95 protein-coding genes, 1 other RNA gene and 12 pseudogenes (2 of these 108 only partly in view) are annotated in these 115,343 nt (G+C 39.4%); 41 read left to right on the top strand and 67 right to left on the bottom strand.

Annotation, left to right across the window (positions count from 1 at the left end):
• The 7 genes and pseudogenes from glgB to IPK31_18270 form a co-directional block, all read left to right on the top strand.
• Positions 1-543, top strand: a pseudogene (glgB, locus tag IPK31_18300) (1,4-alpha-glucan branching protein GlgB); it begins 1,392 nt to the left of the window's first position.
• Positions 544-798: 255 nt separating this feature from the next.
• A complete protein-coding gene (locus tag IPK31_18295) occupies positions 799-1,674 on the top strand; it encodes a tetratricopeptide repeat protein (protein ID MBK8089713.1) in 876 nt (291 codons plus the stop codon).
• 228 nt (positions 1,675-1,902) lie between these two features.
• Positions 1,903-2,376 (top strand): sigma-70 family RNA polymerase sigma factor, encoded by a 474-nt coding sequence (locus tag IPK31_18290; protein ID MBK8089712.1) that lies wholly within the window; start codon positions 1,903-1,905, stop codon positions 2,374-2,376.
• On the top strand, positions 2,354-3,832 hold the full coding sequence (locus tag IPK31_18285) for a hypothetical protein (GenBank protein MBK8089711.1): 1,479 nt from the start codon (positions 2,354-2,356) through the stop codon (positions 3,830-3,832). Before IPK31_18290 ends, IPK31_18285 begins: the two co-directional genes overlap by 23 nt.
• A gap of 72 nt (positions 3,833-3,904) precedes the next feature.
• Complete coding sequence (locus IPK31_18280; protein ID MBK8089710.1) at positions 3,905-4,879, top strand: hypothetical protein; 975 nt, start codon at positions 3,905-3,907, stop codon at positions 4,877-4,879.
• 125 nt (positions 4,880-5,004) lie between these two features.
• On the top strand, positions 5,005-5,847 hold the full coding sequence (locus IPK31_18275) for a GMP synthase (GenBank protein ID MBK8089709.1): 843 nt from the start codon (positions 5,005-5,007) through the stop codon (positions 5,845-5,847).
• A gap of 55 nt (positions 5,848-5,902) precedes the next feature.
• Positions 5,903-7,097: pseudogene (locus IPK31_18270) on the top strand (hypothetical protein).
• A 184-nt stretch (positions 7,098-7,281) separates the two neighbouring features.
• Here the strand turns inward: IPK31_18270 and IPK31_18265 are convergent.
• Positions 7,282-8,394 (bottom strand): annotated as a pseudogene (locus IPK31_18265) (carboxylate-amine ligase).
• A 24-nt stretch (positions 8,395-8,418) separates the two neighbouring features.
• The gene (locus IPK31_18260) at positions 8,419-9,372 is read right to left on the bottom strand and encodes a hypothetical protein (GenBank protein ID MBK8089708.1); all 954 of its coding nucleotides are present in this window, start codon (positions 9,370-9,372) and stop codon (positions 8,419-8,421) included.
• A 142-nt stretch (positions 9,373-9,514) separates the two neighbouring features.
• Here IPK31_18260 and IPK31_18255 point away from each other — a divergent pair, with 142 nt between their 5' ends.
• Positions 9,515-10,327: an esterase gene (locus tag IPK31_18255; GenBank protein MBK8089707.1), complete on the top strand. Its 813-nt coding sequence runs from the start codon at positions 9,515-9,517 to the stop codon at positions 10,325-10,327.
• 121 nt (positions 10,328-10,448) lie between these two features.
• On the opposite strand, the gene IPK31_18250 is transcribed toward IPK31_18255, so the two are convergent.
• Positions 10,449-13,826, bottom strand: a complete 3,378-nt coding sequence (locus IPK31_18250) for a TonB-dependent receptor (GenBank protein MBK8089706.1) — start codon at positions 13,824-13,826, stop codon at positions 10,449-10,451.
• Positions 13,827-14,016: 190 nt separating this feature from the next.
• Between IPK31_18250 and IPK31_18245 the strand changes: the two genes are divergently transcribed.
• A complete protein-coding gene (locus tag IPK31_18245; GenBank protein ID MBK8089705.1) occupies positions 14,017-15,222 on the top strand; it encodes a bifunctional 3,4-dihydroxy-2-butanone-4-phosphate synthase/GTP cyclohydrolase II in 1,206 nt (401 codons plus the stop codon).
• On the opposite strand, the gene IPK31_18240 is transcribed toward IPK31_18245, so the two are convergent.
• The 9 genes and pseudogenes from IPK31_18240 to ggt form a co-directional block, all read right to left on the bottom strand.
• Positions 15,219-16,001, bottom strand: a complete 783-nt coding sequence (locus IPK31_18240; GenBank protein MBK8089704.1) for a translocation/assembly module TamB domain-containing protein — start codon at positions 15,999-16,001, stop codon at positions 15,219-15,221. The genes IPK31_18245 and IPK31_18240 overlap by 4 nt on opposite strands.
• Positions 15,982-18,711 carry a translocation/assembly module TamB domain-containing protein gene (locus IPK31_18235; GenBank protein MBK8089703.1) on the bottom strand — a complete coding sequence of 910 codons (2,730 nt, stop codon included), beginning with the start codon at positions 18,709-18,711 and terminating at the stop codon, positions 15,982-15,984. The genes IPK31_18240 and IPK31_18235 overlap by 20 nt, the downstream gene beginning before the upstream one ends.
• The gene (locus IPK31_18230; GenBank protein ID MBK8089702.1) at positions 18,677-19,915 is read right to left on the bottom strand and encodes a hypothetical protein; all 1,239 of its coding nucleotides are present in this window, start codon (positions 19,913-19,915) and stop codon (positions 18,677-18,679) included. Before IPK31_18230 ends, IPK31_18235 begins: the two co-directional genes overlap by 35 nt.
• 121 nt (positions 19,916-20,036) lie before the next feature.
• A complete protein-coding gene (locus IPK31_18225; GenBank protein MBK8089701.1) occupies positions 20,037-20,918 on the bottom strand; it encodes a bestrophin family protein in 882 nt (293 codons plus the stop codon).
• A 36-nt stretch (positions 20,919-20,954) separates the two neighbouring features.
• A complete protein-coding gene (locus IPK31_18220) occupies positions 20,955-21,335 on the bottom strand; it encodes an outer membrane beta-barrel protein (GenBank protein ID MBK8089700.1) in 381 nt (126 codons plus the stop codon).
• Positions 21,328-21,600 carry a hypothetical protein gene (locus tag IPK31_18215; protein MBK8089699.1) on the bottom strand — a complete coding sequence of 91 codons (273 nt, stop codon included), beginning with the start codon at positions 21,598-21,600 and terminating at the stop codon, positions 21,328-21,330. The genes IPK31_18220 and IPK31_18215 overlap by 8 nt, the downstream gene beginning before the upstream one ends.
• 10 nt (positions 21,601-21,610) lie before the next feature.
• Positions 21,611-22,648 carry a pyridoxal phosphate-dependent aminotransferase family protein gene (locus IPK31_18210; GenBank protein ID MBK8089698.1) on the bottom strand — a complete coding sequence of 346 codons (1,038 nt, stop codon included), beginning with the start codon at positions 22,646-22,648 and terminating at the stop codon, positions 21,611-21,613.
• A gap of 17 nt (positions 22,649-22,665) precedes the next feature.
• Positions 22,666-23,193 (bottom strand): annotated as a pseudogene (locus tag IPK31_18205) (DUF1572 family protein).
• 59 nt (positions 23,194-23,252) lie between these two features.
• Positions 23,253-24,953 carry a gamma-glutamyltransferase gene (gene ggt, locus IPK31_18200; GenBank protein ID MBK8089697.1) on the bottom strand — a complete coding sequence of 567 codons (1,701 nt, stop codon included), beginning with the start codon at positions 24,951-24,953 and terminating at the stop codon, positions 23,253-23,255.
• A gap of 231 nt (positions 24,954-25,184) precedes the next feature.
• Between ggt and IPK31_18195 the strand changes: the two genes are divergently transcribed.
• Complete coding sequence (locus tag IPK31_18195; protein ID MBK8089696.1) at positions 25,185-27,692, top strand: zinc carboxypeptidase; 2,508 nt, start codon at positions 25,185-25,187, stop codon at positions 27,690-27,692.
• 78 nt (positions 27,693-27,770) lie between these two features.
• Here IPK31_18195 and IPK31_18190 read toward each other — a convergent pair whose 3' ends face one another.
• The 11 genes and pseudogenes from IPK31_18190 to IPK31_18140 all read right to left on the bottom strand — a co-directional run bounded on the left by IPK31_18190 (position 27,771) and on the right by IPK31_18140 (position 41,034).
• Complete coding sequence (locus IPK31_18190) at positions 27,771-27,884, bottom strand: hypothetical protein (GenBank protein ID MBK8089695.1); 114 nt, start codon at positions 27,882-27,884, stop codon at positions 27,771-27,773.
• An 8-nt stretch (positions 27,885-27,892) separates the two neighbouring features.
• Positions 27,893-28,294, bottom strand: coding sequence for a hypothetical protein (locus IPK31_18185; GenBank protein ID MBK8089694.1), 402 nt, complete (start codon positions 28,292-28,294; stop codon positions 27,893-27,895).
• A 313-nt stretch (positions 28,295-28,607) separates the two neighbouring features.
• Positions 28,608-29,030, bottom strand: a complete 423-nt coding sequence (locus IPK31_18180; GenBank protein ID MBK8089693.1) for a hypothetical protein — start codon at positions 29,028-29,030, stop codon at positions 28,608-28,610.
• Between the two features lie 96 nt (positions 29,031-29,126).
• Positions 29,127-29,621 (bottom strand): hypothetical protein, encoded by a 495-nt coding sequence (locus IPK31_18175; protein MBK8089692.1) that lies wholly within the window; start codon positions 29,619-29,621, stop codon positions 29,127-29,129.
• Positions 29,622-29,788: 167 nt separating this feature from the next.
• A pseudogene (locus tag IPK31_18170) lies at positions 29,789-32,721 on the bottom strand (S9 family peptidase).
• A 198-nt stretch (positions 32,722-32,919) separates the two neighbouring features.
• A complete protein-coding gene (locus IPK31_18165; GenBank protein MBK8089691.1) occupies positions 32,920-35,331 on the bottom strand; it encodes a hypothetical protein in 2,412 nt (803 codons plus the stop codon).
• Between the two features lie 85 nt (positions 35,332-35,416).
• Positions 35,417-36,211 carry a DUF4397 domain-containing protein gene (locus tag IPK31_18160; GenBank protein ID MBK8089690.1) on the bottom strand — a complete coding sequence of 265 codons (795 nt, stop codon included), beginning with the start codon at positions 36,209-36,211 and terminating at the stop codon, positions 35,417-35,419.
• Between the two features lie 27 nt (positions 36,212-36,238).
• Positions 36,239-37,894 (bottom strand): SusD/RagB family nutrient-binding outer membrane lipoprotein, encoded by a 1,656-nt coding sequence (locus IPK31_18155; protein ID MBK8089689.1) that lies wholly within the window; start codon positions 37,892-37,894, stop codon positions 36,239-36,241.
• A 19-nt stretch (positions 37,895-37,913) separates the two neighbouring features.
• A complete protein-coding gene (locus tag IPK31_18150) occupies positions 37,914-39,092 on the bottom strand; it encodes a TonB-dependent receptor (GenBank protein MBK8089688.1) in 1,179 nt (392 codons plus the stop codon).
• Positions 38,987-39,682: a hypothetical protein gene (locus tag IPK31_18145; GenBank protein MBK8089687.1), complete on the bottom strand. Its 696-nt coding sequence runs from the start codon at positions 39,680-39,682 to the stop codon at positions 38,987-38,989. The genes IPK31_18150 and IPK31_18145 overlap by 106 nt, the downstream gene beginning before the upstream one ends.
• A gap of 35 nt (positions 39,683-39,717) precedes the next feature.
• Complete coding sequence (locus tag IPK31_18140; protein ID MBK8089686.1) at positions 39,718-41,034, bottom strand: TonB-dependent receptor plug domain-containing protein; 1,317 nt, start codon at positions 41,032-41,034, stop codon at positions 39,718-39,720.
• A gap of 185 nt (positions 41,035-41,219) precedes the next feature.
• Here IPK31_18140 and IPK31_18135 point away from each other — a divergent pair, with 185 nt between their 5' ends.
• Positions 41,220-42,206, top strand: coding sequence for a cation transporter (locus tag IPK31_18135; protein MBK8089685.1), 987 nt, complete (start codon positions 41,220-41,222; stop codon positions 42,204-42,206).
• Position 42,207: 1 nt separating this feature from the next.
• Here IPK31_18135 and IPK31_18130 read toward each other — a convergent pair whose 3' ends face one another.
• Complete coding sequence (locus tag IPK31_18130) at positions 42,208-42,669, bottom strand: serine hydrolase (GenBank protein MBK8089684.1); 462 nt, start codon at positions 42,667-42,669, stop codon at positions 42,208-42,210.
• Positions 42,666-43,373, bottom strand: coding sequence for a serine hydrolase (locus tag IPK31_18125; GenBank protein MBK8089683.1), 708 nt, complete (start codon positions 43,371-43,373; stop codon positions 42,666-42,668). The genes IPK31_18130 and IPK31_18125 overlap by 4 nt, the downstream gene beginning before the upstream one ends.
• 145 nt (positions 43,374-43,518) lie before the next feature.
• On the opposite strand from IPK31_18125, the gene serA reads away from it, so the two are divergent.
• The 4 genes from serA to IPK31_18105 all read left to right on the top strand — a co-directional run bounded on the left by serA (position 43,519) and on the right by IPK31_18105 (position 47,483).
• Positions 43,519-44,757: a phosphoglycerate dehydrogenase gene (gene serA, locus IPK31_18120; protein MBK8089682.1), complete on the top strand. Its 1,239-nt coding sequence runs from the start codon at positions 43,519-43,521 to the stop codon at positions 44,755-44,757.
• 181 nt (positions 44,758-44,938) lie between these two features.
• The gene (locus tag IPK31_18115; protein MBK8089681.1) at positions 44,939-46,213 is read left to right on the top strand and encodes an NAD(P)/FAD-dependent oxidoreductase; all 1,275 of its coding nucleotides are present in this window, start codon (positions 44,939-44,941) and stop codon (positions 46,211-46,213) included.
• On the top strand, positions 46,210-46,920 hold the full coding sequence (locus tag IPK31_18110) for a DUF2071 domain-containing protein (GenBank protein ID MBK8089680.1): 711 nt from the start codon (positions 46,210-46,212) through the stop codon (positions 46,918-46,920). Before IPK31_18115 ends, IPK31_18110 begins: the two co-directional genes overlap by 4 nt.
• A 137-nt stretch (positions 46,921-47,057) precedes the next feature.
• Complete coding sequence (locus tag IPK31_18105; protein ID MBK8089679.1) at positions 47,058-47,483, top strand: hypothetical protein; 426 nt, start codon at positions 47,058-47,060, stop codon at positions 47,481-47,483.
• Positions 47,484-47,539: 56 nt separating this feature from the next.
• On the opposite strand, the gene IPK31_18100 is transcribed toward IPK31_18105, so the two are convergent.
• From IPK31_18100 to IPK31_18080, 5 genes and pseudogenes are all read right to left on the bottom strand, one after another.
• Complete coding sequence (locus IPK31_18100; GenBank protein MBK8089678.1) at positions 47,540-47,839, bottom strand: hypothetical protein; 300 nt, start codon at positions 47,837-47,839, stop codon at positions 47,540-47,542.
• Positions 47,836-48,048: a hypothetical protein gene (locus tag IPK31_18095; GenBank protein ID MBK8089677.1), complete on the bottom strand. Its 213-nt coding sequence runs from the start codon at positions 48,046-48,048 to the stop codon at positions 47,836-47,838. Before IPK31_18095 ends, IPK31_18100 begins: the two co-directional genes overlap by 4 nt.
• On the bottom strand, positions 48,032-48,778 hold the full coding sequence (locus IPK31_18090) for a copper homeostasis protein CutC (GenBank protein MBK8089676.1): 747 nt from the start codon (positions 48,776-48,778) through the stop codon (positions 48,032-48,034). Before IPK31_18090 ends, IPK31_18095 begins: the two co-directional genes overlap by 17 nt.
• Before the next feature lie 2 nt (positions 48,779-48,780).
• Positions 48,781-49,793, bottom strand: a pseudogene (locus IPK31_18085) (N(4)-(beta-N-acetylglucosaminyl)-L-asparaginase).
• A 206-nt stretch (positions 49,794-49,999) separates the two neighbouring features.
• Positions 50,000-50,611: pseudogene (locus IPK31_18080) on the bottom strand (tRNA-(ms[2]io[6]A)-hydroxylase).
• A gap of 321 nt (positions 50,612-50,932) precedes the next feature.
• Here IPK31_18080 and IPK31_18075 point away from each other — a divergent pair.
• The 5 genes from IPK31_18075 to IPK31_18055 all read left to right on the top strand — a co-directional run bounded on the left by IPK31_18075 (position 50,933) and on the right by IPK31_18055 (position 58,236).
• Positions 50,933-53,374 (top strand): penicillin acylase family protein, encoded by a 2,442-nt coding sequence (locus IPK31_18075; GenBank protein ID MBK8089675.1) that lies wholly within the window; start codon positions 50,933-50,935, stop codon positions 53,372-53,374.
• A 26-nt stretch (positions 53,375-53,400) separates the two neighbouring features.
• Complete coding sequence (locus tag IPK31_18070; protein ID MBK8089674.1) at positions 53,401-53,757, top strand: hypothetical protein; 357 nt, start codon at positions 53,401-53,403, stop codon at positions 53,755-53,757.
• A 36-nt stretch (positions 53,758-53,793) separates the two neighbouring features.
• Positions 53,794-56,253: a carboxypeptidase-like regulatory domain-containing protein gene (locus tag IPK31_18065; protein ID MBK8089673.1), complete on the top strand. Its 2,460-nt coding sequence runs from the start codon at positions 53,794-53,796 to the stop codon at positions 56,251-56,253.
• 213 nt (positions 56,254-56,466) lie between these two features.
• A complete protein-coding gene (locus IPK31_18060) occupies positions 56,467-57,501 on the top strand; it encodes a rhodanese-related sulfurtransferase (protein MBK8089672.1) in 1,035 nt (344 codons plus the stop codon).
• A 156-nt stretch (positions 57,502-57,657) separates the two neighbouring features.
• Positions 57,658-58,236, top strand: a complete 579-nt coding sequence (locus tag IPK31_18055; GenBank protein ID MBK8089671.1) for a hypothetical protein — start codon at positions 57,658-57,660, stop codon at positions 58,234-58,236.
• 78 nt (positions 58,237-58,314) lie between these two features.
• Here IPK31_18055 and IPK31_18050 read toward each other — a convergent pair whose 3' ends face one another.
• The 9 genes from IPK31_18050 to IPK31_18010 all read right to left on the bottom strand — a co-directional run bounded on the left by IPK31_18050 (position 58,315) and on the right by IPK31_18010 (position 66,012).
• On the bottom strand, positions 58,315-58,974 hold the full coding sequence (locus tag IPK31_18050; protein MBK8089670.1) for a PepSY-associated TM helix domain-containing protein: 660 nt from the start codon (positions 58,972-58,974) through the stop codon (positions 58,315-58,317).
• Positions 58,931-60,430, bottom strand: a complete 1,500-nt coding sequence (locus IPK31_18045; GenBank protein MBK8089669.1) for a DUF2271 domain-containing protein — start codon at positions 60,428-60,430, stop codon at positions 58,931-58,933. Before IPK31_18045 ends, IPK31_18050 begins: the two co-directional genes overlap by 44 nt.
• 208 nt (positions 60,431-60,638) lie before the next feature.
• The gene (locus tag IPK31_18040; GenBank protein MBK8089668.1) at positions 60,639-61,226 is read right to left on the bottom strand and encodes a hypothetical protein; all 588 of its coding nucleotides are present in this window, start codon (positions 61,224-61,226) and stop codon (positions 60,639-60,641) included.
• A gap of 11 nt (positions 61,227-61,237) precedes the next feature.
• Entirely contained in the window at positions 61,238-62,188 is a 951-nt protein-coding gene (locus tag IPK31_18035) for a pyridoxal-phosphate dependent enzyme (GenBank protein MBK8089667.1), read from the bottom strand.
• A gap of 123 nt (positions 62,189-62,311) precedes the next feature.
• A complete protein-coding gene (locus tag IPK31_18030; GenBank protein MBK8089666.1) occupies positions 62,312-62,695 on the bottom strand; it encodes a RidA family protein in 384 nt (127 codons plus the stop codon).
• On the bottom strand, positions 62,686-63,819 hold the full coding sequence (locus IPK31_18025) for a lactonase family protein (GenBank protein MBK8089665.1): 1,134 nt from the start codon (positions 63,817-63,819) through the stop codon (positions 62,686-62,688). Before IPK31_18025 ends, IPK31_18030 begins: the two co-directional genes overlap by 10 nt.
• 8 nt (positions 63,820-63,827) lie before the next feature.
• On the bottom strand, positions 63,828-64,562 hold the full coding sequence (locus IPK31_18020) for a hypothetical protein (GenBank protein ID MBK8089664.1): 735 nt from the start codon (positions 64,560-64,562) through the stop codon (positions 63,828-63,830).
• A 90-nt stretch (positions 64,563-64,652) separates the two neighbouring features.
• Positions 64,653-65,087: a DUF4281 domain-containing protein gene (locus tag IPK31_18015; protein MBK8089663.1), complete on the bottom strand. Its 435-nt coding sequence runs from the start codon at positions 65,085-65,087 to the stop codon at positions 64,653-64,655.
• Between the two features lies 1 nt (position 65,088).
• Entirely contained in the window at positions 65,089-66,012 is a 924-nt protein-coding gene (locus tag IPK31_18010; protein ID MBK8089662.1) for a phosphoribosylaminoimidazolesuccinocarboxamide synthase, read from the bottom strand.
• A gap of 144 nt (positions 66,013-66,156) precedes the next feature.
• On the opposite strand from IPK31_18010, the gene IPK31_18005 reads away from it, so the two are divergent.
• The 6 genes and pseudogenes from IPK31_18005 (at position 66,157) to IPK31_17980 (ending at position 72,387) form a co-directional block, all read left to right on the top strand.
• On the top strand, positions 66,157-67,011 hold the full coding sequence (locus IPK31_18005) for a DUF4397 domain-containing protein (GenBank protein ID MBK8089661.1): 855 nt from the start codon (positions 66,157-66,159) through the stop codon (positions 67,009-67,011).
• Between the two features lie 23 nt (positions 67,012-67,034).
• Positions 67,035-69,876: pseudogene (locus IPK31_18000) on the top strand (TonB-dependent receptor).
• 51 nt (positions 69,877-69,927) lie between these two features.
• Positions 69,928-70,527 carry a hypothetical protein gene (locus IPK31_17995; protein MBK8089660.1) on the top strand — a complete coding sequence of 200 codons (600 nt, stop codon included), beginning with the start codon at positions 69,928-69,930 and terminating at the stop codon, positions 70,525-70,527.
• Positions 70,506-71,138: a hypothetical protein gene (locus IPK31_17990; GenBank protein ID MBK8089659.1), complete on the top strand. Its 633-nt coding sequence runs from the start codon at positions 70,506-70,508 to the stop codon at positions 71,136-71,138. Before IPK31_17995 ends, IPK31_17990 begins: the two co-directional genes overlap by 22 nt.
• Positions 71,139-71,149: 11 nt before the next feature.
• Positions 71,150-71,912, top strand: a pseudogene (locus IPK31_17985) (triose-phosphate isomerase).
• Positions 71,913-71,916: 4 nt separating this feature from the next.
• Positions 71,917-72,387, top strand: a complete 471-nt coding sequence (locus IPK31_17980; GenBank protein ID MBK8089658.1) for a hemerythrin domain-containing protein — start codon at positions 71,917-71,919, stop codon at positions 72,385-72,387.
• Here the strand turns inward: IPK31_17980 and IPK31_17975 are convergent, their stop codons facing one another.
• The 4 genes from IPK31_17975 to IPK31_17960 all read right to left on the bottom strand — a co-directional run bounded on the left by IPK31_17975 (position 72,388) and on the right by IPK31_17960 (position 75,274).
• Positions 72,388-73,356, bottom strand: coding sequence for a threonylcarbamoyl-AMP synthase (locus IPK31_17975; GenBank protein ID MBK8089657.1), 969 nt, complete (start codon positions 73,354-73,356; stop codon positions 72,388-72,390).
• Between the two features lie 5 nt (positions 73,357-73,361).
• On the bottom strand, positions 73,362-74,336 hold the full coding sequence (locus IPK31_17970) for an Inward rectifier potassium channel Irk (protein ID MBK8089656.1): 975 nt from the start codon (positions 74,334-74,336) through the stop codon (positions 73,362-73,364).
• A gap of 65 nt (positions 74,337-74,401) precedes the next feature.
• The gene (locus IPK31_17965) at positions 74,402-74,920 is read right to left on the bottom strand and encodes an FkbM family methyltransferase (protein MBK8089655.1); all 519 of its coding nucleotides are present in this window, start codon (positions 74,918-74,920) and stop codon (positions 74,402-74,404) included.
• Between the two features lie 24 nt (positions 74,921-74,944).
• Positions 74,945-75,274, bottom strand: a complete 330-nt coding sequence (locus IPK31_17960; GenBank protein MBK8089654.1) for a hypothetical protein — start codon at positions 75,272-75,274, stop codon at positions 74,945-74,947.
• Between the two features lie 117 nt (positions 75,275-75,391).
• Here IPK31_17960 and IPK31_17955 point away from each other — a divergent pair, with 117 nt between their 5' ends.
• Positions 75,392-76,711, top strand: a complete 1,320-nt coding sequence (locus IPK31_17955; GenBank protein MBK8089653.1) for an oligosaccharide flippase family protein — start codon at positions 75,392-75,394, stop codon at positions 76,709-76,711.
• Positions 76,708-77,883, top strand: a complete 1,176-nt coding sequence (locus tag IPK31_17950) for a glycosyltransferase (GenBank protein MBK8089652.1) — start codon at positions 76,708-76,710, stop codon at positions 77,881-77,883. The genes IPK31_17955 and IPK31_17950 overlap by 4 nt, the downstream gene beginning before the upstream one ends.
• Here the strand turns inward: IPK31_17950 and IPK31_17945 are convergent.
• The 5 genes from IPK31_17945 to IPK31_17925 all read right to left on the bottom strand — a co-directional run bounded on the left by IPK31_17945 (position 77,880) and on the right by IPK31_17925 (position 80,888).
• Complete coding sequence (locus IPK31_17945; protein ID MBK8089651.1) at positions 77,880-78,167, bottom strand: acyl-CoA-binding protein; 288 nt, start codon at positions 78,165-78,167, stop codon at positions 77,880-77,882. The genes IPK31_17950 and IPK31_17945 overlap by 4 nt on opposite strands.
• A gap of 4 nt (positions 78,168-78,171) precedes the next feature.
• Positions 78,172-78,684 (bottom strand): GNAT family N-acetyltransferase, encoded by a 513-nt coding sequence (locus tag IPK31_17940; GenBank protein MBK8089650.1) that lies wholly within the window; start codon positions 78,682-78,684, stop codon positions 78,172-78,174.
• 35 nt (positions 78,685-78,719) lie between these two features.
• Complete coding sequence (locus IPK31_17935; protein MBK8089649.1) at positions 78,720-80,171, bottom strand: amidohydrolase; 1,452 nt, start codon at positions 80,169-80,171, stop codon at positions 78,720-78,722.
• A gap of 165 nt (positions 80,172-80,336) precedes the next feature.
• Positions 80,337-80,666, bottom strand: a complete 330-nt coding sequence (locus tag IPK31_17930) for a DUF1801 domain-containing protein (GenBank protein MBK8089648.1) — start codon at positions 80,664-80,666, stop codon at positions 80,337-80,339.
• Positions 80,667-80,888 carry a hypothetical protein gene (locus IPK31_17925; protein ID MBK8089647.1) on the bottom strand — a complete coding sequence of 74 codons (222 nt, stop codon included), beginning with the start codon at positions 80,886-80,888 and terminating at the stop codon, positions 80,667-80,669.
• 324 nt (positions 80,889-81,212) lie between these two features.
• On the opposite strand from IPK31_17925, the gene IPK31_17920 reads away from it, so the two are divergent.
• Entirely contained in the window at positions 81,213-81,599 is a 387-nt protein-coding gene (locus tag IPK31_17920) for a hypothetical protein (protein MBK8089646.1), read from the top strand.
• Positions 81,600-81,611: 12 nt separating this feature from the next.
• Here the strand turns inward: IPK31_17920 and IPK31_17915 are convergent, their stop codons facing one another.
• A complete protein-coding gene (locus tag IPK31_17915; GenBank protein MBK8089645.1) occupies positions 81,612-82,865 on the bottom strand; it encodes a beta-lactamase family protein in 1,254 nt (417 codons plus the stop codon).
• Between the two features lie 508 nt (positions 82,866-83,373).
• On the opposite strand from IPK31_17915, the gene lepA reads away from it, so the two are divergent.
• The 3 genes from lepA to IPK31_17900 all read left to right on the top strand — a co-directional run bounded on the left by lepA (position 83,374) and on the right by IPK31_17900 (position 86,247).
• Positions 83,374-85,167 (top strand): elongation factor 4, encoded by a 1,794-nt coding sequence (gene lepA / locus IPK31_17910; protein MBK8089644.1) that lies wholly within the window; start codon positions 83,374-83,376, stop codon positions 85,165-85,167.
• A gap of 170 nt (positions 85,168-85,337) precedes the next feature.
• On the top strand, positions 85,338-85,721 hold the full coding sequence (locus tag IPK31_17905) for a hypothetical protein (GenBank protein MBK8089643.1): 384 nt from the start codon (positions 85,338-85,340) through the stop codon (positions 85,719-85,721).
• A 130-nt stretch (positions 85,722-85,851) separates the two neighbouring features.
• On the top strand, positions 85,852-86,247 hold the full coding sequence (locus IPK31_17900) for a hypothetical protein (GenBank protein MBK8089642.1): 396 nt from the start codon (positions 85,852-85,854) through the stop codon (positions 86,245-86,247).
• 61 nt (positions 86,248-86,308) lie between these two features.
• On the opposite strand, the pseudogene fsa reads toward IPK31_17900, so the two are convergent.
• The 3 genes and pseudogenes from fsa to IPK31_17885 all read right to left on the bottom strand — a co-directional run bounded on the left by fsa (position 86,309) and on the right by IPK31_17885 (position 88,519).
• Positions 86,309-86,961 (bottom strand): annotated as a pseudogene (gene fsa, locus IPK31_17895) (fructose-6-phosphate aldolase).
• Between the two features lie 74 nt (positions 86,962-87,035).
• Positions 87,036-87,135: signal recognition particle sRNA small type (gene ffs / locus IPK31_17890), an RNA gene on the bottom strand.
• Between the two features lie 88 nt (positions 87,136-87,223).
• On the bottom strand, positions 87,224-88,519 hold the full coding sequence (locus IPK31_17885; protein ID MBK8089641.1) for a DUF5103 domain-containing protein: 1,296 nt from the start codon (positions 88,517-88,519) through the stop codon (positions 87,224-87,226).
• A 45-nt stretch (positions 88,520-88,564) separates the two neighbouring features.
• On the opposite strand from IPK31_17885, the pseudogene IPK31_17880 reads away from it, so the two are divergent.
• The 3 genes and pseudogenes from IPK31_17880 to IPK31_17870 all read left to right on the top strand — a co-directional run bounded on the left by IPK31_17880 (position 88,565) and on the right by IPK31_17870 (position 91,064).
• Positions 88,565-89,798: pseudogene (locus IPK31_17880) on the top strand (ABC transporter permease).
• A 50-nt stretch (positions 89,799-89,848) separates the two neighbouring features.
• Positions 89,849-90,355, top strand: coding sequence for a hypothetical protein (locus IPK31_17875; protein MBK8089640.1), 507 nt, complete (start codon positions 89,849-89,851; stop codon positions 90,353-90,355).
• 121 nt (positions 90,356-90,476) lie between these two features.
• Complete coding sequence (locus IPK31_17870) at positions 90,477-91,064, top strand: hypothetical protein (GenBank protein MBK8089639.1); 588 nt, start codon at positions 90,477-90,479, stop codon at positions 91,062-91,064.
• A 155-nt stretch (positions 91,065-91,219) separates the two neighbouring features.
• Here the strand turns inward: IPK31_17870 and IPK31_17865 are convergent, their stop codons facing one another.
• The 7 genes from IPK31_17865 to IPK31_17835 all read right to left on the bottom strand — a co-directional run bounded on the left by IPK31_17865 (position 91,220) and on the right by IPK31_17835 (position 98,534).
• Positions 91,220-92,062, bottom strand: coding sequence for a universal stress protein (locus IPK31_17865; protein ID MBK8089638.1), 843 nt, complete (start codon positions 92,060-92,062; stop codon positions 91,220-91,222).
• 99 nt (positions 92,063-92,161) lie between these two features.
• Complete coding sequence (gene hisB / locus IPK31_17860) at positions 92,162-93,304, bottom strand: bifunctional histidinol-phosphatase/imidazoleglycerol-phosphate dehydratase HisB (GenBank protein MBK8089637.1); 1,143 nt, start codon at positions 93,302-93,304, stop codon at positions 92,162-92,164.
• A 1-nt stretch (position 93,305) separates the two neighbouring features.
• On the bottom strand, positions 93,306-93,719 hold the full coding sequence (locus tag IPK31_17855) for a cytochrome c (protein MBK8089636.1): 414 nt from the start codon (positions 93,717-93,719) through the stop codon (positions 93,306-93,308).
• Positions 93,720-93,724: 5 nt separating this feature from the next.
• Positions 93,725-95,002: a PQQ-dependent sugar dehydrogenase gene (locus IPK31_17850; protein ID MBK8089635.1), complete on the bottom strand. Its 1,278-nt coding sequence runs from the start codon at positions 95,000-95,002 to the stop codon at positions 93,725-93,727.
• Positions 95,003-95,033: 31 nt separating this feature from the next.
• Positions 95,034-96,086 (bottom strand): histidinol-phosphate transaminase, encoded by a 1,053-nt coding sequence (hisC, locus tag IPK31_17845; GenBank protein MBK8089634.1) that lies wholly within the window; start codon positions 96,084-96,086, stop codon positions 95,034-95,036.
• A 215-nt stretch (positions 96,087-96,301) separates the two neighbouring features.
• Positions 96,302-97,579: a histidinol dehydrogenase gene (gene hisD, locus IPK31_17840; protein ID MBK8089633.1), complete on the bottom strand. Its 1,278-nt coding sequence runs from the start codon at positions 97,577-97,579 to the stop codon at positions 96,302-96,304.
• Between the two features lie 40 nt (positions 97,580-97,619).
• Positions 97,620-98,534, bottom strand: a complete 915-nt coding sequence (locus tag IPK31_17835) for an ATP phosphoribosyltransferase (GenBank protein MBK8089632.1) — start codon at positions 98,532-98,534, stop codon at positions 97,620-97,622.
• Between the two features lie 243 nt (positions 98,535-98,777).
• On the opposite strand from IPK31_17835, the gene IPK31_17830 reads away from it, so the two are divergent.
• A complete protein-coding gene (locus tag IPK31_17830) occupies positions 98,778-101,180 on the top strand; it encodes a S9 family peptidase (protein MBK8089631.1) in 2,403 nt (800 codons plus the stop codon).
• 177 nt (positions 101,181-101,357) lie between these two features.
• Positions 101,358-101,795 (top strand): CHRD domain-containing protein, encoded by a 438-nt coding sequence (locus tag IPK31_17825; protein ID MBK8089630.1) that lies wholly within the window; start codon positions 101,358-101,360, stop codon positions 101,793-101,795.
• Between the two features lie 147 nt (positions 101,796-101,942).
• Here IPK31_17825 and IPK31_17820 read toward each other — a convergent pair whose 3' ends face one another.
• From IPK31_17820 to IPK31_17795, 6 genes are all read right to left on the bottom strand, one after another.
• Positions 101,943-103,442 (bottom strand): RagB/SusD family nutrient uptake outer membrane protein, encoded by a 1,500-nt coding sequence (locus IPK31_17820; GenBank protein MBK8089629.1) that lies wholly within the window; start codon positions 103,440-103,442, stop codon positions 101,943-101,945.
• 34 nt (positions 103,443-103,476) lie between these two features.
• Entirely contained in the window at positions 103,477-105,906 is a 2,430-nt protein-coding gene (locus tag IPK31_17815; protein ID MBK8089628.1) for a SusC/RagA family TonB-linked outer membrane protein, read from the bottom strand.
• Positions 105,907-105,908: 2 nt separating this feature from the next.
• On the bottom strand, positions 105,909-106,616 hold the full coding sequence (locus tag IPK31_17810) for a TonB-dependent receptor plug domain-containing protein (GenBank protein ID MBK8089627.1): 708 nt from the start codon (positions 106,614-106,616) through the stop codon (positions 105,909-105,911).
• Between the two features lie 389 nt (positions 106,617-107,005).
• On the bottom strand, positions 107,006-107,332 hold the full coding sequence (locus tag IPK31_17805) for a hypothetical protein (protein MBK8089626.1): 327 nt from the start codon (positions 107,330-107,332) through the stop codon (positions 107,006-107,008).
• A gap of 12 nt (positions 107,333-107,344) precedes the next feature.
• Positions 107,345-108,427, bottom strand: coding sequence for an amidohydrolase (locus tag IPK31_17800; protein MBK8089625.1), 1,083 nt, complete (start codon positions 108,425-108,427; stop codon positions 107,345-107,347).
• A 125-nt stretch (positions 108,428-108,552) separates the two neighbouring features.
• Positions 108,553-109,059: a hypothetical protein gene (locus IPK31_17795; GenBank protein MBK8089624.1), complete on the bottom strand. Its 507-nt coding sequence runs from the start codon at positions 109,057-109,059 to the stop codon at positions 108,553-108,555.
• A 188-nt stretch (positions 109,060-109,247) separates the two neighbouring features.
• Here IPK31_17795 and IPK31_17790 point away from each other — a divergent pair, with 188 nt between their 5' ends.
• From IPK31_17790 to IPK31_17780, 3 genes are all read left to right on the top strand, one after another.
• On the top strand, positions 109,248-110,474 hold the full coding sequence (locus IPK31_17790) for a metallophosphoesterase family protein (protein MBK8089623.1): 1,227 nt from the start codon (positions 109,248-109,250) through the stop codon (positions 110,472-110,474).
• Positions 110,475-110,576: 102 nt separating this feature from the next.
• The gene (locus IPK31_17785) at positions 110,577-111,092 is read left to right on the top strand and encodes a hypothetical protein (GenBank protein MBK8089622.1); all 516 of its coding nucleotides are present in this window, start codon (positions 110,577-110,579) and stop codon (positions 111,090-111,092) included.
• Between the two features lie 2 nt (positions 111,093-111,094).
• On the top strand, positions 111,095-111,781 hold the full coding sequence (locus tag IPK31_17780; GenBank protein ID MBK8089621.1) for a nucleotidyl transferase AbiEii/AbiGii toxin family protein: 687 nt from the start codon (positions 111,095-111,097) through the stop codon (positions 111,779-111,781).
• Between the two features lie 250 nt (positions 111,782-112,031).
• Here IPK31_17780 and IPK31_17775 read toward each other — a convergent pair whose 3' ends face one another.
• Both IPK31_17775 and IPK31_17770 read right to left on the bottom strand, forming a co-directional pair.
• Positions 112,032-112,763 carry an ankyrin repeat domain-containing protein gene (locus IPK31_17775; protein MBK8089620.1) on the bottom strand — a complete coding sequence of 244 codons (732 nt, stop codon included), beginning with the start codon at positions 112,761-112,763 and terminating at the stop codon, positions 112,032-112,034.
• Positions 112,764-112,843: 80 nt separating this feature from the next.
• Positions 112,844-113,452 carry a hypothetical protein gene (locus tag IPK31_17770; GenBank protein MBK8089619.1) on the bottom strand — a complete coding sequence of 203 codons (609 nt, stop codon included), beginning with the start codon at positions 113,450-113,452 and terminating at the stop codon, positions 112,844-112,846.
• Between the two features lie 419 nt (positions 113,453-113,871).
• Between IPK31_17770 and IPK31_17765 the strand changes: the two are divergent.
• Positions 113,872-115,343 (top strand): annotated as a pseudogene (locus tag IPK31_17765) (pyruvate, phosphate dikinase) (it continues 1,281 nt past the right edge of the window).

The following is a 115,343-nucleotide window of genomic DNA, read 5'->3' as shown; positions in this document are numbered from 1 at the left end:
CTGGCAGAAATTTGCTAACCTTCGGCTGATGTACAGTTATATGTTTGCACACCCAGGAGGTAAGCTTTTATTTATGGGTAATGAATTTGGCGCAACCAGTGAGTGGAATTATAAAAGCGAATTGCAGTGGGAGCTGCTGCATTTTGAATCGCATAAATCAATAAAAAACTGTGTAAAGGATCTTTGCAGTTTACTGAAATCAGAACCGGAATTATATGAAAACCAGTTCAATCATTTTGCGTTTGAATGTGTTGATCTGAATCACCGGAGTGAATCAGTCATTGTATTCAAACGGAAAGGAAAAATGCAGAGGATGATATTCTTGTGGTTTTGAACATGACACCTGTTGTTCACTCCGATTGGAAAATACATGTGCAGGGAAAGCAAAACTGGAAAGAGATTTTCAACAGCGATGATAAAAAATACTGGGGTACAGGTGATGTGTTTAATCCTGAAATAGGCGTTCGGGTAACAGATAAAGATGAAAAATGGTATGAATTGAACCTGAATTTACCTCCCTTGGGGGCTGTTTTATTAAAATAATACTTAGTTCCGGTAAAAAGGGCAGGGTTTTAGTAGGTATTTCTACGTTATTTTATATTTTTATATTGTCTATTTTTACATCGATCCAAAATCTTATTCCATGAAAAACGGGTACGTTATTTTATCACTTACATTATTCAGTTTTTTTCTGCATCTGCTCAGAACCGTGACAGTTCAAATGCTGTATTACAACGGGCTAATATTGCCAAACAGGAACGCAGAATACAATTAGCCATTAATCTTTTTGAAAAGGCTGTGCAGTATGATACAACCAACATTGATGCATTGAAAGCAATGGGTGAGTATGGCATGGAAAGTCGCAACTATCGCCAGGCTGTAGATGCCTATACACGCTGGAACAAACTGGAGCCAAACAATGAAGCAACCTTTCAGCAGTTAGCCAATTTATACTTCAATCTGGGCCGCCACCAGGATGCTTTAAGTTATACAGAGAAATGGGAAAAACTCCACAAGGATAAACCCATGCACTACATCGTTGGTATGTGCAATTATTATCTTGAAAATTATCCGCAGGCCATTAACCGTTTATTATACGCAGCCGAAACAGATTCAACCAATGCAATTCTGTATTATACAATCGGACGGAGCTACATTGAAATAGAGCGTTACAAACAGGCAATTCCTTACTACCAGAAAGCAGCAGCGGTTGACCCAAAAAATGCACGTTATGTATTTGAAATGGGAATGGTGTACTATGCTATTCCTGACGATAAAAATGCCATTGCCATGTTTGAGCTTGCAGCTGAGCGTGGTTGGGTAAAGAATGCAGAGTATTATGAAAACCTTGCTTACAGTTATATGAATCTTGGGAATTTTGCCAAGTCTACCGAGATGCTTGAAAAATCTTTAGAAAAACGTCCTTACAGCATTACAGTACGTTATGCACTGGCCGAATCGCAATACAAAGGCGGGAAGTACCAGGATGCGATAGACAACTGGGACCAGGTACTTCAGCTCGATAATAAAAATGCCCGTGCGCTTTATATGATTGGCATGAGTTACCAGAAAATGGGGCAAAAGGATAAGGGCGTGGCTTTATGCGATAAAGCCATTGAAATGGATCCATCGCTAAACAGTCTCAAACAGAAAAAAATGGATATGGGAATGTAAAACTCCCATCTGAAAATACAAGGGCAGCTTAATTGCTGCCTTTTTTGGTTTTTTCCGGGTTTGTTAGAGAGATTTCCTTCACCGGGCAGCGAAAACACTACAGAATGGTATCTATTTATAAAAATTAACGTCCCTATTCTGATATTAACAGACCACCAACTGATCCATGGCTGCATCAAAAAAGATGAGCAATGCCAGCGACAGCTCTTTGAGCGTTTCGCCGGTAAGATGCTGACTGTTTGCCTGCGATATTCTACAGACAGGATGGAAGCAGAAGATATTCTGCAGGATGCCTTTATTAAAGTGTACAGGAATATTTCTCAGTTCAAGTTTGAAGGTTCGTTTGAAGGATGGGTTCGCAGGATTGTTGTGAACACGGCTTTAAAATATTGCCAGAAGAAAAGGATGAAGTTTGATGAAGTGCAACCCGATGCTCCGGGTGTGAGCGGATTGGAACCCTCAGCCTATACTCACCTCAACGAAGCCGAGTTACTGAAGATGATTCACAATTTACCGGAAGGTTATAAGCTGGTATTTACCCTGCATGTAATTGAAGGTTACAGTCATGAAGAAATTGCAGTAATGCTGAAAATAAAAGACAGTACATCAAGATCACAACTGGTGAAAGCGAGAAGGTATTTACAGAATGAAATTATTAAAGTGCAAAAAGTATTGCGGTATGAAAGATCAACAATTCGATGACTTCGTAAAAAGCAAGCTGGAGCAATACGACTCCGGTGCACCCATGCATGTATGGGAACGCATACGTGAAAAAGAGAAGGACGATAAAAAAGGCTTCTTCTTTTTAAGACGTTACCTGTTAACCGGTATTGCGTTGGTAACTCTTACTGGTATTGGCTTTCTTACATGGAATTCAAACGCAAAAAATGCAGAGCAGAAAACAGCAACTTCTTCACAAGTAAATACAAATAATAATAAGGAAAACATTACTCCAACAGCATTTACTGAAAACAAAGAACAAGCGGAGCAAAATAATGAATCAACAACTGAATCAAAACCTATAGTTGAAAATGAAGAAAATAAAACTGACAATGGCAATGTTGTTACAGCTGATGTAAAAACAGGGAATAAGAATAATATCTCTTTTACTGCTGATCGAACTATAAAAACAAATACTTCAGTAATCAACAATTCAGAGAACAAAAAAAGTAATGCGGGAATAAATAAAAAAGAATCAGCAACAACAGTAAAGGAAAAGTTCATTCTAAATACTGCCACAGCTAATGAATTGCAAGCAGACAATTCAATTCAGTCAAATGAATCAAAAGAATATGCTTTAAACTTTACTGATCTTGCTGTGTATCGGTTTTCTCTGCAAAAATTTCAGATTGGAAATGTTCCCCAGCAAAATAACCGACCAGGCTGCCCGACAATTACCGGCCCACGTCGTAATGATTTGTATATAGAAGTATATGGTTCGCCTGATTATACCATGCGAAGCTTTTCTAATCCTGCTAATCTCAATGGATATATTGATCAGCGCCGTACCAGTGAAGATAACCGGAATGGTTTCAGTGCAGGAGTGCGCATCGCTAAAAACATCGGAGAAAAAACACTGATCAAAGCCGGAGTAAATTATTCACAGATCAATGAACGCTTACGTATCATTAATGCAAATGAAAAGCAAATAACACAGATCATAACAATACGTACGGTGATAAGAGCACCAGGCGATACTTTATTTATCAGGGATACAACTTACTTTGAACAAAACGGTACACGCTACCGTACAACGTACAACCGTTACCGCTTTATTGATCTGCCCATCATTTTTTCTTATGAGTTTGGAAATCCTGAAATACTTGCCTTTGCTGTGAATGCAGGACCGGTATTTAATATTACTTCATTCTATCGTGGTGAAGTACTTGATACAACATTGAGTCCGGTTAAAATTTCAACAGCAAAAGGAACGGGTGCAAATAACTGGCGCAGCAATATTGGTATTGGTGTTTTCGCAAGTTTCGCCGTGTACAAAAGAATAAATGAACGGCTGCAGATTTTCGGCGAGCCATACTTCCGTTACAATTTTAAACCTGTTACACAAAATGCAAATATTGTGAATCAGCGCTATTCCACAAGCGGAATGCAATTAGGAATCAGGTATAATTTGTACAGCGGCAGGCAGCGTTACCGCTAAATCATGAATCAAATAAATACGGATGTTTCCAGTAACCCGGGGAAAGCACCTATTTTATTTTAAATCCCGAATATGAAGAAAACATTTTTAAACAGTTTATTATTTTTCCTTCTTCTGATTGCTTCCTGCAAAAAGGATACAAATGAATTTGTACCTGACCCGGGCCAGCAATTAGACAGCGCATGGACAAATAATGTAACAGCAAATTCACAGGTACTTATTTTATCAAAGAACCTGGAAGGAAGTCTCACTGCACAAAATATCAATACAGCAACAGATACAACGATTAGTTCAGCCAGTGGGTTACAGATTTCATTTCCGACCAATGGACTTCTGCTCAATGGAACTGCACTAAACGGTACTGTAAAAGTTGAATATGTATTACTCCAGAAGAAAGGTGATTTTATCCGTTATGGAGTACCCACAAGCACAAATAAATATCCTTTGGAATCTGGTGGAGCTTTGCATATACGACTTACATCAAACAGTCAGCCAATTACAGTTGCAAGCAGCAGAAAAATTATTATCCGCTATCGTGATGCTGAACCTAAACAGGGGATGAGTATTTTTTATGGAAATACACCAGTTGTAACAAATTCCTTGTTGTTCGACTGGACCTTGGCAACTGATAATTCATTCGTGAAAGTGTGGGATTCAACCAATACATATCCTGCTGCAAAAGGCTATGCTGTTGAAACATACCGCACAGGATGGGTTAACGTAGACAGGTCAATACCATCAAGCCAGCCACGTGTTGAAATAAAAGCTGTTTTACCTGATTTATTTTCGAATGCCAACTCAGCTGTATATATAGTGTTTAAGAATTATCGTTCTGTTGTACAGTTATCAGGAAATCCAACACTCCGTCATTTTTCGTTCCCGAATATTCCAGTCAATGAACCTGTGATATTTGTTTCAGTTTCAAAAGTAGGCAGCAGTTATTATTTGGGAGTAAAAGAAGAAAAGACGGCAGCCAATATGGTGTCTTTTGTTAAACCAACTCTTTCAAGCCTTGCGGCTATTAATGCATTACTGAACAGTTTGTAGTCATTTTTTCTTATAGGTTGTTTTTGGATAATCCCGTTGTACAGCGGGATTTTTTGTGCGGCTTTCCACATTTGTGGATAGATGAAAGTCTGTTTAAACATCATTTTTTCAATAAATTTGCCGCTATGAGCGGAGTGAATAAGCATGTAAGGGTGGCAATTCTTGATTTATATGATGGCTTTGCCAATCAGGGCATGCGTTGTATCCGTGAAATACTGAACCAGTTTGCTGATGCCAATCAACTGAACCTTGATTTTGCTGAATTTGATGTAAGGGGAAAGAACGAAGTACCTGATCTCAGCTATGATGTATATATTTCTACTGGCGGGCCGGGCAGTCCACTGGAAAGTAAAGGAACAGACTGGGAAAATAATTTCTTTGGCTGGATAACAAAAGTTAAAGAGTGGAATGAAAATCCGCTGCAGGATCAGAAAAAACATGTGTTCTTCATTTGCCATTCTTTTCAACTGGCATGCCGCTATTTCGAAATAGGAAATGTGTGTGCCCGGAAATCAACTGCATTTGGTGCATTCCCTATACACATGATACAGGGTGCAAATGAAGAAATTATTTTTGAAGGTCTGGTGAATCCTTTTTACGGAGTTGACAGCCGTGATTACCAGGTGATTCAACCCAATCATAAACACCTGAAAGAAATAGGAGCAAAGCTGCTGTGTATTGAAAAAGAACGGCCGCATGTTCCTTTTGAAAGAGCAATCATGGCTATACGGTTTAATGAATTTATGATAGGCACACAGTTCCATCCTGAAGCTGATGCTATTGGTATGAGCATGTATCTTCAAACAGAAGAGAAAAAGAAAACCGTAATTGACAATCATGGCTTTGAAAAATGGAAAAGCATGATTGAGCACCTGGAAGATCCGGACAAAATATTACTCACATATTCGCATATACTTCCCAACTTTTTGTACCGCTCCATTTTCTCAATGGATGCTGTGTCTGTTTAAAATCTTTCTGTTTTCTGCGTAAAATCAGATATTTTTAGAAGATAAAACATCCTGTATGATTCGTTCATTACGCAATGCTTTTAATCAAAATTTTACAGCGGAGAAATACCAGGCATTTCTGAAAGACCTTGACAGTCTGCACCCAGGTGATATTGAATTTCGTGTTTGTGAAACACCGGTTTTTGTTGATAAAGAATTTACGAAGAAATTAATTGATGCCTGTGAAAGTATTGTGGATGTAATTTGTGATCCAAAATTTATTGAACTGACCGAGAATGCAATTCCACCGGGAGAAAAAGTGCCGAATGAGAACAGGATATCACATATGATTTCATTTGATTTTGGAGTATGTATTAATGACAAAAGGAGAACTGGAGCCTCAGCTGATTGAAATGCAGGGGTTCCCAACTTTGTATGGCTTCCAGGTTTATTATCCTGAAGTGATTGAAAAGCATTTTTCAATTCCTTCTAACTTCAGTCATTATCTCAATGGATATAACAGGGAATCATACATCAGCATGCTGCGCAAATTGATTGTTGGAGATTTGCCGGTTGAGAATGTAATATTGCTGGAAATAAAACCCGAGATACAGAAAACAAGAATTGATTTTTCCTGCACAAAAGACTACACAGGTATTGAAGTAGTTTGTTTAACCAAACTGATTCAGGAAGGAAGAAAACTTTTTTATTTAAAAGATGGAAAGAAAACAGAAGTAAAACGCATTTACAACCGTATCATTTTTGATGACCTCAATGCAAATAAAGAATCATTGGGTGATGTAGTAGATATTACACAGGATCTGGATGTTGAATGGATGCCGCATCCCAACTGGTTTTACCGCATCAGCAAATACACGTTGCCGTTTATTCACCATCCTTATGTACCGCAAACATTCTTTTTAAATGAGGTGAAAGAGTTGCCGGATGGTTTAGAGAACTATGTACTGAAACCACTGTTTTCTTTTGCAGGTCAGGGAGTAAAGATTGACATTACACAGGAAGATATTGATTCAATTACTGACCCCCAGAATTTTATTCTTCAGCGAAAAGTAAAGTATGCCGATGTTATTGAAACACCTGATATTCCCGCTAAAGTTGAAATACGTATGATGTATGTTTGGCTGGAAGGCGATGCAAGGCCTCATCTTGCTACTAATCTTGCACGTATGAGTAAAGGGAAAATGATTGGTGTGCGTTACAATAAAGATAAAGAGTGGGTGGGGGGAACAGTAGCTTATTTTGAGCAATAAAATATCTTATCTCCATCCACGTCAAAAGACTTTACGAATGACTAATTTTTTAACCCCGGCTTTTAAGCCGGGGTTTGTATAAAATAAAATCGGCTTTAGCCTTGAATGTTATCATGGCTAAAGCCGATAGTCTGAATGATTTAATCTCCGACTTAAAAGTCGGAGTTATATTATAAGATGAATGTTATACTCCTGCCAGGAACTGTCCGCCAATATAATCAACTACACTTTCCATACTCTTAGTTTCCTCGTACACCTTTAATTGTCTGTCGGCACCGGTTCCCTGTTCCATCATTTTAGGAATAAAATTCAGTGCATGACGGCAACCCAAATCATCAACCACATCATCAACAAAATAAAGTAACTCATAAATAAGTGCTCTGGTATTGGTTTCTTCTTCTTTACCAAAATCAATCAGGTATCAATCAATACCGTAACGGCTGGCACGCCATTTATTTTCATTGATTAATGCACGCTGGTATTGAATAAAATTCAGGTTCTTATTTCTCAGTTTGTACAGTTTGGCAACAATGGCCTGGAATAAGGCTGTAATAGCAGTTGTTTCCATCACTGTCATCGGTACATCACAGATACGGAATTCAATTGTATTAAAGAACGGATGTACACGCAGATCCCACCAAATCTTCTTTGCATTATCAATGCAATTTGTTTTAATAAGCAGCGCAACATAATTATCATAGGCTTCAATACTGTCAAAGTATTCAGGAATGCCTGTGCGGGGAAATTTATCAAATACTTTAGTACGGAATGATTTATACCCTGTCATTCGCCCAACCCAGAAAGGGGAGTTGGTGCTGAGTGCAAACACATGCGGTAAAAAATAGCGGGCAGAATTAGCTAAGTGAATCGCCATCTTCCTGTTTTCCATGCCTACATGCACGTGTAAACCAAAAATGAGATTACTTCTGGCAGCTTCCTGCAGTTCGTTAACGATCTGGTTGTAACGCACATGATCGGTAATCAGCTGATCACGCCAATGACTGAAAGGATGTGTTCCGCTTGCACCAACAGCAAGTCCCAGGTCGCCTGCAATACCACTGATGGTTTTACGCAATAAAGAAACATCTGCAAATGCTTCATCAATGTCCTTGCAAAGGTCAGTACCAACTTCCACAACCGCCTGGTGCATTTCAGCTTTTACTTTATCCCTGATCACTTTCTGGCCTTCGATTACAATTTTTTGTTCATGACTTTTGAGCTCCCTTGTTTCAGGATCAAACACCATGTATTCTTCTTCAACGCCAAGTGTAAACTGGTTGTAATTGATTGCACTCATATCAATGAATTCAATTTAGCTTGTTTAATAAAGAGGAGTTTTATTGGCTCCACGTTTTATATATTCACCCCAGGTTAAATTATCTGCTCCTTCTTTCTGTTCCAATGCACGCTCAATGGCGTAATTTGCTGCAGCTTCAACTACCCAGTCAAAATTCTCCTGTCCAACACTGGGAAGATCTGCATCGGGGGCGGGGTTACAAAAATCAATTGCATAAGGAACACCATCACGTAATGCTAATTCAACAGTATTAAAATCGTAGCCGAGATAATTGTTAATACGTAAAACAATATCAGTCATCATTTTTAATTTTTCTGCTGATGGCTGAAAATCGGCAACATAACGGAGATGATGCGGATTGCGTGGCTCATAACTCATAATGCGAACATGCTTGCGGCCAATGCAGTAACACCGGTAGTATTCTTCAAATACAATTTCTTCCTGCAGCAGCATTACAAGCTGGCCTGTTTCAGCATGCTTTTCAAAGAAATCCTGTGCATCATTCAGCTTGTAAACATTTTTCCATCCGCCACCAGCATAAGGTTTCATGTATGCAGGAAAACCAATATAGTTAAACATCCCTTCCCAGTCCATGGGGTAGGCCAGGTTGCTGAATGATTCATCACCGGTATCATCAGGTCTGTCTTTTGAAGGAAGGATGACTGTTTTAGGAACAGGCACATCAATTTTAGTAGCCAGGCAGTTGTTGAAAAATTTATCATCTGCACTCCACCAGAAAGGATTGTTGATAACTGCAGTTCCACTGAGAGCTTCATTTTTTAAATAGGCACGGTAATGTGGAACATCCTGCGAAATACGATCAATTATGACAGCGTATCCATTGTTTACTCCTTGCACAACTTTGTCAATACGGACAGGCTCGGCAATAATACCCTCAATTTTTTTGCTGTTCACTCTTTCAACAAAAGCGGTCGGGAAAGTACGTTCTTTGCCGTGCAGGATACCAATCTTCTTCATAATAATTTGTTTAGGTCAGTTAATAAATGAAGTGCAATGAAACAGGATAGTGACTTTTATTCCTTCAATATAGTACACAATTTTGTAACATTTACAAAGGGTTTGAAAAATATTTTAGTTCATATTCCCTATTTTTGAATGTATGCATAAGGAAAAACCGCAGAGTATCCTTGTTGAAGAAACGGAACTGAGCTCTGCTTACCTGGAACGGGATGTAAAGATTGATTTCTATTTGCCCACGCATGTGAAGCATCCTGAGAAAATGAGTTTACTGCTTGTTAATGATGGACAGGATCTTCCAAAGATGCCTTTTGATGCAATACTCAATGATCTTTATTATTACGAGGATATTGAGCCAATACTCTGTGTTGGAATTCATTGCGGACCCGACCGGAAAATGGAGTATGGAATTGCCAGCCAGCCCGATTATTTAGGAAGAGGCGCTAAAGCAAGTGAGTATACGAGGTTCATTTTTGAAGAACTGCTTCCTTTTATCAAAACAAAATATCATCTGCCTCATTTTAAGGAAAAAGCTTTTGCTGGATTTTCTTTAGGGGGGTTGATGGCGATGGATATTGTGTGGAACCATCCGGAAGAATTCAGTAAAACGGGAATTTTTTCAGGCTCCTTATGGTGGCGGCAAAAAGCATATGAAGATGGATATACAGATGAGGCCGACCGGATCATGCACAACCAGGTAAAGAAGGGTGAGGCGGCACCCTGGCTGAAGTTTTTTATCCAGGCAGGATTGCTGGATGAAAAGAAAGACAGAAATAATAATGGTATCATCGATTCAATTGATGACGCATTGGATTTAATTGCAGAGTTAAAGAATAGAGGATATGATAACCATGCTGTTAAATACCTTGAACTGGAAGACGGAACACATGATGTACCTACATGGGCAAAAGCATTTCCGGATTTTTTGAAATGGGGGTGGGGTTTAAAAAAATAAAGAACAAACAATATTTAAGTAAAAGAGGAGCGACGCAGTCGCTCCTCTTTTTTATGCAGGATTATTGTAAAAACAAAGCCCCGCTTTTCAGCAGGGCTTTGTTATTGCAATGATGTTATTCTTAGAAGATATAACGTAAACCAACCTGTACCGACCATGTACTTGCAGTTGAAGTACTTTTAACGAATGACTTGTCAACTAGAATTGGTGTAGAAGCACCATTTGGTGTATAAGTAGCCAATTGATATCTTACTTCACCTGTTGTAGCATTCTTAGTAGCACGCAATGGATTGTTTACAGGGAAGAAATCACGCAATCCCCAATCTTTATTTAATAAGTTCAGGAAGTTTAAGCAATCAACACTGATCTGTAAGGTGTTTCTTCTGCTTCCAATATTTGTAAAGATGTCCTGTAATAATCTTGCATCTAATCTGTGATAGAAAGGATACAGAGCTCCGTTTCTGTCAGCAACCTGGCCCATATGTTTGCTGAGGTATTTATCCTGCGCAAGGAACTTAAAGAATGCATCGCTCTGCTGTTGCGCAGAATAAGTAACGGCATTAACACCAGAACCTACAGTTACAGGGATAAAAGTAATTTCAGATGGGCTCTTTGGAATATACATTAAATCAGAACTACTGTTACCATCATAATTCACATCAGCGGTATTACTGAAACCCGATGGCGCAGTTCCGGATGCAGCACCGTAAATATAACTTATACGGCCATTTTGAAATTGTGAACCTTCATAGAAAAGGGACAGCGTGGTAGCAAGATGTTTTACATATTCTTTGCGGTAAGAAGCAATGGCAACGATACGGTGCGGAGTTGCAAAGTTTGAATAAGAAAGTTCTTTGTCGTTTTGATTACCGCTGGTTTGGTTTCCACTCCATGTAGATGAAGCAGTTGAGCCTGGGTTTGCAGTTAAATCAAATGCAGCACTGAATGTATAAGCAAGCGATGCATAGAACCCTTTGACAAATGATTTTGAAATCTGGGCAGTAGCAGAGAATGAACTTCCGCCATTTTTTGCATTTTCAAGAGCTATAACAGGACCGTAAGCATTGTAAACTCTGCGTGTTGCAGTAGAAGTATTTACAAAACTTTGTCTGGTTGAGCCACCAAGATTAACAGTACCAGTTGGTACAGACTGGTTAATGTTTCTCATGATTGTTGCATTCAGGTCTTTGGTGTACATGAAGTCAACGGAAAGAGTTAAGCCTTTTGTGTATTTCTTATCGAAGCCAAGATTGGTTCTCCAAACCTGTGGAAATTTATATTTTGGATCAATTACTACCCAGCCAGCTGAGTTAGGAACCGCTGCCGGAGCAGTAAATAAAGATTTCCAGGCATTTGGATCAGAGCTGAATGTAATCTGAGAAAGCTGTGATGCATTCGCAAGGGCAGATACCTGATACATACCGCTGTTTGTTGGCATATTGGTTAAATACACAAAGGGAATTCTTCCTGTATAGATGCCAGTACCTGCACGAACCATCATACTCTTGTCGCCGGTAACATCCCAACGCACACTAACACGAGGCGAAGGATAAAAAGTTGATTTAGGCCATTTTCCTGTATTGTAATTTGTAGGCTTTCCGTCAGGGCCGGGGAAACTCAATGCACTGATTGCAGGGTTCTCCAGGGGCTGTTCAGGATACAAAGGTTTGTCAAAACGCAGGCCAAGAATTATTTTCAATTTTTGATTTACATTGATTTCATCCTGAACATATAAACCTAATTGGCCGATTTTCATTTCAGCAGAATACACTTTTTCTTTACCTGGTATTCTTGAGAATGTATAAGTAAAGGCAATTGGGTGAGTACCCGGTGTCATAAATTCTTCCAGTGAACCAAACGCATAATAGCTCTGTGCACCAGGCATAAACATATTACCTACATACTGATATTCATAACTACCACCGAGGGTAAGGGTATGTTTACCTGCGTAGTAGTTGAAATTCTCAGTAATATTATATATGTCATTTTTTACATCATTTGCATTCGAGAAGTTTTCCTGTCCGGCACTCATGTAATTCTGTCTGGCACCACCTGCATATGTAGATGCAACGCCGCTCTTCGTTGGATCGCCCATGATATCAATAAATGGAAATACCCCGCCTGGTGTTGAACGTGTTGTCCGAATTTTTGTAGCTGTTGCAATGAACTGGTTAGAAAATTTTCCTTTCCAGTTACTGTTCATCTCAATAGATGCAGATCTTACCTGATCGTGAAAACTATATTGTGAATTGGCAAATGACATTGCATTTGTTCCAAAGCGGCTTCCGGCTGTCCAGGTATTTACACCCGCTGCTCCGCCATTCGGAACACTGTTCGACATCAGCCTGTCATCATCACCAACCATTTCACTGTACTTTAAAGTCAGCTTATGAATGGTATTGATGTTCCAGTCAATACGGGCAAGAATTTTATAGTTTTTGATATTTGCATTCGGGAGGCCGTTATAGCTTCCTGTTTGATATCCATACTTGCTGGCGAGGTGTTCAGAAAATTTCTTCAGTGAATCAATCTTCACATTTGAAACATTCCCTGTTCCGCCACCACCTGTTGGGGTAAACGAACTTAATGGAGGTGTTACTCTTTTTTCAATTTCTCCATTAATAAAGAAGAATAACTTGTCTTTAATAATTGGTCCGCCAATGCTTACACCATATAAAGTGCTTTTAGAATTTATCTGGGCAGGTAATTTGATATTTCCAACTTCAGTACCAATAAAACTCTGGTCTCTGTAAAAGCCATAAGCAGTTCCTTTAAAACTGTTTGAACCGCTTTTAGTTACTGAAGCAATATTTGCACCTGTAAAGTTCGATTGTCTTACATCAGTTGGAGCAATGTTTACACTTACTTCTTCAATGGCATCCAGTGAAATTGGCTGGCTGTTACCACCGGGTAAAGGATCGGTACTTAAACCAAAATTATTATTAAGATTAGCTCCATCAACTGTGAAGTTATTATATCGTCCGTCACGGCCGGCAATTGCATTACCATTTGCCTGTGGGGTAAGTCGGGTAAAATCAGTGATACTTCTGCTGATAGACGGAAGAGTTGCAATCTGGCGCTGACCTACATTGGTAGAAACACCCGATTTAATATTTGCAGCAGCCTTGCCTCCAGTTATAACAACCTCAGATAAACTGGAAGACTGTGGATCAAGGTTAACATTCGCCTGATAATCATCACCCAAAACAACGGTAATGTTTTCTATTTCAACTTTTTTCATACCTACAAACTCAATTGTAAGTGTATAAGGGCCACCTGATCGTAAGCCGGGTAATGAGAAAGTTCCTCCTTTGTTTGAAATGGTTTGATACTTTGAACCTGAGGGCTTGTGAACAACAGTAATGGTAGCACCAACTAAAGCTTCACCACCTGTTTGCTTTACGGTTCCTGAAATACTACCTGTTGTAACCTGGGCAGCAGATACGAATGAAATGAGTACGGTCATCGATACCAGCAGCAGTTTTCTGAATTTTCGCATGTTTGTTAGTTTTACGTGTGCAAAGAAACAACAATCTGTTCTTTAAAAATCAACCAAATATCAACAATTCGTAAACTCAGACAGAAACTTTTACCTGTCTGCTGCAATGCTCCTGAAGTTATTTAACTGCATGGTTGTTTTTGCTGAAAAAGGCCCGAATTCAATTAACTTTGCCTATTAAAATAAGTGAATGCTAAATACAATAGAAAGTGCCATAGACGACATCAGGGAGGGTAAAATGTTGATTGTTGTTGATGATGAAGACCGTGAAAATGAGGGAGATTTTATCATTTCTGCCCGCCATGCTACTCCAGAGGCAATCAATTTTATGAGTAAATACGGCCGGGGGCTGATTTGTGTGGCCCTCAGCGAAAACCGCTGTGATGAGCTGAACCTTGAGCCAATGGTTTCATCCAATACCTCTCTTCACGAAACTGCTTTTACTATTTCTGTTGATTTAATTGGCCAGGGAACTTCTACTGGTATTTCAGCGCAGGACAGGGCAAAAACAATACAGGCACTCATCAATCCCGAAACAAAACCTGAGGATCTTGCCAGACCCGGACATATTTTCCCTTTGCGGGCAAAAAAAGGCGGTGTATTAAGAAGAACCGGACATACTGAAGCTACAATTGATCTTGCCAGACTTGCTGGTTTAGAACCGGCTGGAGTATTGGTAGAAATAATGAACGAAGATGGTACTATGGCCCGTGTTCCTCAATTGGAAATAATTGCTGAAAAATTTGGAGTAAAGATCATTTCCATCAAAGACCTGATTGAATACCGACTCAAAACCGATTCTCTTATTGAAGAAATCGTTCGGGTTGAAATGCCAACAGCTTATGGCCATTTTAAATTGATAGCTTTCAAGGAAAAGGAAACAGGGCAGGAGCATCTTGCATTAATAAAAGGTGAATGGGAAAAAGATGAGCCTGTTCTGGTTCGTGTACATTCTTCCTGTTTTACCGGTGATATTCTTGGTTCATTCAGATGTGATTGTGGCGATCAGTTACATGGAGCCATGCAAATGGTGGAGAAAGAAGGGAAAGGTGTTGTGTTATATATGAACCAGGAGGGCAGGGGCATTGGACTGTTTAATAAATTAAAGGCATATAAACTGCAGGAGGAAGGAATGGATACAGTTGAAGCTAATCTTCATCTTGGTTTACCAATGGATGCCAGGGACTATGGTGTAGGTGCACAAATTTTACGTACACTTAACGTTTCAAAATTGAAACTGATCAGTAATAATCCAAAGAAAAGAGCGGGCTTACTGGGTTACGGATTAGAGATTGTAGAAGCTGTTCCCATTCAAATTGCGCCGAATAAATTCAATCAGAAATATCTTGAAACAAAAAGAGATAAAATGGGTCATACCATTTTGAAACGGCCTTAGTCAAAATCTCTTACATACGAGAAGCTGATTCCTGTTCTGTTGGCACTACGCCATTGAACATCATAAACACTGCGGTGAAAACCAATTAAACGAAGTTTTCCATCAGGAGTAATTAACCATTCTATAGTAATATCAGGAGTTAGCTGGTTATTACTTTGAAGGGTTGTTGCCTGTCCGGAATTCACCAATACAGAACCTCCGGCTTTTAACAGTAAACGTCCATTTAATAAACGTCGGGTTACACCAAAACTGCCGGTTCCATAAAACCCAGTTGTTTGTGCCTGTGTTCCCGAAATAAGACCGGGAGTAAATGTTACATATGGATCTAATTCCAGTTTATTAATACCGGGAATATTTTTCAATGCAATACCCAAGCCGGATGATACCTGCTGCGCTATAAACTCAGAAATGGTGCCTGCTGCTGAAGTGATAACACTGTTGCCAAGGTTACTGCCAACTGTAGACGTATTGGGATTGGTTGAAAGAAACTGGTTGAATAATAACAAAGAAAATACCTGATTATTCAGTTCATTGGGATTATTGTATAAGCGTTGAAAACCACTGATTGTTATCGGATTGTTTCTGCAGGGATGATCCTGTGGTAATTCAAAACGGAAATTGATCTCCGGATTTTTTAATGTTTTGGACAGGTTACTGACAACAATAATTTTACTACGTTCATTTGAGCATCCAATTGCAAGGTCGGCAGGTAAAGTAATATTATCTGTAATATATTTTGCGTCAATATTTATGTTAGCATCAAAGGGTCGCCATTCCATTCAACACTTCCCGGTCAATCTCAAATGGTTTTTTAATCAGTCGCTGCCAGTTGAACGTATACTTTCCTTTGGTGATATCAAACCTTCCAGTCATGGTTGTTTTTTCATAGGTACCTACACGAATATTCAGGAAGCCATTTCCCTGCCCCTGTATAACGTCGTTGGTAACTTCATCTAAGATGAGATCAATCTTGGCAAGTGGATTAGCAATAATATCAAGATCAACCAGGAGGCTTGATGATTCCTTTACTTTGGATTCTACCTGCATTTCAGTACCATACTTTCGAAACACAATAAAGTCAGCTGTTCCCGTTACCCTGGAATCGGACGTAGGAAGAAATACTCTTGAACTGTCTGTTGGTTCTCCACGCAGTTTTAAAATGATATTGTCTGAAGGACCTGAAACACTTCCGCTTGCATTGGCAACTACATAACCATAAAATAAACTATTGTCTTTTTTAGTTGTATTCAAGACAAGAAAACCTTTGCGTGTATCATTTGCTTTAAAGTCCATATCAAACGACATGTCTTTAAAAAACTGGTGATATAGTTTTCCTGAGAATGTTGCAGTCCTTTTAAGTGTATCTGTAAGTATAATAGCTCCAAAATCAATCATCCCCTCACGGAAATTAATTTCTGTTCCCTCCTTTAGGGAATAACGGCATTTGGTATAATCGAGAACAAAGGAAGCATTGCTCAGCTTCACTTTACCAATCAGGTCGGGTTTGGTTGCATTTCCTTTAATCCTGATTTCTCCGCTTCCCGATCCCTTCATATCGGTGGTGATGATTGAAAGATATTTTTCCAGTAAACTCAGCTGCACTGTTTTTACTTCAGCTACCTGGTCTATTACAGGGTTCTTTGGATCTTTTATATTAATTTTTCCGGTGCTCAGAAAATCATTCAACGGATTATCAGATAAAATTTCTGTATTAATATCGCCTGTTTCACTGTTGTAGTTTCCTTTGATTGTAACAACACCTATTGAATCATTATTAAACCTGAATTCTTCTACTTTCAGATCTCCATCAACCTGCATCTTTCCGGAAGGGTTCATGATATCAACCCTGCCTGTTACCACTCCTTCAAGCCGTGGGTCTTTTAAAAAGTAAGGAATAATTTCATCAATACGCACATGTTTCAGATCCACAATAAAATCGTCTGTAGTGCCTGTTGCAGAGGGCTGCGTGTAGGCGAGAATTTCTTCGGTGCCTGATGTTAGTTTCATCCCATCCGAATGAATGGATTTATCTCCGATGAAGAGGTCGCTCTTGTCTTCAATTGTCCATATTTTATCATTCAGCACTAAAGTGGAAGGTTGAAAAACAATTCCAACTCCTTCTTTTGTTGTACTGATATGTGCGTTAAGGTTTGCATTTTTCAATGTTTGTGAAGCACTGGTATTGACGCTTACAAAACCTGTATCATTAGCTGCAGAAACCCGGAAGGTTGTTTTCGGGAAACTGATACTGTCGTTCAATTGTATTTCATCAAGTGTGCCCTGCAGATCAAGTTTCTTATAATCACCAACAGCGGTAATCTGTACGTTGTTGAATGTAATATCTGTGAATTTGTCTTTATATACAAACAGGGGAACGTTTGTCTGCAGGTTGAATTTGTTATCAATTGTATTGATGCGGCCATTAATCGTACTGTAATCGAAGCCTTCAACAGGAATTTTCCACAGGTTAATAAATGGCGCAATCTTTTTTGTTACAATATCAAAAGTAAAATCCTGTTCCTGTATTGTTCTTTTTGGCAGAGGAATGTAGGCCGGGAAATAATTGTGCAGGAATGATAAAGCCGTTGATGGCAGTTCCATTAGTTTGAAATTACCACGCAGAGCCGCATCAATTTCATTGCTTTGTATAATCAATTCTTTTTTTCCATCAACAATAACAGAGGAGAGTTTAAGAAAATCAAAAGACAAGGGTTGGCCATCAATTGTAAGTAATGCGTTTTCAAGATTGGCGGTTCCTAAAAAGTCATCAATTGTTTTTCCTTTGAAATTAAGATCAACATAAGTCTTTAAGGTAAGGTTCGTATCTGTAAGACCAAGCGGTTTGAAATTAATTTCATAAATATCACCCGTCACTTTATATACAGGCGTGTCTTTATTTAAATTCACAAGGCCGGTAAGATTTACTTTGAGGTTAGGGTCGTTTACCACTAAAGAACCATCGAAATTTCTTTTTTCATAAATTCCTTTTGCATCAATATTCTGATATGTATAACCATTAATGTCAATTGATTTTATCTTGCCATCTACTTCAGCAAAAAGTGTTTTAGGATTAAAACCCCGTCCTTTCAATGTCCCATCCATAACAATGTTGCCAAAGATGGAATCTTTAATAAAGGTTCCCAATGCAAAACCATCCGTTTTTATTTTACCTGAATAGATGGGATCACTTCTGTCAGGAAGCTTGAGATTAATATCTGTTACAAGAGTTCCTAAGTTTGTTTGAATGGTTCCGTATGTAACAAAGTCTTTAAAATATCCTGTAAACGATCCTTTGAACTTGAGGTAGTTAATTTTAGAAAGAGCAACATCTGTTATTTTTTTTATTTCAGGATAAATTGTTGCCGCATCTGCATAGCTTGTTTCTAAACGGTTAGCTCTTAAATCAAGAAACGTTGTATTGATGTCGGGTAAACCATCAATGGTAAAGTCTCCATCAAAAACAGATTGTTTTAATGTAGTAACAATCACCTTGCTTCCCTTTCAGGTGATTCACTGTTCCTCTTACTTTACCTGATATTGTTATTCTGTCTTTCCAGTCTTTCAACTGTGGTGCAAAAAAAGCAATGTCATCGCTGTGTATTTCACTGTCTTCAAAATTACCATCCATAACCACATGTGTAATGAACTGGCCCATATCATGTGTAAAATGGGTATAGCGTAAAGCAAAGTAATCCTTCAGCCTGCTTTTGCCTGTTCTTACATCGAGTTGTTTAAATTCCATTCCCAGTGGATGCCAGAGCATATCCGCATTCAGTTGTTTTACTTCAAAACCGCTGCGTTCCTGTGCTGATACTTTGATCATTGCCTGCATGGTATCCCCTGCAAAACTGAAATTGGTAAAACTGCCTTTAATTTTTTTGAATTGCAAATGCGCAGGATCAAAATAAGTATAAACTTCCCGTTCAGTTTTCTGTTCGTTTCTGAATTCACCGTTTTCGATGGTTACATTTTTTGCCGTAATCTTCCATCCCTCTTTATTCCAGTGTTCAGCAACATCACCCTGGTGATAATCATTATCAGTTTTTGAAGTCTTAGGTGGCCTGTTGCCTTTGTAGTTGAAAATGTAAAAATGAGGTGATAAAATATCAAGTGTATTTACATCAATTCTTTTCTCCGGCAGATTAAATTTGTTGATATCTACTGTGAGCGAACCAACTCGTCCCTCCATTGTTTCACCCCGCCATTCATCTTTTTGAATCAGATGAATCTGTTTAAGATCAATTTTTTTCAGAACAAGTTCAATCGGTTTTTTTGTTGTGTCTTTTGTACCGGAAGGGGAAGAAAAATAGTCAACCAGGAACTGGTAGTTCCAAACACTGTCGGTACGGTGCAGGTAAATAGTTGTCTGCTCAAGTGAAACATAGTTCAGCTCAATTTTTTCTTTCAGGAAAAACCAGTCGTTGATTCTTACACCTGCGCTGCCGATATAGAACATTGAATCTTTGGTACGGTCTTTTACCAGTAGTCCTTCCAGCAGCATTTTATTGAACAGTGAAAAATCTACATGTTTCACTGTTACTTCTGTATGAAGCGCTTTGGAAAGTTTATAGGAAGCCTGCTTTACCAGCCAGTTTTGAACCGGGGTAAATTGTATCAGGAACCATACTGCAATTAGGAGAATGAGTAAGGTGAGAAGAGAGCGGGTTAGTATTTTTATGATTTTCCTGGCCAAAATATAGTTCTGTAAAAGTAACCAATCGAACCCTTATGGCAAATTCAATACCCTGTTTTAAAAAACTTAAATTTTTAAGAAAATATCCTGACCCCCTCCTGAAAAAGGGCGTTAATTGCCGTTAGTGAAGAATTTCAGCCACATGGTTTGTAATATTGCTGCTGATCTTATCCATGGGCAGATCATTGGCATCAACTCCAAAGGGGTCTTCAATTTCCTCTGCAATTAATTCAAGACTGGCCAGTACATAGAAGATGAATGTTACAACTGGTATAACATAATAGCCCATGCTGAATACATAACCGAACGGGAGGGTCATTACATAAAAGAAAATGAATTTTTTCAGGAACACACTGTAGGAAAAGGGGATGGGGGTATTCTTGATCCTTTCACAGGCTCCGCAGATATCAGTAAATGATTGCAGTTCGGCATTCAGCACAATTAATTCGTCACCACTTATCTTCCCTTCCTTATGTAACTGATGAACTTTTTGAAATAAATGAGTTGCCACCTGGTTGGGAATATGTTTGTTTGAATCTATGGAAGCGAGCATATGGCCAAGATCATCTTCATTAAACAAAGCGGTTCTTGTTCTTTCATCCTGCAAATGATTACGCAGGACAGATGCATACAAAGGAATGATTCTGCGGAAATAAGTACGGTCGTCTTTTTCTGTTAGTATCACCGATAATTTAATTGCCAGATTTCGGCTGTTATTGACCAATGCGCCCCATAATTTGCGGCCTTCCCACCAACGATCGTAGGCGGTATTGGTTCTGAAAACCAGCAGCATGGATATAACAAAACCCAATAACCCATGCATTTGGGGAATATTCTTCAGGTGATTATTAACTGATAAGTGAAGAATGTTTACTTCCAAAAAAGCAATCAACCCTGAAAATATTGCTATTGACAGCAACATGGGGGCAAGTTTCCTGATCGTATCGGCCTTGTGTAACCGAAAAATAAAGAAGAACCAGTCTTTTGGGTTGTATTGAATCATAAACAAGGTTGCGTTGAGCTGATGAGAATACTTAGCTTATTTAGCTTTGTTCTTTCCAAACCAATAACCAATACCTGCGCTGATTGTATGGTATTTTAATTTTGGTCCATCATCCGTATTGATCATATTACTGAGACCATAGGCATAATCAACCAGTAAACGAAAGCCTCCAACAGCTTCATAGCCCAAACCTACATGCCAGTTGGCATCAAACTGGCCATATTCTGTAAAACCATATTTCAGTTTGCCATCAGTAGGAACACCTGCTGCATCCTGTTTGGTTTGATTGCCTTTTAGTCCAAAACCCAGCGACGGACCAAACTGCACAAACATGGTGCTTTTATTTTCTTCAGGACGTTTGAAATCAATCTGGAGCAAAGGCATGACACGAAGCTGAATCTCAGATACTTTACTCAATACTTTTTTTGGGTAAGGTATCACACTTCATTCCACGGTAATTGATGTCGATTTGCGGAGTGAAATGTAAACGGTTGTCGAATGGAACTTTCATCATAAAACCAATATAACCTCCGTGAACTGCATTGGTTTTTGCTGCTGAATAAGTGGTGCGTACATAATTGTAACCACCTTTTACTCCATAATAAATTTTTCCGAGATCCTGGGCGAACCCGGCTGACATAAAGAGGGTACCTGCAATAAACAGGGAGAATATTTTTTTCATCAGTTTTGTTTTAGTTACTGCCGGTTAACCGGGTAAGTTTATCAAGGTCGGATTTTGTATGAAGGGCATTCAGCACAATCCTGTTTACAGGATCGCTTTCAGGATGTGGATAGCCAAATGAAGAAATGATCACTTTGTTTTGCAGCAGGTAAGGAGCTATTCCTTTTTTATCTGCAATAAAGATGGGTGTTCCTTCATTGGCCACAAATGTATCGTTTACTGTGAGGTTTTGCAAATACAGTATATTTTGCTTTAAAGCTGTTCTTTGCTGAGCAAACAGTTTGTCGCCATGTATCCACGCATGAGCCAATGAAGGCATCATAGGTGTACTGGTTGAATAGTTGATATGCTGCCTTACTTCGTTTATCCATTTCTGTGAGCCGCAGACAGCACCACCGTTCATGTGGTAAGCCTTGGATAAAGAAAAGTTGAGCAGAAGTTCAATATTGTGAGGCAGCCTTAACCTGGAAAAAATACCTTCTCCGCTTTCGCCCATCCAGCCAATGCCATGCGAATCATCAATAACCAGTGTAATGCTGAAATGAGAAGGAGTATCATTTAAAAAACTAAAATCATTGATGTGGCCAGGAGTGGGGTTGATACTGTCGGCGGCTAATCCAAAAGTGAACTCCTTTTGCTGTTGACGTTCGTGTAAAAAATCAGTCCAGCTTTGTGTTGCAGGAATTTGTTTGATGGAAGGATGTGCAGAAGAAGCAGGATGTGTATGATGCAGACAATAAACCTGCATTTGTTTACTCACTACTTCAGTTGCAGTTCTTGCCGATAAAAAACCGGAAGAGAAACAGGCGGCAGCTTCTGACTTTGTATGCTGTGCCAGCTTTTCTTCAAACGCAGTATATAAATCTAATGGTGTATTGGAGATTCTTGAAGATGGATACACTACACCATATTTATCAATCCCTTCTTTTACCAATGAAGTAAACTCTTTATTCAATCCCAAACCAAGATAAGAGTAACCCGAAAAAAATAAATACTCTTCGTTGTTGATGATTGCAGTGCGGCCGGGTAATTGAGAAAGTGTACTCATGAAAAATGTAAAAACAATTATTTGTGTTTCATCTGAGAATTAAACTCATCTGATTTTCCTTTGGGTATTGATAATGATTTCCACTCACCAGCTTTGATCATACGCCCAATATAAACGATCTGTCCCACATGATATGGATAATGTGCCAGCTGCCTGTTGAGTGCATCAATCACAGATAAAGGCTCACTGCGGATAGTGATTGTTTTTTGCAGATCATCTTCTGTTTAGGTTTTTAACGGCGATAAAAAACAATCCCATCCTTCATTCCATTTGTTCAGCAACTGTTCTTTTGATAATTGCTGTTCTTCAAATTCAGTATCCCTGTTCCGCCATTCTTTTTCACCATCTTCTGTTACGAAATTGGTGAATCGGCTCAACATATTTCCTGCAAGATGCTGAATGATGATGGCGATGCTGTTGCTTTCTGCATTTGGCTGAACATGAAAGTCAGTATCAGTTAACTGTTCAAATGTTTTATCGCCCAGTTCTTTGTAATAACTGCTGCGTTTAAGATAGGAATCAAGAAATGTTTTTGCTAATGACATGATTATCTTTTTTTATATCCGGTCAGACGAGGGCGTCAGACCTAAGGTATCAAGGTTGGTCAATATCCTTCTGCATGATCATCACCACGTTTATCACTGATAGCTTCAATCCTGAGCGTAGCCGAAGGACCGTTAATAATTTTAATGGCTTCAAAGCGGCCAATGCTTCCACGCTCCACAATTTCATAACCCATTGCTTTCAGCTTTGCCCGAACATCCATCGGGAAATCTTTTTCAACAGCAATAACATCCGGAAACCATTGATGATGAAACTTTGGTTTCCAAACAGCATCTTCTGTGCTCATGTTAAATTCCAGCACGTTCACCAGCATTTGATACACCTGTGTCGGAATAGTTGTGCCACCAGGAGTTCCAATTACCAGATAAGGTTTTCCATCTTTCAATACAATAGTTGGCGTCATAGAACTCAGCATCCGTTTATTGGGAGCAATGGCATTGGCTTCCGTTCCCAAAGCACCATACATATTGGGTACACCGGGCTTAATACTGAAATCATCCATTTCATTGTTCAATAAGAAACCTGCACCACCAACAACGGTGCGGCATCCATAACCTCCATTTAAAGTTGTGGTGATGGAAACTGCATTTCCCCATTTATCATACACACTGAAATGTGTTGTTTCTTCACTCTCCGGATTAATGTTTCCATGATTGGTTATTTTGCTACTGCCGGCTTTATTCATATCATAATCAGCCATTCGTTCTTTTAAGTATTCGGGAGATGTTAATTTTTTTACCGGCACTTTTACAAAGTCTCTGTCACCTAAAAACTCTGCACGGTCGGCAAAAGCCCTGCGCTCAATTTCAACCATCAACTGTACTGCCTGCCAGGAAAGAAAACCATACTGTGCAACATTTCTTGTTTCAATCATTCCCATCATCTGCTGAATTAAAATGCCGCCGCTGCTTACCAATGGCATTCCGATAATGGTATAACCTTTATAGTTTGACTGCATTGCTTCACGTACAGCTGTTTTGTAATTTTTCAGATCGGCCAGTGTAATTAATCCGCCGCCTCTTTTCATTTCTGCAACAATCAGTTTTGCTGTTTCACCTTCGTAAAAACCTTTCTGCCCAAAATCACGGATGCGTTTAAGTGTATTGGCAAGGTCTTTCTGAATCAATGTATCACCTGCTTTCCATCCTCCATATTTAACGAAAGCATTTGGCTTTGTATTGAACTGCACAAAAGTTCCCATCGCCGCATTCAAACTTCTTGCTTCCGATTCTGTTATGGCAAAACCTTTTTCAGCCAGATCAATCGCTGGTTGAATCAATACTTTAAAAGGAAGCTTTGCATATTGATGTGTGGAAAATAATCCGGCTACAGTTCCCGGTACGCCACTTGCCAAATGCCCTGACTGACTGAGATTGGTCTGTGCATTGCCGTTAGCATCGAGGTACATATCCCTGCTTGCAGCACCAGGTGCTTTTTCCCTGTAATCAAGTGCAAGGGTTTTTCCTTTCTCTGTAAATGCAACCATAAAACCTCCACCACCAATATTCCCTGCACCCGGATATACTACGGCCAATGTTAACTGGGTAGCAATGGCAGCATCAAATGCATTTCCGCCTTTTTTCATAATGTTAACCCCAACTTTGCTGGCAAGGGGGTGAGCACTAACCACGGCTCCATTTGCACATTCCACCTTTTTCTGAATGTTGTATTTGTATGGATTGATCTGGGCCGAAAGCTGAACAGCAGCCAGCAGGAAGAGAAATGCAGACAGTAACCTCATGAAGATTTTTTTCCGAAATTAATTTTTAATATTGAAACTCCGCTTAACTTAGTTCCGGTTTTAAACCAACTGTATGATAAGCGGCTGATGCAATGTTGGCCGCTTTTTTTACTGTGTACTGCGAAGCGCAGGAAATGACTATTATTTGGAAGGTGATTTTTCAATGTAAGCGACTGCCTGTTTTTCCCAAATAAAAAGCGAAGTAGTATTTTCGCCCCCTCAAATCAAACTATGAGTAAAATTCTTTCCCTTTCTATTGCAATTTGTCTTGCGTTCAGTTCTTACGCTCAATTGCAAAGCCCTGAGCAATTCCTTGGTTATAAAGTTGGCAGCCGTTATACTCCGCACTGGAAAGTGGTGAGTTATTTTCAGCATGTGGCCGCTAACTCAGCAAAGAATGTAAAGCTGCAGCAGTACGGACAAACCAATGAAGGCCGTCCTCTGTTGGTTGCTTTTGTTTCAACTGAAGACAATATCAATAACCTGGAAGGCATCCGCATGAACAACCTGCGTTTGGCAAACCTGTCAAAGGATAAAATGGCTGCTAATGAAACTGCACCGGCCATCGTATGGTTAAGTTATAATGTGCACGGAAATGAAACATCCTCCAGCGAAGCATCGATGATGACTGTGTGGGCATTAGTTGACCCTGCAAATACAAAAACAAAAGAGTGGCTGAAGAATACACTGGTAGTAATTGATCCCTGTATTAACCCGGATGGACGTGACCGTTACGTAAACTGGTTCAATACAGTTGTTGGCACAACAGCCAATCCAAGAATGGATACAAGAGAACACCGTGACCCATGGCCGGGTGGAAGAACCAATCATTACAACTTTGATCTCAACCGTGACTGGGCCTGGCAAACACAGGTTGAAAGTCAGCAGCGTTTGAAATTATACAATCAATGGATGCCGCAGATACATGTAGATTATCATGAGCAGGGAATTAATGAACCTTATTATTTTGCCCCAGCTGCCGAACCATTTCATGAAGTGATTACACAATGGCAAAGAGATTTTCAAACGACCATTGGAAAAAATCATGCAAAATATTTTGATGCAAACGGATGGTTATACTTTACCAAACTCCGCTTTGATCTGTTCTATCCTTCCTATGGTGATACTTATCCAATCTATAACGGTGCAATTGGTATGACCTATGAGCAGGGTGGCGGACCGGCAGGTGGTGCAGCAGCCATGACGGAAGAAGGCGATACGCTGACTTTATACGACAGGGCCATTCATCATTTCACCACAGGTATGAGTACCATTGAAATTGCGTCAGCCAATGCAGGTAAGTTAGTAAGTGAATTCAGGAAGTTTTTTAATAAAGGAGTTGCAGGTGGCTTTGGTGAATACAAAACCTATGTTATAAAAAACAATCCTGCTGATGCACAGCGTATCAATTCACTGATTCAATTACTTGATAAGAATGGTATTGAATACGGAACCGGTACAGGTGCAGGAAAAGGTTTCAGTTATTCAACAGGAAAAGAAGAAAGCTTTACTGTTGCAAACGGTGATATTGTGATCAGTGCTTTTCAGCCACGCTCAGCAATGGCGCAGGTGTTATTTGAACCACGTTCCAAACTCAGCGATTCTGCAACTTATGATATTACTGCATGGAGTCTGCCTTATGCTTATGGTTTAACTGCTTTTGCATCAAAAGAAAGGATCAATGCAGGCGGGGCTTATCAAAAACTGGCTCCGGTTATAAACACAGTTGCTGATGCGTATGCCTATGTCATTAAATGGGAAGGAGTGCAGAGCGCAAAAGCTGCCGGTCTTTTATTACAGAAAGGAGTAACCTTACGTTACAGTGAAGTTCCATTTGAAGTGAGCGGACAAAAGTTTGCAGCCGGTGCAGTTATTGTAATGAAAACAAGTAACAAAGCAGCAGGAAATGATTTATGGAAATATGTTGCTGATGCATGTAATGCAGCCAATGTAAAAGCATATCCTGTTGCTACAGGTTTTGTTGATAATGGCGGTGATTTTGGAAGTGATATCGTACATCCGTTTAAATTGAAACGAGTAGTGATGCTTACGGGTGAAGGTGTTGGTGGAAATGCTGCGGGTGAAATATGGCATTTCTTTGATCAGCAGCTGCAATATCCAATCTCACTGGTGAATGTAACCGATATCGGCCGCATTAACTGGCAGCAGACAGATGTGATCATTATGCCCGATGGTAATTACCGTTTCTTAAATGATAAAGCATCTGCTGATCAGCTGAAAGACTGGGTGAACAAAGGCGGTAAACTGATAGCGTTTGAATCAGCTGTAACATCTTTAGCTAAATTAGAATGGGGATTGAAATCAAGAAAAGCAGATGAAGAAAAAAGTAAAGATCCTTACGACCCGATCAAAACCTTTGAAGACCGTGAACGGGATTATATCAAAACAATCACACCCGGTTCTATTTACAAAGTTGATCTTGATAACAGTCATCCTTTGGCATTTGGTTACCCGAATTATTATTACACCCTGAAAATGGATGATAATATTTTTGATTTCTTTACTCCCGGCAGCGGATGGAATGTGGGTGTTATTAAAAAAGAAGGACAGATGGCCGGTTTTGTAGGTTCTAAATTAAAAGACCGTTTGAAAGATGGTTTGCTGTTTGGTGTGCAGGATATGGGCCGTGGTTCAGTTGTTTATTTAACCGATGATCTGATGTTCCGCAGTTTCTGGGAAAATGGAAAGCTGATGCTTTGTAATGCGGTGTTCTTTTAACTGACTCTATTTTATTTATACTGTTAACCGGCTGCTTTGGGAGCCGGTTTTCTTGCTGACAAAAGCCGATTGCTTTGTTTATCTATTGGGATTATAGCTGATATTGTATTTTCCTAACCTCAATAAAATCGCAATTAGGAGAAGCATCTTGTCAGGATGATATTCATTCTCACTGTAAAAACAATAGGCTATATTGTTTCTTAAATTAAGTCCGCCTTCATTCGAAAAACGTAATCAAACAAAAGCATGTCGTTCTCGTCAAAGTATTGCTTAATGATTTCGTTATTTATTATGTCATGGGCTAACGCTTCTTGCATTCCTTTCTGTTTCCCTTTACTTGTTGAAACATTTATACGTTCGCTGAAATTTCTAAATAAACCTTCAATTTTCAATGTTAGGCTGTCGGTACATAAAATAAAACTTGGTGTATAGTATTTGCTTTCACCCCAAGCTAATACCTGATTAAAAAACTCAACAATCGATGGTGCAATCTGATTAATCCAATTCGTTATTTCAGGATTACCGCTTAAATCTGTTTTAGTATGTGGTTTGCCAATCCATGAATGTTGAACTAAGAAAGTTATAAAATTCCGGTATGTCAAATGACCCGATTTTATTCCTATAATAATTATGTAATGAAGAAAAGGAAGTAATGTTTCTTTTATTCTGAGACCATAAGCTTGTAGAATTTCTTGTTTATCATCTTTTTCAATGGCTTTCCTTGAGATGTTTTTATTGTTATCAAAATACAGTGTCGTTACAAAATCTAAAAAATGATTTTCTTTATTTTGTGATGCTTTAAGTGCATCTGAATATTTTGGAAAAAACTTCCTTTTGCAATTATGCTATAAATATAGTCTGGCTCTTCTTTCAGCAGTGCTAAAGCTTTATCTTTAATTTCTAACTGAAAATCTTCTAATTTTTTATCGTTTCCTCGTCAAAATCAATCCTGTATTCTTCGAGTCGTACTTTACCTTTTAACTGAAAATACAATTGTTCAACTTCTTCTTTCTTTACTCTATTCCCGCTTTGTCTGAACGCATCAATAGCAGCTCGATATTCATCCAATTTAATCCAATTTCTTGTTTCGTCTTTTTCTGTTTCAGCCATCCTTAAATATGCAAGCCCTATTTCGTTATGCCATTTCTTTACATCTGCCGTGATTTTTTGGGCAACCTTAATTGCTGTTGGCAAATGATAGTTAACTAGTGCAAAATCATCTCCTTTACTACCTGTTTCTTTTAATCTATTATCGAAAATTGAAAGAATATTTTCAAAATCAGCAACTTTGAAAATTTTAGGATATTTAAGCATGTCATCAATTATTCCATGTTTCACCCAAAAGAAATTTTGGGTAACTGATAAAGTAATTGTGCTGCCATTTTTTAGTTTCTTCTACTTTTACCTTTCCTTCGTTTAAGCCCTGCTAAATTTTCAAAAGCCTTCCAATAAGATGAGAATACTCAATTTCGTTGTCAGCCATAGTTGACAACATTGATTTACCTCAATATAATTTTCGGTTGCTTTAAGTACAAATGTGGAATTCTTTTTGACAATGCTTTTTCCTAATAAATGATAATATCTTGCACTTAATAAAGCTGATGTTGAAAGCTCTGAACGTTCTTTAATATAATTGAAAGCTGCTTTTTGATGATTGTCTAACTGAGGATATTCTGCTACATTTCCAACCTCTTTGCCGTTGCTAGTAGAAAAGGAAAAAATTCTATTTCCGTAAAAAGAAAATAAAAATGCTTCTAGTTCCCATTGCAGTTTCTGCTTCTCTTCATCTAAAGATGTTTTATTCTTATATTTTAGAAGTAGCTCTGTAATGTCACGATTTCTTTCTAAGAGCAAAGCGTTACGTTCTAATACAACATAAAAGTCATTCAGGTTAGTTATATCGTCAAGAAGAATTTCTGCTGATTTCACTTAGGTGTCAATTTAGCTTGTACACAAGGTACTAAGTTATGATATAAGATGTAGGTCAGAAATTTCGGAAGGTTGTGAAAGCAAAGCACAGAAAGATCTGTGTTAGTCGGCAATAAAAAACCGGGATAGTATATCATCTATCCCGGTTAGAAAATTGTTACTGAAATTTAAAAAGCTCTTTGCTCCAAATGCTCAGGAAGTTTCAAACGATCCATTCCATTTTTCAACCAGTCGGGAGCTTCTTTACCTTTTAAGTAATAATCAAAAAATTCCATCATACGTACACTGTAATCTTTACGGTTTTCCATTTTTGCCAAACCATGATTCTCTCCTTTGTACTGCATCATGATCACCGGTTTTTTTAACCTGCGTAATGCATTATAATATTCAATGCCCTGTGTAAAATCAACTGCACCATCTTTGTCGTTGTGCAGCATCAGCAAAGGAGTGTTTACTTTCTTTACATGATACACGGGTGAGTTGCGCAAATAAGATTCCCAGTTTTCCCAGGGAGCACCACGAAAACGTCCCTGCGATGCTTCAAAGATGGACATGTTACCACCACCACTGTTCCAGTAAATCAAATCATACATGCTCACCATATTAGTTAATGGGGCACCTGCTGCTGCTGCTTTAAACATATTTGTCTGCGTAATAAGGAAAGCAGTTTGATAACCTCCCCAGCTATGACCGTGAATGCCAATTTTCGTTTCATCAATTACACCCGTTTGTATGGCTGCTTTTACTGCAGGTAATACACACCATACCGCACTCATACCGGGATCATCCATTTTATAAACGATATCCGGAATAAACACTGCATAGCCATTGCTGGTATACATTGTGGGATTCCATCCAGTACCGCTAAATCCGGGATTACTGTAGCTATGTAATGTTTGTGATAACTTCTCGTAATAGTAAACGACCGTTGGATATTTTTTTCCTTTTTCATAACCTGCGGGAAGGAACAAGGCTCCCTGTAACGTATCGCCTTTATCAGAAACATAATTCACCAATTGTGTTCCTGCACTCCATGCATATTTTGAATAATCAGGTGCATTCTTTGTGAACTGCACAGGGTTACTCAACTTTTCATTTGTACTGAAAAATTCTGTTGGCTTATTAAAATCTTCTTTTGCAAAAATGAATGTATTACTGTTCTTTGCTTTTTGTATTGTAACGACAGATGCATCTTCCCAAACCAATACAGATGCTCCGGGTTTTAAGCCATTGCTTCCGGGATCAAGTGAGGCAATGCCGCTTTTCTTTGTCCACTCACCATAAATGCGGAAGTAGTTTTTCTTCTTCAAATCAAATCCTTTTTCTTCTTCATCAATGGAATAACGGCCTGCGTAGCGGATCTGATCTTTCTTTCCATTTAATGTGAGATTAACTGCATTGCTTCCATTAGCTGCAACCTGCCAGATATCCCACAAATCACGGATCAGTAAATATTTACTGTCGCTGCTCCAGCCAATAACCGGTGTAAGAGGTTTGGTTACATTGTGATCATCCTCTGTATTCACAAAACTTGCAGCCATTTTTTCTGTGATGTTCACAGAAGTATTTGTGGTAAGATCGTACACATAGTAATGACCATCTTCGCCATATACAAACTTCAATCCATCGGGTGAAGAGCGTGGAAATGCTGAGAATGACGGGCGATAGAATTTGCTTTTGAATTTTGTTTTTGCACCTGTTTTAAGATTGATGATGTACATATCAGAATAACTCTGTCCATCAAGGTTCTGATCCAGTTCATAGGCATCAATATCTTCTGCAACTGCATAGAGTTGTTTCGGCAGTATACTCAGTGACCGTATTGTGCCATCATTCAACTGCACAAACTTATTAGTAGCAACATCAACTATTGCCACATACGAAAAATTCTTATCCTGCATTTCCTGTACCTGCTGACGGCTTTGTAAACGCTTATCCTGCCAATGCCAGATGGTCATATCAGGTTTTGTTGCATCATTCGCAGGTTTTACTTCAGGTTTTCCTTTTGCTTCGGCTTTTTCCAGTGCACGTTTTAAATCAGCAACAGACTTAATGCTTGTGTCGGCTTTAATACGTACCAGTACCAATGAATCAGATTCTTTTACAATTTGTGCTTTTGATTTGCCGGTGGTATCTGCTTCTTTCTTTACCAGCTCCAATGGAGATATGCCAAAGAACATACGTGTTAAATCATCTGACCAATAAGGACGACGCATTCCGCTGATGGTCATCTTTACAGGAAAGTGGAGTGAATCTTTTTCAGGATCGTATGTAAATGATACCGGCGATTGTAAAAGATTTTTCACACCCAATACAACGCCTTTATCTGTTTTATACTTTTCATCTTTTTTCATTTTCAATACAGCAACAGCATCTTTTTCTGCATCCCATCCAAGAGATTTATAGGTTACTTTATCATTATCCAGTACTGTTGTTTGCCTGGTGCTGAGGTTGTAGAGGTATAAACCATTGCCTGATTTATTTCCTGCATCAATGGTATAGGCCAGCAGGTTGCCTGCTTTGTTGAAGCTGAATTCGCCCACATTACCAATGTTGAGCGCTTTGCCGTTTGCCAGTTCTACAATCAACAGATCGCCGCCTTGCGGATCATCGGGTCTTGCTGCAGGATTGCGTTCTTTTACAATTTTAATTGCCAGGTGAGAAGCTGCTTTACCATTCAAAACAAAGCTTCCTGCCCGTTCAAATTCTGTTTTTTGTTATTCGCAAGATCGAGCAGAAACAGTTTTTCAAATAACTGTTTTCCGGGTGTTTTTTCGTTTGCTTTTACTTCTTTGAATTTAGGTGACTCTTTAAATACCAGCCATTTCCCGTCTTCTGAAAAACTGAACTGCGGAAAACTGCTGTATCCAACGGGGAACCTTCTTTCTACCGTATCATTTAATTTTTTAACCACCAGCTCTGCATCTGCTTCTGCTGCGGTGATGGGGTAAGCTGCCCACTGACCGTCGGGAGAAATGGTTACCTGAAAATTATTGATCGAACGCCAGCCGGGGACATCTTTCCAGCTGATAGGTTTTGACTGACTGAATACTGTTACAACGGGTAACAGGAACAAGACAAACATGAGTTTCCTGAGCATAAAGTAATGGTTAAGTGAATGAAGATGAGAAAGGTAATTACTTTTTGACAAAACGGAACACAAAGCTGAATGAACTTGAATGATGAATAGAAAAGCGAAAAAAACACAATGCAAGGATACGAAGAACAATATAAACCTGGCAATACATAAAAAATCCCTGAAGTTTATTTCAGGGATTTTCATTGAAGAATGGCTTATTTACTCAATGATTTTTTCCAGGTAATACAAATTACCATTCTTATCGATTCCCTGTATTACTACTTTAAACCGTTTTGAATAATCGTTATTGTAAAACTGGATGGTTGCTTTGCCATTTACGAATTTTACATTCGGATACCAGAGCAGGGTTGTGCGCCGGTCCTCTGTTTTCTGCAGTTCTGGCCGGGAAAAATCAGGATTATAAAAACGTAAGGGAATGGAATAACCGGTTAAATAAGCAGCATCAAAACCAAGGCGACCACGATAACCTTTTGATCTTGTATAAATCAATACACTCGGGCCGGGTCCCATCTGACCTAAATGAAGATTCGCATTTCTGTTTACTTTAATTAATGCAACATCATTAGGATTAATAAAGTTGAGTTCTTCTGCTGCAATAGGCCTTTCATCGAGGTAATAACTGATCATATCACCACTTGCCAAACCAGAAGCAGGTGACCCATCCAATCCGGCAACCCTGTCATATCCTGTGTTGAATTTAAATCCAAAAAATTCCTGTTCAAATAACTGAGCAAAACTGATATAGCTGAAGTTTGCATCGGGTTCTTTGGTAAATTCTGAGTTACGGAAGGTTTCAGATGTAACAGCTTTGTTCAATGAATCCAATCTTACTTCAGCTTTGTTCTTTCCTTTTACAACAATTTCAGTTAACTCTTTTCCAAGACCAGATACACTGTAATTTTTGATGAACTCATTGTTCGACTGCTTCGGCGTAATATCCTGTTTGAACAATGGAGCAAAGTAAGACTTTGCAACTCTGTCGGATAATGTATCGAGATAGCCGGGCTGCAGTTCAAATCCAACTTTCCGTTTTTTCTTTTCTTTGGTAGTGGCCTGTACATAAACTGATGCGCTTTTCCAGAAGTTGAGATCATTCACCGCAAAGATTCCTTTAGCATCTGTTTTTGCAGTTGAAAAAGTTGTGCTTGAATCGGCACCTTTTGTAATGATGTCGACCCTGCTTGAATCGAAGAGCATGGATTCTTTATCTTTTTTCACAATACCCCTTACGGAGATTCCTGTTTCGAAAAAGTAGTTGAGTGCAGGTTGTTTTCCCGAAGCTATCTGTTGCCAGGAAAAACGGGTGGGTTTGATTGTTACTAATAAAGCATCGAGATAAGCTGCATAATTTGCTGTTGGTATATTGTTGAAGCTGTTTACAAAAGCAGCTGTGCCATTATTGGCTGAATGAATATAATGATAGGCTTTGATATCGGGACTGTTTACAAAATCATAAGCAGGCAGATCAGCAGGAATCACTGCTACAGAAATATCAGCTGTATCAATGCCGGTCAATGAAATGGTATATTTATTTTTCCCTTTGGGATTAAACGACAGACTGTCGGTTGAAAGAGTAATGCCTGCAGTTGATGGTTGCTGCACCCAGATCCACCGTTCAGCCAAAGGTTGCAGTTGGGCATTAAATGCAGTTACCTGCAACAAACCTTCTGTAAGATTTTTTTTATTTAATACCGTTGCATTCTGCGCATCATCCAGATTAAATTTCTGCACAAAAACAGTTTTTCCATTTTGCTGCGCCAGGATATACACTGCTTTGTGCTGATCAATAAATGATTCAGATGCGTTGGCCTGAATGAAAACCTTTGAAGCAGAAAGATTGGAAACATTTAAAGTGATTCCATTATCGATGGCAGCAGGTAATGCAACATATTTCTGATTGTTGAGATTGAAGCTTACCTGTAACTGGTATTTTTTTCCTGCAGCCGGTGTAAATTCAAACATACCCACACTGTTTTCAAAAACCAGGGGTGCGGCAATAAGCTGTTTGTTTTCATCCACCAACTGTACGCCGACACCCCTTGCCGGAAGTTTATTATTGTCAGTTATACGAAATGCTATTTTGTTGATCACTGTATTTACCAGCTGCCCGCTTTCGGGAAAGAATTCAACTTTTACTTCACTCTCCGGTACATGATAAGTTTTTGCCTGATCCTTTTTACCCAGTACAAAAATGTATTGCTCAGCAATGGATGCAGGTTCATTCAGCATCCACAAGGAGTAGGAGCGGATGCGGTAGATACCTGTTTGCAGAGTATCGGGAATAAAGATACTTCCTTCGGCAGAGCTGTTATTTGCTTTCCACATGGATTTGGCAAAGAGGTTTCCGTTGAGATCACCAAAATCGGTGTACACAATATTGCTTAATGATGAAGGGCGGTTATTAAGTGTCAGGTAAGTTTTGAAGTACACTGTTTCTCCGGGTTGATAAAAATGTTTATCAGCATGCAGAAAACATTTCTCTGAAGGGTTGAGTTCATAAAAACTGCGGAGATTGGTAATAAGTCTTGCAAGCAAAGTATCGGTGTTTTGGCTGTATGCAGAAGACAATGTAAACATCAGCAGGGTTAGCAGCAGAATCTTTGATTTCACAAAAGGTATTTTAGAGTTGTAATGTAAATAAAAAACCTCCTGCACAAAAGAATGCAGGAGGTTTTAACAAATGAATTAATTCATTTTAATTATTTCTGTAGGATAATAAGCCCGGAGCCCGTAAACCGGTTGCACCAACAAACCCTTTTGCAAAGAGTGTTAATGACATCTGGTTGTTTAACTGTACAGAAGAAAGCGTAGCAATTACTGTACTTGTTCCTGTCCATCTGATTTGGTAAGTATCCGTAAATGTTGTTGCAATTGAGTTGCGTGGCAATTCAAGAAAAGGAGTTGCTTTTTTAAACGGAATGCCTGTAAAGATCAATGCGCCTGCATTTGTTGAATACACATCAATAGCCGGAGTTAAAGTTGGCGGGTTAGGGATGAGATTTACAAAGCGAACTCTGTATAAATTGGGTCCGCCGGGCAATCGCAGATCATCTTCAGTAACAAAAATAGAATTTGGCTTTTTGATGGAATCACAAAAGAATAAGGAATAATATTTGCTGAGACTGGGTCCATAATAAGTAAACAGTAACGAATCCCTTGTCAGAGCTGGCTGTGTACCCAACACCATCCTGATGTCCATTGGTAAACCGGCTATCTGCTTAAACAGGGCTGCATAACCAATTGATGCAGGATAGGTTGTTCCTACAGTAATGGGTGTTCCTGAAGAAAACTGGAGTCCATTATGTGTAAGAAGAACCGAAGAACTGGTTTGACCGGAGAAAACAGGTGTTGCATAAGGGTATGCATTGATGAACTTGTAATTCGTATACAGGTTTGAATCCAACGGAACAAAATTTGCATTGAAATCTGCTTTCTTCTCACAGGAGAGAAGAAAAACTATTACCGATAGAATTAATATTATTTTTTTCATACTGAATTATTTTGATTTGATGACATGTTAGGGTTTAGAGAACCAGGTTTCTTTTGTATGCCAGTCGGTTGCATCAGCGCCCAGTCTTTTTAACTCTTCAATATTCCATACATATTCAGAGTTATAACGGTAACGTACACGGTAAACAAGGTTTCCATTATTATCCGGCCATAAACCATTGGTGGCACCATTATTTGGTGGAGTTACAAAATCACGGTACACCTGGAAGCCATCTTTCACATCAGTATAATGATAGCGACGCATATCAACCCAGGTTTCAATTGCTCCAAAGGCATACAGTGCAATATATTTCTGCAACATGATATGTGACAGGTTGAAGTCTGCTGATGCAGGGACAACAGCAGGGTTTGCTAAAAAAGCATCCCTTACAGAAGCAGTCAATAAACTGGTAGCCGGCACATTGGTTGAATAATCGATCTGCAGCATATCAAAGTTCAGTTCAATTGCTTTTTTATAAGCAGTAAGCGCTGTTGGTTTATCCCCTTTACGGTAAGCAGCTTCTGCCTTCATGAAATAAACTTCACTTGCAGTAAGAACAGGTACGGGACTTGCATTACGGAAGATATATCTTGCTCTTGCATCGCTGAGTGGAGCTACTAAAGAATCCCATCTTGGTCCCCAGAAATTTTCAGGCCGATCGTTGCTAACGGTAATGGCAGTGATCCCTGCGTTCAATGGAATACCAACAAATTTTTCGCTGATAGATGGGCGGATGAGGTACCATTTGCGAGGATCATCTACAGTGGGAAAAGCTGAGTTAGATCCGGTAAGTAATTTAGTAATGTATTCGCTTTGTCTGATTGCATATGCACTTCCGAGATTATTACGAACAGGGCCATAAAAATTGGAGTTGGCAGAAAAACCGGGAGTTGCTGTGAATTTAACAATGGCATTATCAGCATTTGTTGTAATTGCCTTATCACAGTAATAAATAACAGAGTCAGGTTTATAAATTGATTTGTTACTTAAGTGATTATAAGAACGGGCGAGGATACTGTAAACAAATTTTTTCCATTTATTTACATCGCCATTATACAGAAATGCATCACCTGTTGCAAGGTTTGCCTGGCTCACGCCATCACCTGTTTTATTGAGGTTTTCAAGTGATTGAGCAGCCAGTTGACGCACATATGCATATACGTCTTCCTCTTTATCAAACTTGAAGGTTAAGAGATTGGTGTTAAATGCATCCTTGAGAATAATTTCTCCATGATAATCGGTTAACTGTAACCAGCTCCATGCAAAGATGGCCTGGGCTACACCTACATAATCCCATTTTTTCTCTTCTGTTCCCCATTGGATTATTTTCATTGCATTTTGCCCCATATCATAATAATGCATACGCCAGAGTGAGCCGGCATTATCACTTCCATCAACCGTACCGCCCATACGTTCATAAGTAGTGCTGGAATTACGGGTAGCACTAACTGTATAACTGCTGAAATTTTGTATATACATGCTTATAAAACGTGCATCATTTAATGGCCCATGACCCCCATAATTGGCTGCCATAGCTGAAACAATCTGCGGCAGCAATGTTTCAATCGGAACTTTAACCGGTGAATTTGGATTCAGATAGGCTTCGTCTATCTTCTTATTGCAGGATACTGAAATCCCTGTGATGATCAGGACCAGCAAGAGTACTTTATATATTGATTTCATTTGAGTTATTATTTAGCTTTTAAAAAGATGTTCTGAGACCAAGGTTAATACTGATGGGAATTGCTACGTTGCCGTAATCAAAACCTGCAGCTCCTACACCCCGTGTACCGGCTGTATTACCATTAGCAGCAGGATCGGCCCCACTGTAATTGGTAATTAAAATCAGGTCATTGCAGGTAACAAAAGCACTTAAGGTTTTAAATATCTTCTGTTTGCCTTTAATGGCATTGGTAAAATTGTAAGAAAGTGTAATATCTCTTAAACGCAGCCAGTTGATATCTTTTTCAATAAACTCTTCTTCCGGCATAGCAGTATAATAACCCTGGTTAAAGAAAGGCACAATAGCAATTGTATTTTTTGTAGGATTTGCCGTATTCTGCAAACCATCATTCAGCACACCCGTAATAACGATCGGTGTAAAACGGTCAGCTGTTTTTAAGCTCCTTCCCTGAGTTGTAAGATACATATTGGTTGCATTGAAGATATCTCCACCCATTCTCCAATCCCAAAGCATGGATACAGAGAGATTTTTCCAGCGGAAACTGTTATTGATGCCCATGGTAAAATCAGGATTACGATCACCTCTTACTTTAAAAAGCGACTCATTAACTGGTAATCCGGTTGTAGGGTTGATCAGGATCATACCTTTGTTATTTCTTGCATAACCATAAGAGGTAATGGTTGTTGTAGGGCCGCCTTTTGCCAGGCCACCTCTTGCATTACCATATAACCAGGTATCAGAAATATAAAACTCAGGAACATTGGCAGGTAAGCTCAATACTTCATTCCACATTTTGTTGAAGTTTAAGCCGATGTTCCATTTAAAGTTTTTGGTTTGAACAGGAGTTGCAGTAACAGCTACTTCTACACCCTGGTTACGGGTAGAACCAACATTTAAGGTATTCAATACGTAACCTGAGCCATAACTTGAGCGGAATAATTCAACAATCTGACTTGTGTTTAGTGTATTATAATAGGTAACATCAAGAGTGAGCTTGCTGTTAAACAATCTGAACTCAGTACCCACTTCATAGGTTTGTTGTTTCTCCGGTTCCAGATCAGGATTCAGATTTCCAAAATCATAGGAATAACCTAAGCCGCTGCCTGTTCTGTTTGCAAATACTGACTGATTGCTGTAAGCTCCATTAAGACGGGCAGTAACAGCAAATGATGTACGTAATTTCCAGTAATTAAGAATGTCATTCTTTTTAAACCCGGAAGGATATCTGTCATAATGAAAGACAGACTCGCACCTGGATAATTATAATTCCTGTTTGCTTTTGGCAAAGTAGAAGCCTGCTCAAAACGATGTGTGTAATTGAGGAAGATCATGTTTTTATAGTTCACAGCAAACTCACCGAAATAAGCAATCTGGCGAACGATATATTCATTAAACTGGCCAAAATTATTCCGGTTCAGTCTAACTCTTGTATTTGCAGTAGTATTGGAACTGTCTCTTCCTAATGGGGTGAGTAATTTAGTTCCATAAACAGCGAACATTTTTGTCTGGTAATCCTGCCACATTGTACCCAGCATTAACCTTCCGTTGAACTTACCGATTGATTTTTTAAAGGTTGCATTAATGGTGTGGTTATAACCGGTATATCTCCTGTAATAATTATCCAATTGTCCTCCCTGAACAGCAGTGGTGAGATAGGATTGGGGATGAATTAACCTGGAGCCGTCTGTTTTGTAAGTGTCATAACCGAAACGTCCCTGCAGGCTGACCCATTTTGCCGGGTTAATGTTTACCCCTAGTGTGTATGTATAACGATCCGTTTTATCCATAGTCTTTACATATTTGGCATTCCACAACGGGTTATCTATTTCAAGCAAAGGATCTGTGGCATAGGTGAGCAGCTTATTGCCGTTTTGGTCTTCAATTTTTTCAGATCAAGATCCAACGGCCATCTTAACAGATTCAACAGGTAGCTGTTGGCTCCACGTAATGGTCTTACAAATTCAGTATGCGCATATGAAAAAGATGGGGCGATATCTATATACTTGCCAATCTTTGTGCTGTTTGTCAACCTGAAATTATATCTTTTATAGCTGTTGTAGGGCACACTGCCTTCAATATTGTTGAGACTTCCACTGGCCCTGAAACTTGCATTCTTTATACCATAATCCAGGCTGAGGTTATGTGTTTGGGAAAAGCCGGTTCTGAAAAAATCATTGATATTTTTATAGATGCTTGCCTTATCCGGGTTCTTATTTTGAGAACCGAAATAGGTAAAACTCGGAAAATCAACTCCATTAGAGCCTGCATTATAATTATCTGTTATGCTGGGCAAACGTGTGATTTCTGAAAAACGGAAACTGTTATCATAATTAATACCAAGCTTTCTTGTATTTGAAGCTTTCTTTGTTGTAATAATAATAGCCCCGGAACTGGCCTGGCTGCCATAAAGAGCAGTTGCTTCAGGGCCTTTTAATACAGTGATTGATTCAATGTCATTCGGATTAATATCTGCTATACGATTTGTATAATCTCCATCTCTGTTATCACGGTTAGATGCGATTCCAACTGTTCCTGCTCCGCCAGATTCATTGATCGTATTGTTATCCATTATAATACCATCAATTACGAAAAGAGGTTCATTACTCAGGGCCATGGAATTAAAACCCCTGATCACTATTGAAGAAGAAGCCCCTGCAATACCATTGGTTGGTGTTACAGTTATACCTGCAATACGTCCCTGGAGGGAGTTTACAAAATTTTCTCTCTGTGTTTCCTGAATTTCCTTCCCGTCTACTTTTTGAACAGAGTAGCCTACTTCACGGGCATTTCTTTTAATGTCCATAGCTGTTACAACAACTTCACTCAATTCCTGCTTGTCGGCAGATTCAACGAGGTTGATATTAACAGACATATTGTCTCCAACAGTAACTTCTGTGGTTTTAAATCCTAAAAAAGAAAAGACAAGTACCTGTCCTTTTTTAACTTTAATACTGTAAGAACCGTTAGTAGCAGTGGTTGTACCTGTACGGGCTCCTTTTACACGTATGGATACACCAGGAAGAGGGGAGTTGTCGGCTGCATCACGAATAACACCTGATACAGTTTGTTCCTGAGCAATGGCAGATATGCTTATACAAAGACATAAACACGCTACCAGCAAGCGTTTAATTTTTCTCATAATCATGATTAATTTGGTCTGGGCAAATTAGTAAAAAATGGCTAATTAAAGACAATTTGTTTTGCTCATTGGCTGCTTTTAGTTTAAGCGACTTTATTACATGATAAAAGGTTGTGATGTATTCAGTTGCTTAAACCTCTAATAGAAAAAGAGTAGATATATTCGCCGAACTAAACGCCCATCAATTGAACAGAAAGGAACTTTCTTTTATCAGGCTTTCATTTATCATCAGCACAGTTATCTGCGCGGTAAAATTTGTGGCCTACTTTCTTACACATTCACTGGTTATACTTTCTGATGCACTTGAATCAATCATTAATGTGGTTGCGGCAGCCTTTGCCTGGTACAGTATTTATTTGTCGAACAAACCCCGTGATGCTGAGCATCCCTACGGTCATGGCAAGGTTGAATTCTTTTCCATTGGCTTTGAAGGAGCCATGATCCTGATTGCAGGAATCGGAATTTTGATCCAGGCAGCTCTGTTCTATTTTAACCCCATTCCGGTGCATGAACTGAATACCGGTGCATGGTTAACCGCAGCAACGGGTACTGCGAACTTCCTGCTGGGTTATTTCCTTGTTCAAAAAGGGAAACAGCAGAACAGCATGATTTTAAAAGGAAACGGAAAGCATATTTTGAGCGACAGTTATACAAGTATTGGGGTAATTGCGGCCATCCTTCTCATCCTGCTCACAGGTTATTCGTGGATTGATCCGCTGGCCTCAGTTATTGCTGCCGGCATAATTATATATACAGGTGTTAAACTGATGAATAAATCTGTTCGTGGGCTGATGGATGAGGTTGATATGAATGTTGTGGATGAACTGGTGCTGATCTTAAAGAAGAACAGGCATGCAAACTGGATAGATATGCATAATCTCCGAGTACAGCGGTATGGCAATTATTATCATGTGGATTGCCATGTAACCATGCCTTACTATTTTTCACTGGAAGAGGTTCACGATGAAATAACCATACTGGATAAACTGTTGAACGAAAGTTTTGAAAAAGGCAGTATTGAATTTTTTATTCATACTGATCCCTGTATTGAAAAAAGCTGCAGTTATTGTTTGCTTTCTGATTGCAAACTCCGAAGACAAAAATTTGTGCAGCAAATTGAATGGAGCAGATCGAACTTATTGCCCAATAAGAAACATTCTTTTCCTGAATAATTTATTCATCACTTTCGTAACTGAAACGTAAAGGAGTGAGTGTTTCAATCAATGGTTTTACATGATAAATATTCCGGTTGAATTTATTACCTAAAATGATGATGGTAACTCCTTCAGATATCAACCTGTAAAAGGTAGCGTTGTTTCCGTGCCACCATCCATTATGATAAATGATTTTTTTATTGTTTGACAGGGTGTACATTCTCCACCCCAGTCCATAGTTATGAATGCCCGGCCGTTCATTACTGTAAGGAGTAAATGCAGAATCCAGCGTTGCTTTTTTAAATAAGCGGTTTTCATACAATGCCTGATCCCATTTCAACAGATCAGTAACCGTGCTGTAAATGTTTTTGTCACCATAAGTTAAATCCAGATAAGTATATGCTTCCTTTCGCCCGTTCCACATGTAAGAGGGTGTGGCAGTTGCTGAATCGTTCCAGTTAAATACATAACTGTGATTCATATGCAGTGGTTTGAAAAAGTCTGATCAAGATAATCTGCATATGATTTGCCGGATACTTTTTCAATAATCAGTGCCAGCAGAACGAAGTTCGTATTACAATAGTTGAACCGCCTGTTCATGGTAAACTGCAGATCGGGTTTGTATTCAATCAGTGTATTCAGCACTTCTGCATTGGAAATTTTTACTTTTTGATCCCAGTTGAATTTCTCCAGATAATATCCATAGTTGGGTAAACCGCTTCTCTGGCTCAATAACATTTTTACCGTCATACCGGAGTAGGGGAACTGGGGAAAAAATTTCTGCAGCGAATCATTGATGTTCAGCTTTCCTTCTTCTGCCAGTTTCAGTACAGCCATCCCGGTAAATGTTTTGCTGGTAGATGCAATATGAAAAGTGGTGGAATCTGTAACCGGTTCTTTTTGCCCGATACGGACAGTGCCTGCATATTTTTGAAAAATGATATTACCGTTCTTGGCCACCAAAAAACCTCCGTTAAAGCCCGTTCTGCCAAGAGCACTGTCATAAAACTTCTCTACTTTCTGGTAAATATTTCTGAACTCAATAGGGGATATTTTTTTCGGAGAAGAGAGAGCAATGGCCAGTGAATCGCCTGCTGATATTTCGCCGGTTGATGAACTGCCGCAGGAAGTGAGTACAATACCTGCAAGTATAATGATCGTTCGTTTGCTGAACTGGATCTTCATTTGGTGGTTCTCCGTTTGGATTTTGTTTCCATCTAACGCCAATCTCTGTTTGAGTGTTGTGTTAAATGAAAGTTTGTTTGGTCATGTTTCAGTTGACTTCTCTAAACTATATTTGCGTTGCCAAATAAGCAAATAGCATAAAATTATGGCGGAAAAAAAAACGACCAGTTACCCCAAAGAAAAAATCAAGATTCTTTTACTTGAAAATATCAGTGAAACAGCGGTACAAAACATTAAAGACAGCGGCTATGCCAGTGTGAAAAAGCTCAGCGGCGCTTTGAGTGAAGAGGAATTGATCAAAGAAATCAAGGATGTTCACCTGCTGGGTATCCGTTCCAAAACAATGATTACTGAAAAAGTACTGGAAGCTGCCAATAAACTACAGGCCATCGGTTGTTTTTGTATTGGAGTGAACCAGGTTAATTTAAAAGCGGCTACAACAAAAGGTGTGGTAGTGATGAATGCCCCCTACAGTAATACAAGAAGTGTGGCTGAACTGGTAATTGGGTTGAGTATTGTTCTTATTCGCCGTATTATAGATAAAAACAAAGCTGCACATGAAGGTATTTGGAACAAGGATGCAAAAGGCAGTTATGAATTGCGTGGAAAAACACTTGGTCTCATTGGCTACGGCAGCATCGGAAGCCAGGTAAGTGTTTTGGCAGAAGCCTTGGGAATGAAAGTAATTTATTATGATATCGTTACCAAGCTTCCGTTAGGAAATGCAGAGCAGTATAGAAATCTGAAAGATGTATTGAACAGTGCCGATATTGTTTCACTTCATGTACCTGAAACCAATCAAACAAAAAATCTCATCAATAAAAATACACTGAAACAGTTTAAAAAAGGAGGCATTCTGTTAAACTATGCAAGGGGAGAAGTGGTTGATCTTGATGCGTTGCGTGCAGCCATTCTTGATAAACATATTGCAGGTGCAGCCATTGACACATTCCCATGGGAGCCTGAAAAGAATGGCGATCGTTTTCAAACACCTTTACAGGATTTGCCCAATGTAATTCTTACTCCGCATATTGGTGGAAGTACAGAAGAAGCACAGCAGAATATTGGTGAAGATGTAAGTAATAAACTCGTTCAGTATTTAGAAAAGGGAATTACCATTGGCTCACATACTGTTCCTGAACTGGCTTTGCCGATACAGGAAGGAACCCACCGCATTTTACATATTCATAAAAATGTGCCGGGTGTATTGAGTCAGATTAACACTCAACTAAGCAAGCATAATATCAACATCCTGGGACAGTATTTAAAAACCAATGACCAGATAGGTTATGTAGTTCTGGATGTGGATCGTAATCTTTCCAAAAAAGCGGTTGAATTGCTGAAGGAAGTGAAAGAAACGATTAAAGTGAGGATGGTGTATTAATCTTAAAAATAGTGTCAGGGCTAAAGCCCGGCATACTTTATACATAACCCCGGCCTTTAGGCCGGGGTTATGTATTTTAAAGCTAAATAGACTTATGCCTTGATATTATTCAATCAATATTTTCTTTTATTTTCAATAATTATTGAAAATATCGTAACTTTAACCCATCAATCAATCAACCATGAAAATCTTAATACTTGGCGGCGGCTTTGGAGGTTTACGTCTGGCACGGCTTCTTAATAATAAACCGGGGTTTGAAGTAACACTCATTGATAAATTCAACTATCACCAGTTTCAGCCTTTGTTTTACCAGGTAGCTACTGCCGGACTGGATGCATCAAATATTTCTTTCCCTTTACGCAAGGCTTTTCAAAACAGTAAGAATATTAAAATCCGCATGGCGGAAATACAAACTGTTGATACCGTCAATAAACAGGTAATTACAAACGAAGACAGTTATGGTTCAGATTATCTCGTGATTGCTACAGGCGCTTCAACCAATTTTTTCGGCAATCAACAACTGGAGAAATATGCTTTCCCAATGAAGTCAACTGTAGAAGCATTGCAACTGCGGCATAAACTGATTCAGAATTTTGAAGATGCATTGCATAGCGATACTGCAGGAGATTTACAACGTTTAATGAATGTGGTTGTGGTGGGTGGCGGACCAACAGGAGTGGAGCTAAGCGGTGCTATTGCTGAGATGAAAAAGTATGTATTGCCAAAGGATTATCCTGAACTGGATTTCAGCAAAATGAATATCTATTTGCTGGAAGGAACTGGCAAGACGCTTGCAGCTATGAGTGAAAAAAGCAGCGAAGACAGTTTGAAATACCTGCAAAGATTAGGCGTAACAGTCATGACCAATTCATTGCTGAATGATTATGATGGCAGAACAGTTACATTAAAAGATGGTCAAACCATTCAATCATCTCTGGTAATATGGGCAGCCGGTATTAAAGGAAATATCCCGGCTGGAATTGATCAAAGTTTAATTGCAAAAGGAAACCGTATTAAAGTCGACCCCTACAATTATGTACAGGGAACGCAGGGAATATTTGCCATTGGTGATATTGCTTATATAGAAGATGCGGCTTTCCCAAATGGTTTGCCACAGGTGGCGCCGGTTGCAATTCAGCAGGCAAGTTTACTGGCAGAAAACTTAACAAGAATTCAGCAGGGAAAAATATTGAAAGAATTTCATTACAAAGACAAAGGTGCAATGGCAACTGTTGGCAGAAACTTAGCAGTGGTAGATGTGCCAAAACCGAAATTGCATTTCGGTGGTTTCTTTGCATGGCTCATCTGGATGGGATTGCATTTAATGCTGATACTTGGTGTAAAGAACCGCTTCTTTGTATTCAGTAACTGGCTGTACAATTATGTTACCTATGATCAGAACCTTCGTTTGATCTTTAAAGAATTTTACCGTGTACCCGATAAATCATTAAAATGAAACCCTTCCTTACAGCTGAATGGCGCAACCTGATTATGATGAACTATGTTGTGCCGGAAGAAATTCTTTTACCTTATTTGCCAAAAGGAATAGAGCTTGATCATTTTGAAGGGAAATGTTATGTGAGCTTTGTTGCCTTTCATTTTCTGCATACAAAAGTGAAGGGAATTGGATTTCCGTTTCACCGAAACTTTGAAGAAATAAATCTGCGGTTTTATGTAAAGTATAAAGAAAACGGAACGTATAAACGTGGAGTTGTTTTCATCAGCGAACTTGTTCCGAAACGAATGATTACCTGGATTGCAAAATTAATTTACCAGGAACAGTATGCCTATTCACCCATCAGCAGTTCAGTTACTGAAACGGATAAACGAATCTTACACTTCAACTGGGGTAAACAGCCGAACTATGAACTGAGTGTTAAAACAGAAATTAAACCTTTGCCAATAAACACCGGCAGTAAGGAAGAATTCATCTTTGAACATTACTGGGGTTATACAAGTTTGAAAGGTAACAGAGCCGGAGAATACCGTGTTGCACATCCCCGCTGGAATATTTATCCTGTTACTGATTACAGAACAACAGCTGATTTCGGACACATGTATGGTAATGAGTTTTCTTTTATGAACGGAACAGCGCCTGATTCTGTTTTTGTTGCCGAAGGGTCAGCAGTAAGTGTTTATGAACGGAAGATCACTCATGAATAAATTAAAGTGACTTCATTTTTTTCTCCAGACAGTTATCATGGGTCAGTTATCTGCAATCTTGTGCAGAAAAATGAGAAAAAGAATATTTTTTATGTATTATCTTTTATCACTCATTTTTTCATTTTAAAACCAAAATCATGAACACAAACAAGTTTATTATTGGAGGTATTATTGGTGGTGTCGCTAATTTCCTCCTTGGATGGCTGATTTATGGCATGTTGCTGATGAGTTTTATGCAAACACACAGCAATAACAGTTCCGGTGCTTTCCGTGCCGAAACAGATATGGTTTGGTGGGCGATGATTGCAGGTAATCTTGCATTGGGTTTCCTGTTTTCTTACATTCTGAACAAAAGCAATGTAAGCTCAGCTGTTTCCGGAGCTACTACAGGCGCAATTGTTGGTTTGTTAATGGGAACAGCAATTGACCTGATGATGTACGCACAGTTAAACCTGTGGGATACAACTGCAATGGCAGTTGATATTGCCGCATCCACTGTTATCTCTGCAATTGTTGGTGCTGTAATTGGAGCGTACCTGGGAATGGGTAAAAAAGCTGCCTGATGATTGTTTGCTGAAAAATACTGATGAGGTGATATGATATCATATCACCTCTTTTATTATAAATTCTTTAAAATCTTTTTTGCCCTTGAATGAAAAGCAGCTGTTTCATAATCCCAGCGTTCTTCAATGATCACTTTTAATTCGTGTTTTATTTCCGGATATTGTTTTGATAAGTTTTCCAGTATAGTTAATGAAAAAGCTTTTACTGCAATTGCTTCCTGCACATCAGCAACAAAACCAAAACAGGTATCCATCACTTCACCATGAAGCTTTTCAGGAATGGGAACTTCCTGTAACAGGCGTACAATATTTCGTTTGACTGCATTGTGCAGTTTTTCTTTACGAAGCGTTTTCACCAGGACAGGTAAATGCTTTTTACTAATTGTGGATGGGCAATTGCTGCATAACTCAACGGCCATCCTGCACGTTGTATTACACGGTATTCATCATGCAGAAACAATTTTACCAGTTCATCAAAGCGTTGTTGTGAGTCGCCAATCCATTCAACAATTTTTGCAGCCTGTGCTTTTGAATGTTCTGCCAGTATTTCAGAACGGAGGTTCATAACTGTTATAACTTTCCAGTGCCAATAATGTTTTCCTGATCTCTTCTTCATCTGCCATCACTGCTTTCATTTCTTCCTTCATCAATGGATTGATGTAGTTCATTTTTGTTGAAATCACTGTTCGTGCTGATGTATGAAATTCAACTGCGCCGGTTTTTTGTGCCAGTTCCTGGATATTATTACTTCTTACACCACTGCCCGGCATAATAACGATGCGGTTATCAGCAGCATTAATCAGTTTAGTAAGCATTTCAGTTGCTTCAGTAACATTGGGCGTTAATCCGGATGTAAGCACACGTTCGCAACCAATATCGATCAATGTTTCTAATGCTTCAAATGCATCTTTTGTACGGTCGAATGCACGGTGAAATGTAACCCCCAGCGGATGTGCCAGTTCAACTAACTCAGCACTTCTTTTTACATCAACAGTTCCATCTGCATTCAGCAAACCAATTACTACTCCATCACATTCCAGTTCTTTACAACGCAGTATATCTTCTTTCATTATTTCAAACTCATCATCATTGTAAAGAAAATCACCGCCTCTCGGACGAATCATTGGGAACAGATCGATGGAAACATGCTCCCTTGCTTTTTTTAATAGTCCATATGATGGGGTAGTGCCGCCTTCACCCGGGTTATCACATAATTCAATACGGTGTGCTCCCGCCTGCTGAATGAGTAAACAGCTTTCAATGTTAAAGGCAATGACTTCTAATTTGTAAATCATACTTAAAACCAGCTTTTTGCATCAATAGATTTTTCCAATTCTTTTGTTCTGATGGCCATCGAAAAATTCTTCATCACTGAATAGCCACCATACTCACCTTTTTTATTAACGGCAATAAATCCTACCTGTACATTTTTTGCATTAACGCCATTGTTTTTTACAATCCTTCTTACGGCTTCTTTGCAGGCATCTTCAGGGCTTGCTCCATGCCTCATCATTTCCACTACAGTATGTGAACCGCAGATCTTCACCACTTCTTCACCAACACCTGTTGCAGTAGCAGCGCCAATTTCATTATCAACAAATAATCCTGCACCAATAATGGGTGAATCACCTACACGGCCACGCATTTTAAAAGCCATGCCACTTGTAGTACATGCGCCGCTGAAATTTCCGTTAACATCCATTGCAATCATTCCGATCGTATCATGATTTAAAGCAGCTACCGGCCATGGATAAGGTTCCTGCTGATTGGTTTTTTCCAGAATTTTTGGAATGGTCATGGGATCATACTTTGATGTCTTCAGCCATTCTCTCCATGCTTTTTCACTTTCAGGTGTGAGCAGATTTTCTTTTTGAAACCCTCTGTTAAAGCAAACTGCAAAGCACCTTCTCCAACCAATTGCACATGCGGCGTTTTTTCCATCACTAATCTTGCAACTTTAATGGGATGCATAATATGTTCAATGGCCATTACAGCACCACATTGGCCTTTTTCATTCATGATGCAGGAGTCGAGTGTAACTTTTCCATCACGGTCGGGGTAACCACCATAACCAACACTTACATCTGTTGGATCAGCTTCGGGAACCATTACACCTGCTTCCACTGCATCCAATGCATACCCTCCTTTACTTAAAATTTCCCATGCCGCTTTGTTGGCTTTCATATTCTGTGCCCAGGTTGAAATTACCAATGGCCCTTTACCTGAAACAACGCTGCCGGCAAAACCTCTGGTTGATAAAAATGCGGTTGACAATCCTGTTAGCTGGATAAATTTTCTTCTGTTGAGCATTGCCTGTATATTAATGAGTGGTGAATGTATGTTGATTTTGTTTTTTTTCATACACCATTAAACCTTGTTGAAAAGTCTTGGTCTGTTAAAAGGTTCCGATACCATAAAGAAGACAGAAATCGGAGAAATGGCCGTTTCTAACACCCTAAACCCTATGAGGGGACACTTCCCTATACTATCCTCAACTTGAAAAAGTTGAGGATTTTTTAATGAATCCTGTCGCCCCTTATTTCCATTCTGTTCATCAGATCCTGTTCAAAAGCCAGCCATTCTTTCCAGCGTTTCCGCACTTTTGGTTTGGGCAGGTAATGTTCGGCCATGGTAATAAAGAGGGTATAATGGCCGGCTTCACTTTCCATAAACTTGCGGTAGAATTTGCGCAGATAATTATCGTTTAATCCTTCACTCAACCGTTTAAAACGTTCACAGCTTCTTGCTTCAATCAACGCCATTGTCAGAAGTTCATCTAAAAAAACGATCATCTACATGACCACCTTTTTCTGAAACGAAAGCAGTTCATTTACATACACATCTTTGCGCTGGCGTCCGAGCTTTAATCCACGTTTATGTAATTCAGTCAGTACCGAACGGAAATGTCCCCATTCTTCTGTAACAATGGGAGCAAGTTCTGTGATGAGCTTTTCGTATTCGCTGTAACGCTGAATGAGTGTAATACAAGTTGTTGCTGCTTTCTGCTCACAATAGGCATGATCTGTTAAAATGGCTTCCAGTGAAATAGAAGTAAGATCCACCCACCTGGGATCTGTAGGTAACTGTAAGCCGAGTATATTTTTTACATCAATAGTTTCTTCCTGCATTTTGTAAAAGTACAGCTACGGAGTATAAAATAAAAAAGGCTCACCTGAAAAAGTGAGCCCGTCAAAAGAAATCCAAAAAACCAAAAAAAGCTTTCATCTGCAGGTTAGGAACGGCCGGTTACAGATAATTCAGTTTTAATAAGTACAGACGATAAGGTTAATGGGTATTGATATTGCAAATAGAAGCATGTTTTTTGAACAGAACAATACAACAAAGCGGTTATAGGGTAGCAGGTGTTAACAGAAACTTTGTAACATCTGTCTGCATGAATTGGCAATCATGTGCTTTTTAGTTAATTTCCAATTTTATAACCAATAATTATGCGACTGCTTCCCATCCTGGTTTCTACTGCAATTACTATCGGTCTTGTGTACGCTCTTAATACCAAAATAGGACCTGCACCTCCGTTAGGAAAATTCTTAAGTCCGCAACACGGGTTTTGGCAAAATGCTGAACCGGCCAATGAAAATTTCAGCCAGGATTTAAAATTCCCTGCATTGAAAGGAAATGCCAATGTTTACTTTGATGAGCGATTGATACCGCATGTGTTTGCAGAAAATGATGAAGACTTATATTTCATCCAGGGATTTCTGCACGCTAAATTCCGTTTGTGGCAAATGGATTTTCAAACAGAAGCAGCAGCAGGAAATGTAAGCGCAGTGATTGGTGACAAAGCAATTAATTACGACAGGGAACAACGCAGGCTGGGAATGGTATATGCAGCTGAAAAAGCATTGAAAGAAGTGGAGAATGATCCTGAAAGTAAAATGGCTTTTGATGCTTACAGCAATGGAGTAAATGCATACATCAGTACATTAACGGAAAACTCTATTCCTATTGAATATAAGCTGCTCGATTATGAGCCCAACAAATGGACAAACCTTAAAACAGCATTGCTGTTAAAGATGATGGCGAAGATGTTGTCATCAGGAACAGAGAATGATATTGTGAATACCAATGCCAAATCACTGTTCAGTATGGATGAATTTAAAATGATTTATCCCCAGGTGCATGATTCACTGGAACCGATTGTACCGAAAGGAACAATCTTTGATAACCCCGGCATTGTTCCTGTTGCACCAACAACAGCCGATTCAATCTACTTCGGTAATAAAGATGTGGTGAAATACCAGGAAGTTTCTAAACCGGATATCAATAACGGCAGTAATAACTGGGTGGTCGCCGGTTCAAAAACACAAAGCGGAGTTCCCATTCTTTGTAACGATCCGCATTTGGAACTTTCTTTCCCTTCCATCTGGTACGAAATGCAATTGCAAACACCATCAAGTAATGTGTACGGAGTATCACTTCCCGGAACTCCCTATATCATCATCGGTTTTAACGACAGCATTGCATGGGGAGTTACTAATGCCCAGCGTGATGTGAAAGATTATTATGAAATCAAATTCAAAGATGCAACCCGAAAAGAATACTGGTTCAATAATCAATGGATAACTGCTGATCAACGTGTTGAAACAATCAAGGTAAAAGGCGGGGCTGAGTATTTAGATACCGTTGCTTACACTGTATTTGGCCCGGTTATGTTTGATGAAACATTTTCCAACGAAATCAGTAATAAAAAATCACTGGCAGTAAGATGGACAGCACATGATCCAAGCAATGAAGGAAAAACATTGTATATGCTGAACCGTGCAAAAAATTACGATGAGTATGCTGAGGCCATCAAGTTCTTCAAATGCCCCGGACAGAATTTTGTATTTGCTTCCAAAGCCGGTGATATTGCTATTTGGCAGCAGGGAAAATTTCCTGCACGCTGGAATGGGCAGGGCTTGTTTGTAATGCCCGGACAGGACAGCAGTTTTATGTGGCAGGGATTTATTCCGCAGGCTGAAAACCCGCACAGCAAGAACCCGGTTCAGGGATTTTTGCAAAGTGCCAATCAGCGACCTGCCGATTCAACCTATCCCTATTTTATTCCCGGCAGCTATCTTACACCGAGAGGTATTACTATCACAAACAGGTTAGCCGCTATGACTGGAATTATTCCAGATGATATGAAGAAACTGCAGTACGATTACTTTAATACGTTTGCTGAAGATGCAAGAACGATTTTATTGTCGTATGTACGGGAAAATGAGCTGGATGCAAATGCAAAGAAGTATGTGGAGATGCTGCGTAACTGGGATTTATATGCAGGACCTAACTCAACAGGTCAAACTGTTTTTCAAACATGGTGGGACAGTCTTGAAGTGGAAATTTGGAAAGATGATATTACCAGGGTAACCCCTTCTGCCAACTGGCCCGAAGAAGAAACATTAATGGAACTGCTGAAGAAAGATTCAGCGATGCTGTTTATTGATAACATTAATACCCCACTGAAAGAAACCTTGTTTGATGCAGTAACCAAAGCCATTAAAAAAGCATCGTTTGATCTGGAGACTGAAGAACGGGCGGGAAGACTTTCATGGACAAAACATAAAGACCCAACGATTTATCATTTACTTAAAACAGCCGTGATGCCTTTTGCAAGAACAGGCATTCCAGTTGGAGGAAACGGAAATATTGTAAATGCTGTTACCAAAAGTCATGGCCCCAGCTGGCGCATGATTGTTCAGCTTACAAAAGAAACTGAATCTTATGTAGTGTATCCCGGCGGACAAAGCGGTAACCCCGGCAGTAAGTTCTATGATAATTTTGTTGATACCTGGGCCAAAGGTGAATACTACAAAGCATGGATGATGAAGAAGGGAGAGGAGAAGAATGAGAAAGTGAAATGGACTCTTCGATTTAAAAAAGGATAAATATCTGAACCAATTAATTGCACAACATGAAATTTATCGTTGCCTTTATACTCACTGCTCTTTTAAGTTATGCTGCCGGATTATATTTTCCCTGGTGGAGTATTGCTATTGCTGCCTTTATTGTTGCAGCATTGCTTCCGCTAAAACCGCTTGCAGCATTTACTGCAGCTTTCAGTTCTGTATTCATTATGTGGGTTATCCTTGCATTGTCCATTGACATGAATAACAATCACCTGCTGTCCATGAAAATATCTGAAATGCTGTTTAAATCGCATTCTCATGCACTCATTATGTCAGTTACAGGTTTGATTGGTGGATTGGTTGCAGGTTTTGCAGCTTTGGCGGGTTCTTATCTGCGGAAAAGCAAGGCTGAACAGAATTAGTTTTTTGCTAACAATCGCAGGAGTATTTTCGCCGTAATGATTAAAACATCTCTTCTCCTTTTATTCGCATTCATTACACCAACTGTTTTTGCTGGAAAAATAACCGGTAAAATCAGTAATGAAAAAGGAGAGGCGCTTCCATTTTCTTCCATATCAATTAAAGGGAAAAAAGAAGGAACATCAGCTAATAATCAGGGCAGTTATTTTTTTCAATTAGATCCCGGCACTTATACGATCATCTGCCGCCATGTTGGTTATGAACGGATGGAAAAAACCATCACTGTTGGTACAGATGACCTTGAACTCAATTTTACTTTGAAAGAACAGACAGTGAGTTTAAAAGAAGTAGTGGTGAAAGCCGGTGCAGAAGATCCTGCCTATGCCATCATCCGCAAAGCTATCAAAAAAAGAAAGGAATACCTGAATGAGAATGATGCTTTTCAATGTGAAGTTTACAGCAAGGGTGTGATGAACTTAAGGGATTTCCCCAAACAATTCTTTGGGCAGAAAGTAGATTTTGAAGATGGAGACAGCAGCAAACGAAAGATGATCTATCTATCTGAAACTGTTTCTAAACTTTCTGTTGATAAACCCAATAAAGTAAAGATTGATGTAATCAGTACAAGAGTGAGCGGGCAGAGAGATGGATTTGGTTTTGCCGGTGCCGGGTTCCTGTCGTTTTATGAAAATAATATACAGATCAGCAATGCACTCAATCCCCGTGGATTTGTTTCTCCTATTGCAGAAAATGCATTGAACTTCTACCGCTATAAATATGAAGGTGCGTTTGTGGAAGAAGGAAAACTCATCAACAAAATTAAAGTAACTCCCAAGCGCAAATACGAGCCCTGTTTCAATGGTTATATCAACATCGTGGAAGATGAATGGCGCATTCACAGTCTGGAGATGACATTGACCAAACAAAGCCAGATGAGTTTTGCTGATACAGTACGCATTGAACAATTGTACCAGATGCTGGGAGTGAATCAATGGGTATTGCAGAGCCAGGTTCTTATTCCGGCGGTGAAATTTTTTGGATTTGATGCGTATGGAAGTTTTGCCAATGTGTACCGCAACTTCAATACTGATCCTTCCTTTACCAAAAAAGATTTTGGCAACACCATTCTTAAGTATGAAACAGGCAGTAATAAAAAACCAATCACTTACTGGGACAGCATCCGTCCGTTACCATTAACGGTAGAGGAGAAAAGAGACTATATCAAAAAAGACAGCCTCGAACAATTACGGAACGATCCGCATTACCTTGATTCGCTCGACCGGATCAATAATAAGATTAAGTTCAGCAATATTCTGTTTGGCGGTAAAACAATCAGTAATCAAAAAAAGAAACTTACTTATACTGTTCCTTCTTTATTGCAGGGTGTAAGTTTTAATACTGTTGAAGGATTGGTGCTGGATGTGCCAATTACCATCAGAAAAGAATTTACTGACAGGAAAAGTTTAACCATCATTCCGCATCTGCGCTATGGCTTCAGCAGTGAACAGTTTTACGGATGGGGAACAGTTCGCTACAACTTTGGCAAAAAATATTTCTCCAACGTTTCTGTGAGCGGTGGTAAAAGGATTTTTCAGCACAACAATGAAAACCCTCTTGAACCAATGCAGAATACATTTTCAAGCTTATTGTATAAGAATAATTTCATGAAATTGTATGAAGCCAATTATGGCCGCATCAGTTTCAGTAAAGGAGTAGGAGCAGGGTTTACAGTGTTTGGAAATTTTCAATACCAAGACAGGATTCCTTTACAGAACACAACTGAGTACAGCTGGAGCAATAAAAAACTGAAATCATATACCGCAAATTATCCGGCTGAAAACCCTGCAGGTAATTTCATCCGTCACCAGGCAAGTGTATTAACATTAGGTGTAAGCATTCAGCCAAAATCAAAATATATTGAGTTTCCAGACAGAACCATCAACATCGGTTCAAGCTGGCCGACGTTCAATTTGCAATACACAAAGGGTATCAACGGATTATTTGGAAGTGATATTGATTACGACAAATGGCAACTCACTGTTCGTGATAATCTTAACCTGAAATTGGCAGGCCGGTTCAATTACCGTTTACAGGCTGGAGGTTTTCTCAATAGAAAATCTGTACTGATACAGGATATGAAACATTTTCCCGGTAACCGTTTGTTTATATCAACTGATTATCTGAGTATCTTTCAATTGACTCCTTATTATTTATACAGCAATAAAGAGTCCTTTTACGGCGCTGCATTTGCAGAACATCATTTCAATGGATTTCTTACCAATAAAATTCCGGGAATTAAAAAGCTGAACTGGAATTTAGTTGCCGGTGCAAGCGCCATGTGGCTGCCCAAACAAACCTATGCTGAATGGCATATTGGGTTGGAAAATATTTTCCGTTTTTTCCGGGTTGATCTTGTTAGCGGTTATCAGCAGGGCAAAAGACCTGTTTATGAAGTGAGGCTTGGCACTTCGTTTAATATAAGCAGGACAGATGATTAGTTTTGCCGGGAATACGGAAAGACAGAAAGACGGGAAGTCAGGAAGTCAGAAAGAGTGATTCTGATATTTCAACCTCAATGACTTTTTTACTGCGTCTTTCTGACTTGCGGACTATTCTCTTTCTGACTTTCCCTACCTTCGCACCGCTTTAGAATTTTGCCCAACCTGCAATTGGGGTTCAAAGCTTTTATAAAGGACTAAAATTCATTAAAGATGGCACAACTGCACAACCGCATCTCCCGCAGGGAGTTGAAAGAACGTATTATCAACGATCCCACTCCACGTACCACTATTTCCTTTTACTGTTATTTTAAAATTGACGAGCCTCCGGTTTTTCGTGATACACTTTATAAAGATTTTTCAGCCTTGGGTGTGATGGGAAGAATTTACCTGGCGCATGAAGGTATTAATGCACAGATCAGTGTGCCGACTGAAAACTTTGAAACATTCAGGACCTATCTCTATTCCATTAAACCACTAAACGGCTTACGTTTGAATATTGCTGTAGATGATGACGGCAAAAGTTTTTATGTACTGGATATAAAAGTGCGGAATAAAATTGTAGCCGATGGAATTGATGATCCGGCTTTTGATATGGCCAATAAAGGCCGGTATGTGAATGCAGAACAGTTTAATCAATTAACCAATGATCCTAACACCGTGGTGATTGACATGCGTAATCATTATGAATATGAAGTAGGCCACTTTGAACAGGCCATTGAAATACCCAGCGATACTTTTCGTGAACAATTACCGATGGCAGTAGAAATGATGAGTGCAGATAAAGACAAGAATATCATTATGTATTGCACAGGAGGTATCCGTTGCGAAAAGGCAAGTGCTTATATGCTGCACAAAGGATTTAAGAATGTGTTTCATTTAGAAGGCGGTATCATCAACTATGTAAACCAGGCAAAAGAGAAAGGGCTTGATGTAAAGTTTCACGGAAAGAATTTTGTGTTTGATCAAAGGCTTGGAGAGAGAGTGACAGAAGAAATTATTTCCCACTGTCATCAGTGTGGTAAACCTGCTGATACACATGTGAACTGTGTGAATGATGCCTGTCACCTCCTGTTTATACAATGCGATGAGTGCAAGGAAAAAATGGAAGGAACCTGCAGCAAGGAATGTCTCGACTTTATTCATTTACCCGAAGAAGAACAGAAAGCTTTACGTAGCGGAATTGATAAAGGAAGAAATGTGTTTAATAAGGCGAAAGCGAGATTGAAGGGGTTGAAAGGGGAGTAGGATGCTGTTATTGCCATACTCGAAAAGATGAGCAATAAATTTGTATCGGCTCCTAAGACATAGACGAAAGCTTAAAAAGAACTAATGAGTCGGGTTTCGTCAATAATAACAAAAGCACTTAACTTGAGGTGTTTTTCATTTGTAAAATTTAAGTTTATGAAAAACATGACGCACTTATTTTTAATTCTTTTTTTGTCTGCTTGTAACGCACAACAGCGACCTGATGAGTTGCGATTTAGTCAGGTTAACTGGACTTTAAAAATACCACCATCATCCAAAATTCTTGATAAACAGCAAATTGATTCATTGCAAAAGGTGACTGTTGATAAATTAAAAGTAACAAAAGATGAAATAGGGGAATATGAAACTCTTTTTATATTTCTTCATGACCGGCTTAACGGTTTCAGTAGTACAATTAATAAATTTGATAAACCTTATAGTGTCTGGGTTAAAAATCACGAACTAAATAAACAATTCATTATTAAATCGCTTCAAGATCAGAAAGGTAATATTGAAATTATTGATACATTATCCTCACGTGAGGTAATTGATGGAGCCTCTTTTGAAAAATTTTATGTTGAGATAATGTATCCAGGCACCAATATTAAAATGCACAATTATTGGTATAATCGTCAACAAAATGGATATGATTGGACAATATCTATAAATTTTGTAGATGAAGAAATTGGTAAAGAATATTTTGATTTATTGAGGGGATCTAAAATTGACCACTAAAGAAAATGTTCAGGAGTGACGCAAGAATGCCAAACGGACATATTATTTCCTGAGTGAAGAAAATGGAAATATAATTTCTCATTTTACCCAAATCGCCCAAACCAGCCACGCCAATATCAATCCAATTGCAGCAATCAGCAATCCGCTTACTCGTTTCCGTTTAATATATAGAATGAGGATAATACCTGTAAGTGAAACCAGGGTCATTAAGATAGCAGACACATCAATCAGTACCGACCAGCCCGATCCGCTGTCTCTTCCTTTGTGCAGATCATTTAGCACACCAACAAAACCTGCCTGCATAAGTGCAACTTCATACTCGCCACTTGTACGATCAATAAATGCATCTGCACCATAACCTGGGCCTTTAAAAGAAAGACTGCATTGTGCATCATCAATTCTGAATTCAGCCAGTGCAGCTTTAATGCCGTGTGTTTTGCGGAGATATTCTACGATTTCCAGTTTGGCAATCTTTGTGGTATCAGTATTATTCACCCAGTTTGAATCAAGCTTTCCTTTTTCATTGGAAGATTTTAATTCACCTGCAAAAAAATCAGGATGATTTAAGGTTAATCCTGTTACAGCGAAGAAAAACACAATCGCAAAGCTGATCATGGATACATAAATGTGCAACCATCTCGACAGCTGTGCGATATTGCGTTCCCAAACGATCTGCCGTTTACTTTTCCCTGAATTATTTTTTTCTGTAGTCGATGGCGACTCCTGCAATTTCAACATTTCCTTTCAAATTATATTTCTGAGCAGTTTCATTGCAATTGATTTCCTGGTGCAGCAAATCATAACCTCCATGTTCACGCACCACTTCAATATAAACGGTGTACTTACCGGGTTTCACTACAGTTCCTTTATCATCTTTACCATCCCATTTCAACGTATAAGTTCCTGGTGATCGGGTTGCACTGGTGGTGGTAACATAGTCTGCCGGATTGTTATAATAGGCAACGCTGTTGTCACGGTACCATTCTCTTAAATCACGCAGCCAGCGGGGTTTGTTGTACCAGAGGGCAATTGTTTTTACTGTTGCGCCATTGCTGTCTTCAACCCATACCGCTGCAAAAGGACGTTTGGCAAATCCCTGCTGCTGACTCAGTTCAAGAGTAACGAGTAATTCATTTTTCCAGTCTTTTTGTGTAGAATGATTTGATGTGGAGGTTGCCGGTACAATCAGTTCCAGTGATTTCCAGTTGGTACTTTCAATACGTTCACCATTTTTTGTAATGAGGAGATATTCAGCTCCCGGTACAGTTGCAGCAAGAGTAACACATTCAGCAGGAGTGAGTACATTAAATGCAGTTGCCAATGCACCGGCATCCGTAGCAGATGGAGCTACGACTGTTGCACTGATAATGTCATTGGCCGGTTGTCCTGTACGAGGATCAACTATATGTGAATACCAAACTCCATTAATCAGTTCGCCACGGCGGTAATTACCACTGGTGGCAATGGCTTTATTGCTGATGAGTAATTGATCAATCGGTGCGTCATTTTCTGCATCGGCTTTGGGGTCACTGATCTGAACGGTTTCATTCATGTCGCCTGTAATAACCATATCACCGCCAATATTTAAAAGGATACCATTGATTTTAGCAGCAGACATGGCTGCATTGGTGGCTGATTGAATAATATAGCTTTTTGCAAAAGAGTTTAAACGGAGTGGGGTATTGGTTAAATGTGTTGCGGTTTGACTGGTTGTATCTAATTTCCAATGTGTTTGTTTTACCTGCAGGATTGCACTGTTGATTTCGGTTTTTGTCGGAATATGTCCATCTGTTGCAGACTGTTTCCATAATTTACCGATTACTTCTGCTGAAGCATCCAGTACACCATTGGTTTGCATGCGCCATTGATCGAATAAACTCAGTACCGTGAACAGATCTTTTGAAACATGTACAGGTTGATTGAAGGTTTTCATCCATTGGCTGAACTCACTGTTAGCATCATAACCACTGAGAATATTGTTCAGGCGTTTTATTTCAGCCAGTGCTATTGCTTCTGCCAGTGCAGCCTGTTTTTGTGATGTGGCGGAAACTTTCAGTTCCATAGATGTACCCAGTACATTTTCATAATGGGAAATATACGAACGGGGAACTTTTTTTGACTTAACCCCGGAATTTGCTGAAACAATACCTGCGAAAAGAAAAATAAATGAAAGGACAAAGGCAACTGATTTCATAGAAAAGAATATTACAATAATTAAGGATAAAAGTAAATCTTATTTCGTTTGGACGATGTTTGGAAATAAAATTTGCGGGGAGAGTGTTAAAAAGAGAATAACTAACAGATGTGTTTGTTGGAATGCCTACTAACATTCAATTTGTGTGCAAAGTAAAAGGCTTGATCGCTGGTAAGTTGCTTTGACCGTAATTTTTCAGATATCTATGTTAGTCAATTCCAAGATCACTGGTAAATGATTTCTCAGGTAAAATCTCATAATATTCCACGCCAATTTTATCAACTGTAATACCCATTACCCCAATATAAATTTCATGTTTGCAGGTAATGTTGTTCTGATTCAACAAAGTGAGATAATTATTGGCGCAGACTGCATTTGTGAATTGTTCTATGGTAATTGTATTCCAATCATACATCGGAGTCCAGTTAATCAATTTTTTCAATTTATCACTGAACTTATTACTGGCAGTATTAACCACAGTCGGCTTAGGTACTTCAAGACCGAGTAAATTTTGAAATGTTTTCCAGTTGTCTTTATTTACGGGCGATAAATAGTTCGAGATCAAATCTGACATCATAATTTGAGAAGCTGACGTATCTGTTTTTAAAATACAATCAGAGATTTTTGAAAATATTTCATTTTGCAATTTTCGCTCATCTGAAGTTATGTTCAGGTAAATGGCTACTGTGTCAACCATATTCTGGACTGTGGCTATTTTTTCTGCAACAGGATCAGGTATTTGAATCCTGAAATAGTTTTCTACCTCCATTAATAATTCCACGCTGTCTAAACCCATAAGTATATTTTTTACCCAAACCACTCACTTAATTTCTTCAAGTCAACATTGCCACCCGAAAAAATGATGCCCACTTTTTTGCCTGTAAAGAATTCTTTGTTTTTCATCAGTGCGGCAAAGGGAACCACAGAGCTTGGTTCTATCATTATTTTCATCCGTTCATAGACAAGTCTTAAAGCAGCAATCATTTCATCATCGTTTACAGTAAGAATGTCTGTTACATATTTCTGTATGATCGGAAAGGTAATATCACCGAGCTTGGTCAATAATCCATCCGCAATCGTATTCACAAAAGGAGCGGCTTCAATCTTTCCTGTTTTCAATGACAACACTGCATCTGCTGCACCTTCGGGTTCACCGGCATATACTTTTGTTGCAGGAGAAAAATAATGAGCACTTAACAATGTACCGCTGAGTAATCCGCCGCCACCAACAGGAGCAAGGATCATATCGAGCCCGGAAATTTCTTCAATCAATTCTTTAGCGCAGGTTGCCTGGCCGGTAATAACACGTTCATCATTGTAAGGATGAATAAATTCAGCCCCTGTTTTATCAACAATATTCTGCAAAGCCGTTTCTCTTGCCTGCTGATTTGGTTCGCAGAAAGTTATTTCAGCACCATAGCCATTCACTGCATCTACTTTTACTTTTGGTGAAGTGCTGGGCATAACGATATATGCTTTTGTTCCTACCTGTCGTGCAGCAAAAGCAATTGCCTGTGCATGATTGCCCGATGAATGTGTGGCAATTCCGTTCTTCAGTTTCTCTTTTGGCAGGGTCAGCACGGCATTCATTCCACCACGTATTTTAAAAGCACCGATCTTTTGAAAATTCTCACACTTAAAAAATAAATCAGCACCTGAAAATGTATTTAGCGTTTTTGAAGTTAGCATAGGCGTTTTATGAATGAATGGTTTGATCCGTTCATGTGCTTCTATGATCTGTTCTTTGGATATGCTCATTGGTTTACGATTATTAGTTGAAGCAGTGCACTAATGTTTTATTGCCGGGAAGAAGGGAAGGCGGTAAATAATATTAAGTATTAACAGCTTTCTGCATTTCTTACCGACTTACCGGCAAAATCTTTATTCAGCTACCGCAGCAATACAATCTATTTCAATACCGCAGCCATAGTTCAGCTGGTTGCATGGAACCACAATTCGTGCAGGCCGGTGATCGCCCATAATTTCAGCAAACACCTGGTTGAACTTCGGCCAGTTGCTGATATCAGCAATAAATACATTCACTTTTAAAATATGCTGCAGGCTGCTGCCGCTTGCAGTTAATATCGTTTCAATATTTTTCATGCACTGGCGAACCTCATCTTCAATGTTTGCAATTTGCGGTTCGCCTTTTTCATTGAGCGGTAATTGCCCGCTTACATAAACCGTATGATTATGCACAACAGCAGGAGAATAGTAGCCTTTTGGATAAGGCATTGATTCGGGATAGATTTTTTTTATTTCCATGATTCGTATGCTGATATGTTGGTGATCCATTTCAAACAAACAGGTTTGGAAATTTTAATCCGCTTTTTGGTATCATCAAGCAAACCTGTTTTTTTATCTATTCTGAAGATAACGATTTCATCACTGTCACGGTTGGCAACCAGTAAATAATTACCATCTGGATCAATGGTGAAATTTCTTGGATGAATACCGAGAGTTGGTTGAAAGCCTGCAATCTGGATCATGCCAGTTTGCTGATCAATACTGAAAATTGCAATGGAGTTGGCATCACCACGGTTACTGCAATACAGAAAACGTCCATCGGGTGAAACATGAATATCTGCTGATCCGTATGCCCCATTAAAACTCATTGGATGCGAAGAAGTGTTTTGCAGTAATGTGAGTTTCCCATCAGCATAGGCAAACACACTTACAGTTCCTGAAAGTTCTTCCATGAGATAGGCAAACTTTCCATTGGGATGAAATTCAAAATGCCTTGGGCCTGCACCGGGCTTTACATTAATGAAGGGTTGTTCTGCAGGGATCAATGCACCGCTTTCCGGCACAACTTTATAAATCATAATTTTATCAATGCCGAGGTCAGATGCAAACAGATATTTATAATCAGGCGAAAAAACCGTGGAGTGTACATGCGGCTTTTCCTGGCGTTGTTTGTTTATACTGCTTCCTTTATGCTGAATTACCTGGCGTGGCTGACTGACTGATCCGATAAAGTTAATTCCCGATACAGCAATGGTTCCGCTGCTGTAATTTCCAACAACTACATTCTTTCCGTTTTTGTTGATGCTGATATAACAGGGATGTGCACCTGCACTTATTTTTTTATTCAGCAGGGTTAATGTACCGGAGTCTTTGTTGAAACGGAATGCAGAAATTCCACCGGGATCATCTTCATTCACCGCATACACAAATTTTTTGTTGGGAGTAACTGCAAGGTAAGATGGGTTGGATGTTTTTACAGAGCTGACGATTTTACTTTCGCCTGTTTGTAAATTGAATTTCGATACATAAATACCATCGCTTCCTGCTGTGGTATAAGTTCCGATAAGAAGGTAAACATCCTGTGCATTTACTGAAAAAAAAGAAAGTAATCCAAGGGATATGGCTAAGACTGTTTTGTTCATGCGGCAAGTTAATTGATTAATGGATATCCCATTAATGCCTGCCAGAAAAGTAATGTTATAAATATAAAATACACCAGTGAAAGCAGGTTGATCTGCAGTTTTGTTTTGGCAAAGTAAAAGCCAATAAACGGCAGCAGCTGCAATGAATGCATGCCAAAAAAATGTGCAATGCGAAGATCGCCGTATGATTTGCTCCAGTTGAGTATTGGTAAACCTTCACCGCCATCAGCAGCACCAACTGTGTGATGCAGCATTCCTGCCATTAATCCTCCTTCAAAGGCAAAAATGACAAAGAACAATATTCCCCAACGGATTCCCCATTTGTATCCATCAGTCATCCACAATGGAAATTCTTTTTGTCTAAAGAAAAGAATATCAATATAAAGTGCCCATAAAGTAAAAGTGGCAATTGCAATTCCCATGATACTGAAAAGCATTCCGTAAAGTGGAGAACTTACATTGAAATGTGAGAGCCGCCCGTTAGCAGCCTGCCAGGTGATGATGATCATTTCAATCAGCATCGTAATCACAGTTACAACTGAAAATAGTTTAACTGCTTTTTGCTTCTGTATATAAACCAGCAGCCAGCTGAATGTCCAGCTCACAATTCCAATGGAGAGATAAAATTTCATTGGTTTGATCCATGTATTGATGCCCAGTACACTATTATCAGGATCAACCTGAATCATGACAGCACAAACAATTACCATCAGAAAGTTGAACCAGCCAAACCAATACAGAATAGGGTTGCGGCTTTTTAACCGTAAGAAGAATGCCTTTACAGGAGTTGTATTATGCGGCGTGTGTAATTTTAGCTGTTCCAACCTTACGTATTAATTTTCAGCAAAATATTGTTTTGTTTTCAGCAAGCGTATGATGAGGTACAGTAATAATCCAACCGGCCCAAGCATGAACGTAAATAACAGGCAGGGAATAATCAGCCAGTGACTGATGCCATATTTTTCTGAATTCTTTTTGATCCAGATGCCGGTCATTAAATCAAAAGCGAGGTAATGCACCCAGCCGGCAGTAACTGCTGTTTTATTCGTGAACAATTCCATTACTCCATTCAACGTGCTGAACTTTTCAAAATCGCCGGGATGAAAACTTTGAGCAATTAACCATGCATACACAATTGCAAATAAAGAAATGATAACACCGATGAGTAGCTTATCTGTTTCAAACCAGAATGGACTTACAATAATCAGGATAAGCCAGCCGATCATGGCAATGCTGCTGCAAATGCTGAAGATAGAATCGGGAGTCATATTATAATGTTTGAAGTGCGCTGATAATACGCTCCTGCGTTTCTTCATCACTCAAATCAACCGGTACAAACTTTTCACCAATCACTTTTTCATACAGTTCAATGTACCGTTTGCTGATGGTGTCGATCCATTCTTCACTCATTTCCGGAACAGTTTGTCCTTCCTTGCCCATGAAATTATTTTCAATGAGCCATTCACGTACAAACTCCTTACTCAATTGTTTTTGTCGTTCCCCTTTCTGCTGACGTTCTTCAAAACCATCTGCGTAAAAATAGCGGGATGAATCGGGAGTATGAATTTCATCCATTAAATAAATGGTATCACCAATTTTTCCAAACTCGTATTTTGTATCAACCAGTATCAATCCCTGTTTAGCTGCAATTTCTTTTCCTCTTGCAAATAATTGCAGAGCATAGCTGCTTAACTGTTCCCATTCTGCTGCGGTGCAGGTTCCAGTGGCAATAATATCGGCCGGTGCAATATCTTCATCATGACCTGCTTCTGCTTTCGTGGAAGGGGTAATGATTGGAGTGGGGAAGTAGTCATTTTCTTTCAGCCCCTCGGCCATAACGGCGCCGCACAGCTCTCTTTTACCGGATGAATAAGTTCTCCAGGCATGGCCTACCAAATTGCCACGAACTACCATTTCAATTTTAAATGGCTCGCATCGTTTGCCAATACTTACGTTAGGGGCAGGAACATTTACCAGCCAGTTGGGGCAAATATCTTTTGTTGCGTTGAGCATGTACGCAGCAATCTGGTTTAAAACCTGTCCTTTATAAGGGATCGGTTTGGGAAGGATCACATCAAACGCAGAAATACGGTTGCTTGCTATCATAACTAACCAATTGCTGCCAATGCTGTACACATCTCTTACTTTGCCTTTGTAGTATTTGGTTTGGTTGGGGAACTGAAATGAATTCATGCCCCGAAGTTAACAGACAAGCGTAATACACAGGCAGTTAGGGTCATGAATTTATGAACGCTTGTGGAAATTAACTTTTTAAGGTTTTGTTATGTTATTTGGTTGTAAACCCTATTTTTGTCAGCACAGTTTAAACCCTGTTATATGAGAAAGCTAAAAAGATTGCTATTGCTGATGCCCTGTGCATCTGTTTTTTTTATGTCATGTAAAAATGAGGAATTTGAACCTGCCAGGTTACTGGTAGCAAATATGACTGTTGTTCCTCCTGTTTCGCCAAGTCCATTGCCTACTGTTGGTGTTCCTGTTGATGTTAAATGGGGAGGCAGCTCCGTAATAAATAACATTGTATATGGAGCCGCAAGCAGTGTAGCATCCATTTCATCTATTACTTCGGGATTAAGCGTTACCGGCACTTATTCAACGGTAAAAAGCGGTGCTTATCCACTGAATTTTGCTGTTTCTGCCAGTGCAGGTGCTCCTTTGGCTGCAGGAATCGGCTCAACTGTATATAACCGTGTCGGAAGTTTTCTTCCGGGAAGGAGTTATACAGCCGTGGCAATTGATCTACTTCCTTATTATAAGGTGCAGATCATGGAAGATGATTTATTAACTCCTCCTGCCGGCAAGGCAAAGGTTCGGTTTGTACATGCTATTTCACCGTTACTGCTTGGTTCTTTACCGAGAAAAGATTCTATTGATATTACAGCAACCGGCGGGCTTGCAGCTGCTCCGATTGTAAATGTGAATATTTTTCCGCGGAGAACTTTTGGCGATGGGTATGCAAATAAAAACTTTCATCAGTATGCTGTAATTGACAGCGGATCTTACCAGATTGGGTTTAAAGTGGCTGGTACTCCCGGTACCTCTCCTGCAACAGGGTTACTCGGACTATTTCCATTTCGTTTTCAAAGCGGAAAGATTTATACAATTATAGGCAGGCTTCAAATTACTACTACTGCGGCGCCAACACCTGCAGCTACTTTCATTTCCCATAACTAATTCACAACCGTAATCAAACATATATGAAAAAGCAAATCAAACTATTTATACTGTTACTGGTTGTAAGCTTTACCGGCTTGGCAACTCAGGCACAAACAACGTTGCAGGGAACGGTTAGAGCAAAGACAGGGAACGAAGCACTTTCGGCAATATCTGTCTCAATAAAAGGAACTTCCAGAGGTACTTATACCGATGATAATGGAAACTTTAAACTTACTGTTGACCAGCTTCCTGTAACACTTGTTATTTCATCTGTAGGTTATGAAGATTATGAAATCAATGTAACCGGTACTGGTTTTATCAATGTATTACTTGTCAGCAAAGCGGCTTTGGGTCAGGAAGTAGTTGTTTCTGCAACAAGAACCAACACCAAAATCATTGCGTCGCCTGTATCTATCGAGCGTATCGGTACTTCGCAAATAAGAGAAGCTCCGGCTGCCAATTTTTATGATGCTGTTCAAAACCTGAAGGGAGTTGATTTTGTGCGTTCAGGCCTTGTATTCGGTACGATTGGAACAAGAGGTTTTAATGGTTCAGGTAACACACGTTTTAACCAGTTTACCGATGGTATGGATAACCAGGCTCCGGGTTTAAACTTTTCTGTTGCCAACATTGTAGGTTTAACTGAACTGGATGTTGACAATATGGAATTACTTCCCGGTGCATCATCTGCTCTTTATGGATCAGGTGGAATGAACGGCACATTGCTTATTACCAGCAAGAATCCTTTTAAATACCAGGGATTCAGTTTTCAGGTTAAACAGGGGGTAATGCATACTGATAAAAGACAGCGCCCGGCAGCACCTTATTATGACTGGAATTTCCGTTGGGGTAAAATAATTACAGAAAAATTTGCATTTAAATTGGCTGGTTCCTTTATGCAGGCGCAGGATTGGCAGGCAAATGATTTAGCTAATTATGATATAATGGGTGTTAAAACAAAGTTTGGTGACAGAAGCATACCAAGCTATAATGGCGTAAACGTGTATGGTGATCAGATTGGATCAACTCCGCCAATTGTGAATATTAAAAGTGCCATCAGGGGAAGTGTTTATCAGCAGGCATATGCCGGCGCTTATGCTCAGGCAATAGGTGGGGGTGCAACTCCGGCCCAAGCTGATGCAATTGCAAAATCTTACGCAACAGGTTTGTCAAACAGTACTGCGGCTTCTTTATTTGTTACAGGATCTGATTCAATTGTAAGCCGTACAGGTTATGCAGAAAAAGACCTGGTTGATTATAATACTTACAACCTGAAATTCAATGGTGGTTTGTATTATAAGCTTAACACAAAGACAGAATTATCTTTTGTTGGATATTGGGGTATGGCAACAACCGTATATACAGGTGCTGACCGTTATTCATTAAAAGATGCAAAAATCGGCCAGTTTAAATTAGAGCTGAAAGGTGAAAACTATTTCCTCCGTGCTTATACAACACAGGAAAACTCTGGTAATTCATACGCAGCAACCATTCTTGCATCACAAATGCTGCAGGGATATTCTGAAAGTTCTACTCAATGGTTCCCAACCTATATCGGAACTTTTGCAGCTGCCCGTGGCGGTACTTTACCTGGCTTTACCGGCGTAAATCTTACAGAAGATCAGGCTCATTTCTATGCACGTAAGGCAGCTGATGCCAATCGCCCATTGCCTGGAACTCCTGCATTCAAAAGCCTCTTTGAAACGGTAAGCAAAAACCAATTTCAAAAGGTGGTGCACAGTTCCTGGATAAAACAGATATGTATGTAATTGACGGTATGTACAATTTTAAGAAAATTACCTGGGCCGATGTACAGGTAGGTGTTTTGTACCGTCGTTTTTCACTTAACTCACAGGGTACGCTGTTTACTGATACTCTTGGCAAACGCATTGGTATAAATGAATACGGCGCTTACCTGCAGGTGCAAAAGGATTTTCTTGAGCGCATTAAAATTACTCTTGCTGCACGTTATGACAAGAATGATAACTTTAAAGGAAGGTTTACACCAAGAGCTACCGCAACCATTAAAGTGGCAACTGATAATTAGTTCCGCTTGTCTTATCAGCAGGCCTACCGTTTCCCAACAACACAGAACCAGTATATCAATCTGCCATTGGGAACAAAGAGCAATATGCTGATTGGTGGTTTACCTGCTTTGCAGACCTTCTACAATTTCAAAACAAACCTGGTTTGGGATTCGGCCACTGCATTTGCTGCATTACGTGCAGGAACCCCCGGTGCTTTGACCCAGGCAAATTCATATAATTTCAAAGAGTTTAAACCGGAGGTTGTGAATTCATTTGAAATTGGTTACCGTGGTGTAATTGCCAAGCGTTTACTGGTTGATGTGTACGCTTTCTATGCCATCTACAATAACTTTATCAGCACAGCTATTCTTATTCAAAATCCCGGAACAGCCAACCAGCGCCAGTTTGGTATGCCAACCAATGTTACCAATGCAGATGTTAAAACATTTGGCTGGGGTGCAAGTGTTGATTATAAGTTCCTTATAATTTTAATGTAAGCACGAACGTATCTTACAATGAATTAAAGAATACACCGAAAGGAGAGCTTGCCTTTTTCAATACTTCTCCATGGCGTTATAATGTAACTTTAAGCAACAATAAAGTCTTGAAAAACTTTGGTTTTGCTGCAACCTGGAGATGGCAGTCTGAAATTGAAGTGTGGGAATCAACTTTCCTTTCAGGTAAATTGCCTGCTTTCGGAACATTGGATGCGCAAATCAGTTGCCGTATTCCAAAAACAAAGAGTCTGATCAAAGTTGGTGCAAGTAACCTGTTGAATAAATATTACAGATCAGCCTATGCCAACCCTGAAATTGGCGGACTGTACTATGTAAGTTTTGGATACAATGTGTTTTAATTAAGAAGCTTTCTCATATGATCCCCGTCATTCAGTTGAAGGGGATTTTTTTTGCTTTTTGATGAATTGGATGAACTGACAGATATTTGCGCCTTCATGCAGGTGATCTTATTTGATACAACCGATCGTAATACGCTTTATCCCTTCACAGCCATCAGGCCGGTTGCAGAAATCCGTACAGGCATTTTTACCATCAGAGAACGCTGGCAGCATATTCTGCAGGCCGAAACATTCACATTAACAGAAGACTATCTCCAGGCAAAATTCCCTTCAGGCAACTCTGGCGATCAGTTATATATTGATGCAAAACTGATCCCAACAAAAGACTGGCAGACAGTATCAAATCGCTGGCAATTGGCAAAGGCATTACCAGCAATGGCAGAATCCTTGCGGTTCGCACAGCTCATCAGCTTTCATTTGGTTTTTCAACAGCTGATTGCTCTTCCGTTTAATTTCTTGAATGGCCGGAAAAGGTTCAGTTGCTCCAGTATCCTTTTCAGATCACACAATGGAATGATACAGCCATTCGAAGTGATTTTTCACAAATCACCTCTGAAAGAATATCACAACTCATTTCAACAACTAATAGTGCTACATCATCCGATCAGATACTTATTGAAGAAGGTGCAGTGGTTGAGCATTGCATTTTAAATGCATCAGCAGGGCCTATTTATATTGGTAAGAACAGCTTGCTGATGGAAGGGAGTATGATCCGTGGGCCATTTGCTGCGCTTGATGAAGCAGTTGTAAAAATGGGCAGTAAAATATATGGGGCAACAACAATTGGTAAAAAATGTACAGTGGGTGGTGAAATAAAGAATGTGATGTTCTTTGATTATTCCAACAAAGCGCATGATGGATATCTTGGTGATGCAGTAATAGGTGAGTGGTGTAATGTGGGTGCAGGAGCATCCTGTTCCAATATAAAAAACACAGCTGGTGAAGTGAAGATATGGAATCAGCCTCTGCATCAATGGATCAGTGCAGGAAATAAATGCGGTGTAATGCTGGGCGATTATACAAAGGTTGCCATCAACTCGTCTCTTACTACAGGAATGGTAAGCGGCATCTGCAGTAATATTTTAACAACAGGACTTTCAGCTAAATATATTACTGATTTTACCTGGAACATTCATACAGGGGAAAGATATGTAATTGAAAAAGCCATCCATGATATTGACAACTGGATGCAGTTAAAAAGCAAATCATTTACTGATGCCGACAGAAATATTCTGCAGCATCTTTATATTAATAAACCATAAAACAACAGATCATGCGTAAACAAGTAGCAGCGGCAAACTGGAAAATGAATTTAACCTATCAGCAGGCTGAGCAATTAATCACAGACATTATTAATACACCACATACATTGGCGGATCATCAGCTGGCAGTGTTTGCTGTGCCTTTTCCTTATTTGAAAATGGTAGCGGACAAAGTAAAAGGAAAGAGTGGTGCAGGAGTAGCAGCACAGAACTGCTACACACAAAAAGCAGGAGCATATACAGGTGAAACATCTGTTGAAATGCTGCAGTCAGTTGGAGCAACTTATGTTGTACTTGGCCATAGTGAAAGAAGAGAATATTTCAATGAAAGCAACCAGATGCTGGCAGATAAAGTAAACATTGTATTGTCATACGGTTTAACACCGATTTTCTGCTGTGGTGAAGCTTTAAATATCAGGGAAGCAGGAACACAGAATGACTATGTAGGCAACCAGTTAAAAGAAAGTTTATTTCATTTAAGTGCAGAGGAATTACAGAAGATCATTATTGCTTACGAACCAATCTGGGCAATCGGTACAGGAAAAACAGCAACGTCTGATCAGGCACAGGAAATGCATGCTCATTTACGCAGTGTACTTGCAACTCAGTACGGGAAGGAAGTAGCTGATACTATTTCTATTTTGTATGGCGGGAGCGTAAAGGGCTCCAATGCGAAAAGAAATTTTCAGTCAGCCGGATGTTGATGGCGGACTTGTTGGTGGTGCTTCTTTAAAAGCTGATGAGTTTGTACAGATCATTAACGGTTTAAAATAATTCAATGAAGCGGGATAAAAATCTATACCCACTTTCGCATCAACATCACAATGGATTGATGGCTGTTCTCTTGTTAAAAAAAGGAATCAGCAAACAGGCTGATGTGAAAGTTATGGGAGATTTTATTCTTACTACATGGAAAGAAGAACTGGACGAACATTTTATTGCAGAGGAGAAGGTGCTTGAGCCTTCTCTTTTGCATTTACCAATAGTGCAGGAATTATATAACCAGATGCTCAATGAACATCAGCAGATAAGACAGGTCATTACTGATTTACAGCAGGGTAAAGAGTCAACTGAATTGATTGAATTATTTCATGTATTGCTTGATAAACATATCCGTTTTGAAGAAAGGATCCTGTTTCCCTTTGTTGAAGAACATACAGCGAAAGAGTTTTTAAACAAAGCAGGCGAAAAGCTGGGTAAGCTGCCAAACGGTAACTGCAGCAATTATCCTGTTAAGTTCTGGGAATAATTATTTCATTAGAAACTGTGCTCTTTCCAACCGGTCATTAATCGCTCTTCCCAAACCTTCGTTGGGCAAAGGTTCTGCAAGAATTACATCTGCTTTTAGTTTATCCACTTCACGAAGAATTCGAAAGAGATTTTTTGCAGCTTCATCAATTGACCCCGTCGGTGCCAAAATAAATTGTTGTTCTTTTGGAAGGTCGGGATGATAATTTTGAAAATTAATCAGGATGATTTGCCGGTCTTCAAATCTCCGGATCATTTCTTCAGCTTTTCCGAGGTGCAGCGGAGTATGTGTTGCATAATGACTTTTCAGTTGCCCGGGTGTTTCAGGATTTTCGGTTATTTTTTTACTGATGCGGATTTTTTTACCCAACACTTCTTCAATCTGTTCAACAGAAATGCCACCTAAGCGATACACTTCCAAATCATCATCTTCATTCCAGCCAACAATCGTTGATTCAACACCAACAGTACATTCACCACCATCTAAAATATAGGGGATGATGCCATGTAAGCCTTCTTCAACATGCTTGGCAGATGTGGGACTAACATAACCTGAAGGATTTGCACTTGGTGCAGCCAATGGAAAATTTATCTGTTGTAATAAGGTCAATGTTAAAGGATGATTCGGCACACGGATCGCAACACGATTGCTTCCTGCTGTTACAAGGTCAGGAACAGTTTGTTTCTTCTCAAACAAAATCGTCAATGGCCCTGGCCAAAAAGCATTTGCCAGTTTCGTTGCCTCTGATGAAACGTTGTGAATAAACGGCTCAGCTTTCAGCAATGAAGCAACATGGACTATCAACGGATTAAATTGCGGACGGTTCTTTGCCGCATAAATTTTCAGCACTGGATCTTCATTCAGTGCATTGGTTGCAAGACCATAAACTGTTTCAGTAGGAATAGCAACAAGTTCTCCTTTACTTAAAAGTTCAATTGCTTTTTGAATATCTGTTCCTGTTTCAGTAATCATCATTAAATATTTACAGGAAGTTTTTCTTCGTGATAATTATTGATTTTATTCAAATGCAAAAGGGTAGTGCTTCTGTCTTCACTGGGTTCGTACATCATGTCAAATTTAGCACCGTATACCAGTTCATCAGAAGTATATGAACCTCTGCTCACAACAATATTGGCATATTCTTCATCATAACCTTTTACAAACACCAAAATTTCTGCCTTGGCATCTTTTATTTCCTGCCTGGTTAAATTATACAGCGGACTTTCCTGATTAACAAAATGTACAATTGTCCAGTTACTGACAAGAGTGTTGGCTTTTGACAATTCAAGATCGAGGCCGAAAAACTTATTCTTCCGTTCGTTATTACTGTCTGTTGTTTGTAACACAAGGGTTACTTTCACTTCAACATCTGTAAGAAAATGATTTTTATAAGGAGCAAAACGAAGCATCAATGCATACCCGTCTTTGAAGGGTGAGAACAATGCAACATCACTGAACAGGATATAGGCTTTAGGATTCGAAAATCGTCCATACATTAAACCTGTAGCAAGGGCAAACATCAATAAGCCTGTGATGGATTCAAATGCAGCAATAGCGTTTGCCGTCAATGAAGATGGGTAGACATGGCCATATCCTACAGTTGACAGAGTTTGAGCACTGAAGAAGAAAGCTTCCCAAAATTTCCCCTGCATGGTTTGCTGTTCCATTCCTCCTAACTGATCAACGCCGATAATAAAATAGATGGCTGCAAAAAAGATATTGACAACTACATAAGCCAGCCCGATAAATGCAAGGAATTTCCAGGAAGGAATTTTCAGCATATACTGGTAGATGCTGAATTGTTTTAAGAACGGAACACCTTTAAAGCGAACATTTGGTCTGCCTTCCTTTTCAAAAAAGCGACCACCACTCTGGTTACTGCTTACACTCAAACCAGTTTCCTTATCTTCTTTTGCTTTCCGGTTGATAATATGCCGTGTTGAAGCCATATATTGAAATATCGGTAAAAATAATGAAATCTGTGCTGATGTTTGATCTGCAAAGCTGTTGATGATTATGAAATAACCTTAATTGCAGCAGGGAAGACGTAATGTTTGGGAACAAAAAAAACAAGGTCGGCTTCCTGTGGAGTACTGATTTTCTCCAACACATTAATGTCAATTACCCTATAAGCAATATACTGATCAGCAGAAAGAACCTGGTAAATAGTTTCTATCCTTTCATTGTACATTGATAGAGTAGCAGCCGAAACTTCAATCAAGATAATGGGCTTTTGCTCTGCTCTTGTTTTCGTCATCCCCTGCAATACAGTTATCTCTGATCCTTCTACATCAATTTTAATCAAATCAATTTTTGGCAGATTGTATTCACTGACTGCTTCATCAAGCGTAAGACATTTTACTGTTTCACTTTGACCGGAAAAATTTTCAGCACTTCGCAAACCTGACATCCCGCTGTTGTCATCACCAGAAATATAAATCGTTGTGCTGCCGGAAACATTACTGACAGCAGCCTGTATTGGATGGATGATTGCAAACCTGTTAAGGGAAATATTCCGCTCCAGTTTTTCCAGGTTTTTTGTAACCGGTTCGAAACTCTAGATATGTCCTGCTTTAGCTTTCTTAGCTGCCATTAAAGAGTAATAGCCAATATTTGCTCCAATATCAACAAGAACTGAATCGGCATTGAGCAAAGTCTGCATCGTAGTTACTTCCTTTTTTTCATAAGCTCCGTACCAGAAGAGATACTTTTCAATATGATCGTTGGCTGATAGTTCCATTAACAAACCATCAGGCAACTTCTTTACATATCGTTCCTTTTGCAGGCTGAACCTCCTGAGCAACCACTCAAAATATTTTAGTCCCTTATGCGGAAAAGGGAGATGAAGGCTGTACCAGCGAATGATATTAGATAGAAGCGCTTTCAATTTGTTTATCTGAAAACCGAATATATCTATTAAAGCCCATTTCATCAAACCATCATTTTCTGCCTGTTTGATAAATTATGCTGAAAAAACGGGGGTTCAGTTTATATTTGAAACGGAATGAAATTAGCAAAGGCATTTACAATAAGTATTTTATGGCGGGGATTCTATTTCCTGTCTGTACTACTGTTGAATATTCTTGTTGCAAGGCATTTTGAAGCTGATGGAAGCGGGCAGATTTACTACATCACCAATCTTTTTGCGCTGGCTGTTATGTTCATCAGCTTTTGTCTGGAAACTCCCATGGGGTATTATTTATCACAAAAGAAACTGACGGAAGCACAGCTCGCTGTTACAGCCATTGGCTGGAGTATTTTGGTGCTGATACCCGCATACTTCGTCATCAGTTATTTTGCAGGAACAAAAGGAATTCCGTTTGCACAGAATAATTTTAAAATTTCAGCCAATGCATTTCTTGCCGGTAATTTGCTCATCACTTTTTTTGTAGCATTGTTTTATGCCAAGCTCGATTTTGTACTGCCTAACATCTTACTGGTGCTGGTTAATCTTGTTTTAATTGTTTTACTTCCCAATAATGAATTCATCAGAAATTACCTCGGAAACAGTACTTATATAAATATTTATTTTCTTGGTTTTTTTGTGCAGGGCCTGTTACTGACTGTTGCCTTTTTTATTAAGTATGTAAAATGGAAAGAACTGCTTTTTTTTCCTCCGGAACTGATCAAACCTTTTTTTTATTTTGCTGCCGTTGCGCTTGTTACAAATTCCATGAGTTTCCTGATGTACAGGATTGATTACTGGTTTGTAAATAAGTATTGCTCGCCTGCCGATCTGGGAAATTATATACAGGCATGTAAGCTTGCCCAGTTGTTTTTTGTTATACCATCTATTCTTGCCGGGGTAGTTTTTCCAATGACAGCTTCCGGAAGAAAAATTGAAGTGAACGAAACCATTCAGTTGCTTTCAAGAGGGATGATTCTTGTATATGGACTTGCCTGTGTTGCTTTAGTATCGATAGGGTATTGGTTGTTCCCATTTGTTTTTGGTGAAACCTTCAACAATATGTTCTGGCCATTTCTCTTACTGGTTCCTGCCATACTTTCTTATTCGGTGATACATTTGCTTGCAGCTTATTTCGGCGGAAAAAAAGTATTGAGCATCGGCTTTTGGGGAAATGTGCTGACGCTGGCATTCATCATTGCCGGTGATATTCTGTTTATTCCTTCTTACGGAATTAAAGCCGCAGCTATTGTAAGCAGCAGTGGTTATATTTTTCTTTTGTGTTTTATGATCATGGCGCATATCCGTGAATACAAAAGCAGTTTTTCTGACTTCCTGTTGTTTCGTAAAAGTGATTGGGTATTGCTGCAGAAAACAGTTACCCAGGCAATTTCTTCACGTAAACAGGATCAGCAATGAAAATACTCTGGCTTTGCAGTTGGTATCCTCACTCAACCGATCGTTATGACGGCGATTTTATTGAGCGTCACGCAAAAGCCTTATCAGAATTTCAAAAAGTTGATGTGATTCATATTGTACAAAATACCAGCCTTCTTACAAATGAAACATACAGAACTGAAAAACATACTGAAAAAAATCTGCAGACTCAAATTGTATATGTTCCTGTACCCAATACTCCTTTTGCAACGCTGACAACTGCTTTGTTTAACCGACGGTATTACAGGCAGATGCTGGATACATTAAAAGAATATAGTGAGCAGAATGGTGTTCCTGATCTTGTGCATGTGCATGTTCCGGTTAAAATGGGAGCAGCTGCTTTATGGTTAAAACGAAAATTCAGTGTTCCCTTTGTTGTAACGGAGCATTCAAACATTTATCATAACAGGGCAGAGGAAGAAAGTTTTTCAACTTACTCTCCTTATTTCCGTTTTATTACAAAAAGAGTAATTGATAAAGCAGATGTATTGATCACTGTAAGCGATTTCCTTGGTAAAGCTATCAATGAAATTGCAGGGAAAAAAGAGTATACAGTTATTCCGAATGTTGTAGATACTTCACGTTTCTATTATACTGAAAATAAACCTGCGCATTCTGTTTTCCGTTTTCTGCATGTAAGTAATTTATACCCGGTAAAAAATCCGCAGTTGATGCTGGAAGTAATTCATCTGTTTTTACAAACAGATCAGTCTGCAGAGTTTATTTTTATCGGTAACAAAACAAAAGAGTGGGAATTGAAAGCAGCCAAGCTTGGTATTCCTAAAAAAAGTATTCAGTTCATGGGTGAGATTCCCTATGCAAAAGTAGCGGAAGAATTAAAAAAAGCCGATGCACTTTTCCTGTACAGTAAAAGCGAAACCTTCAGTTGTGTAACAGCCGAGGCATTGTGCTGCGGGCTTCCTGTTGTATCATCGAATGTTGGAGCAATTCCTGAACTGGTGAATAAAACAAATGGAATTTTAGCTGAACCGGAAAATGCAGAAGCACTGGCAAATGCTATGCTTTTGCTGAAAAAGAAATACGGACAATTCAACCGGAAAAAAATTGCCGAAGAAGCATCAGCAAAATATAATTACAGCATTGTTGCTCAACAACTGCTTTCAGTTTATCAAAAAGTACTGGGTAAATATTAAGATTTCAGTTTCGCAACAAGATCAATATAATCCTGCATTGCCTGTTCTTTTGACTTTCCTTTTAATGCTTCCCATGCTTCAAATTTTGCTTTGGCAACAAAATCAAAAGGATTAGATGGTGCATCAATGTTTACATCACCTTCGCTTCCCTGCTTGTACAGTGAATAGAGTTGTAATAAAGTGTCATTGCTGGGCTTTTCGCTGAGTGTTTTGCTGTCGGCAATGGCCTGATCAAAAGCTGATGTAAATCCATAAGTCGTAAGTTTTGGCGAAAATAAGGGAATCCTGTTAAATCGTCTTTTCAAGAACGGCAAATTCCAGTTCTTGTAAATGCTGCCCGGTTACATCGTCTTCAATAAAAGGTTTCCGTTCACCAGTATCCACATAGCCATGGCGTTTGTACCAGTCAATCAGTTCTGTACGGACAGAGATAACAGTCATATAAATTAAATTGCAATCAACCTCTCTTGCATGATCTTCAGCAGCAATCAATAGTTTCTTGCCAATACCACCTCCCTGTGAAGCAGGTGATACACTGAACATTCCGAGATAAAGTTTACTGCCATGTTTCTGCAGGTTCACTGTGCCAACAATCTGATTTTGTTCATCGGTGCATTTCAAAATAACACTTCCAGTTTGATTGATGACATCAATCACTGATTGTTCATTCGTTCGTACGTTACCGGCAATGAGATGTGCTTCTGTTGTCCATCCCTGTTTTGAACTTTCACCACGGTAAGCACTGTTTAATAAATCAACCAGTTCTGCTGCATCTGCAACAGTTGCTTTTGAAATTTTCATATTCTCTGTTTCGTCAAAATTAAAAATCATTGCAATCAATCCCTGTAATTCAGTGCAGGTTTACGATCGCCAAGCAATGCTTTGTATTGGTAATCACCAATACTCTGTTTAAACTCTGCCGTTGCTTTTTGAATGATCTCAGGATGCAGGAACAGATCAATTGCCGTCATGGCCATTGTTTTGGCAGATGTCATCATGCCCTTTGTTCCAATCTCTGTACCACCACATGCTACTGCCTGCCAGCTATGTGCAGGAGTGCCGGGAACCCAGGTTGCTGTACTGATACCAACTGTAGGTACTACATAACTTACATCACCAACATCGGTGCTTCCGCCACCTGCATCCGTTACTGTTTTCAGTGGAGTGATGAGGGCTGCATTGCTCACAGGCGGTGCAGGGAATCCAAAACTGGATTGAATTTTATTTCCAAAATCAATTTCAGCAGGAGTATAAATTACCCCGCCTGTTTTTTCAAGATTCTTCTGCATTACTTCAGCCAGTGTTTTGTTGAGCAGCAGGTCATGTGTACCGCCAATAATTTCATATTCCATTTTTGTATCTGTTCCTAAAGCAGCTCCGTTTGCCGCATTCACTACACGGTTAAAAATACTTTGCGCCTGGTCTCTTTTTGGATGACGCACATAGTAATATACTTCAGCATAGTCAGGAATAACATTGGGCGCTTTACCTCCACTGGTAATTACATAATGTATCCTTGTTTCCTGCGGAATATGTTCACGCATCATGTTCACCATATTATCCATTGCTTCAACTCCATCTAAAGCAGAACGTCCACGTTCAGGTGAAGCAGAAGCATGTGCAGAAATTCCACGAAAACGAAACTTGGCCGACATATTTGCCAATGCACTCGTCATGGTTACTTCATTATCATTTCCGGGATGCCAGTGAATGGCCACATCCACCTCTTTAAACAATCCGGCTCTTACTAAATATACTTTGCCGCTGCCGCCTTCTTCTGCGGGGCAGCCGAATACTTTAATGGTTCCTGTAAACTTTTTTTCTTCAATCATTTTTTTAATAGCAATTCCTGATGCAACAGAAGCCACTCCAAACAAATGATGACCGCATGCATGTCCTGCATCTTTTCCTGCGCTTGTTTTTTCGGGTGCATTGGTTTGTGAAATGCCGGGCAGGGCATCAAACTCAGCAAGAATGGCAATCACCGGTTTGCCGCTGCCGTAAGTAGCTACAAAAGCTGTTGGTATTCCTGCAACTCCTGCTTCAACTGTAAAGCCATTTTCTGTAAGGGTTTTCTGAAGCAATGCACTGCTCTTTACTTCCTTGTAACCAACTTCTGCATAGTTCCAGATCTGCAGGGCCATGCCCTTGTATTGCTCATAATGAGATTGTATTTCAGCTGCGGCCTGCGTTTTTAACTGATCGTCTTTTAAGACAACTGGTTTTTTTTGTGCAGTGGAGCTGAGAACTAAAAATAGGAGAGAAGAAAAAAGAGAAATTACTTTCATGCTGATTGGTTTTGGAAGCAGGGAAGTTAAGAAGCTATGCTTAAAAACGAACGCAGAAAAGAAAAATAAATGGCTGACTTTTTACCAGAGGCTGTCAATTCTTACAGCTTCTTTCAGCAGTTGAACAATAGCCTGTTCATCAATTTCATCTGGGCTGTGGAAGATTTAATAAAAGATCTGCTTATTAGTGCCATGTGTAAGGTACTGATCTGTGTCGTCGAGTTTATTGCCATACCAGAAGCCTAATAAAACACCTTTCTTTATCCCACCTCTTGGTATTGTTGATGGCCAAACGATACAGATTCCTTTCTTACCATAGAAATAAGGGACATTGAAGGATATTTTTTCTTTGCAGTTAGCAGGCAGGTTTTCAAGAATGATTTGCCTTAATACATCGGTGATGATGCGTTCATTTTCAGGCAGCAAGCCAAACAACTGTACTAATGATCTTATTTTTATTGAAGAAGGTTGAGTCATTAAAATAATAAACAGCACTTAACTCATCAGATCAATCATTCCTTTAAAAACAAGGATTAGCCCAATAATGGTTAAACCATAAAGCCCGAAGCTGTAACTGCCGCCGCTGTCGAATAGAAAGAGGGTAAATAAGAACCCGGTGGTTAATAATCCAATCCCGATGCCGCAATAAATAAAGGCATTGTTTCTCTTTTTCTCATTGCGTATTTCTTTCCACTTCAGGATCACTTCTTCTTTCATGCTTTCAGGAATACCTGATTGCAGCAGCCGTTCAGCGATCTGTTCGATGTTGAGACCTTCCGTTTCCAGGACATAACTTTGTTAAGCCCGTCTTGTAAATTGACAGTATCCATATATGGCAAGTTTGTGCAGTAAGATAATTTTTTTTTGAGAATGCCGCAATTATCATTAAAAAATTACAAAACTTTCTGGTCAGAATTGCCGGATAAGCAAGCGATGCCGGTCTGCCGAAAGGCTGAGTTTCAATGATACCTGTCACCTAACTGTTTGACTGCACTCATTTCCTATACAGATATTGTAGTGTTCCTTTAAGAAAAAATCGCAATGGCAAAGCTATTGATGTTTCTTACCGCATTCGTTGCCATCACAGCTATTCCCTGCGGAATTATGCTGATGATTCAACCCGATGGACATTTACTGCAGCTGAATAGTAATCTCATCAATCAATCCTTTCTTCACAACTATCTTGTTCCGGGAATTGCTCTTACTTTTTTTGTCGGCTTCATAAACCTATATGCTGCGTTTAAATTGTGGAAGAAACATTACAGGGGTGCTTTCTGGGCAGGGGCCGGTGGACTGATGATCATTGCATTTGAAGTGGTGCAGATCAGTGTTATTCAAACCTACGACTGGTTACAACTTGTGTACCTGCTGATTGGATTCTTCATTGTGCTGATGGCTTTGCAGATAAAACATAAGGAGCTAATCTAAACCTGGCATCAATTATTCAGAACCTTTCATGTTATAAGGTATATAGTTTTCCCATTGCCATGGAGTAACAGTATCGGCAATCGTTATTTCAAGTAACTCCTTAAAGATACTTTCTCCATTATCACTGTTCGTGAGAATCATGACAGCAATTTTTTTATCAGGAAAGAAAATAAAATAGTGCTGAAAACCATCACCATGACCTTCTTTAAAAATTCCTTTTCCATAGCCTGATTCCAAAAAGCCGCAACCTAATCCATATCCCAGGTTAATCTTATCAAACTCATCAGTATCAACTTTTCTGTTAGGCCCGAATTGTTGTTTGTTTTTAATCCTGATCTGTTGTTTGGTGATTTCACTGAATGTTAAATCCTTGATCAGCTGATGTTTCATAAAAGCAGAGATAAACTTTGCATAATCCCCGGGTGTTGTTTCCATACTTCCTGCACCACCTGCTTCATCCTCTTTATCTTTTCCAAGCACTTCCTGAGCAGTTGTATGTCCATTGCAATAGTTCTTTTCGAAACGTTCCTGCCATACATAACTGGTCATATTCATTCCCAACGGATCAAACAGGTTTTTCCTTGCAATTTCTTCCAGTCCTTTTCCGGTAATCTGTTCAATAACGAATTGCAGCAAGTGTAATCCTTCGCCTGAATAACTGTATTTGGTTCCGGGAGTATATTGAAAAAACAATTTCCCTTTTTCATCCAATCCTTTGTCTGTGAGGAAACGCCAGTTTGGAAAACCGGTAGTGTGAGACAGGCACATGCGTGCTGTAATTAGTTTGTAACGGTCATCGCCTTTTATATCGGCAAAACCTCTCCATTCTTTTTCGAACTTAATATCGGGTAATGGCTGTTTCAGATAATGTTGAAGGGGAGTATCCAAATGCAGAACAGCTTTTTCAACTAATTGCATGACGATATAAGCAAAAGCCATCTTACTTAAAGAAGCGCCATAAAACACAGTAGACGTTGTCAGTGTATCTTTCTTTTCAAAATTTTTATAGCCGACTGCTTTTTGATAAACCACTTCGTTGTTATTGAAAATGGTGACAGCAGCTCCTGTTACTTTCGCAGCCCTTGCCAGCTCAGTTATTATGTTTGTAAGACTGTCTGCACCAACGGAAGATCCATCAAGCCGGTTGATTCTTTTAGGAAATTTTGTTGAATCAGTTGATGAAGCTACTGCTTCACTTGTTTTTGGTTCGTTTGCACAGGCAGACAGGATGGAGATAAACAAAAGAAGCAGAAGATGCAATTTCATGTTGGTTATTTTATCAGCCAATGTAATGAGAATTTGGCTGAACTTATAATCACGAATTAAGCAATTCCTCATCAACCTTTTAACAAACTCAGGGTTACAGCATTCTTGACTTTAGTAAAACATTTCAACTTTTGAACTCTATTGTATTTGAAACGAGTGTGAATGTAAGCCACCGATCTTCTGAATCCCTTTCACCCAAAAAATCACGGTTCAGACAATTGGCTGCATAGAATTACCATCCGTACAAGTGCTCCGCCGCATAAAGCTATGGTGCACAAGTGAGTGACACAACCATCTCTGCTTATTGTTTCAAAAAGCATGTAACAAAATTGTCTTTCGTTTTTTTAACATCCGCCGACAGGGTTGATAACCGCTGTCGGGGATAGAATCCGTCTTTATCCCCACTCATATTTCACCCGTTTCTGCTCGCTGATTTTCGTTACCTTTGCCCGCCTTCGCCAAGGCTATGTCAGGCGGAGCACCACACGAAAATTGAGAAGGAAAGTTCATGAAGAATATCAGAAATTTTTGCATTATTGCTCATATTGACCACGGAAAAAGTACCCTGGCCGACCGTTTATTACAAAGCACCGGTACCATCAGCGACCGTGATATGATGGACCAGGTACTGGATGATATGGACCTGGAAAGAGAAAAAGGCATTACGATTAAGAGTCATGCTATCCAGATCAATTACAAACACAAAGACGGACAGGAATATATCCTCAACCTCATTGATACACCCGGCCATGTTGATTTTAGTTATGAAGTGAGCCGTGCATTGGCAGCCTGCGAAGGTGCATTATTGTTGGTTGATGCTGCACAGGGAATCCAGGCGCAAACCATTTCCAACTTATACTTAGCGATTGATAATAACCTTGAGATCATTCCTGTGATCAACAAGATTGATATGGACGGTGCGATGATTGAAGAGGTGAAAGACCAAATCATTGACCTGATTGGCTGTAAGCCCGAAGATATTTTATTAGCCAGCGGTCGTGCAGGTATTGGTATTGAAGAAATATTAGAAGCAATTGTAAAACGGATTCCTGCACCAACCGGTAAACCTGATGAACCGTTGCAGGCATTGATTTTTGACAGTGTGTTCAACAGTTTTCGTGGTGTGATCGTTTACTACCGTATCAGGAACGGAAGAATACGAAAAGGAGATAAAGTAAAGTTTGTAAGTACAGGACAGGAATATGAAGCAAGTGAAGTTGGGATCTTGAAGATGAAGATGACTGAGAAGAAAGAAGTAACCTGTGGCGATGTGGGTTATATCATTACCGGTGTAAAGAATGCGAAAGAAGTAAAAGTGGGTGATACGATCACCTTAGCAGCGAATCCAACGAAGGAGATCATCAAAGGTTTCCAGGAAGTGAAGCCGATGGTATTTGCCGGTATCTTCCCTGTACAGACAGAAGATTTTGAAGAACTCCGTGACTGCATGGACAAACTGCAGCTGAATGATGCCTCATTGACTTTTGAACTGGAAACATCACAGGCGCTTGGTTTTGGTTTCCGTTGCGGCTTTCTCGGTTTGCTGCACATGGAAATTATTCAGGAACGTTTGGAAAGGGAATACAACCAGACAGTGATCACCACTGTACCCAACGTAAGTTTTGTTGCTTATACCACAAAAGGTGAAAAGATACAGGTGAACAATCCAACCCAAATGCCTGAACCAACGGCCATGGACAGGATTGAAGAACCATTCATTAAAGCACAGATCATTACCAAGCCAGATTATATCGGGAACATCATGACGCTCTGCCTGGGCAAACGTGGTATTCTTATCAATCAACATTACCTCACACCAACCCGTGTGGAGCTGATGTTTGAAATGCCGTTAACGGAAATTGTGTTTGATTTTTATGATAAGTTGAAATCACAAACCCGTGGTTATGCGTCGTTTGACTATCATCCTATCGGTTACCGTGATGCAGATATTGTGAAAATGGACATCTTACTGAATGGAGATAAGGTGGATGCTTTGAGTGCTTTGATTCACCGCAGCCGTGGCAATGAATTTGGAAGAAAATTATGTGAAAAATTAAAGGAGTTGGTTCCCCGTCAGCAGTTCCAGATCGCTATCCAGGCAGCCATTGGTGCTAAAGTTGTAGCCCGTGAAACTATCAGTGCTATGCGTAAAGATGTAACCGCTAAATGTTATGGTGGCGATATCAGCCGTAAACGTAAACTCCTTGAAAAACAGAAAGAAGGTAAGAAACGTATGAGGCAAATTGGTAATGTGGAGATTCCGCAGGAAGCATTTTTGGCGGTATTGAAGCTGGATGAATAAACATCCTGAGCGAAGTCGAAGGAAGCGGTGCAGAATCGAGCGGAGTCGAGATTTAAACGAAGCGTAAAATATAATTAAGGCACAAAGTATAACAGCTTTGTGCCTTTTGTTTTGCTCTGATTCAGAAATTACTTTAACTTGAAATAATTCTAAACACCAAATTGAAAGCCATGAGTGATTTTACCCTTAACAAAGAACCTGACCTTGTAGTGATTGCCCGTTTTATTGAAAAAGGAGAAGACAAAGGATTAACCGGCGATGAGTATACTGTTCGTTTATACGACCGTGACATTGCTGATGATGATTATCTCGGTGAAAGCCGGTTGGATGCTGAAGGCCATATCCGTATTGCTTTTGCGCATGATTCATTTGTGAATGATTCAGCTTTTAAAGAAACCCGTCCAGACTTTTATTTTATTATACTGAAAGATCACAAACCTGTTTATACTACCAAAGTGCTGGAGGAATTAAGTCTGGAAGACCTTGAACAGTTTAAGATGGGCGAGGGTGAGGTGGTTGATTTGGGAAGTTTTCTGGTGGATGTGAGGAGCTAAAAGTTGAAAGGCAGAGCTAAGAGATTAAAAGAGGGAAAAGAGGGAAAGAGAATTTATTTAAGAGTTGTTCCAATGTGACATGACTCTTTGCTTTTAATGGTAACAACTTTGTTCAGCAACTGAATATAGAATGCTTCGCACAATTACTTTCATCATTATCAGTATTATACTACTTTCTTCATTTAATAAAACAAGAAATACTAAACCTGTAATTACATGTACCGAATGTGAAACAAGTTGGAACTATTTTTCTCTAACTGATACTTTAAAAGGGAGTGTATTATTTCATGCAAAAGCACCATTTACCTGCGGAGTCTTAGCCACCGCTTCGTTAACTATAGTCAAAACAGATAATAATGATACTATCCGGGTATTGTGGCTGTGTAATAAAGATGTTGTTTTTAAAAAGGCATCTACAGTGAAAGTATATCCTGAGAAGAAACCAAACTTTGGAGTATTATTTCCAAACAAGAAAAGTAAATATGATTGTTCTATCAAAAATACCTGTTACGGAACGATTGAATAGACTAAAATAAAAAAGCTGTTGAACATTATTCAACAGCTTTTCAATATCAACTATTAATTATTTACTGAAATTTCTTGGCATCTTCTAAGAACTTCGCCAGTCCGAGATCAGTTAACGGATGTTTTAATAAACCAAGGATTGGTTCTAACGGACAGGTAACAACATCAGCGCCCAATTCAGCAGCCTGCACAATATGCAAAGATGAACGGATAGAAGCTGCGAGGATCTGTGTTTCATATCCCTGTAAAGAATAAATATTGCTGATCTGTCCAATCAGTTCCATGCCATCCCAACCACTGTCGTCAATACGGCCAATAAAAGGAGATACGTAGGTTGCACCGGCTTTTGCAGCAAGGATTGCCTGACCTGCACTGAATACTAAAGTACAATTGGTTTTAATGCTGTTATCGCTGAACCATTTTAATGCTTTGATACCATCCCTGATCATCGGCACTTTCACCACGATATTCGGATGAATTGCTGCCAATTTTTACCTTCTTCCACAATACCGGCAAAATCGGTACTGATTACTTCGGCACTGATGTCGCCATCAACCATTTCACAAATGGTTTTGTAATGCTGCATCACTGCTTCATGTCCTTTGATGCCTTCTTTAGCCATCAGGGAGGGGTTGGTGGTAACACCATCTAAGATTCCAAATTCGTTTGCTTCTTTAATTTGGGCCAGGTTGGCCGTGTCAATAAAAAATTTCATTACAGGAGTTTAATTGTTTTTTGAAGATTGTTGCATGATCAGTTTGTTTAGGAGCATCTTCAAAAAAGGAAAAAAAATGGCAGGTTACTTACATCGCACCGCTACAACCGCTTACCCTTGCTGCGTTCCCACCCTGGGGGAGTTCAGCAGGAGCTGGTCGTGCAAGACCTGCCGCCGCAAAGATAAGGGATTGAAGATAATTTGAAATTCGAAATTTGAAGTTTGACAGGAGAAGTTGAGTATTTTCTCCAATTTCAACTGATCAGTTTCTGTTATTAAAGTTTGGCCTGTTTGCAATCGAATTCACCTGTGTAATACCAATCAGCTCATCAGCTCTTCCGCCTAACTCACGGTAGTAAACAAGAATGCTGTAATTATTTTCTGTTTCCCACCAGTTGCCTTCTGTTTGATCAGTACTCAACTGCTTTGTTTTTTTATCTTTTGTAATGTAAATATAATCGTACATGCCCTGCTTCAACAGCTGTTTGTTTTCATACATGCCTGTTTCTTCATTAAAGATCATGCGGTTGGCATCGGTGATTTCATAATTCGTGAGTTCACCAAACAGATAAATGTCTTTATCAGGAATTGGCTGTCTGTCGGGACTTACATACCTGAACCATACACTAGCATAATCGCCCTGCCAGTATGGATTATTCTGTTCGATGTTTCTCAGCTCATACATTCCATTGGCATCACGGTAGTACATATAATGAAGAGAGTTGCGTTCTCCCTCCGGTTTTACAAATAGCGTTTGACCTTTGTTTGTATAATCTGCTTTTTCAATTCGTTCAGTCTGCAAACGGAAACTGGTAAGGTTTACCCATCGCCATTCTTTCTGTGCAGCAAATAAACCATCTGCTTCAGTATTGTATTCTAAGATATTCTGACGGATGAATGTTGGCTGAATATTTCTTGTACAGTTATCCCAACGGTTATTCTGCAGGATCACAATTTTGATCTGCTGAAAAATATTGGTTGGTTTTATGTTCTGCACATTTACTGTGAACTGCAATTTCTGATGCGTTTTAAAATACATGGAGTTGAAAGGCTGCAGTACTGTTGCACCAGCACTTACTTTGTTATCAATCACCAGGAAACGTTTAGTTAAAGCAAGTTGTGAAGTATCGCCATTTACAAACACCTTCAGCATATAGTTACCGCTGCGTGTTGGAGTTGTATTACGGTCGGGCAGGTTACAGGTATAATGTGTGTAACGTGTTAATGCAATGGATGAGTTACGGTAAGTGCCGATGCGTACATTGGAAAATCCTTTCATGTAATCAAACTGGCTGAGCATGGCAGGAGACCAGTCGGCATTGCAGAGAACAAATGTGTAGGAATAATATTTTACATCAGCATCCATATCATCAAAATGCAGTTCCAGCTGATCGCCACTGTTGAGCCGCATAACGGGATAGGTTAACTGATCGCCCTGCACCGTCAGTTTTACTGAACGGATATTGCTGCGGTAAATCTTATCGGGTTCCTGTGCAAACAAGTTGACAGAGGATACGAGAAGAAGAAAAAACCAAAACGTAATTTTTAACTGCTGCATGTTTTCAGAATCCATTAGTTTTACAACCATTCAAAGTTAACTGGTTTGAACGTAGCCTCCTTCATAGCCCGCCGCCTGGTTTTTCAAAAGAACCAATCTTTTTCCCGGTTCATCATCCGACTGTCGGCTGCTGCAACTGCTATCAGTGTGGCCGTTATGATCCTTGCCTTTGCTTTTGTGGAAGGATTTCAATACACTGTGAGCAGTAAGGTGTTCAGCTTCTGGGGACATCTCCGTGTGCAGCAACAGCAATCTTCTATATCAGGATTGGCCGAAGAACTTCCTGAAGAGAAAAACGATACAGTCTATAACATATTGCGTGCAAACAAATCGGTGAAGCTGGTAGATGCGTTTGCAACGAAATCGGCCATGTTGAAAAAAACCGAGACAATTGAAGGTGTTTTGCTGAAAGGAGTGGAGAAGAATTTTTCCCGTGAAAGACTGGAACCTTTTATCACCAAAGGAAAATGGCTGAAGTTTGATGATAGCTTAACCAATAATCAAATCCTTATCTCTGCCTATACATCCAAACAGATCAATGCAACAGTGGGCGAAAGGATACTGATTTATTTTATTGACAACAACAGCACCACACCAAGAGTGCGGCCTGTTACCATCTGCGGTATTTATAAAACAGGCATTGAAGAATATGATAAAACATTTGCAATCGTTGATATCAATCTCATCCGCAAACTGAACGGTTGGACAGCCACGCAGATAGGAGGGTATGAACTGACGTTGTTTGATTACAGAAAAAGATTACCGCACCAATAATGAACTGCTCGACCAGATTCCTGTGCAATGGTTCAGCACACCACTGCGTGAAATTTATCCCAACATCTTCGACTGGCTTGAACTGCAAAGCACCAACAAGCAGGTGATCTTAATCATTATCTGTATTGTGGCTGTCATCAATTTAATTTCCTGTTTAATTATATTGGTACTGGAACGTTCAAAAATGATTGGACTGCTGAAAGCAACCGGTGCAGCTGATTCAACCATACAGGTCATTTTTTTGGAACCAGGCATTGATCATTGCCATTGCAGGAATGATACTTGGTACATTACTCGGCCTTGGCATCTGCTGGCTGCAGCAAACTACACACTTTATTAAATTAGATGAAGCTGCTTATTATGTTTCTTCTGCACCCATCAGGGTTATCTGGTGGCAGGTGCTGCTGATCAATATCATTACGTTTGTGGTGAGCTTCCTGATTTTATTGATTCCTTCTCTGCTGGTGAAAAGATAAGCCCGGTGAAGGCGTTGAGGTTTGAGTAGCAAACTCCGCTTGCTGAGCTCAACAACTGTAACATAAATGCAAAAATTGAATGAACTACTTCCCATATAAACGCATCAAAATTCATACGAGTCTGACAGAAGATGAGGTTATGCATAGACTAAGAGAAAAAATAACTCTTGAGCCCCAGTTTTTTAGCTTCAACTTTGATTATTCAATTGAAAACAAGCCTTATTATGGTAAGATTTGGGATAACAAATTTCGAATCAGCCGTCGAATAGATGGCAGAAATTCATTTCTTCCGGTTATTGAAGGAGAAATTCTGAAAAATAATAACACAGCAAAAGTTGTAGTAAGATTAAGAATGCATATTTATACTTACACAATGTGGTTTATCATGTTGTTATTCTTAATTAACGGGATGATTTCAACAGGCAGGATGATTTATTCAAAAGGTGATATGAATTATGGCTTTTTAATTCTTTTTTTTGTGACATTATTTATCTATCTAATCGCTCTAATACCATTTAATATTGAAACATCAAGGTCTAAAAAGTTTTTTTTTGAATTGCTGGAAGCAGATGATATTAGTGTATGAAATATTATTTCAACTCATTATTCTTCTCTCTAGTGTAGTTATCCTGACCTGATACCTAAAAGTTACCAGTAATAATAACATTTTGTCAAATCAAACAAACAAGTACAAAAGTATTCTGATTTTGACGCCCATTTTTGGCGCAATACTTTTTATTGTGCTTTATATTGTTGCTGCTTTTTTTTACCCGGGTGGTTCACAGGCCGACAAACATTCTGTTGGGTTCAGCCTGGTAAATAATTACTGGTGCAACCTGCTGGGTGAAAACGCTCAGAACGGGCAACCTAATTCTGCAAAGCCGGTTGCTATGATGGGACTGTTTGTACTTTGCATTACTCTTTCGCTTTTCTGGATTCTGTTTTCATGGCATACCAATATCAGCAAAAAACTCAAACTGAGCATCCCGGTTGCGGGTTTACTTTCAATGTCAACCGCATTCCTTTTGTTTACAGGACTTGACCACGATTCAATTACAAATCTTGCATCTGCATTTGGACTTATTGCAACAATTGGAACCTTGCTTGGTCTCTACCAGGTAAAGTGGTTCAACCTTTTTGCATTTGGGCTTATGAATATTTTACTGGTTGTACTGAATAATTATGTTTATTACTCAAAAGGAATGATTGTTTATTTACCGGTAATTCAGAAAATCAGTTTTGCAGTTTTTTTAATCTGGATTTGCTGCATATGCATAAAGCTTTACAGAAAGTAGAAAAACAATCGGGCACAAACCTTACTGCCTGATGCCAAACAATTACCATCTCACAAAAAAAGTTGGAATTAACTCAACTGAATCATTCAATAAATCAAGTAACGGCCATGCACAGGTCGGGAGACCTGCGCAAGAAAAAATATCTGAATGCAAAGCTATGCCATTGCAGGCTGCTTCACTGTATTATGCATCACCAGCACGGGTACTTCGCCATGAAAAACCAGCTCTTTGGTATGGCTTCCTGCAAACAGCTTTTCAATAATATTATGTTTTTGCGGGATAACGATCAGTAATTCAATGCTGTATTTTTCGGCGTATTCATTGAGGCCATCCACTAAATTATCCCTGTCGATAAAATGATACTTGGGATGATAGTGTTCAAACATATTTTCCACCAGCCCGCTTTCAAACAATACATCTTCTGTCCATTGATATGCATAATCAACATTCAGCACATGCAGTTTGGCTCCGGTTGTATCTATGATCTTCTTCACCATTTTCTCCGGTATGGTTTCCTGCACATCACGGAAATCAGTTGTTAAACCAATATCTGTTATCCGTACAAAAGAAACTTTTTCAGGGATGATGAGTACGGGAGTTGAGATATATTTGCTTACATCTAATGTATTGCTGCCTACCAGTTTTTCCGTCATTTTTCCAACTCCGGTAATTCCCATGATCACCATTGAAATCTGCATGGATTCTTCCAGTTGTTTAATGACTTCAATCAGTTTGCCATCAAACAGCATGCACTCCACTTTCACCAAGGGTTCTTTCTCTGTTAACTGAGCTGCCAATAAATGCAGTTCTTTTATATTGATATCACGCAAACCCTGTGGAGTTATTTCTGCTCCCTGGTAAGTAGGGTACACAAGCGGACATTCAAACACATGAACAAGGATGAGCTTGCCACCTACCTGCCTTGCATAATTCATGGCATAGGCTGCTGCGTTCATTGATGTAGATGAAAAGTCTACCGGAACCAGGATTGCTTCCATAACTAAATTTTAAATAAAACTAATTATAGAAATTTTACTCCGGTATGACAAAAATCACACGAATGGCAATCTTTTATCAGTGGAATGAGTTATGCCCATTTACAGCACCCCTTTGGTTGAAGGAAGATAATTGCTCAACGGATCCCGTTTTACAGCCATACGAATGGCCTTTGCAAAGGCCTTGAAGATGGCTTCAATTTTATGATGTTCATTATCGCCGTGGCATTCAATATTGAGATTACACTTTGCGGCATCGCTGAATGATTTGAAAAAGTGAAAGAACATTTCCGTTGGCATTTCACCAATCTTTTCACGTTTGAACGTTGCATTCCAGACGATCCAGTTGCGACCGCCGAAATCAATCAGCACTTTTGCTTCTGCTTCATCCATTGGTAAAGCAAAGCCATAACGTTCCAGTCCACGCTTATCAGCCAAAGCTTTTGCAAAGGCTTCACCAAGAGCAATACCGGTATCTTCAATGCTGTGGTGTTCATCAATATGCAGATCACCATTAGTAGTGATGTTGAGATCCATTTTGCCGTGACGTGCAATCTGATCGAGCATGTGATCAAAGAATCCAAGACCTGTGCTGATGTTTGCTTTACCGCTTCCATCTAAGTTCAGTTCAACACGGATCTTTGTTTCATTGGTATTACGTTCATGTACAACTGTACGCAAACCCAGTTTCAGGAACTCATAAATTTCTTTCCAGTGAATGGTTTCAAGTACAATGGTTGACTGACGCAGATCAGCCACCTGGTCTTTTATTTCAGCAGCACCAAGACTTGCATCATTGTTGATCCAGATTCCTTTGCAGCCAAGATTTTTTGCCAGCTGAATATCTGTAATGCGGTCGCCAATAACAAATGAATTAGCCAGATCGTATGCAGGGTTGTTAAGATATTTGGTAAACATGCCAATGCCCGGCTTCCTGGTAGGGGCATTTTCATGCGGGAAGGTTCGGTCAATTAATACTTCTGAAAAGTGTACAGCCTCGCTTTCAAAACTCTTCAGTACAAAATTGTGCAGTGGCCAGAAAGTATCTTCAGGAAAACCGGCTGTACCCAATCCATCCTGATTGGTAGGCATTACTAACTCGTAATCCATTTCAGCAGCAATCTTCCGCAGGTAAAAAAATACATCCGGATAAAAACTCAGTTTATCAAATGAATCAAGCTGATAGGTTGGTGGAGCTTCGTTGATTAATGTACCGTCACGATCAATAAATAATACTCGCTTCATCTTATTTAATTTTTTTCCTGATATTAATTACTTCTGCTACAGTTACCGCTGCTGCTTTATTCCCAAAACTGTTTCTTACAAAGGTTAATACATCTGCTATTTCCTGGTTAGTCAGTTGCGGTTGCGCCGGCATAGGGGTATTGTAAAAATCTCCATTCACTTCTACTTCTTCGTTTAATCCTTTTACAAGGATATGTACCAGCTTTTCTTTTGCACCCAGTATATATTTTGTTTTGCTCAACGGTGGAATCATTCTCGGTACACCATCGCCATCAGGCTGGTGACAGGTAATACACACTTTCTTATAAACTGCTTTGCCCCGCTGGAAGGATTCTTTAAAATCTTTTTGTTCAGAACTGAATGATACAGCAATAAATCCAATGATCAGAACCGCTGCAATAGAAATTTTCTTCATCAATCTTATTTTTCGCCTGTATAAGTTATTTTCCAGATAGTGCCTCCCTGGTCATCGGAGATATACATGGAACCGTCTGTTCCCATTGCCAATCCGCATGGACGGTGCTTTGCTTTAGCAGGAGTTAAGAATTCTTCGCCACCTGCAAAATCATCAGCAAAAATTTCATATTCGCCGCTTGGTTTACCATCTTTCATGGGAAGGAAAACAATATTGTAGCCACCCTGTTTCAATGGTGCCCTGTTCCAGCTGCCATGGAAAGCAATGAATGCACCGCCCTGGTATTTTGAAGGAAATTTCTTAGCTGTATAAAACAATAAAGCATTGGGTGCCCAGTGTGCAGGAAATGCATACATTGGTTTTTCTTTTGTTCCGCAGAGCCCTTCTATTTTTCCATCACCACCATATTCAGGGCCAAGTACTTTCTTTTTCTGAATTGGATCGTAATAGCAAAAAGGCCAGCCGAAGTCCATTCCTTTTTTTGCGATGAAAAATTCTTCAGCAGGTAATTCTGCACTCTGTTCAACTGAATATTGTGTGGGATGTAATTGATTCAACTGGTCACGGCCATGCTGCGTTACATACAATTCATTCATGGATGAGTTCCAGTCTAATCCAACAACATTTCGTAAGCCTGTGATATAACGAACACCATCTGCATAGGTTTGATTGAGTTTGTTTGGATTGAATTGCCATACACCACCTGCAGTTTCTAGACTAGGGCAGGGTGTTTGTCCGGGTGATCCTGCTGTACGATCTTTTTCCTGGCAGGCATTGGAGGGAGCTCCAATAGTAACATACATATTTCCAGTATTATCAAATACCAATGATTTTGATGAGTGCTGACGTTTATTCACTAAACCAGTTACAATTACTTCAGGCTGATCAGGATTTTCCACTTCATATTTACTGTTGAATTTGAAACGGTACACTGCTTCATCAGATGATGCATAGAGATATCCATTATTGATTGCAATGCCGGTACCTGCAAAATTTCCGAAAGCAACAGTTTCATCTGCAATGCCATCGCCGTTGGTATCTCTTAAACGGAGAATACCTTTGCCATCTTTCAACCGTTCCAGTTTTACATACACATCGCCATTACTGTTTACAACTATATGACGTGCATTACCGAGTTTATCAGCAACAACCGTTGCTGTAAAACCGGCAGGCAGTTTCAATCCACCGTTGTTTGCGGTTTGACTGTTTTTTGTTGAATCATTCGCACAGGCTGTAAATGTTACAGCGAAAATGAAAATGACTGATGAAATAATTCTGTTCATAATGGTTTTGTTTCTGCGTTTAAAGTTAGCATTAAACAATAAACTTCTGCAAAGCGTTCAGCATCTCATCATTCTCTCTTGCCGTTCCTACAGTTATCCGTAAACATCCTTCACAAAGAATCACTTTACTGCGGTCACGTACCACAATCTGATTGGAGAGTAAGTATTCATAAATAGCTCTTGCATGAACCACTTTCACCAGTAAAAAATTTGCATCAGAAGGATAGATGCGTTCTACCACATTCAGTTTTGATAACCCTTCTTCAAGCCTGCCTCTTTCTTTCACCAGTTCCTGGATCATGGCATTTACTTCTTCCACATTATCCAGTGCTTTGATCACCAATTCCTGCACTGCTTCACTGATATTATAAGGTGGTTTGATTTTATTATAGATGCTGATGATTTCTTCACTGGCAAATGACATTCCCAAACGTAAACCTGCCAGCCCCCATGCTTTGCTGAGTGTCTGCATTACTACCAGGTTTGGATATTCATTTAACAGGGAAATGCAGGAACGCTGACGGGCAAAGTTGATATAAGCTTCATCTACAATTACCAGTCCGTCAAAATTATTCAGAACCATTTCAATATCATCACGGTTAATGCTGTTGCCGGTTGGATTGTTGGGTGAACAGATCCAGATGAGTTTGGTGTTTGCATCCACCAGTGTTTCCATATGCACCAGGTCTAACTGATAATCATTCAGCAAGGGTGCTGTGCGTAATTCAATATCGTTGATGTTGGCACTTACTTCATACATGCCGTAAGTAGGCGGACAAATAATGACATTATCTTTCCCCGGGTTGCAGAAAGCACGGTACAGCAGATCAATACATTCGTCACTGCCATTACCAATGAAAATCTGTTTGGGTGAAACGCCTTTAATAGCAGATAATTTTTCTTTGATCTTATGCTGATAAGGATCGGGATAACGGTTATACCATTTCACCAAAGGTGAACCAATGCTGTTTTCGTTTGCATCAAGAAAAATCTTTGCCTCACCATGAAACTCATCCCTTGCAGAAGAGTAGGGCGTTAGGGACTTGATGTTGGGGCGAAGTAGTGTGTTTAAATCGAAAGACATAATGAAAGCCTCTCCCTCGTTCCCTCTCCTGTAGAGAGGGAGGCCGGGCATTTGTTTATTAGTGAACAATAGTAATTCAGCATTTCAAGTATTCGTATTTCAGTCGGCAGAGATCGTAAGCGAAAATTAATCGTCTGCTATTTTTAGAATTATATTTTAATTATACACGTTGAAAAGCAAGGGCTGTGCATAGAAATTCTCCCCCTTTGGGGGAGTTAGAGGGGGCGTCTTTTTCTCACAGCTTCCGCATGCGCCTGCAATCCTTCTGCTTCCGCCATCACCTCAACTGCTTTCCCAATATTCTTCAATCCTTCCTGCGTTAACTTTTGATAAGTGATCTTCTTTACGAAACTATCAACACTTACACCACTATATGCTTTGGCATAACCATTAGTTGGCAGGGTATGATTGGTTCCGCTGGCATAATCGCCCACACTTTCAGGTGAGTAGTTGCCGAGAAAAACAGAACCTGCATTGATAATTTTTTCTGCAATAACATCTTCATCCCTGCAGCTGATGATTAAATGTTCTGCTGCATACTGATTCACCAGCTCAATCATTTCATTGACATCTTTTAATAAGATTGCTTTGCTGTTCTCCAGTGCTTTTGATGCCAGTTCTTTTCTGGGAAGTTCTTCCAGTTGCTTATCTGTTTCAACAAGCACTGCATTGATCATTACTTCAGACGTGCTCACCAGCAATACCTGTGAATCAGTTCCATGTTCTGCCTGCGATAACAGATCAGCTGCAATAAACACAGGATTTGCTGTATCATCAGCCATTACACAAACTTCACTCGGGCCGGCAGGCATATCAATGGCCACTCCATCTTTCTGTACCAATTGTTTGGCACAGGTTACATACTGATTACCGGGGCCGAAAATTTTATATACCTGTGGAATAGTTTCTGTTCCGTATGCCATTGCAGCGATTGCCTGCGCTCCACCGGTTTTATAAATATTGGTAATGCCAACAAGCTTTGCTGCATATAAAATAGCTGCGTTGATCTTTCCATCTTTGCCGGGAGGTGTACATAAGATCACTTCTTTACATCCGGCAATTTTTGCAGGAATGCTCAGCATTAAGATCGTAGAAAACAAAGGAGCAGTGCCGCCCGGAATATATAAACCCACTTTTTCAATGGCTACTGTTTTGCGCCAGCAAACTACGCCGGGCATGGTTTCAATTTTTTCAACCGTACTTACCTGCTGCTGATGAAATGTTTCAATATTTTTTTTAGCAATTGCAATGGCATCTTTTAATTCAGTGCTGATGGTTGCAACGACTGCATCAATCTCTTCTTTTGAAACAAGCAGTTCTTCAACCGATACTTTATCAAAAATGGTAGAGAAACGTTTCAACGCTTCATCACCGCTTGCTTTTACCTGGTGTAAAATATTGGTTACACTTGCCTCTAATGAACTGGAATCAAGTGCCGGACGTTTCAGCAACCTGCTCCACTCATTCTTTTTCGGATGTTTAATAATCTGCATGCATTAACTCATTTTCAAATTTCCAAATCTTCAAATTGTCTTACATCACCATCTTCTCAATCGGCACAACTAAGATTCCTTCTGCACCGGCGGCTTTTAACTGCTCAATCTTTTCCCAGAATTCATCTTCGCTCAATACACTGTGTACGCTGCTCCAGCCGGTTTCTGCCAATGGCAAAACGGTCGGACTCCGCATGCCCGGCAATAATGCAATGATATTGCTGAGCTTTTCATTCGGTGCATTCATCAACACATATTTATTACGCTTGGCTTTCTTTACTGCTTTAATGCGGAAGAGTAATTTATCGAGCAGCATTTCCTGTTCTTTGCTGAGCTTATCATTTTTGATGAGCACAGATTGCGACTGCAGAATGGTTTCTACTTCTTTTAATCCGTTCATGAAGAGGGTAGAGCCACTGCTCACCAAATCAACCACCACATCAGATAAACCAATACCCGGTGCAATTTCAACCGAGCCGCTGATTTCATGTATTTCAGCAGTAATTCTGTTCTTCTTTAAAAAGTCGTTTACTAAAAAGGGGTAGCTTGTTGCAATGCGTTTGCCATCTAAGCTTTGCACACCTTTGTAAGTTTCACTTCTCGGAATCGCTAAACTCAAACGGCATTTTCCAAAGCCAAGCTTTTCAACAATCTCAGCTTTCTTGTTTTTTTCAAACAACACATTCTCACCAACAATACCAATATCAGCAACGCCATCTTCAACGTATTGCGGTATATCATCATCCCGTAAAAAGAATACTTCCATGGGGAAGTTATCTGATTCAGTTTTTAAACGGTCTTTTACATTGCGTAAATCAATGCCACATTCACTTAATAATTTAACTGAATCATCATAAAGCCTTCCACTTTTCTGAATAGCAATTCGGAGCTTGGAAGGGTTGTCTGAATTACCTCCGCTGAGTTCGCTCAGGGGAGTGTACTTTTTGTCCTGCATCATCGGTAGTTTAAAATTCTAATAAATAAAAAAGGCTCACTTTCGTAAGCCTTCAACTATTGTTATACACAATACATCATCTGGCTTACCCGGCAAGGCAAGTATGGTGATGATGGATATGTGTGCTGATAATCATGGCGCAAAAATAAGGTCATAATGTGAAACGGCAAATATTTTGTTGAACGGTAATTTTCTCTGATCCGTTATCAGTAAATTCGAAACACAAAACAAACATTCATTTGCATGAGAAAACTATCAACATTTATCGCCCTTTTTATTTGTGTGCATCTATTTGCACAGGATGCTGTTAACTACCAGCTTCCCCCAAAAACCATTATGGATTTAGCATTGGCAAAACCAACTCCTGCTGTAAGTATTGACAGTAAGGGTGAATGGATGCTGCTGATTGAACGGAATACCTATCCAACAGTAGAAGAACTTGGACAGCCGGAAGTAAGAGTAGCAGGGCTTCGTATCAATCCTGCGAATTTCTCACTGAGCCGGCAGAACTATATCAACAATTTTACATTAAAGAATATTGCTTCTGGAAAAGAGTATAAGATCAGCGGTTTGCCTGCAAATCTTTTAGCCAATGCCGTTGCCTGGAGTAATAATGAAAAGAAAATTGCATTTACACACAGCACCGGATCGCAGGTTGATCTGTATGTAATTGATGTGGCCACACAGAAAGCAATGAAGGTTAATAAAACCCCATTGAATGTAGTGCTGGGTTCTGCCTTCAGTTGGTTAGATGATAACACGCTTTTATATAAGACAGCAATAAAATCTCCGGCAGCAATGCCCAAACGTCCCATTACACCCAAGGGCCCAACCGTACAGGAAAGTTATGGCAGTGCAGCGCCCAGGCCAACTTTTCAGGATATGATCAAATCGCCGTATGATGAACAGCTGTTTGAATTCTTTGGTACTGCACAACTGGTAAAGAATGTAAATGGTGTAGAAACAAAGATCAATCAACCTGCTATCTATGTTTCAGTGAATGCATCACCTGATAAAAAATATTTACTCATCCGTACAATCAATAAACCATTCTCTTATACAGTTCCTGCATTTGGATTTAATGCAACAGTCAATATTCATGATGCTTCCGGAAAGTTTATTAAAGAGGTGGCTAAACTTCCATCATCTGAAACTGCACCTGCAGGAAATGATAATGTGCAGAATGCTCCAAGAGCTATTGAATGGCGTGATGATGAAGCAGCTACTGTTGTTTGGTGTAAACCATTAGATGGTGGATTGATCAAAACCCAGGTGGAATTTCATGATGCATTGTATGCACTGGCAGCTCCTTTTACTGCAGAAGCAAAAGAACTCTTTAAAACGAAGCTGCGTTATGCAGGAACACGCTGGGGTAACAGCAGCTTTGCCATTGTACAGGAAGCATTGCGTGGAAAAGCAATGACGAAAATGTATAAAGTAAATCCATCAACAGGAGAAGCAGAATTATTGCAGGAAAGAAGTTTGAATGATGCGTACAGCAATATTGGTAATCCTGTAACTGAGAAAAACTCTTATGGCCGTGATGTGGTGATTCCGCATGATGGTAAACTGCTGATGAATAATACAACCGGCGCTTCAGCAAAGGGTGATCTGCCTTTTATTTCCAGCTTTGATCTTACAACAAAGAAAAATGAAATCATCTGGCGATGCAGTGAAGATGTGTATGAAATGGTGATTGATGTTTTGAACAGGAATAATCTTACCATACTTACAAGAAGAGAATCACAGACAGAAGTACCTAACTACTGGATCAAATCTCTGCGTTTGAAAATTGCAGACAGACAGGTAACTGCATTTGCCAATCCTTATCCGCAGTTGGAAGGCATCAGCAAACAAAAGATTTCCTTCAAACGTACTGATGGTGTTGATTTAACCGGTGATCTCTATTTGCCAAAAGGATATGATCCCAAAAAAGACAAACCACTTCCTGTGCTGATCTGGGCATATCCCCGTGAGTTTACCAATGCACGTGACGCTGCACAGGTAAGAGGATCGAAGAACATGTTTACAAGAATAGGATGGGGCGGCCCTATATTCTGGGTAACACAGGGCTATGCAATTTTAGATAATGCAGAAATGCCGATTGTAAGTACATCGCCTGATAAAAAACCCAATGATAATTTTGTTGACCAATTGAAATTAAATGCAAGGGCAGCCATTGATAAATTAGCAGCAATGGGAGTTGGCGACAGTACAAGAGTAGGTATTGGCGGACATAGTTACGGTGCCTTTATGACTGCAAATCTGTTGGCACATACAAACTGGTTTAAAGCAGGTATTGCAAGAAGCGGTGCGTATAACAGAACACTCACACCATTCAGTTTTCAGAATGAAGACCGTACTTACTGGCAGTTACCACAATTGTATTTTGAAATGAGTCCGTTCAGTTTTGCACATCAGTTGAAAACGCCGATCTTATTAGTGCATGGTGATACTGATGATAATACAGGAACTTATCCTATACAAAGCGAAAGAATGTTTGCTGCATTGAAAGGTAATGGTGCAAATGTGCGTTATGTGAGTCTTCCTTATGAAGCACATGGATACCGTGGCAAAGAAAATATTCTGCATTTATTGTGGGAAGAACATACTTGGTTAGAGAAGTATGTGAAAGGAGCGAAATAAACCAAATGAACTGTTATAATAAAAAATGATCTTATATTTTAAGATCATTTTTTTTGCCTTTTACCGGCTGAACTAAGTTTATTGTTACATAATTCCCACATTGCCGAAGATGGTGATTAACATTGCTGGCACAGTAATTGAAAATTGCAGTGTATTAATCATCTAAATTATTACATTATGAAATTTTCACTTAAGCTGTTAGGAATTACAGCATTCATGGCAAGTGCGGTATTGGTTAGTTGCAAAAAAAACTCTGACGAACCTGTTACTCAGTCGTATAAAGCAGATGCAAATGGTTCAACCCAGCTGCCATCCAATGCATCTACTGCTACGGCTACATTCAATGGTACTTATAATTCAGACACAAAAACTTTTTCAGGTACAGTAACCTATTCAGGCATCACACCTACAGGCTGGAACATTGAGAAAGGAACTGCAACTACGAAAGGATCACTGGTTGTTTCGCTTGGTGCAGTTGTTGTTTCGCCGTTAAATTTCAGTGTTACACTTGATGCTGCCGCAGAAGCAGAATTAAAAGCAGGCAGTTATTATATCAATGTAACATCAACGGCTTATCCTGCGGGAGAAATACGTGGTAAGATAGTTATGAACTGATTTAGTGTTGATGAAATTTAACAACGATGACTTTATTTGACAAAGCATCTCTTTTTCGTAACCATTGATGTTAAGTACTTAGTATAAAAGGAATGGCTCATGCAATTGCATGAGCCAACCTTTTATGTAATAAACAACTGACCGAACTTATTGATTTTGTACAGAGTTCGGATTTGCCTGAGTTTCACTGATAGGAATAACAAATTCCCACAGATTACTGCCAGCCGGAACCTGCATTAATCCTCCTGCAGACGCAGGTACATAGTTTGGTACAAGTGTTCTGTCAAGTGGCAGGTTCAAACGTTTCAAGTCAAACCATCTGTGTCCTTCTGCCCAAAGTTCTACACGACGGTGAAGCATGATTTCATCGATCAATGCCTGGCCGCTGTTTACACTTAATGTATAGCTTGGATCTCTATTTACCATTAACGTAAATAAAGCTTGTCTTGCATCAACTTCTTTACCAGGAGTCCTTGCATAAGCTTCTGCCATGATCAGGTACATTTCCGCTAAACGTATGTATGGTACATCGCCAATAGTAGGAAGCGTTCTGATTGCAAACTTTCTGCTCATATATGGGGTGCGGGAAAAAGCTGTAGTCGGGAGAGGGAAATTGGCTGTTGTTGGAGCGGGTTCCCACATTTTTTTCCGCACATCAGTATTTGAAAGTTGAGTGTACAATGCCTGATTGATGCGTTTAGGTACACCACGTACATAGGTAGTATTTCCATCATAGGAAATCTGACCAAAGTAAGAACCAAAAGTATCCCCTTGATCGTCCTGAACATAAGCACCCCACAGCCATTCAGTATTCGACAAATTGTTAAAACCACTTTGATATTGAGCATTGGTCATAAGTGAATGACCACCCAGATCTACAACCTGCTTTGCAAAAGCGGCTGCATTCACGTAATCCTGCATAGCCATCGCAACTCTTGCACGAATGGCCAACGCTGCCTTAAGAGATAAATGCGACTTTAGCTGTGGACCGGCAGGAGGTGCGGAAGCCGTACCAAATGCTGTAACAGCGTCGGATAGGTCTTTAATGATCTGTGTATAATTTTGTTCAACAGTTGAACGGGGAAGTTTCAGATCAGCTGAGGTAGCTGTTAACGGCATTGATACACCCAATTGTGTATTTGCAGCACCCGAAGCGTAGCGTTTACCATAGATCTGCACGAGATAAAAGTATGACCATGCACGCATCGTTAGCGCTTCTGCCTTCAACCTGTTTTTATCAGGATCGGTACCACTTGCAGCATTGATATTATCTAGCAATGAATTGGCATTGCCAATACAACGATAATATAACCGGAACGGATACTCCACGTAGAGGTAGCTGTCGTTTCTGTGGTTTACCCAGCCACCTGAACCATTACCGGGAGTGTACCAACTGGCTACTGCCTGATGAACATCTTCGCCCATAAAATCGAACATCAACATAATACCACCCTGGCCAGGTTGGTTTTGAGCACTATACCTGCTGTATAAATAACGGTACACACCATTCATTACATTCGAAGCATTTGCCGTTGTGGTAAAGATATCTTGAGCAGCCGCACTACCTGTGGGGCCCACATCGAAATAGTCCTTTTTGCAACCTGTAATCAGGCTTAGAAAAGTAATTGCAATTAATATTTTTTTCATAATCTGTTTAATTAAAGAATGATTGAGATTAAAATTAGAATGTAACATTTATACCCAAATTCCATAACCTGTTGGGTACATAAACCGGGCTATTTGTTCCATTAAAACTTTCAGCAGGGTTCATTCCTTTTCGCTTCGATACAATCAGCAGGTTTTCGCCACCTATATAAACTTTAGCCTGATCAAACCCGATTTTGCTTACAATTGTTTTTGGCAGTTTGTAGGTAAGAGTAACATTACGGAGATTTAAATACGATGCATCAATCAAAAACCTGTCGGATTGTGAGTTGAATTGTGCCGTATTGTTAATATCCAGACGTGGAATGTCAGTTACATCGCCTGGTTTTTTCCATGCACGTAATGCATCGGTATGCAATGCACGGCCATAGGCGATACCAAGTAAACCCGCATAGTTACCATCGTAAAACTTACCTCCAACCTGGTAGTTCAGTAAGAACGAAAGAGCAAAATCCTTTACAGCAACCGTACTTGAAACAGACCCGAAGAATTTAGGAATCGCAGATCCGGCATAATGGAATGCTGCATTGGTAGAATTGGTGGTAACCGTATCTCCTTTCGCTGTAACACGATAATTTGATGTAATACCAGGAGCTGCATAAAACAAACCAGCTCCATCAGCAGGATCAACACCATACCATCTTCTTAAATAGAAAGCAAAGATATCCTGTCCGGCTTCTAAGCGTTTGGTACCACTTACAATAGTGGGGGTTGTTTCAGGTAACTTGGTAATTTTATTTTTCAGGCTGGTGATATTCAACTGTACATCCCAATTAACATTTTTCGTATTTACCACCTCAAAATTCAACTGGGCTTCAATACCCCTGTTCCACATTGTTCCGATATTCTCATTTTTTACTGTAACAGGAGCAGATAAACCCTGTGGCACGCTGAATAACAACTCGGATGATCCACGATCGAAGTATTCAATTGAACCGGAGATACGATTATTTAATACTCCAAATTCAAGACCTACATTCAGCGTTTTATTTACCTCCCAGGTTAATTCAGGAGTAGGTACTGTTGATATCAATGCACCGGGATTTCCTGCATTATTCCACCCTAAGCCATATAAGGCCTGGTATTGGTAATAAGTGTCTAATTCATCATTACCTACTGTTCCGTATGATGCCCTGAACTTTAAGTCATTGATCCATTTCGCATTTGCCATAAATCCTTCACGCATTACCGACCAGGAAACACCTGCGGAGTAAAAATTACCCCAACGACTTTCCGAAGAAAAACGTGAAGATGCATCTCTGCGGTACGATACGTCGAAATAATATTTTTTATCGTAGCCATATTTAATGCTTGATAAATAACCTTCTCTTCTTAACCTGTCAAGAGAACCATTTACCCCTGCCAATGTTACAAAGTTGGCTAATTCAATATTACCATCCAGGTTCATACCTCTTCTTGATCCGGAAAAGAATTCGTTAACATTTTTTTGCGATTCATGAGCAGCTAAAACCGAAACATCATGCAGCCCGAATTGTTGATTATAGTTCAATATCTGGTTGAACGAAATAGTTCTGAATTCGTCCGATGTTCTGCCGGCAGTACCACCTGCGGTAACACCATCGCCAACTATACGGTTCTGGAAAGTTTGGCTTCTTGAGTTGTTTAAATCAATACCGGCATTTGCAGTTAACGTGAAATACTTTAAAAACTTCGTTTCAATATATGTTCTTGCAAGTATGCTGTTACGTTTTTGAATACTTTCATTTAACATCGTTTCATAAATGATATGCCGACCGGGGGAAGCACCTGATGGCCTGTTGATAGAGCCCGGGTGTATTCCATAATCATAATACTGGTTTCCAAATGGATCTAAAACGGCATTACCTGTTGCATCCCATGCACGCACAGGGTAAATAGGGCCCATACCTCTTGCAAACACAAACGGATTGATGAAGGTGTTTGATCCATCGCCTGCTGCCTGGTTAGAGCTTACCAATACTGTTGTTAAATTAACTCCGGTCTTCAACCACTCTTTTACCTGTGTGTTTACTGCCAGTCTTGCATTGATACGCTGATAATCCGATTTAGTTACGAATCCTTTATCATCGAGATAGTTCAGTGAAAAATAGTAATCTGACTTATTTGCTTTTGATGATAAATTGAACCCGACTTCATTACGCATACCGTTTCGTTCAATCGGGCTATACCAGTCAAAATCATTGTAAATAAGTTTAGCATTTGGGTTCATTACGCCGTTTACATCCACCACCTGATTATTTGGAACACCAAACGGGTTATAAATTAATTGAGCGGCAATACCATTAGTAGCATTTTGTGCCGCAACAGCTTCTGTTTGACCTGTACCGGTAGTAGGGAACATTAAGCCATGCTTCATGGCCTGCCACATAAGCGGATAATAGTCAAATGCACCTACACGGTCGTATTCAGCAATACCTCTTTCTGAAAAACCGGTATTTAAAAACACATTTACTTTTGGTGTCCCCGCTTTTCCTTTTTTGTAGTAATTAAAACCACACCGTTGGCAGCACGTGCACCATACAAAGCAGTTGAAGAGGCATCTTTCAGCAACGAAATACTTTCAATGTCGTTGGTGTTAAGATCGCCGATAGCACCGCCATAAGGAAACCCATCTACCACATACAATGGGGCGGAGCTGGCATTCACTGAACCAAAACCCCTGATTCGCAAGGCAGCAGAACTACCCGGCTGACCGTTGCCAGATGTGGCAGCAATACCAGGTGCAGCACCTGCAAGTGCCTGTGACAGGTTGGTGGTAAGTCTGTTCTCAAGTTGCTTTGCACCAATTGTTGAAACAGATCCTGTAATGGACTCTCTTTTTTGAGTACCATATGCAACCACCACTACTTCTGAAAGGGATTGTGCAGTAGAGGAAAGCGACACTTCAAAGTTGCTTTTATTACCAATTGCAACTTCATAGTCAACGTAGTTAACCAGTGAAATTAATAAGGCTTTGGCAGAATTTGGTACACTTAATTTGAACGTACCGTCTGCTCCTGTAGAAGTACCAATGGTGGTTCCCTTAACGATTACAGAAACACCGGGAAGAGGAGTTCCGTCTTTCTCATCTGTTACTTTACCCGTAACAGTTTTGTCCTGTGCCATCATATAAACGGAACACAGGAGCAAAGCAATAAGCATTGCAAGTTTTCTCATACTTGTTTTTGGTTTAGTTGATTAATAATATGCTTCAGGTGATTTACACAAGCATAACTTCAACTTGGTTAGAGTTTCAGTTTGTTTGGCAATATATTGGGTTTTTGTTTAAAAAAAACCACAGAAATTACAAACGGTATTACCAATAGATCATCTATTTATTAGAAAAGCTGCTTAAAAAGGGTTTATCTTAATAAAGAAGACTTTTTGTGCAAAATTAGAGACGTGTGCAGCTTGTAATAGTAAACACAGGGTTGAAGAGAAAGGAAATTGATGGAGTAAGTAAGCGAAAAAAATGACAGTCTGGGGCTACTTTCGGTATTAATATTTTCATCAATATCAACCATACAAAATATATAGTTGATTAGCAGGGTTAGCCAACAACAGCATTAATGATCAATAAGGCCTATAAATTCAATACCCCCAATTCTTCCGTCTTTAAGTAAATCTAAAACAATATCTCCTTTATTTTCTTGTTCTAAAACTATGCTTTCTTCAAACTGCCATTCGGCTCCAATTTGATTTGCAGTAGTACTATCAATGAATGAAAAATAACCATTGCTTGTCCATAGTCCTCCGGAACATTTTTGTAATCCTTCGATTACGTCCTTTCGATCAGGCTCTTGTTGTTTTACAAGTTCGATTATTTCTTCAATATTTAGTAGGTTCGTTTTTAGCATGGTATACAGTAAATAAGTTTTTGCTAATAACAACATTTCAATTTCTTCTCACTCCGGCCATCCACTCTTATCAATATTCGGAATAATCCGTAACGCATTCTTGTAATACACTTTCTTTAAAATATTATCGGGAAGTCCCATGCCATACATGGCCCAGTAGGCATGATATTTTTTATGATAAGGAAAATATTCATCTTCGGTTTCCAGCACACGGAAATATGTAGCGTATTCAGATGGGACCCAGCTGTCTTTTCCAAACAGGATCCGATCCTGGTACTTGGTAAAAAAGGCTTTCGCCATTTTCGGCTGACGGCCCAGCTCAGCAATTACAGCACCAAACTCCACCACTACATTGGGCATGGCATCGAGCAATGTACCCAGCTTTGCCAAATCATTAGGATACCATCCAAAATGCGCTGCAATGAAAGTGGTGTTGCGGTGTTTCTTAAAGAGGTTGTGCTGTTCTTCAATCAATGTTTCAAACGGCACAGGATTATCTGCTCCACGTTTGCGGTTGGGATTAATGATCAGCTCCAGCCAGCGTTCGTTGGTATTATCTAACGGATCCCAGAATGATTTAGGATCGGCTGTATGAATAATCACCGGTATTTTTAATTCACCAGCTTTCTTCCACACAGGATCAAGCCTTGCATCATCAACCGGAACACGAACGCCATTAATATCTTTTACAGAAAAACCGAGACTCTTGTAAATCTTCAATCCATTGGCTCCGTTCTTTACATCTTCTTCCAGTTGCTTTGCAGCTTTTTCACCCCATCCCGGTTCACCAACACCTTTAAAATCTACATTTGCAAATACAATAAAACGTCCGGGTTTATTTTGGTTGATATTCTTTGCGGCCTTGCTGATCTGTTCTCCGTTGCCGCCACTCAGGGTCACCATTACTCTCATATTCATCTTATCCATTTCAACAGTAAGTGTATTCAGATCCATTGTTGGCATCTGGAACTGGTGATTGTGTACATCAATAAATGGATACTTTGCTTTTGTAACCGGATGCTTCGGTACAACAAGGGTAGAAGGCGGGTTATAGGTTTCGAAATCAATTTTCTGCTGGGCAGTTGCTGCTATTGACAGCAAGAAAGAGCCAATGATAAATATCCGGTGCATGGGATGATTGTTTATTGTTGTTCAAAGAAAGGAACTAATTGAACAGAATCGTTTCCGTTTGTCATTTTTTAAAAGGGCATCTATGGATTATTAATCTCAGATTGCAGATATCTGCAATCCTGCTGTTAAACTTTGTTTTGAAGTTGGGTCAATCCTTTTAAAATTGTTTCCCTGTTCTTTTTTGAGGTCATCCATTTTGGAAGACGGCTCCCTAAACTTTTGTTTGACATTTCCTGATTATTTCTCTCCCTGAGTTTTGCTTCTATATGCGTTTTAAGGAAATCCAGGTGTTCGTAATTATAAGCACACAAGAGATTATCACAGCAATTAATTGTGAGCCAGAGCGGCAGATGAAAATAAGGATCAATTGCTCCGCCCATAACTACATATTTACCTGTTATAATTTTGTAGGGAGATGAATGTAATACTGAATCAGGTTTTTCTGCAAGATGTTTATTGTATCCGCACTTTGTACAAATCAATTTAATGTCATGATCATTCTTTTTCCCGATTGAAAGTTGTGAGGTTTTGACGATTGCCTGTCTGCTGCATGAGGGACAAACAACATAAATATCCTTTATGAAATCATAAACCTGTTTCTGATAACCGTCTTTGGTTCGTGTTGTGGGCATAGTATGAAGGAAATCATTAAATATAGGTAAGTTCTGCTCATGTTGCTGTACGGCCAAAATGAAATGGGTGTAAATGAAGTTGAAATAAAATCAGCTCAGCGAACCTGCCAATTTTAAATTTCTTATTTTCGATTTATCTTAAATAAAATGAAAAGCGATTTTCAGCGTTAAACAGTATCCACCAAAACATGGAAGACCAAAAACCATCTTCTTCAAATCGTCGAAAATTTATCATCAATGCTGCGAAAGTAGCAGGTGTTGGTGCAGTAGGATTTATTTATTTCAAAGGCTGCACCAATGATGAATCAGAAGTAGTGCCGCCACCCATCGGCAAACATGTATTTCTTACCAAACCTTACCTGCATTCCATTTTAGCTGAACGGGTGAGCATCCGCTGGATCAGTAACCTGCTGAGTTTTGGCTGGGTTGAATATGGTGAAGCAGGAAAGCTTGATCAGAAAGCTGTGCTGGTGAAAGATGGATTGGTGAATGCGTATAACCGGGTGCATGAAATTCATCTTGAACAATTAAAGCCGGGAACGGTATATCATTACCGTGTTGCATCGAAACATATAAAAAATTTTGATGGTGAGGATACAATTAACTATGGTGAAACTATTTACAGTGATACATATTCTTTCACAACCTTTAATCATACTGCAAAAGAAGTAAGCTGGTTGGTGCTGAATGATATTCATGACCGGCCCGAATCATTTCCTTTGTTGCTTAAACTGAATAAAAACAATCCTTATGATTTTGTTTTTCTGAATGGCGACATGTTCGATTTTCAAAGCGATGAAGAACAGATCATTGACCATTTGCTGAAACCATGTACCGATACATTTGCTACGCAAAAGCCGATGCTGTTTGTAAGGGGCAATCATGAAATGCGGGGAAAGTTTGCACACGGACTGAAGGATTATTTTTCCAATCCGGCTGGTTTGTACTTTACTTATCAGTTGGGGCCTGTTTTCATCATTGTGCTTGATTCAGGAGAAGAAGAAATACAAACGGGTTGGGATGATTCGGATGCGTACAGGTTAAAGCAGGCAGCATGGATGGAAAAGATCATGCAGTCGGAAGAATACCGAAAAGCAAAGTACAGGGTAGTGATGATGCATATTCCGCCGCAGTATTCATTTGAGCATAAAGGATCGCAGCATTGCAAAAAAGTTTTTTCTCCTTTGTTTGATCAATATAAAGTTGATATAGTGATTTCTGGTCATAAGCATGTGTTTGGTGTGCATCCTCCTGTAAAAGCGGTACATGATTATCCGGTGATCATTGGCGGTGGACCTTTGCCCGGCAACCGTACATTAATTAAAGTAAAAGCAAACGAAGAACAATTGCATGTTGAAATGCTGAAGGATGATGGGACTGTGGTTGGGGAGTATAAGGTGAAGGCGGTGAGGTAGAAAAGATTTATTTTAAATAACAAGCCGGTTGCAACAGCTCCTATTTGCGATTCGCAATTTGCGAATCGCAAATAATTTAGTACTTTTAGCGAAAGAGCAGATATGAAACAGCACAAAGGAATGCGCCCTCATGATATTGCCTTGTTATTAAAGATAGCAGCAAAAGGCAGTGAGCCGTGGTTAAATAAGGATTTGGCCGCAGAACTGTTTATCAGTCCTTCTGAAATTACAGAATCACTTGGCCGTTCCGCCATTGCAGGCTTAGTTGATCCATCTAAAAAAAGAGTTTTCAATAAAACATTACTTGATTTCCTGCTGCATGGAATGAAATATGTGTTTCCTGTTATTCCCGGATCATTGGTGAAAGGGTTGGCAACAGCTCAATCTGCGCCGGTAATGAGCAAGTATTTTTCATCAGCAGAGAAATATGTGTGGCCTGATGCAAATGGAAAAGAAAGAGGAATGCTGATTGAGCCACTGTACCCCGGAGCAACTAAAGCAGCATCCAGGGACGAACTGTTCTATGATTTACTGGCTTTGTGCGATGTAATAAGAGTGGGAAAGGTGAGGGAAATTAAAAAAGCAGAAGAATTACTCAGGAAACAACTGGAGAGATAAAGATGTCGCATCAAATCAATATCAGCAGGATAAAAGCAGTTGCCCGAATGTTGCAGGTTTTACAACAGCCGGTAGTGTTTGTTGGCGGGGCAACAGTTTCACTGTATGCAAGTGCTTTTGCAGCCGAAGCAAGGCCAACAGATGATGTGGATGTTGTGATTGAACTGGCTTCTTATAATGGTTATGCTATACTGGATGAACAATTGCGAAAAGCAGGGTTTATAAATGATGCAGCTTCCGGGGTGATTTGCCGTTATCAAATGCAGGGTATTGTTGTTGACATCATGCCTACAGAACCGGAAGTGATTGGGTTCAGTAATAAGTGGTATCCGGCAGGATTTAAACATGCAGAAACAATTCAACTCGACGATGTTGAGGTAAAGATTTTCTCACTGGCTTATTTTATAGCCTCCAAACTCGAAGCATTTAAGGGCAGGGGGGAAAACGATTATCGTTTCAGCAGTGATTTTGAAGACATCGTTTATGTTCTCGAAAACAATACAGATGCGGAAGAAGCATTATTGTCTGCTCCGGAAACAGTAAAAAGTTATTTGCAAAAAGAGTTCGCTCTGTTATTGCGTGATCCAAACCTGGAAGAAGGGTTGTATGCGCATCTTGAGCCTGCAAATGCACCACAACAAATCATAAAAATTGAACAACTGCTGAAACGGATTTCAGAAAAGGAGTAAGTGCTCAAATTATATAATAACTGTTGATGGTAAGGCGGACGCTGCAGATAACGGTTTAGGTGCTTTTTATGGGGGAAATGAAGAGTTATGAAGCTTTTGAACAGGCTTGCTGTGCAGACGCTCTTGTATTTCATAACGCCAACTTTTAAGTTGGGGGAGTTGTGAAAAAAGAGCAATGGCTTTAGCCATGAAATTTAATCATGGCTAAAGCCGCATATTGATTTAGTTGACCCCGACTTAAAAGTCGGGGTTATAAATAAGTTGCAATAAAATAAAACTGTGAAACGAAAGGTTGAATAATAATGTGTTTAATGCTGTTTCGTGAAGCCACGAACCAGGGCGTGGGAAGTTTTTTATCTAATAATAAATATTTTACTATGTCCAATTTATCTGTTAATAAAGCAGCACATACGAGAGAACCTTCATTATAAGGATAACTCGTTAAATTTGCGCCATTATCTACTAATATTTGAACGGTTTTTAACTTACCATGATAGCATGCCAATTTCAAAGCAGTAATCTTCGTTTCATCATGTGCTGTGTCGAACTGTGATGAATTGACCTCTGCTCCATGCTTAACAAGTAAGGCTATGATTTCATCACTATTTACTAACGAACCAGAATACCTGCAAGCATCCAGGAAAGGGGTACTGTTATCAATAGGCGACCTCAGATTTGGATCACTACCCAACATGAGCAATTTTTCAACAGAATTAATTTTATCATTTATTACAGCAAAATCTAATAAAGATTCACCAAACTTAGGTTCCTGAAAACTTATAAGAGTTGGATTTTTCCTGATCATTTCTTCAATAGAGAGTGTATCCTGTTTTGCAATTGCCTTTGCGATTTGGTATATGGGAGTATTTTTAAACAACCTGGTATTGAACCCGTTTGCCGGAGAAGTTTGGCAACTTCCACTGCTAAATAAAAACATGATAGCCATTATGAAACTTCCTATTTCTATTCTAAATGTAGTCATGCAAAAAAGTTTATTTAAGGAAACAAAATAACGGAGGTATAATAACCACCATCTTGCGAACCAAGGCGATGTCGCTACTATTATTTGTTTATTTTTTGTTTCGAACGGCGGTAAAAAACATTATTAATCCAAAGCCCATTTTTATCTGGACGAATTATTAAATCTTGCCGCAATAAGCCTTTTGGAAAATATACATAGCCTCCATCCTTTTTTATTCTGTCATACTTTTCAAGTCTCATTCTTTCTGTTTCTTTTGGGAATTCTTTTACAACTGGAGTGTCAACAAACGTCGTGTAAAAATCATCTGTGAGTTTAGGAGCTTCAAAAAAACTAAATCCGACATAATCGTAGTCCGACATTTTTGTCTTTGCAATATATGTATCGCCAAGTTTTGTCAGTATCCCTTTGTAGGTTATAAATCCACCATCAGAAGCAGAATAGCTTTTGATACTGTCCTTAAAAAATACTGGATTTTTTTCAATTGTTATTTGATTCGCTCTAATTGCCACTGATACTTCATAAAACCATTTTTCAGTTTTAAATGAGTCAATGCCATAGAAATAAATATTTCCAGCTGAGTCTATTTCCAATCCATTAAGCTCAAGAGTTGTATAGAACCCATCAATAGTTTGTGATTTGGCAGGTTGAATTAACAATAATAGAGAAATGAATATTATTGATTTTACCATAGAAGTGTTTTTTTACATGATCTGTTAGAAATACGAAGCTATGATTTATCAGCACACACAATGTTCTCTTATAATTCATTGCTCCAATAATAACTAAACGTACAAGAGTGCGATGCAACGATGCTGCTATAAAATGCTGAAGCTGGTATCAACCATGTATTCCTCTTTCTTCTTCTTTCCCTCTTTTAACTCTTAGCTCTGCCTTTATATCAGGTTCCAGCCCTAATCATAATCAGGTTGCAGATTCCAATTCCTGACGATGATTAGCTTTTTTTGTGCCTGACATCATTCTTTGCCCAAATGCACCCCTCTACTTTTACCGATAGATTGCAAACAGCAGGAATAAATGCGGGGAAACTAAAAAATAAAGTGATCCACGCAAAGTTTCCTCCATTCAAATTCAAAAAATAATTTCAACAATGGCAACAGTAAAACGAGCAACAAAGTATGTGTACTCTTTCGGCGGCGGAAAGGCCGATGGAAATGAATCCATGAAAAACTTATTGGGCGGAAAGGGAGCGAACCTGGCAGAAATGGCGGGTCATCCAAAATTACGTTTACCGGTTCCTCCGGGTTATACACTCACTACTGAAGTGTGTACGCATTATTATCAGAACAAAAAGAAATATCCTGCTGAACTGGCTGCACAGGCTCAAAAAGCGCTGGCTGCTGTTGAAAAGGAAATGGGAAAAAAATTCGGCGATGTAAATAATCCATTGCTTGTTTCTGTTCGTTCAGGTGCAAGAAAATCAATGCCCGGTATGATGGAAACTGTACTGGATATTGGACTGAATGAAAAAACAATTGAAGGTGTGATTAAACAATCGGGTGATGCACGTTTTGCTTATGATGCATACCGCCGTTTGATTATGATGTATGCTGATGTGGTAATGGAAAAAGCTGGTGGTATTGAACCCAAAGGTGGTAAAGGCATCCGCAAAGTATTAGATGAAAAATTAGAAAAAGTAAAACATACAAAAGGTTACCAGTTTGATACAGATATTACGGTTGATGAACTGAAAGCTTTGGTAAAAGATTTTAAAGCAACCATTATAAAAGTATTAGGCAAACCTTTCCCTGAAGATCCACAGGAACAATTGTGGGGAAGTATTGGTGCTGTGTTCAGCAGCTGGATGGGTAAGAGAGCAATTGAATACCGCCGCATTGAAAATATTCCTGACGAATGGGGAACTGCTGTAAACGTGCAGGCCATGGTGTTTGGTAATATGGGCGATACAAGTGCTACCGGTGTTGCGTTTACAAGAAACCCCGGTAATGGTGAAAATAAATTCTATGGTGAATACTTATTAAATGCACAGGGTGAAGATGTGGTTGCTGGTATCAGAACTCCGGCTCCTGTAAATGATTATTCAAAGAATGATCAGAGCAAACATCTTCCTACACTGGAAGAAACCATGCCAAAAGTGTATAAAGAATTGTTCCAGATTCAAAGAAGACTGGAAGTACATTATAAAGACATGCAGGATATTGAGTTTACTATTGAAAAAGGCAAACTGTACATGCTGCAGTGCCGCGTTGGTAAACGCAATGGTGTTGCTGCAGTAAGAATTGCAAGCGATATGTTTAATTCAAAACTGATTGATGCAAAAACTGCCGTTAAGAGAGTTGCGCCAAATCAATTAGTTGAATTATTACTGCCAATGCTTGATCCTGAAGTACAGAAAGTAACCAAAGCAATTGCAAAAGGTTTACCAGCAGGACCGGGTGGTGCAAAAGGCCGTGTAGTCTTTTCATCAAACGATGCAGTTGAGTGGGCAAGCAGGGGAGAGAAAGTGATTCTTGTAAGAGAAGAAACTTCACCTGAAGATGTAGATGGTATGCATAAATCACAGGCTATCCTTACAACGAAAGGTGGTATGACATCGCATGC

Source organism: Chitinophagaceae bacterium (assembly GCA_016713085.1).
Classification (GTDB): domain Bacteria; phylum Bacteroidota; class Bacteroidia; order Chitinophagales; family Chitinophagaceae; genus Lacibacter.
This window is presented reverse-complemented; position numbering and strand designations above follow the sequence as displayed.

Coding starts and splice junctions, on each gene's coding strand:
- IPK31_17955 (MBK8089653.1), top strand. CDS start 75,392: ATGAAATTAGCAAAGGCATTTACAATAAGTATTTTATGGCGGGGATTC.
- IPK31_17865 (MBK8089638.1), bottom strand. CDS start 92,062: ATGGAAGCAATCCTGGTTCCGGTAGACTTTTCATCTACATCAATGAAC.
- IPK31_17915 (MBK8089645.1), bottom strand. CDS start 82,865: ATGAAATTGCATCTTCTGCTTCTTTTGTTTATCTCCATCCTGTCTGCC.
- IPK31_18035 (MBK8089667.1), bottom strand. CDS start 62,188: ATGAGCATATCCAAAGAACAGATCATAGAAGCACATGAACGGATCAAA.
- IPK31_18110 (MBK8089680.1), top strand. CDS start 46,210: ATGAAACCCTTCCTTACAGCTGAATGGCGCAACCTGATTATGATGAAC.
- IPK31_17940 (MBK8089650.1), bottom strand. CDS start 78,684: ATGAAAATTTCAAAAGCAACTGTTGCAGATGCAGCAGAACTGGTTGAT.
- IPK31_18090 (MBK8089676.1), bottom strand. CDS start 48,778: ATGATTTACAAATTAGAAGTCATTGCCTTTAACATTGAAAGCTGTTTA.
- IPK31_17905 (MBK8089643.1), top strand. CDS start 85,338: ATGAGTGATTTTACCCTTAACAAAGAACCTGACCTTGTAGTGATTGCC.
- IPK31_18240 (MBK8089704.1), bottom strand. CDS start 16,001: ATGGAATGGCGACCCTTTGATGCTAACATAAATATTGACGCAAAATAT.
- IPK31_17980 (MBK8089658.1), top strand. CDS start 71,917: ATGAAGCGGGATAAAAATCTATACCCACTTTCGCATCAACATCACAAT.
- IPK31_17855 (MBK8089636.1), bottom strand. CDS start 93,719: ATGAAGAAAATTTCTATTGCAGCGGTTCTGATCATTGGATTTATTGCT.
- IPK31_18045 (MBK8089669.1), bottom strand. CDS start 60,430: ATGAAATCAGTTGCCTTTGTCCTTTCATTTATTTTTCTTTTCGCAGGT.
- lepA (MBK8089644.1), top strand. CDS start 83,374: ATGAAGAATATCAGAAATTTTTGCATTATTGCTCATATTGACCACGGA.
- IPK31_18075 (MBK8089675.1), top strand. CDS start 50,933: ATGCGACTGCTTCCCATCCTGGTTTCTACTGCAATTACTATCGGTCTT.
- IPK31_17775 (MBK8089620.1), bottom strand. CDS start 112,763: ATGACTACATTTAGAATAGAAATAGGAAGTTTCATAATGGCTATCATG.
- IPK31_17785 (MBK8089622.1), top strand. CDS start 110,577: ATGAAACAGCACAAAGGAATGCGCCCTCATGATATTGCCTTGTTATTA.
- ggt (MBK8089697.1), bottom strand. CDS start 24,953: ATGAGGTTACTGTCTGCATTTCTCTTCCTGCTGGCTGCTGTTCAGCTT.
- IPK31_18095 (MBK8089677.1), bottom strand. CDS start 48,048: ATGAACCTCCGTTCTGAAATACTGGCAGAACATTCAAAAGCACAGGCT.
- IPK31_17920 (MBK8089646.1), top strand. CDS start 81,213: ATGGCAAAGCTATTGATGTTTCTTACCGCATTCGTTGCCATCACAGCT.
- IPK31_18115 (MBK8089681.1), top strand. CDS start 44,939: ATGAAAATCTTAATACTTGGCGGCGGCTTTGGAGGTTTACGTCTGGCA.
- IPK31_17970 (MBK8089656.1), bottom strand. CDS start 74,336: ATGGCTTCAACACGGCATATTATCAACCGGAAAGCAAAAGAAGATAAG.
- IPK31_18140 (MBK8089686.1), bottom strand. CDS start 41,034: ATGAGAAAAATTAAACGCTTGCTGGTAGCGTGTTTATGTCTTTGTATA.
- IPK31_18160 (MBK8089690.1), bottom strand. CDS start 36,211: ATGAAAAAAATAATATTAATTCTATCGGTAATAGTTTTTCTTCTCTCC.
- IPK31_18010 (MBK8089662.1), bottom strand. CDS start 66,012: ATGAATTCATTTCAGTTCCCCAACCAAACCAAATACTACAAAGGCAAA.
- IPK31_18070 (MBK8089674.1), top strand. CDS start 53,401: ATGAAATTTATCGTTGCCTTTATACTCACTGCTCTTTTAAGTTATGCT.
- IPK31_18040 (MBK8089668.1), bottom strand. CDS start 61,226: ATGGGTTTAGACAGCGTGGAATTATTAATGGAGGTAGAAAACTATTTC.
- hisD (MBK8089633.1), bottom strand. CDS start 97,579: ATGCAGATTATTAAACATCCGAAAAAGAATGAGTGGAGCAGGTTGCTG.
- IPK31_18065 (MBK8089673.1), top strand. CDS start 53,794: ATGATTAAAACATCTCTTCTCCTTTTATTCGCATTCATTACACCAACT.
- IPK31_17850 (MBK8089635.1), bottom strand. CDS start 95,002: ATGAACAGAATTATTTCATCAGTCATTTTCATTTTCGCTGTAACATTT.
- IPK31_18260 (MBK8089708.1), bottom strand. CDS start 9,372: ATGAAGAAGATTGGTATCCTGCACGGCAAAGAACGTACTTTCCCGACC.
- IPK31_18290 (MBK8089712.1), top strand. CDS start 1,903: ATGCTGACTGTTTGCCTGCGATATTCTACAGACAGGATGGAAGCAGAA.
- IPK31_18130 (MBK8089684.1), bottom strand. CDS start 42,669: ATGAATCACAGTTATGTATTTAACTGGAACGATTCAGCAACTGCCACA.
- IPK31_18030 (MBK8089666.1), bottom strand. CDS start 62,695: ATGGAAATAAAAAAAATCTATCCCGAATCAATGCCTTATCCAAAAGGC.
- IPK31_17825 (MBK8089630.1), top strand. CDS start 101,358: ATGAAATTTTCACTTAAGCTGTTAGGAATTACAGCATTCATGGCAAGT.
- IPK31_18250 (MBK8089706.1), bottom strand. CDS start 13,826: ATGCGAAAATTCAGAAAACTGCTGCTGGTATCGATGACCGTACTCATT.
- IPK31_17835 (MBK8089632.1), bottom strand. CDS start 98,534: ATGCAGGACAAAAAGTACACTCCCCTGAGCGAACTCAGCGGAGGTAAT.
- IPK31_17780 (MBK8089621.1), top strand. CDS start 111,095: ATGTCGCATCAAATCAATATCAGCAGGATAAAAGCAGTTGCCCGAATG.
- IPK31_17830 (MBK8089631.1), top strand. CDS start 98,778: ATGAGAAAACTATCAACATTTATCGCCCTTTTTATTTGTGTGCATCTA.
- IPK31_18280 (MBK8089710.1), top strand. CDS start 3,905: ATGAAGAAAACATTTTTAAACAGTTTATTATTTTTCCTTCTTCTGATT.
- IPK31_18050 (MBK8089670.1), bottom strand. CDS start 58,974: ATGTTGAAATTGCAGGAGTCGCCATCGACTACAGAAAAAAATAATTCA.
- IPK31_17885 (MBK8089641.1), bottom strand. CDS start 88,519: ATGCAGCAGTTAAAAATTACGTTTTGGTTTTTTCTTCTTCTCGTATCC.
- IPK31_17800 (MBK8089625.1), bottom strand. CDS start 108,427: ATGCACCGGATATTTATCATTGGCTCTTTCTTGCTGTCAATAGCAGCA.
- IPK31_18285 (MBK8089711.1), top strand. CDS start 2,354: ATGAAAGATCAACAATTCGATGACTTCGTAAAAAGCAAGCTGGAGCAA.
- IPK31_18145 (MBK8089687.1), bottom strand. CDS start 39,682: ATGGATAAAACGGATCGTTATACATACACACTAGGGGTAAACATTAAC.
- IPK31_18215 (MBK8089699.1), bottom strand. CDS start 21,600: ATGAAAAAAATATTCTCCCTGTTTATTGCAGGTACCCTCTTTATGTCA.
- IPK31_17875 (MBK8089640.1), top strand. CDS start 89,849: ATGAACTACTTCCCATATAAACGCATCAAAATTCATACGAGTCTGACA.
- IPK31_18055 (MBK8089671.1), top strand. CDS start 57,658: ATGAAAAACATGACGCACTTATTTTTAATTCTTTTTTTGTCTGCTTGT.
- IPK31_18275 (MBK8089709.1), top strand. CDS start 5,005: ATGAGCGGAGTGAATAAGCATGTAAGGGTGGCAATTCTTGATTTATAT.
- hisB (MBK8089637.1), bottom strand. CDS start 93,304: ATGAAGCGAGTATTATTTATTGATCGTGACGGTACATTAATCAACGAA.
- IPK31_17950 (MBK8089652.1), top strand. CDS start 76,708: ATGAAAATACTCTGGCTTTGCAGTTGGTATCCTCACTCAACCGATCGT.
- IPK31_18210 (MBK8089698.1), bottom strand. CDS start 22,648: ATGAGTACACTTTCTCAATTACCCGGCCGCACTGCAATCATCAACAAC.
- IPK31_17805 (MBK8089626.1), bottom strand. CDS start 107,332: ATGTTGTTATTAGCAAAAACTTATTTACTGTATACCATGCTAAAAACG.
- IPK31_18155 (MBK8089689.1), bottom strand. CDS start 37,894: ATGAAATCAATATATAAAGTACTCTTGCTGGTCCTGATCATCACAGGG.
- IPK31_17810 (MBK8089627.1), bottom strand. CDS start 106,616: ATGAGAAAACTTGCAATGCTTATTGCTTTGCTCCTGTGTTCCGTTTAT.
- IPK31_18255 (MBK8089707.1), top strand. CDS start 9,515: ATGCATAAGGAAAAACCGCAGAGTATCCTTGTTGAAGAAACGGAACTG.
- IPK31_18060 (MBK8089672.1), top strand. CDS start 56,467: ATGGCACAACTGCACAACCGCATCTCCCGCAGGGAGTTGAAAGAACGT.
- IPK31_17790 (MBK8089623.1), top strand. CDS start 109,248: ATGGAAGACCAAAAACCATCTTCTTCAAATCGTCGAAAATTTATCATC.
- IPK31_18005 (MBK8089661.1), top strand. CDS start 66,157: ATGAGAAAGCTAAAAAGATTGCTATTGCTGATGCCCTGTGCATCTGTT.
- IPK31_17935 (MBK8089649.1), bottom strand. CDS start 80,171: ATGAAAGTAATTTCTCTTTTTTCTTCTCTCCTATTTTTAGTTCTCAGC.
- IPK31_18225 (MBK8089701.1), bottom strand. CDS start 20,918: ATGATTCAATACAACCCAAAAGACTGGTTCTTCTTTATTTTTCGGTTA.
- hisC (MBK8089634.1), bottom strand. CDS start 96,086: ATGTCTTTCGATTTAAACACACTACTTCGCCCCAACATCAAGTCCCTA.
- IPK31_18105 (MBK8089679.1), top strand. CDS start 47,058: ATGAACACAAACAAGTTTATTATTGGAGGTATTATTGGTGGTGTCGCT.
- IPK31_17820 (MBK8089629.1), bottom strand. CDS start 103,442: ATGAAAAAAATATTAATTGCAATTACTTTTCTAAGCCTGATTACAGGT.
- IPK31_18025 (MBK8089665.1), bottom strand. CDS start 63,819: ATGAACAAAACAGTCTTAGCCATATCCCTTGGATTACTTTCTTTTTTT.
- IPK31_17900 (MBK8089642.1), top strand. CDS start 85,852: ATGCTTCGCACAATTACTTTCATCATTATCAGTATTATACTACTTTCT.
- serA (MBK8089682.1), top strand. CDS start 43,519: ATGGCGGAAAAAAAAACGACCAGTTACCCCAAAGAAAAAATCAAGATT.
- IPK31_18015 (MBK8089663.1), bottom strand. CDS start 65,087: ATGACTCCCGATTCTATCTTCAGCATTTGCAGCAGCATTGCCATGATC.
- IPK31_18245 (MBK8089705.1), top strand. CDS start 14,017: ATGCTAAATACAATAGAAAGTGCCATAGACGACATCAGGGAGGGTAAA.
- IPK31_17770 (MBK8089619.1), bottom strand. CDS start 113,452: ATGGTAAAATCAATAATATTCATTTCTCTATTATTGTTAATTCAACCT.
- IPK31_18195 (MBK8089696.1), top strand. CDS start 25,185: ATGAGTAAAATTCTTTCCCTTTCTATTGCAATTTGTCTTGCGTTCAGT.
- IPK31_18125 (MBK8089683.1), bottom strand. CDS start 43,373: ATGAAGATCCAGTTCAGCAAACGAACGATCATTATACTTGCAGGTATT.
- IPK31_17925 (MBK8089647.1), bottom strand. CDS start 80,888: ATGAAAGAAGAAGTGATCCTGAAGTGGAAAGAAATACGCAATGAGAAA.
- IPK31_17795 (MBK8089624.1), bottom strand. CDS start 109,059: ATGCCCACAACACGAACCAAAGACGGTTATCAGAAACAGGTTTATGAT.